The following is a 113,608-nucleotide window of genomic DNA, read 5'->3' as shown; positions in this document are numbered from 1 at the left end:
ACCGACCGCGCGGTGACGCACTGGGCGACCGCGCCGGACCTGGCGCACCCGTCGCTGCCGCTGTTCAGCTCCGTGGTGGGGGCCGTGCGCAGCGTGCTCTACGGGCACCGCTTCTAGCCCAGGGGGCCGCCGCGCCACCCCGGTGGCGGGCGCGGCGGCCGACCGGGCACGATCGTGGGCACCATGACGCTCACCGCCCGCCTCCCCGGCTCCCCCGACCCAGACGCCCTGTTCGACGCCTTCGCGGCCTGGGCCGCCGACCGCGGGCTCACGCTGTACCCGGCGCAGGAAGAAGCCCTGATGGAGCTGGTCTCCGGGGCGAACGTCATCCTCAACACCCCGACCGGCTCCGGCAAGTCGCTGGTGGCCACGGGCGCGCACTTCGTCGCGCTGGCCCACGGGCAGCGCACCTTCTACACCGCGCCGATCAAGGCGCTGGTGTCGGAGAAGTTCTTCGCCCTCTGCGAGATCTTCGGGGCGTCCGAGGTCGGGATGATGACCGGGGACTCCAGCGTCAACCCGGGCGCGCCGATCATCTGCTGCACCGCCGAGATCCTGGCCAACATCGCCCTGCGCGACGGGGCCGACGCCGACGTCGGCCAGGTCGTGATGGACGAGTTCCACTTCTACAGCGAGCCCGACCGCGGGTGGGCCTGGCAGGTGCCGCTGCTGGAGCTGCCGAAGGCGCAGTTCCTGCTGATGTCGGCCACGCTCGGCGACGTCACCCGGTTCCAGGAGGACCTGACCCGGCGCACCGGCCGCGACACCGCGGTCGTGGCCAGCGGCGAGCGGCCGGTCCCGCTGTTCTTCTCCTTCGGCATGACGCCCCTGCACGAGGCGCTGGAGGAGCTGCTGAGCACCAACCAGACCCCCGTCTACGTCGTGCACTTCACCCAGGCCGCGGCGCTGGAGCGCGCCCAGGCGCTGATGAGCATCAACGTCTGCACCCGCCAGGAGAAGGACGAGATCGCCAAGCTGATCGGCGACTTCCGCTTCTCCCCCGGCTTCGGCAAGACGCTGAGCAGGCTGGTCCGCCACGGCATCGGCGTGCACCACGCGGGCATGCTGCCCAAGTACCGGCGGCTGGTGGAGCGGCTGGCCCAGGCCGGGCTGATGAAGATCGTGTGCGGGACCGACACCCTCGGCGTGGGGATCAACGTGCCGATCCGCACGGTGGTGTTCACCGCGCTGTCGAAGTACGACGGGGTCAAGACGCGGCTGCTCAAGGCCCGGGAGTTCCACCAGATCGCCGGGCGGGCGGGCCGGGCGGGCTACGACACCGTCGGGACCGTGCTGGTGCAGGCGCCCGAGCACGTCATCGAGAACGAGAAGGCGCTGGCCAAGCTCGGCGACGACCCGAAGAAGAAGCGCAAGTTCGTGCGCAAGAAGCCGCCGGAGGGCATGGTCTCCTGGGGCAAGCCGACCTTCGAGCGGCTGGTCGAGGCCGAGCCGGAGCCGCTGACGTCGAGCTTCCAGGTCAGCCACGCGATGCTGCTCAACGTCATCGGGCGGCCCGGCGACGCCTTCCAGGCGATGCGCAAGCTGCTCACCGACAACCACGAGGACCGGCCCGCGCAGCGCCGCCACATCCGCCGGGCCATCGCGATCTACCGGGCGCTGCTGGCCGCGGGCGTGGTCCGCAAGCTCGACGAGCCCGACGAGCAGGGCCGCACGATCGCCCTGGCCGAGGACTTCCAGGTCGACTTCGCCCTCAACCAGCCGCTGTCGCCGTTCGCGCTGGCCGCGATCGAGCTGCTGGACCGGCAGTCGCCGTCCTACGCCCTCGACGTGGTGTCGGTGGTGGAGTCCATCCTGGACGACCCGCGCCAGGTGCTCTCCGCCCAGCAGCACAAGGCGCGCGGCGAGGCGGTCGCGGCGATGAAGTCCGAGGGCATGGACTACGACGAGCGCATGGCCCTGCTGGACGAGGTCACCTACCCCAAGCCGCTGGCCGAGCTGCTCGACGCGGCGTTCACCACCTACCGGCGCGGGCACCCGTGGGTCGGCGACCACCGGCTGTCGCCGAAGTCGGTCGTGCGGGACATGTACGAGCGGGCGATGACCTTCGCCGAGCTGGTGTCCTTCTACGGCCTGGCCCGCTCGGAGGGCCTGGTGCTGCGCTACCTCGCCGACGCCTACAAGGCGCTGCGGCAGACCGTGCCGGACGAGGCCAAGACCGAGGAGCTGACCGACCTGGTGGAGTGGCTGGGCGAGCTGGTCCGCCAGGTCGACTCCAGCCTGCTGGACGAATGGGAGAAGCTGACCAGCCCGGACGCCGAGACCGCCGCCGCGGTCGACGAGGCCCCGCCCGCGGTCACGACCAACCCGCGCGCCTTCCGGGTGCTGGTGCGCAACGCGCTGTTCCACCGGGTGCAGCTGGCCGCCCGCCGCGACTGGGCCGCCCTCGGCGACCTCGACGGCGACAGCGGCTGGGACGCCGAGGCGTGGGCGGACGCGCTGGAGCCGTACTTCGACGTCCACGCCCAGATCGGCACCGGCCCGGACGCCCGCGGCCCGGCCCTGCTCATCCTCGACCAATCCGAAGACGCCTGGCACGCCCGCCAGATCTTCGACGACCCCAACGGCGACCACGACTGGGGCTTCACCGCCGACATCGACCTGCGCGCCTCGGATGAGGCGGGGACGGCGGTCCTGGCGGTGCGCACGGTCGGGGAGTTCTGAGGCCCAGCCGCGATGGCGGGGGCCGGGACGGCCGATCGCTACCTAGCCGAGACGAAACGGCGGTCCTGGCCGTGCGGTAGGGAGTTCTGAGTGGCAGCCGCGGTGACGAGGGCTGGGACGGCCGACGGCTGCCCGGGTTGAAGCGGCACCGCGGCGCTGGCCGTTCGGTGTGGGCGTTCTGAGGGGCAGCCGCGATGGAGCGGCCGGGGGGCCATCGCGTGGCGGGCCAGGGGTGTGGGTTTGGCGGCGCGGTGGTTTCTTGTGGGGGTGGTGCCAAGGCTCGGGCGCGGATTCTGTGCGGGCGGATAGGTGTTGGGGTGGGGCGTTGATCCGCCCTGGTCGGCGTGGGACGGTCGGGGTTCGTGGATCGGGGTGGGTGGTGAACGGTGGTGGGGCTGCGTGGGTTGCTGGCGGTTGCGGTCGCGGTGACGTTGGGGGTGGGGGTGCTGGTGGTCGTGCGGGGTGGGGCGGTGGGGGGTGAGTGCACTGTTCCGGCGCATGTGGAAGGGGCCGCGGGGGTGCCGTCGGCGGCGCCGGGTGGGGGTGGGTTGCGGGTGGTGGAGCAGGGGTTCAGCCAGGACGGCGATGTGGTCAGCGTGGGGGCGGTGTTGGAGAACACGAGCGAGCGGGTGGCCTATCGGACGCGGGTGTTGGTTCGGTTGTTCGACGGCAAGCGGATGTGGTTGCCGGAGGAGGGGGCTGGGGAGGTCCGGCGGGTCGTCGAGGTTCCGGTGGTGGGTGCGGGTGGGCGGGTTGGGGTGGGGGTGGAGGCGCGGCCTGCGCGGCTGCACGGGGGTGCGCGGGCGGTGGTGGCGTCGTTCGAGGTGGAGTTGCTCACCACGACGTGGGTGGCGGGGGCTGCGCTCGGGGCGTTCCGGGTGGTCGGCGCTGATGGGGTCCGGGCGGCTGGGGGCAGCGTGCGCTACCGGGAGGACTCGCCCAACTGCCGGGCGCTGACCAGCCGCGGGGCCGCCGCCGTCTACCGGGATGCCGCTGGTCAGATCGTCGGCGGGACGCTGGAGCCTGCGGGGGCGTTGATCGTCTTCCGGGACTCGGCGGGGGCGGTCGTGGGCGGGGAGCCCGATCCGCCGGAGTCGCCGCCCTGCTCGCCCGGTGCGCGGACGATGTGGATCGTCCCCACGCACCCGCCGCCTCCGGCTACCGCGCGGATAGAGGTGCATCCGTACTGCGACCTGTCGCGGCCCCCGTCCGCGACCGGGGTCCGCGAGCCCCGCAACTGACGCCTACGGTGGAGGGGCGGAGGAAGGGGATCGAGTGGGCGACGGCGATCAGGTGGTGCGGTGCGACCAGGGGCACGTGCACTGGGGGCGCTTCGGGGCCGCCGGGTTGCTGCCGGTGTTCGACGGGCACGTGCTGCTCCAGCACCGCGCCGCGTGGACGATGGGCGGCGGCACGTGGGGCACCTTCGGCGGGGCCCGGGACAGCCACGAGGACGCGGTGGCCGCGGCGCTGCGGGAGACGGCCGAGGAGTCGACGCTGGACGCCTCGCTGGTGCGGCCGGTGGGCATCCTGCGGGAGGACCACGGCGGCTGGGCCTACGACACGGTGATCGGCGCGATCGACGCGATGCCCGAGGTCGGCCCGGCGTCCGGGGAGACCGCCGACGCGGCGTGGGTGCCGGTCGACGAGGTGCCGCAGCGGCCGCTGTTCGAGCCGTTCGCCAAGGCGTGGCCGCGGGTGAAGGCGCACCTGCGGCAGCCGGTGCTGGTGGTCGACGGCGCGAACGTGGTGGGGTCGCGGCCGGACGGGTGGTGGCGCGACCGGCTGGGCGCGGCGCGGCGGCTGCGGGACCGGCTGGCCGGGCTCGGCGGGGTCGCTGGCCTGGGCGGGTTCGACCTGGCCTTCCCCGAGGTCGTGCTGGTCGTGGAGGGCCAGGCGCGCGGGGTCGAGCCGGTCGAGGGGGTGGCGGTGGTCGCCGCCCCGGGCAGCGGCGACGACACGATCGCCGAGCTGGCCCACCGGGAGCTGTGCACGGTCGTCACCGCGGATCGGGAGCTGCGGGCGCGGTGCGCGGCCGCGGGTGCGGACGTGGTCGGGCCGCGGTGGCTTCTGGACCGCGTCGGGGAGAGCTAGGCTGACTTGGTGCGACGTTCCGGATGGGTGCGGCACGCGCGGGATCTCGGACCCCACGACCATGTGTGCTGGTGGTACGACGACGCCGCGGAGTTCCGGCTCCGCGCCCGCGAGTTCCTGCGCGACGGCCTGTCCGCGGGCCTCAAGGTCGGCTACGTCGGTTCCGGGGACGTCAGCGGCATGGACCTCGACGGAGCGGCGGAGATCAAACTGCTGGACACGACATACCCGCTGGGCGCGGTCGAGCCCGATGAGCAGGTGCGGGTCTACGCGCGGGCGACCGAGGAGGCCCTGGCCGAGGGCTACAAGGGGCTGCGCATCGCCGCCGAGGCGACCGCGCTGGTGCGCGGGCCGGAGCGGCTGGCGGCGTTCGCCCGGTACGAGCACCTGGTCGACCGGTACATGACCACCCACCCGTTCTCCGCGATGTGCGGCTACGACCGCCGCGAGCTGGGCGATGACGTGGTGGCGCAGGTGTCGTGCATGCACGCGCAGAGCAACTCCCCCGCCGCCGGGTTCCGCCTGCACGGCTCGGCGGACGCCGCCGCCGCGCTCGCCGGTGAGCTGGACATGGCCAACCGGTCCCTGCTGGACCTGGCGCTGCGGCGGGTCGAGCTGCCCGTCGAGGACGGCGAGGTGGTGCTGGACGCGACCGACCTGTCGTTCATGGACCACAGCAGCCTGCTGCGCCTGGCCGACTACGCCGCCGCCCGCACCGCGACCCTGGTGCTGCGCACCGCCTGGCCGGGCGCCCCGCGCCTGGCGGCGGCGCTGGGCCTGGCCAACGTCCGGGTGGAGCAGCCATGACCTTCATCCACCCCGCCCTGTTCTACCGCTCCGACGAGGAGTACCTGTCGGTCCTGGTGCCCTTCGTGACCGAGGGCCTGGCCGCGGGCCACCCGGTGGCCGCCGCCGTCCCGACCCCGCGCCTAGCCCTCCTGCGCACCGCCTTGGACCCCGCGCGCGTCACCTTGATCGACATGTCCGAGGCGGGCCGCAACCCGACCCGCATCATCGCGGGCGTCCTGCGCAACTTCGCCGACAACCACCCCGACACCCACGTCCGCATCATCGGCGAACCGATCTGGGCAGGCCGCAGCGAACTGGAATACCCCGCGTGCGCCCAGCACGAAGCCCTGATCAACGATGCCTTCGCCACCCGCGACGTGACAATTGTGTGCCCGTACGACACCACCACCTTGTCCCCCACGGCCATCGCCGACGCGCGGGAAACGCACCCGGAGATCTGGGAACCCCACACCCGCTACGCGAGCGCGCACTACGCCCCGGAAGCGGTCGTCTCCCGCTACAACCTCCCCCTGAACGGCACCCCGGACGCGGCGACCTTCCCCGTCGCCACCTCCACCGACATCAGCGCCGCCCGCCGCTTCACCGCCCACCACGCCCGAGCGCTCGGCCTCCCCGACCACCGAATCGTGGACCTGGAGCTGATCGCCACCGAACTGATCACCAACAGCCTCACCCACGCCAAATCCCCCTGCACCCTCCGCCTCTGGCGCCACGGCAACCACGTGGTCTGCGAAGTCACCGACAACGGCCAACTGACGAACCCGCTCGCAGGCCGAACCCCAGCCCCACCAAACCAGCCCTTCGGCCGAGGCCTCCTCTTGGTCAACGACCTCTCAGACCTGGTCAGAATCCACACCACCCCCACCGGAACCACTTTGCGATCGCTGCTCCGGGTCAACTAAACGCAAAAGAAATCAGCGCCACCACCCACAAAACAGCAGCGCCACCACAACCGAACCGCAACGCGCCCCCCCAAAGTGTCCGATGGGGTGGACTTGCATTCGCGGGGAGCGAAACGCCGCTAAACTTGCGGGGGCGTGAACGGGCTCCGCCCGCCTTCACCGCCTTCACGCCCAAGCGGCGTTTCGCTTAGGGGTCCCCGCGAATGCAAGTTCACCCCATCGGACCACCCACCCAAAGTCGCGCACCCACCACCCACCAAGCCGCGCATCCACCACCCACGCACGCAAGCCGCGCATTCACTACCCACCCACCCAAGCCGCGCATTCACTACCCACCCACCCAAGCCGCGCATTCACCACCCACGCACGCAAGCCGCGCACCCCACCACCCAACCCACCGCACCCAACCCGCGCACCCCACAACGCAAAGCGCGCCCGCGGTGGGCCGAGGGCCTACCGCGGGCGCACCCCATCCCATCACCCAAACTTCAGGCAAGCGAGCCGCGCACCGGCGTGGCCGCCTTCGTGGGTCCGGTGCTCGTGCAGGACGACGGTGTCGGCCTGCCGGTCGCCGAAGGTCCAAGCGACTCGGGATACCGCGTAGGCGCGTCCCCAGCGGTCCGTCGTGAAGTCGAGCCAGACCTCGTTGCGGGGGTTCGCGTAGGCGGGGTCCGTCGACGGCTGGTTCGGGTCGGGGACGTTCTGGAAGTGGGGGCCGGAGTCGGCGGGGTTGGGGCCGCAGGGGCGGACGTGCACGTGGGCCCCGTAGCCGGTGTTCGGCGGCAGGCCGGAGACCAGCAGCGCGACGACCGTGCGGCCGCGCGAGGAGTGGGACACCACCGTCGCCTTAGCGCCGATCGGCACCCGTTCCTGGTTGTACGTGACCCCCTCGGCGCCGGGCCGGTACTCATCGAACACCACTGTCCGCCAGTGTCCTGTACCGGTCGCCGCCGGGGCCGCCGCGGCCGGGACCGCGCCCATCAGAGCCAGACCTATCGCAACAATTAGCGTTCGCACAGGGCCAGTGTCGTGGTCCGGTGACCGAGCGTCAACCCAGGGCGACGATTCGAAAACACACAGTTAGGCGGTCATGTTTGCGGTTCGTCCCGAGACTCCGGGATCACGATGATGGTGGGCTCGACGCGCTCGGACGGGACCACCACGGAGTCGATCACGCCGGAGCGCCGGGCCGCGCGCCGGAGCAGGCGCTTGCGCACCAGGGAGCGGGTCGGCGGGAACAGCAGCCCCAGGGCGAGCACGTCGCTGATGAGGCCGGGCACGAACACCAGCACGCCCGCGGCGGCGATCAGCATGCCGTCGACGACCTCGCGGTCGGGGACGCGCCGGGCGAACACCGCCTCCTGGAGCGCGCCGAGCGCCCGCGCGCCCTCGCGGCGCAGCAGCCACCCGCCGAGCAGGGTGGCGGCGACCAGCAGCAGGATCGTCGGCAGCAGCCCGACGAGCCCGCCGATCCACACCAGCACGCCGATCTCGACGGCCATCGCGAGCAGCAGCAGCACCAAGACGGGCACGACCTGCCTCCTTCCACGTCTGTACCGGTTCAACGCGCGAGCGGGCCCAATCATCCCCGATCCGGCGAAATCGCAGGTCAGAGACCTGAGGGCGGCTCAGGGCCCGTCAAGGGGCGCGTGGCGATTTTCACGCGCGCCGTTCGGCGTATCCCGGACACGTGCATTTCACACTATTGTCATGAGAACCCCGGTCGATCCCGGGGTGACCAGACGGCGGCGGGACCGTGCCAGCGCAGTCCGCCCGACGCCCCAGCTCGACCCCCAGCGTCCGCACAGCGCAGTGCGTTGATGATCTCCAGCGCCCGTCCGCCAACGGTGTCACGACGGCCGCTTCCCCCGCACGACGAGGTGCGCTCACCGCCCGGTCCCGGGCAGTCCAATGTCGCCGGAAGATCCGGGGGCGCCACCGGGTCGCGGGGTCCGCGCGCATCGCCGCCTGCCCCCTGCCCGCTTGGTGCTCCCGCCATTTGGGAGGGCCGCTAGCGTGACGACCCGCCAAGACCACCTGCGGGGTGGTCTCTACGACGAGCAGTACGAGCACGATGCGTGCGGTGTGGCCTTCGTGGCCGACCTCACCGGACGCCGAGACCACGGCATCGTCGCCAAAGCCCTCGTCGCCCTGCGCAACCTGGAGCACCGCGGGGCCCGCGGCGCCGAGCCGGACACCGGCGACGGCGCGGGCATCCTGATCCAGGTGCCGGACGCCTTCTTCCGCGCGGTCGTCGACTTCGACCTGCCCGCCGACTACGCCGTGGGCACCGCATTCCTGCCCGTGGACGCGGCCGAGCGGGCCGCCGCCGTCTCAGCCATTGAGACGATCGCCGCGGAGGAGGGCGCCGTCGTGCTGGGCTGGCGCGAGCTGCCGGTCCGGCGCGAGCACTGCGGGGCGACCGCCGCGGCCGTGATGCCGCACTTCGCGCAGCTGTTCATCGCCGCGGCCGACGGGGTGGGCGGGCTGGCGCTGGAGCGGCTGGCGTTCTGCGTGCGCAAGCGCGCCGAGCGGGCCGCCGACGTCTACTTCCCGAGCCTGTCGGGAAGGACCATCGTCTACAAGGGAATGCTCACCGAGCCCCAGGTCGCCCGGTTCTTCCCGGACCTGACCGACGAGCGCGTCACCAGCTCCATCGGCCTGGTCCACTCCCGCTTCTCGACCAACACCTTCCCGTCCTGGCCGCTGGCCCACCCGTACCGCTACGTCGCGCACAACGGGGAGATCAACACCCTGCGCGGCAACCGCAACTGGATGGACGCCCGCGAGGCGACGCTGGCCACCGACCTCATCCCGGGCGACCTGCGCCGCGTCCTGCCGGTGATCACCCGCGGGGCCAGCGACTCCGCCTCCTTCGACGAGGTGCTGGAGCTGCTGCACCTGGGCGGCCGGTCGCTGCCGCACGCGGTGCTGATGATGATCCCCGAGGCGTGGGAGAACCACACCACGATGGACCCGGCGCGGCGGGCGTTCTACCAGTTCCACTCCACGCTGATGGAGGCGTGGGACGGCCCGGCGCTGGTGTCCTTCACCGACGGCACCCAGATCGGCGCGGTGCTCGACCGCAACGGCCTGCGGCCCGCCCGGTACTGGGTCACCGAGGACGGCTTGGTCGTGCTGGCCTCCGAGGTCGGCGTGCTGGACATCGACCCGACCGCGATCGTCCGCAAGGGACGGCTGGAGCCCGGCCGGATGTTCCTGGTCGACACCGCCCAGGGCCGGATCATCGACGACGAGGAGATCAAGGGCGAGCTGGCCGCCGCGCACCCCTACGGCGAGTGGGTCGCGGCGGGGCTGGTCCCGCTGGAGACCCTGCCCGCCCGCGAGCGCGAGGCGCCCACGCACGCCTCCCTGGTGCGCCGCCAGCAGGCGTTCGGCTACACCCAGGAGGAGCTGACGCTGCTGCTGGAGCCGATGGCCCGCACCGGGGCCGAGCCGATCGGGTCGATGGGCAACGACGCCCCGCTGGCCCCGCTCTCGGCCGACCAGCGCCCGCTCTACGACTACTTCAGCCAGCTGTTCGCCCAGGTCACCAACCCGCCGCTGGACGCGATCCGGGAGGAGCTGGTCACCAGCCTTGGCACCCAGCTCGGCGCCGAGCCCAACCTGCTGGCCGCGGGCGCGGACTCGTGCAGGCGCATCACCCTGCCGTTCCCGGTGCTGGACAACGACGAGCTGGCCAAGATCGTCCACGCCAACGACGACGGCGACCTGCCGGAGTTCCAGTCGGTGACCGTCCACGGCCGCTACGCGGTGCGCGGCGGCGGGGACGCGCTGCGCGAGGAGCTGACCCGGCTGCGCGCGGAGGTCTCCGCGGCCATCCGCGGCGGCGCGCGGATCGTGGTGCTGTCCGACCGCGGGGTGGACGAGGAGTTCGCGCCGATCCCGTCGCTGCTGCTCGTCGGCGCGGTGCACCAGCACCTGGTGCGGGAGAAGACGCGCTCGCAGGTGAGCCTGGTCGTGGAGACCGGCGACGCCCGCGAGGTGCACCACATCGCCCTGCTGATCGGCTACGGCGCGTCCGCGGTCAACCCGTACCTGGCGATGGCCACGGTCGAGGAGATGGCCGACCGCGGCCTCATCCCCGGCGTCGACGCCAAGCAGGCCGCACGCAACCTCATCAAGGCCCTGGGCAAGGGCTTGCGCAAGACCATGTCGAAGATGGGCGTGTCCACTGTGGCGTCCTACCACGGCGCGCAGATCTTCGAGGCGCTCGGCCTGGGCGAGGAGGTCATCGATGCCTGCTTCACCGGCACCACCTCCCGGCTGGGCGGGGTCGGCTTCGACGTGCTGGCCGAGGAGGTGGCCCGCCGCCACCGCGCGGCCTTCCCGGCCGACGGGGTGCGCGCCAGCCACCGCGAGCTGGCGGTGGGCGGGGACTACCAGTGGCGGCGCGAGGGCGAGCCGCACCTGTTCAACCCGCAGACGGTGTTCAAGCTCCAGCACTCCACCCGCTCGGGCAAGTACGAGATCTTCAAGGAGTACACCAAGCTCGTCGACGACCAGTCGGCGTCGCTGAAGACGCTGCGCGGGCTGTTCGCGTTCAAGGAGGGCGTGCGGCCGCCGGTGCCGATCGAGGAGGTCGAGCCGGTCAGCTCGATCGTCAAGCGCTTCTCCACCGGCGCGATCTCCTACGGCTCGATCTCCCAGGAGATGCACGAGACGCTGGCCATCGCGATGAACCGGCTGGGCGCGAAGTCCAACACCGGCGAGGGCGGCGAGGACCCCGAGCGCCTCTACGACCCGCAGCGCCGCTCGGCGATCAAGCAGGTGGCCTCCGGCCGGTTCGGGGTGACCAGCGAGTACCTGGTCAACGCCGACGACCTCCAGATCAAGATGGCGCAGGGCGCCAAGCCCGGCGAGGGCGGGCAGCTGCCCGGCACGAAGGTCTACCCGTGGATCGCCAAGACCCGGCACTCCACGCCCGGGGTCGGGCTGATCTCCCCGCCGCCGCACCACGACATCTACTCCATCGAGGACCTGGCCCAGCTCATCCACGACCTGAAGAACGCCAACCCGCGGGCCCGCGTGCACGTCAAGCTGGTCTCCGAGGTCGGCGTCGGCACGGTCGCGGCCGGGGTGTCCAAGGCGCACGCCGACGTGGTGCTCATCTCCGGGCACGACGGCGGGACCGGCGCGTCGCCGTTGTCGTCGATCAAGCACGCTGGCGGGCCGTGGGAGCTGGGGCTGGCCGAGACGCAGCAGACGCTGCTGGCCAACCGGCTGCGCGACCGGATCGTGGTGCAGACCGACGGGCAGCTCAAGACCGGCCGCGACGTGGTGGTCGCGGCGCTGCTGGGGGCCGAGGAGTTCGGCTTCGCCACCGCGCCGCTGGTGGTGTCCGGCTGCGTGATGATGCGGGTGTGCCACCTGGACACCTGCCCGGTCGGGGTGGCCACGCAGAACCCCGTGCTGCGCGAGCGGTTCAACGGCAAGGCGGAGTACGTGGTGAACTTCTTCGAGTTCATCGCCCAAGAGGTGCGCGAGCTGCTGGCGGCGCTGGGCTTCCGCACGCTGGCCGAGGCCGTGGGCCACGCCGAGCTGCTGGACACCCGCGCGGCGGTCGACCACTGGAAGGCCAGCGGGCTGGACCTCTCGCCGATCTTCCACGTGCCCGAGCTGCCCGAGGGCGCCTCGCGCCACCAGGTCGTCGCCCAGGACCACGGGCTGGAGCGGGCGCTGGACAACACGCTCATCCAGCTCGCCGAGGGCGCGCTGGAGGCGGGCGACAAGGTGCGGCTGGAGCTGCCCGTGCGCAACGTCAACCGGACCGTGGGCACGATGCTGGGCTCGGAGGTGACCCGGCGCTGGGGCGGCGGCGGGCTGCCCGACGACACCATCGACGTGACCTTCACCGGCACGGCGGGCCAGTCCTTCGGCGCGTTCCTGCCCGGCGGGGTCACGCTGCGGCTGGTCGGCGACGCCAACGACTACGTGGGCAAGGGCCTCTCCGGTGGGCGGATCACCGTGCGGCCGCACCCGGAGGCGCAGTTCGCCGCCGAGCAGCACGTCATCGCGGGCAACGTGATCGGCTACGGCGCCACCAGCGGGGAGCTGTTCCTGCGCGGCAAGGTCGGCGAGCGGTTCTGCGTGCGCAACTCCGGCGCGCTGGCCGTCGTGGAGGGCGTGGGCGACCACGGCTGCGAGTACATGACCGGTGGGCGCGTCGTCGTGCTCGGGCCGACCGGGCGCAACTTCGCGGCGGGCATGTCCGGCGGCATCGCCTACGTGCTCGACCTCGACCCCGCCCGGGTCAACCCGGAGATGGTCGACCTCGACCCGCTCGACGTCGACGACCACGACTTCCTGCGCGAGACCGTCGCGCGCCACCAGGCCGAGACCGACTCGGCGGTGGCCCGCTCCCTGCTGGCCGACTGGGACGGGGTCGTCAGCCGCTTCACCAAGGTGATGCCCAAGGACTACAAGCGCGTGCTGGCCGCCCGCGCGGCGGCCGAGGCCGATGGCCGCGACATCGACCAGGCGATCATGGAGGCCGCACATGGCTGACCCCAAGGGCTTTCTGACCACCCCGCGGGAGGACGCCCCCTCCCGGCCGGTGTTCCTGCGGCTGCGGGACTGGCGCGAGGTCTACGACGAGTTCGGCGGGGAGCGCGTGGCCAAGCAGGCCGGGCGGTGCATGGACTGCGGCATCCCGTTCTGCCACCAGGGCTGCCCGCTGGGCAACCTGGTGCCGGAGTGGAACACGCTGGTGTGGCGCGACGACTGGCGCGCGGCGGCCGAGCGGCTGCACGCGACCAACAACTTCCCGGAGTTCACCGGCACGCTGTGCCCCGCGCCCTGCGAGGCGGCGTGCGTGCTGGGGATCAACCAGGACCCGGTCAGCATCAAGCGGGTCGAGATCTCGATCGTGGACCGGGCGTGGGACGAGGGGTGGATCACCCCGGTCCCGGCCCCGACGCGCACCGGGAAGACCGTCGCGGTGATCGGGTCCGGGCCCGCGGGGCTGGCCGCGGCCCAGCAGCTCACCCGGGCCGGGCACGACGTGGAGGTGCTGGAGCGCGCCGACGCCATCGGCGGGCTGCTGCGCTACGGGATCCCGGAGTTCAAGATGGAGAAGTCCCGGCTGGACCGCAGGCTGGAGCAGATGCGGGCCGAGGGCACGGTGTTCCGCACCAACGTCGACGCCGGGGTGGACGTGACCGCGGCCGACCTGCGGGCCGGGTACGACGCGGTGGTGCTGGCCTGCGGGGCCACGGCGTGGCGCGACCTGCCGATCCCGGGGCGCGAGCTGGCCGGGGTGCACCAGGCGATGGAGTACCTGCCGCTGGCCAACAAGGTCGCCGCGGGTCTGCTCGACCGCTCCCCCATCGACGCGGCGGGCAAGCACGTCGTGGTCATCGGCGGCGGCGACACCGGGGCCGACTGCGTGGGCACCGCCCACCGGCAGGGCGCGGCGTCGGTGACCCAGCTGGAGATCATGCCCAAGCCGCCGGGGTCGCGCTCGGCCGCCCACCCGTGGCCGACATACCCGATGCTGTACCGGGTGTCCTCGGCGCACGAGGAGGGCGGCGAGCGGGTGTACTCGGTGTCCACGACGGAGTTCGTCGGGGAGGAGCGGGTGCGGGCGGTGCGGCTGGTGGAGGTCCGCGCCGAGGGCGGGCGGTTCACCCCGGTGCCCGGCACCGAGCGCGAACTGCCCGCCGACCTGGTGACCCTGGCGATGGGGTTCGTCGGGCCGGAGAAGTCCGCGCTGCTCACCGACTTGGGCGTCGACCTCGACGACCGCGGCAACGTGGCCCGGGGCGCGGACTTCCAGACGTCGGTGCCGGGGGTGTTCAGCGCGGGTGACGTCGGCCGCGGCCAGTCGCTGATCGTCTGGGCGATCGCGGAGGGCCGCGCTGCCGCCGCGGGCGTCGACGCCTACCTCACCGGCCGCCACCTCCTGCCGCGGCCGATCGCGCCCACGGACCGGCCGCTGGCGTAGGGGTGCTGACTGGTCGGGCCGCGCGGCCGACGACGCCCGCGCGGCCCGTCCGCTGTTTCCGGCTGTCGCCGACGGTCGTCGTGCACACGCGCTGGGGCGCCTGATGCGCTGCTGGGCGCTGGAACTGGTGCCCGATCGCATCCGGGTCAACGCCGTCGCCCCCGGGCCACCGAAGTAGTCGCACCTCCGGTGCGCTCGGGCCGCCACGGCGGGGCGGCAACCCCGCTGCCACCTGACGGCGCCCCCGAATTGCTCTGACCGACTGGGCGCGCCTGCACTGGGCGCGCCTGCACTGGGCGCGCCTGCACGGACCGATCTCGCTCTGGCGGATCGAGGGGCTAGGTCAGGGTCACCGGGAGGGCGGACATGCGCCAGGTGCCGGGGTCGGGGGTGCGGGGGATCTCGCCTGCGATGGCGAGGTTGGGGTAGCGGGTGAGGAGGGCGGTCAGGGCGGATTCGGTTTGGATTCGGGCCAGGGGGGCGCCGAGGCAGTAGTGGGGGCCGTGGGCGTAGGCGAGGTGGTGGGCCGGGGGGCGGGTGATGTCGAGGGTCGGGGAGAAGGCGCGGGGGTCGTGGTTGGCGGCGGCGATGCTGATGGTGACGGGTTCGCCTGCGGGGATGGTCGTGCCTGCGACGTCGACGGGTTCGCGGGTGTAGCGGGGGGTGGTGAGGAGCTGGGGGCTGCACCAGCGGGTCAGCTCCTCGACCGCGCCGGGCATGAGGGCGGGGTCGGCGCGCAGGGCGGCTAGCTGGTCGGGGTGGGTGAGGAGGGCTTCGACGGCGTTGGCGATGAGGTTGGTGGGGGTCTGGCCCGCGAGGACGAGGTGCCAGACGAGGGTGACCAGTTCGGTGTCGGTGAGGCGGTCGCCGTCGTGGACGCGGATGAGGTCGGTGAGGATGTCGTCGGCCGGGGTGGCGCGGCGGCGGGCGACGGCGGCCTTGGCGCCCTCGATGATCGCGGGGATGGCGGCCATGAACTGCGCGCCCGCGCCTGCCGCGACGGCGGCGCCGTGCTCTCGCCACCGCTCGACGTCCGGGACGCCGATCAGCTCGCAGATGACGTCCATCGGGAGGGGGCGGGCGAAGTCGGCGACCAGGTCGGCGGGGTCGGGCAGGGCGGTGAGCAGGCGGTCGACGACGCGCTCGACGCGCGGGCGCAGCGCTTCGGCCCGGCGGGCGCTGAAGGCGGGGGCGACCAGGCGGCGCAGGCGGGCGTGTGCGGGGCCGTCCATCTCGGCCATCGTGTGCAGGTAGGGCTCGACCTCGGGTGGCATGGGCGGGCGGAGGAAGCTCTCCGGCCGCAGCTCGACGCGGTCGTCGCCGAGGACGGCCCTGGCCTCCTCGTAGCGGGTGACGACCCACAGGGCGGTCATGCCCGGCACCACGAGCCGGGCCAGCGGCCCCGCCTCCCGCGCCTCGCCGTACACGCCGAACGGGTCGGTGAGCAGGCGCGGGTCGGTCGCGTGCAGCTCCAGCACTCAGAACCTCCAGATGATGAGAACATATGATGTGAACATCCGGATGATGTCATCATCTGAACGCGAAATCCAGATGATGTCGTCATATGTTCACGCCATCTGCGGTGCTAGGGTGATCGCGCGGGAAGCAGCGGGAGGGACGGCGACGTGGCCAGGCAGACGAGGCTCGAGATCCGCGAGGGCAACCGGGCGAAGCTGATGGCCGCCGCCCGCATCGAGTTCGCCGAACGCGGCTACCGCGAAACCAAGGTCGACGCCGTAGCCGCCCGAGCAGGCCTCACCCGAGGGGCGGTCTACTCCAACTTCCCCAGCAAACGAGCCCTCTACTTCGCCGTCCTCGCCGACGACGCCGAAGCCGAGGCCGCCGAAATCGAGAACGCCCTATCCGCAGGTGCCGGGTCCGCCTCCGCGCCCAGCGGCGGCACGCCCGCGCTTGGCACGGCCGCCAGCTCCCTGCGTGCGGGGGGCATGCTCGCCGAGGGCACGGCTGGGAGCGGGGCGGCGGGAGGCGCGGCTAGGAGCGGGGCGGCCGACGGCACGGCCGGGAGCGGGGCGGCAGGAGGCACGGCCGGGAGCGAGGCGGCCGGGAGCGGGGCGGCGGAAGGCGCGGCTGGGAGCGAGGCGGCGGGGAGCGAGGTGGCGGGGGGCACGCTAGCGCGCGGCATGGGGGGACGTGGCTTCGCCGGAGGTGCCGTGTCTGCGGGGGGCGTGGGTGCGGGGGGCGTGGGTGCGGGCGGCAGGTCTGCGGGTGGCGAAGGGGCTGGGAGGGCCGTTCGTACGGGGCGGGGGGCGTTGGGGGCGCTTGCGCGGGATTGGGTGGCGCGGTTGCCGTTGGCTACTGCGCCCACGCACTTGCGGTCGCATCTGCTTCCTGAGGTTATGGCTGACGAGCGGACTCGGCATGCCTATACGCAGTTGATGAAGATTGCTGCGCTGCAGATCGGGGTTGCGCTGGGGAGGGTTGACGGGGCGGGGGTTCGGGTTCGGCAGGCTGAGGCGGCGTTGACGGTGTTGGAGGGGGCGCGGCAGTTGGCTGCGGCGGCGCCTGGGTTGGTTGAGCCGTTTCATGTCGTGCAGACCTGTGAGGGGCTGCCTGAGTTCGATCGGGGGTGGGACTTCCCCGAGCACCTGCCGCCCACCTCGGTGGTGGACGAGCCGTGGGCGCCGGGTGAGGCGTTCGACGTGGCGCATGGCGTCCCGGCTGACCTGGGGACCGACGGGGTTGTGGCTGTCATGGGGGTGCAGCGCCTGGCTGGGGTCGAGGCGGCGGTGCGGGGGATGCCGGACAGCGAGGACGTCACCCTGGTCGTGGTCGCCACCGATCCGGGCGAGGTGATGGGACTGGCGCGGCTGGTCATCACCGAGACCCGCGGCTACCTGCGCCGGGCCTTCCCGCCCGCCGCCCTCCCCCGCCTGCGCGTTGTCCTCGACCCGGCGGGGACCATCGCCGCCGCGGCTGGGGTCGACGGGGTCGGCGACACGACCGAGGTCGCCATCGCCGTCCGGGACGGTCGCATCCGACTGCGCTCAACGGGCCTAGCCGCCTGCGCCGCGACCACCCTGCACCACACAACCACCCGCCACTAGCCCGATCCGCAGAGGCAGCCGCACACGGACCGACGTTCGACAGGAAGACACAGACCGCGCACGAGACGTAGAGGCCGCAGCTCCGACGGGCCGCCCTTGGTCGCGCAACGGGCGTGGGGCGGTTCGCAGTGGGGTGGGTCGGCTCAGGGCGTGAGGCGTCGGGGTGGGCAGTCCGCAGGGGTGGGCGCAGGCTGCGGTGGGTGAGGTGTGGAGCGGGTGGGGGTCCGTAGAGTCGGGGCATGCTCTTGTGGATCAATGGGCCGTTCGGTGGGGGGAAGACGCAGACTGCTCATGAGGTGCAGCGGCGGTTGCCCGGCAGTGTCATCTGCGATCCGGAGATGGTGGGCTTCGGGCTGCACCGGATGCTGCCGCGCAAGCTGCGTGGGGACTTCCAGGATCTGCGGGCGTGGCGGCAAGGGGTCTACGAGGTCCTCTCGATCGCGTTGGCTGAGCACACCGTCATCGCGCCCATGACGGTCACCGAGCCCGCCTACTTCGACGAGATCGTCGGCAGGCTCCGGGATGACGGGCACGACGTGCGGCACTTCGCGTTGATGGCCAGGCGGGAGACCGTCCTGGCGCGGTTGCGGGAGCGCGGGTTCGGTCACCTGGTCGCGTGGGTGGTGGGGAAGGATGCGCCGCTGCGGCGGGAGAGTTGGGCGGTGTCGCGGATCGACCACTGCCTGGAGCGGCTCGGCAGGCCGGAGTTCGGTGAGCACGTGTGGACCGACGAGTTGTCCGTCGCCGAGGTCGCCGAGCACATCGCCGGGCGGGCCGGGTTGGTGCTCGCGCCGAACACCGATGGGCCGGTGCGGGGGCGGGTGCGGCGGGCGTGGGTCGGGGTGAAGCACATCCGGCTAGTCGGCTGAGGGGCGGGCGATGACGGAGAACTCCGTGCCGAAGGGGTCGAGCAGCACCGCGAAGCGGCCGTAGACCATGTCCTCGGTGTCGACCACGCGCCCGCCTGCCTTGATGGCCCGGGTGGCGGCGTCGTCGGCGTCGGCGACCTCGAAGGTGGTCGACCAGCGCGAGCGGTGCGCGGTGGGCGAGCCGATGATGCCGCCGATCTCGTGGCCGTCGGGGCGGCGCAGGAAGGTGAAGTCCATGCCGGGCAGGTCGTCGTTGCCGTCGAGGGTGAAGTCGAAGACCGCGGTGTAGAAGCGGCGGGCGGCGGCCGGGTCCGGGGTGGTGAGGTCGTTGCGGACCAGGGCGCCGGGCTCGTTGACGACCTCGCAGCCCACCATCGACTTGCCCTGCCACAGGCTGAACGGCGCGCCCACGGCGTCCTCGGCGACGGCCATCCGGCCCAGGTCGCCCATGTCGTCGGGCTCGGCGACGATGCGCCCGCCCGCGTCCTGCACCCGCTGGGCCGCGGCGGCGCAGTCGTCGACGGCGAAGTAGACGTTCCACCAGTGCTCGGGCCCCTCGCCGTACCCGGAGATGCCCGCGACCTTGCGGCCGTCGAGCAGGGCGACGCTGTAGCCCTCCCAGGTCTGGAACTCCCAACCGAAGACCGCCGCGTAGAACTCCTGACCGGCGGCGAGGTCGGGGAGGCCGAGGTCGATCCAGGTCGGGGTGCCGACGGGCTGGTTGGCGGTGACGTGGCTCATGCCCCCACGCTAGCCCCGGGCACCGACAGCCGCGGGATTCGCCGGTGGCGGCCCCGGGTAGCCGGGAGGATGGCCGACTGCGAGATCACCTTCATCGGCACAGCCACCACGCTGCTGCGCCTGGGCGGGTTCACCGTCCTCACCGACCCGAACTTCGTGCGGCGGGGCCAGTGGGTCCATATCGGACACGGCCTGGTCAGCAGGCGGCGCACCGAACCGGCGCTGGGCATCGGCGAGCTGCCCCCGCTCGACGGGGTCGTGCTCTCGCACCTGCACGGCGACCACTTCGACCGGGTGGCCCGCCGCGGCCTGCACCGCGACCTGCCGGTGTTCACCACCGGGCACGCGGCGACCCGGCTGCGCCGCGCGGGCTTCACCGAGGCGGTGCCGATGCGCACCTGGCAGGAGCAGCGGCTGGACAAGGACGGCGCGCGGCTGCGCATCACCGCGCTGCCCGGGGTGCACGCGCGCGGCCCGCTGGCCCGGCTGCTGCCACCGGTGATGGGCACGCTGCTGGAGTACCAGCCGCCCGACCGCGAGCCGCTGCGGGTCTACCTCACCGGCGACACGCTGCCGGTGCCCGGCCTGGCCGCCATCGCCGAGCGCTTCCCCGACATCGACGCCGCGGTCGTGCACCTCGGCGGCACGCGGGTGCTCGGCGCGCTGCTGACGATGGACGGCGAGCAGGGCGTCGACCTGCTCGAACTCGTCCGCCCCAAGACCGCGCTGCCGGTGCACTACGACGACTACGGGGTCTTCCACTCGCCGCTGTCGGACTTCATCGTGGAGGTCGAGCGCCGCAAGCCCGCGACCCGCGTCGAGTACCTGCACCGGGGCCAGACGCGCGCCCTCTAGATGCGGGCGAGGAACTCCTGCAGGCGGGCGCGCAGGTCGGCGACCTCGGCCGCAGTGACGTCGGTCCCGCCGAAGAGCGCGCCGGGCACGGCGGCGACCCGCTCGCGCAGGGCCTCTCCACCCTCGGTCAGCTCGACCAGGACGCTGCGCTCGTCGTCGGCGCCGCGGGTGCGGCGCACCAGGCCCGCGGCGGCCATGCGCTTGAGCAGCGGGGAGAGCGTGCCGGAGTCCAGGCGCAACTGCTCCCCCAGCTCCTTGACCGTGCGGCCGTCGCGCTCGTAGAGGGCGAGCAGGACGAGGTACTGGGGGTAGGTCAGGCCGAGGGCGTCGAGCAGGGGGCGGTAGCGGGCCGTCACCGCCCGGGACGCGGAGTACAGCGCGAAGCACAGCTGCTGCTCCAGCGCGGGCGAGACGGCCACGGCTACCTCCGAATGCTCAGCCGACCACCAGGTCGACGTCGATGTTGCCACGGGTGGCCTTGGAGTACGGGCACACCTGGTGGGCCTTGGCCACCAGGTCCTCCACAACGGACCGCTCCACGTCCGGCACGGTCACCGTCAGCCGCACGGCCAGGCCGAGGCCGTCGGCGGACTTGCCGATGGCGACCGACGCCGTGACCTGGGAACCCTCGATCGCGGTCCCGGCCTGCTGGGCGACCAGCTGCAGCGCGCCGTGGAAGCAGGCCGAGTAGCCCGCGGCGAAGAGCTGCTCGGGGTTGCTGGCCGCCCCGCCCGGGCCGCCGAGGCCGGTGGGCACCGCCAGGTCCTGGTCGATGACGCCGTCGGACGAGCGCACGTGGCCGCCCCGGCCCGCGCCGGTCGCGGTCGCCTCCGCGGTGTAGAGCACCTTCATGGCTTGACTCCTTCGGATCGGGCTACCGGTCCTACGGTAGTGCGCAACTAAGTTGTGCACAACTTATCTCGGCGGAACCGGCCCGGGGCGAACCCCGGGCGCCGTCCCGCTACATGTTGATCATGTGCCCGGCCAGGCCGTGGATCGCCTCCTTGACGGCCTCGCCCAGGGTCGGGTGCGCGTGCACGTTGCGGGCCACCTCGTGCACGGTGAGGTCCCACTGCTGGGCCAGGGTCAGCTCCGGCAGCAGCTCGGTGACCTCGGGCCCGATCAGGTGCCCGCCGAGCAGCTCGCCGTGCGTCGCGTCGCTGATCAGCTTGACGAACCCGACCGGGTCGTTGAGGCCGTGGGCCTTGGCGTTGGCGGTGAACGGGAACTTGGCCACCTTGACGTCGTAGCCGCGCTCGCGGGCCTGCGCTTCGGTGTAGCCGAAGCTGGCGATCTGCGGCTGGCAGTAGGTCGCCCGCGGGATCATGGCGTAGTCCAGCTCCATGGTCTCCGCGCCCGCGATCGTCTCCGCGGCGATGACGCCCATCGCCTCGGCGGTGTGGGCCAGCATCAGCTTGGCGGTCACGTCGCCGATGGCGAAGATGTGCGGCACGGACGTGCGGCAGAAGCCGTCGATGTCGATGGCCTTGCGCTCGGTCAGCCGTACGCCGGTGCTCTCCAGGCCGTAGCCCTCCACGCGGGGGGCGAAGCCGATCGCCTGGAGCACCTTGTCGGTCTCCAGCACCTGCTCCTGGCCGCCCTTGGAGACGGTGACGCGCACCTTCTCCCCGCTGTCGTCGATCTTCTCGACCCGGGTGCCGGTGAGGACCTCGATGCCCAGCTTCTTGTACCGGCGCGCCAGCTCCTTGGACACCTCCTCGTCCTCCAGCGGCACCATCCGGTCGAGGAACTCGACGATGGTGACCTTCACGCCGTAGTTGTGCAGCACGTAGGCGAACTCCACGCCGATCGCGCCCGCACCGGCGATGACGATGCTCTCCGGCAGCGTGTCGCTGAGGATCTGCTCCTCGTAGGTCACCACGCGGTCGGACAGGGAGGTGCCGGGCAGCAGCCGGGTGGTGGCCCCCGCGGCGATGATGGCGTGGTCGAAGGTGATCGACTCGGTGCCCGAGTCGGACTTGACGTCGATGGCGTTGGGCCCGGTGAACGCGCCCCACCCGAAGAACTGCTTGATCTTGTTCTTCTTCATCAGGTAGTGCACGCCCTTGACGCGGCCGTCGGCGACCGCGCGGCTGCGGGTGAACGCCTTGCCGTAGTCGAAGCGCAGCGAGCCCTCGACCTGGATTCCCAGCGCGTCGGCGTCGTGGGACAGGATGTGCGCCAGCTCCGCGTTGCGCAGCAGGGCCTTGGACGGGATGCAGCCCACGTTGAGGCAGACACCGCCCCAGTAGCGCTCCTCGATGATGGCCGTGCTCAACCCGAGCTGGGCCGCCCGGATGGCGGCGACGTAGCCGCCGGGCCCGGCGCCGAGGACCACGACGTCGAAGTGTGTGCTCATGGCGTCCACACTATTGCCCCGCGGCGGGGCGCTCAGGCGCGCGCCCGCCCGAGTTCGGCGAGCACCGCGGCGACTACCTGCGGTGAGGCCAGGTCGCGGCCGCCGACGCAGGCCGTGCGCACCCCGGTGGTGGCCGGTGGCGCTGCGGCACCGACCACCACCAGCGTGCGCACGATGTGCGCGAACTCGGCCAGCACCCCGGCGGCGAACCCGGCGAGCCGGGCGTCGGCCACGATGTGGGTGCGCACCCGCCGGTCGGCCAGGGTCTCCAGCACGTCCTCGACGGCCTCCGGGCCGCTGTCCGGGCCGGGCGTGGCGCACCAGGCGATCTGGAACTGGTCGGTCAGCGGCGCCCAGGCGGCGGGCAGGTCGCGGGGCCGGGAGCCGCCCGGATCGAGCACGACGAGAGCGGGTCCGTACTCGAGTCCGCGCCACAATGGGCGGGGCGGGAGCTTGGTGGGGAGCACAAGGGCCTCCGGAGGTGGGGGATCCGTGTGGGTGGTACCCGATCGCGTGAGTTTCAAACCCGAACCGGTCACCGCGATTCCGCTGACGGCATGGCGGCTGGCGTCGAGCGGGCCTAGGGTTGGGCAGACAGGGAATTTCGGGGAGGGTCCGTGGCACGACCGGTGTGGGCAGGCGCCATCAACTTCGGCCTGGTGACCGTGCCCGTCGAGCTGTACAGCGCGACGGAGGACCACACCATCAGCTTCCGCCAGTTCGAGCGCGGCACCGCCGACCGCATCCGGTACAAGCGGGTGAACGAGCGGACCGGCAAGGAGGTGGCGTACTCCGACATCGTCAAGGGCGCCGACCTCGGCGGCGGGGAGTACGTCATCCTGGAGCCCGACGAGCTCGACGCCATCGCGCCCGGGCGGTCGCGGACGATCGACATCAGCGCCTTCGTCGACCTCGACCAGATCGACCCCATCTACTTCCAGAAGACCTACTGGCTGAGCCCGACCAAGGAGGAGTACGGGCGCGCCTACAGCCTGCTGCTCCAGGCCATGCGCAAGACGAACAAGGCGGGCATCGCCTCGTTCGTGATGCGCGGCAAGGAGTACCTGACGGCGCTGCGCCCGGGCGAGGACCTGCTGATCCTGACGACCCTGCTGTTCGCTGAGGACATCCGCGACCCGGCCAAGGAGCTCAAGTCGATGCCGGAGCTGGTGGCCGCGCGCGGCAAGGAGCTGGACATGGCGGTGTCGCTGGTCGAGTCGATGGCCGAGGACTGGGAGCCGTCGAACTACCACGACACCTACACCCAGCGCGTCGAGCAGCTCATCGAGGACAAGCGCCAGGGCCGCACGGTCGTGGCCGAGGAGGAGCCCGCCGAGCCGACGAAGGTCGTCGACCTGTTCGAGGCGCTGAGCGCGAGCGTGGAGAGCCGCAAGAAGGGCAAGGCCCCGGCGGCGAAGGCGCCTGCCGAGGACCTCTCCGAGCTGACGAAGGCCGAGCTGGAGAAGCTGGCCAAGGACCTCGGCGTCAAGGGCCGCTCCAAGATGACCCGCGACGAGCTGGAGAAGGCGGTCGAGAAGGCGAGCACGAAGGCCGCGTCCTAGGCACTGCGGGAGTTGCCGGGCGGCGGGCCTGCCCGAGACCCTGGAACCCTCCGAGTGCGAGGGGGTCCACTGTGCTCAGCCTGCTCGGCGGCGACGGTGGAGTTCACCGGCGTGAGCAGCCTGGTGCTGTTCACCCAATCGCAGCGCTGCCAGCCCTCCTCGGCGCCGGTCCTGGCCGCCATCGCCGTCAGCTGAGACCTATTGGGGGTTCGACATGTCCAAGCGCATTGCGGGGCTCGCGGTCGCCATTGCGACCGGGGCGGCCGTCCTCACCGCACCGCCTGCTGCCGCGGCCACCGTCTCGGTGGAGTACCTGTGCGGGGTCGTCGGCATGGTGATCGGCCGCACCTTCGACATCACCATCACCGCGCCGTCGACCGCGCCGCAGGGGCAGCCGGTGACCGTGACTGCCTCGGTGGTCTCCCGCCATCCGCTGTCCCAGCCGACCGCTCCTGGGGCGTACCGGGGGCAGCACACCGTCGACCTGGGCGGGGCCGGTGCGGGGTCGTTCACCATTACGGGGATGGCGAATCCGCAGTTGCAGGCGGGTGAGCCGTGGCAGATCACGGGCAGCACGCAGGTCACCTTCACCACCCCGGGCACCATCACCCTGCGTCCGGGCTACACCGGCTTCACCCACCCCGCAGGCCAGGGCTGCAAACCCCGCTACCCGGAGACGGTCCCGGCGGCTGCGACGGTGGTCGTCTCCTGAGTGGTTGGGGGTGTCCCTCGTGTGGGGCACCCCCGTGTGGGCTCTTGCCGGGCACCCCGCTCAGTCGGGGACGGTGTACCGGTAACCATCGGCTCCAACCGCGCGTGGTCGATCGGGCAAGCTTAAGCAAGGAACTCCCGTCGTTGCAGCGTCGGTTGCGGCATGGCTGTGGGCGGTGTCCCTGGGACTGGGACACCGCCCACGGCGGAACTTCAGGTGTTCAGTTGGGTTGTCCGGGGTCTACAGGGGCGGGTAGGCGTTGGCCATGAGCTCCTGGAACTGGGCGGAGAACCAGTGGCCGGACAGTGGGGCGTTGGGGAGGGCTCCGGAGGGGTTGTTGCCGTTGCGGGGGTTGCCCTGGTAGGTCGGGTCGCACATGCGGTCGAAGCCCTTGCCCTCTTCGTTGGGGATTTCGCGGCTGGCGCCGTCGGACTCGCCCGGGGGCTTGATCCAGACGTAGGCGTCGATGTTGGGTTCGGGGGCTGCCTTGGGGCGTTCGCCGAGGCCTGCGCCGCTCTGGTTGCACCAGTTGCCCTTCTGGATGCGGCGGTCGATGCGGCTCTCGTTGACGTAGGTGTTCGGGTCGTTGGAGGTGGACTTGGCGGTTGGGCGGTTGGGGCCGCCCCAGCCGTTGCGGGAGGTGTCGATCAGCATGCCGATGTTCGACGGGAAGCCGTTGGCGATCAGCTCCTGGCGCATGGCGGTGGCGAAGCCCAGCTCACCGTTGAAGTCGTTCCAGTCGACCCAGGTGGCCTGCTCCTTCACCGGGCGGCCGTTCACCACGTCGTCCACCGTCCAGTGCGGCTCGCGCAGGGCGGAGTAGTTGGCGGTGTTGGTGATGAAGCCGTGGACCATGTTGAGGTTCGCGCCCTCGCGGCCTGCGATGGAGGCGAACATCCGCGCCGAGGCGTGGAAGTTGTCGTACTGGGGAACCGGGTCGCCCCAGCCGATCCAGCCGTGGTGGCCCGCGTCGATGTAGTTGTAGACGTTCGGGATCGAGCCGCCGAGGTTGGCGACGGCGTAGGCGACGCCGTTCTGGTAGTTCTCGTTCTGCTTCATCACGTCGCACTGGGGCGTCGCGGTGTTGCGGGGCGAGACGTTGGTGACCAGGTTGGGCAGCGAGTCGATCTCGATGACGGCGACGATGCGCAGCTCGGAGTACTCCGGCCGGGCCAGGATGTCGGCGATGACGTCGATGTACTCGCTCTTGTACCGCGGCAGCTCGGTCGGGCCGAGCTCGCCGTTGGAGGCCAGGGCGGCGCAGTCGCGGCCCGGCAGGTTGTAGATGACGACCTGGAACACCAGCTCACCGGTGGGCGAGGCGGCCAGCTGGCGCACGGCCTCGTCCAGGTGGTCGGCCAGGCCCATCGTCCCCGTGGTCGGGGAGCCGTTGCCGTGGATGGCGCTGATGCGGTCCATCCACACGCCGGTGGGCTGGTTGGCGATCCGCGAGCCGCCCGGCTCGGCCTGCGCGCGCGCCTTCCACTGCGGGTTGACGTACACGCTCGCACCGAGGTACGGGTTGTCCACCTTGGCGCCCGGGTTGTTGTTGCCCGTGGTGGTGGTCGTCGTGGTCGTCGTCGTGGTGGTGGTCGTGGTCGTGGTGGGCGGGATGGTGCCGGTGCACACCGTTCCGTTGAGCCGGAACTGCGCGGGCGCCGGGTTGGACCCGTTCCACGAGCCGTTGAAGCCGGGGATGACCGTCGCGCCGGTCGCCAGGGACGGGGACCAGCCCGGGTTGCGCACGGTCACCCGGTTGCCCGACTGGCTGAACTCGCCGCTCCACCCCTGCTGGATCCGCTGCCCCGCGGTGAAGTCCCACTCCAGCGTCCAGCCGCCGGAGATCGGGTCGCCGAGGTTGGTGACCGACACGTTGGCCCCGAAGCCGCCGGGCCACTGGTTGGTCACCTGGTAGTCGACCCGGCAGCCGGGCGCGGCGCTGGCGGTGGTCGTGTTGGCCACGACGAGCGTCGCGGACAGGGCCGCCACCGACGTCACCGCCATCGCCCCGGCCAGCCTTCGTGATCGGCCAATCTTGCGCAGACTCATGCATCGCCTCCTTGCGAGCAGATCGCCGTCTGAGAGCGCTCCCAGAGGATCACGAGCGTTCCGGCATCCGCCGCAAGACTGGGTGGTTGCAGGTTGGGAGCGCTCCCAGCAGTGACCGTAACCCAGGACACACCGCGGTGACAAGACCGTCACCGAAGGAAACTGGGAGCGCTCTCAGCCAGTGGTCAGCACTCGATGACGTTCAGCGCGAGGCCGCCGCGCGCGGTCTCCTTGTACTTGGTGTGCATGTCCGCGCCGGTCTCGCGCATGGTCTTGATCACCTTGTCGAGGTGCACGACGTGCGTCCCGTCGCCCTGCAGGGCCATGCGCGAGGCGTGGATGGCCTTGGTGGAGCCCACCGCGTTGCGCTCGATGCACGGGATCTGGACCAGCCCGCCCACGGGGTCGCAGGTCAGCCCGAGGTGGTGCTCCAGGGCGATCTCCGCGGCGTTCTCCACCTGCGCGACGCTGCCGCCGCGCACCGCGGTCAGCCCGGCGGCGGCCATCGCGGCGGCCGAGCCGACCTCGCCCTGGCAGCCGACCTCGGCGCCGGAGATCGAGGCCGTCTCCTTGAGCACGACGCCCACCGCGGCCGCGGTCAGCAGGAAGTCGACCACGCCGTCGTCGGAGGCGCCGGGGATGAACCTGGTGTAGTAGTGCAGGACCGCCGGGATGATGCCCGCCGCGCCGTTGGTCGGGGCGGTGACCACGCGCCCGCCCGCAGCGTTCTCCTCGTTGACCGCCAGGGCGAACAGGCTCACCCAGTCCATGACGTAGAGCGGGTCGTGCGCGCCGTCCTCGGCCAGCAGCTTCTCGTGCAGCGCCTTGGCCCGGCGCGGCACCTTCAGCCCGCCGGGGAGCACGCCGTCGGCGGCGCAGCCGCGCGCCACGCAGTCGCGCATGACCGCCCAGATGTCCAGCAGCCCGGAGCGCACCTCGGCCTCGCTGCGCCAGGACAGCTCGTTGGCCAGCATCACGCCCGCGATCGACAGCCCCGACGACGCGCAGTGCTCCAGCAGCTCGGCGGCGGTGCGGAAGGGGTAGGCCACGGGCGTGGTGTCGGCGGAGATCACCGGTCCGTCCGCGGAGGACTCGTCCTTGACGAAGCCGCCGCCGACGGAGTAGTACGTCCGCGCGGCCAGCTCGGCGCCCGCGGCGTCGTAGGCGGCGAACGTCATCCCGTTGGGGTGCAGGGGAAGCGTCTTGCGGCGGTGCAGCACGAGGTCGTCGTCGTAGGAGAACGCGATCTCGTGGGCGCCCATGAGGCGCAGCCGCCCGGACGAGCGGATCTCGGCCACCCGGGTGGGCACGGTGGCGGTGTCGACCTCCTCGGGCCGCTCGCCCTCCAGGCCCAGCAGGACGGCCTTGTCGCTGCCGTGCCCGTGCCCGGTCGCGCCGAGCGAGCCGAACAGCTCGCAGCGCACCCGCGCCACCGCGGGCAGGTCCAGGGCGGAGACGAACATCAGGGCGGCCCGCATGGGACCGACGGTGTGGGAGCTCGACGGCCCGATGCCGACGCTGAAGAGATCGAAGACGCTGACGGCCACGACGTTGGGACCTTCCGGGTTCGCGTGCCGGGCGGGGCCGGGGTCGCCGACCCCGCCCGGGACGTGCTCAGCCCAGCTCTGGATAGAGCGGGCGGCGCTTGACCAGCAGGTCGACCCGCTCGCGCAGGGCCTGCTTGGTCGCCTCGTCGAAGTCGGGACGAAGCGCGACGGCGATGATGTCGGCCACCTCGGTGAAGTCCTCGGCGTCGAAGCCGCGGGTGGCCAGCGCGGGGGTGCCGATGCGCAGCCCCGAGGTCACCATCGGGGGGCGCGGGTCGAACGGGACGGCGTTGCGGTTGACGGTGATGCCGACCGAGTGCAGCCGGTCCTCGGCCTGCTGGCCGTCCAGCGTCGACTCCACCAGGTCCACCAGCACCAGGTGCACGTCGGTGCCGCCGGAGGACACCTTGACGCCGACCTCGCGGCAGTCCGGCCGGGACAGCCGCTCGGCCAGGATCTTGGCGCCCTCCAGCACGCGGCGCTGGCGCTCGGCGAACTCCTCCGACGCCGCGATCTTGAACGAGACCGCCTTGGCCGCGATCACGTGCTCCAGCGGGCCGCCCTGCTGGCCGGGGAAGACCGCCGAGTTGACCTTCTTGGCCAGGTCCTTGGTGCACAGGACCACGCCGCCGCGGGGGCCGCCGAGGGTCTTGTGGGTGGTGGTGGTCACCAGCTGGGCGTGCGGGACCGGGTTGGGGTGCAGCCCGGCGGCCACGAGCCCGGCGAAGTGCGCCATGTCGACCATGAGCAGCGCGCCCACCGAGTCGGCGATCTCGCGGAACTTGGCGAAGTCGAGCTGGCGGGGGTAGGCCGACCAGCCCGCGATGACCAGCTTCGGCTTGTGCTCGGCGGCCAGCGCGGCGACCTCGTCCATGTCGACCAGGCCGGTGTCCTTGTCGACGTGGTAGGCCACGACGTTGTAGAGCTTGCCCGAGAAGTTGATCTTCATCCCGTGCGTCAGGTGGCCGCCGTGGGCCAGGTCCAGGCCCAGGATCGTGTCGCCGGGCTTGAGCACGGCCATCATCGCCGCGGCGTTGGCCTGCGCGCCGGAGTGCGGCTGGACGTTGGCGTGCTCGGCGCCGAAGAGGGCCTTGACCCGCTCGATGGCCAGCGTCTCCACCACGTCGACGTGCTCGCAGCCGCCGTAGTAGCGGCGGCCGGGGTAGCCCTCGGCGTACTTGTTGGTCAGCACCGAGCCCTGGGCCTGGAGCACGCCCAGCGGGGCGAAGTTCTCCGAGGCGATCATCTCCAGGGTGCCCTGCTGGCGGCGCAGCTCGGCGTCGACCGCGGCGGCGACCTCGGGGTCGACCGCGGCGAGGTCGGCGGAGAAGGAGGTCATCTCAGCCCTCTTCCTTGGTCAGCTCGGCGTAGGCGTCGGCGTCGAGCAGCTCCAGGGCGCCGGTGACCCGGAAGCGGAACAGCCAGCCGTCGCCGAACGGGTCGGTGTTGACCAGCTCGGGGGTGTCGACCACCGCCTCGTTGATCTCGACGACCTCGCCGTCGGCGGGGGCGTACAGCTCGCTGACCGACTTGGTGGACTCGATCTCGCCGCACGGCTCGCCCGCGACGAGGGTGTCGCCGACCGCGGGCAGCTGCACGTACACCACGTCACCGAGCGCGCCTGCGGCGTAGGCGGTGATCCCCACGGTGGCGGCGGCCGGATCGGCCGCGTCGACCCACTCGTGCTCCTCCGTGTAGGACAGGTTCTGCGGGTTGCTCATGTCGGTGTCGACTCTCCTGGCTCAGGCGGGACGCTGGTAGAAGGGCAGGGCCACGACCTCGACGGGGGCCTTCGCGCCCCGGATGTCGACGGTCAACGCCGTTCCCGGCACGCTGAGGGCGGCGGGGACGTAGGCCATCGCGATCGGGTGCCCGAGGGTCGGCGAGAGCGCGCCGCTGGTGACAGTACCGACCGGGGTGGACTCGCCGTCGAGCACGGAGTACCCGTGGCGCGGCGCGCGGCGGCCCTCCCCGCGCAGCCCGACGAGCGCGCGGTCGGCCCCCTGGCGGCGCTCCAGGGCGGCCCGGCCGACGAACTCGGGCTTCTCGAACTTCACGACCCGGCCGAGACCGGCGTCGAAGGGGGTCAGCTCGGCGGTCAGCTCGTTGCCGTAGAGCGGCATCCCGGCCTCCAGGCGCAGGGTGTCGCGGCAGGCCAGCCCGGCGGGGGTGGCGCCCTGCTCGGCGCAGGCTGCCCAGATCGAGGGGGCCTGGTCGGGGGTGGCGTAGATCTCGAAGCCGTCCTCGCCGGTGTAGCCGGTGCGGGCGAGCAGCACGTCGTGGCCCGCGGCGGTGGCGGGCATGCTGGCGTAGTACTTGAGGCCGTCGAGGGCGGCACCGGTCACCGCGCCGACGATGGCCGCCGAGGTCGGGCCCTGCACGGCGATGAGGGCGTACTCGGCGGAGCGGTCGGTGACGGTGGCGTCGAAGCCCGCGGCCCGCTCGACCAGCGCGGCGGCCACCGTGCCGACGTTGGAGGCGTTGGCCACGACCAGGTACTCCTCGTCGGCCAGCCGGTAGACGACCAGGTCGTCGAGGATGCCGCCGTCCTCCGCGCAGAGCATGGTGTAGCGGGCGCGGCCGGGCTTGACCTTGGACAGGGTGCCGACCAGCGCGTGGTCCAGCGCCTGGGCGGCCTGCGGCCCGGTCACCGCGATCTCACCCATGTGGCTGAGGTCGAAGAGCCCGGACGCGGTGCGCACCGCCTTGTGCTCGGCCAGCTCGCTGCCGTAGCGCAGGGGCATGGACCAGCCCGCGAAGTCGGTGAACGACGCGCCGAGGGACTGGTGGACCTCGTGCAGCGGGGACGGTGTGCTCATGGCGTGGGCAGCTCCTTCGACGCGCGGGAATCGAGACGGCAGCGTGCCACGGCGGGCGACGCGCCGCTGACCGGTGGGTGGCGCGGCGAAGGCGGGCGGACGTCGGGCATGGGAGCTCCTGCGGTGGGCGCGGGTCGGCAAGCCGACCCGCTGCGGTGGCGGAACTCCCCCTCTGTCATCGGCACCTGAGAGCTTCGCCGCTCAAGACGGCTTGCACCGTGGGTGAGGCGCTGACCGCGCGCCTGCTTTCCAGAGTGGCCTGGCCTGGGACGGTAGCTTTACCTGAGAGTTTCCGGGGAGTTTGCTCCTTCGGTGCCCCGCGTCGCTTGCGGGGGCTCTCCCGTCCTGGCTCGTACGGCCCGATATGCGGTTGTGCAGGCCAGACACTAGTCCAGCGCGATCCCGAACGGAAGTTCCGACCGCTGCGGGATGACGAGGGTGCGCCCGCCGCGGCCGGATTTCATTTCGGCGAATGCGTCCTCGATGCCCGAAAGGTCCGTGCGCGCGGTGATGAGGGTGGACACGTCCAACTGGCCGCTGCGCACCCAGTCGAGCAGGCGGGGGACGTCCACGGCGGGGTCGATCTCGCCGTAGACGCAGCCGCTGAGGGTGCGGCCGAACCAGTACAGCTCCAGGGCGTTGAACTCGACCTTGGCCTTGGCCGAGCCGACCCCGACCACGACGACGTGGCCGCCGCGCCTGCTGGCCGACCAGGCCGTGCGGATCGCCGCGGGGTGGCCGACGCACTCGATGGCCACGTCGGCGCCGCGGCCGCCGGTCAGGGCGCGGACGGCCTTGCCCGCCTTCTCGTCGGAGCGGATGAAGTGGGTGGCGCCGTGGGCCGCGGCCAGATCGGCCTTGTCCTGCACGTCGAGGGCGATGATCGGGTCGGCGCCTGCGATCCTGGCGGCTTGCAGGACCGACAGGCCCACGCCGCCGAGGCCGACCACGGCGACGGACTGGCCCGGCCGCACCGCGGCGGTGTTGAACACCGCGCCCGCGCCGGTCAGCACCGCGCAGCCGAGCACGGCGGCCTCGGCCAGCGGGATGTCCGCGGGGATCTGGACCGCGCCGCCCTCGGGCACGATCGTCTCCTCGGCGAACGCGCCCGCGCCCAGGCCCGGGTGGAGCGGGGTGCCGTCGGCGAGGGTGGCGTGCGGGGTGCCCGACCAGTCGGCCCGCTCGCACAGGTGCGGCTCGCCCGCCTCGCAGAACCAGCACCCCCGGCACGGCGGGGACCAGTTCAGCAGGACGTGGTCGCCGGGGGCGACGCTGCTCACGCCCTCCCCCACGGCCACGACCACGCCCGCGCCCTCGTGGCCGAGCACGGCCGGGACGGGCTGGCGCAGGGTGCCGTCGGCCAGCGACAGGTCCGAGTGGCACACCCCCGCGGCGGCGATGCGCACCTTCACCCGGCCGGGGCCGGGCTCGCCCAGGGCGATCTCGGTGACCTCCAGCTGCTTGCCCTGCTCAGCCAGCACCGCGGCCCTGACCATGTGCGCTCCTCCCGTCGTGGTCACCCGAGTGTTCCCGACACCCGCGCGTGGCCCTTCAGCAGGTTGCGGGCGATGGTGCGGCGCTGGATCTCGTCGGTGCCCTCGTAGATGCGCAGCAGCCGCAGCTCGCGGTACCAGCGCTCGACGGGCAGCTCGCGGGTGTAGCCCATGCCGCCGTGGATCTGCAGGACGCGGTCGACGATCTCGTTGGCCTTGACCCCGCCGTAGAGCTTGGCGATCGACTGGGCGTGCCGGGAGTCCGCGCCGCGGTCGACCAGCCAGGCCGCGTGCAGCACCAGCCAGCGCAGCGCCTCGATCTCCACCGCGGAGTCGGCGATCATCCACTGGATGGCCTGCCGGTCGGCGATGGGCGCGCCGAAGGTGACGCGGGTGCTGGCGTGCGCCATGGCCATCTCGACCAGCCGCTCGCAGGCGCCCAGCGCGCGGGCGGGCAGCAGGTAGCGGCCCCGGCCGATCCACGCCATCGCCAGCTCGAAGCCCCGGCCGACCTCGCCGAGCACGTTCGCCGCAGGCACGCGCACGTCCTCGAAGACCAGCGCGGCAGGCCCCCACTGGCCCATCGTGTCGATCGGCTCGGAGCGCCAGCCGTCGGCGCGGTCGGCCAGGAAGCAGGTGACGCCCTCCTCGGTGCGGGCGAAGACCATGGCGAAGTCGGCCTCGTGCCCGCCGGTGATGAACGTCTTCTCGCCGTTGATCACCCAGTCGCCGCCGTCGCGGCGGGCGGTGGTGCGGATCGCCCTGGCGTCCGAGCCCGCGCCCGGCTCGCTGATGGCGAAGCACGACCGGCGCTCCCCGGCGATCGTCGGCAGCAGGTAGCGGCGCTTCTGCTCGTCGTCGCCGCGGTAGAGGATGTTGTCGGCGTGCCCGCCGAAGCGGAACGGGACGAACGAGCGGCCCAGCTCGACCTCGACGAGCGCGGTGAGCACCGCGCCCAGGCCCATGCCGCCGTACTCCTCGGGCGTCTGCACGCCCCAGAAGCCGGATTCCCTGGCCTTGAGCTGCAACGCGCGCAACTCGTCGGCGGGCAGGCCGGGCTGGTGGGCGCGCTCGCGCCGCAGCACCTCCGCCTCCAGCGGCATGACTTCCTTGCGGACGAACGTGCGGACCCAGTCGCGGATCTGGGTCTCCTCTTCGGACAGGGCGAAGTCCACGGCCGGCCTAGGCGAACGCGCTGATGCCGGTCAGCGCCCGGCCGATCAGCAGCTTCTGGATCTGGCTGGTGCCCTCGTAGAGGGTCATCACCCGGGCGTCGCGCAGGTACTTGGCGACCGGGTACTCGTCGAGGTAGCCGTAGCCGCCGAAGACCTGGATGGCCAGGTTCGCCGCGCTGACGGCGTTCTCGCTGGCGAAGAGCTTGGCCATCGACGCGACCGTGCCGAAGGGCAGCCCGCGCTCGACCAGGTCGGCGACCCGCCAGACCAGCAGGCGCGCGGCCTCGGTGTTGACGGCCATGTCGGCCAGCATCTGCTGCACGAGCTGGTAGGCGGCGATGGGCTTGCCGAACTGCTCGCGCTCCTTGGCGTACTGCACGCTGGCCTCCAGCGCCCCCCGGGCCAGGCCGACGCAGCCCGCGGCCACCGACATCCGGCCCTTGTCCAAGGCGGACATGGCGATCTTGAAGCCGACGCCCTCGGCGCCCAGCCGGTGCTCGGCGGGCACCCGCACGCCGTCGAGGACGAGTTCGCCGGTGGACTGCCCGCGCAGGCCGAGCTTGCCCTTGATCTCGGTGTGGGTGAAGCCCTCGGCCGCGGTGGGGACGAGGAACGCGCTGATCCCCTTCGGACCGGGGCCGCCCGTGCGGGCGAAGATCAGGGCGACGTCGGCCCAGGTGCCGTTGGTGATGAACATCTTCGAGCCGGTGATGACGTAGTCGTCGCCGTCGCGGACCGCGCGGGTGGCGAGGTTGGCGGCGTCGGAGCCGGTGTCGGGCTCGGTGAGGCCGAAGCAGGCCAGCGACTCCCCCGCGCACAGCCGCGGCAGCCACCGCAGCTTCTGCTCGTGGGTGCCCCAGGCGGCGATGGACTTGCCGACCAGGCCCAGGGACACGCTGACGATCCCGCGGATGGCTGAGTCGCCGCGGCCCAACTCCTCCATCATCAGGCAGTAGGACAGCGCGTCGCCGCCGGAGCCGCCGTACTCCTCGGGGATGGTCATGCCCAGGAACCCGACCGCGCCCAGCTTGCCGACGATGGCGCGGTCCACCTGCTCGCGGCGGTCCCACTCCCGGGTGTTGGGCACGACCTCGCGGTCGATGAAGTCGCGCGCCAGGTCCCACAGCGCCTGCTGCTCGTCGGTGAGCGAGAGGTCCATGCGTGCCGCCCCATCAAACCGTACGGTGTTAGGTAAAGCCAGGATAGGATCGGCCCCGATGCCCGGGCAACCACGGCCGGGCGTGACCTGGGAGACATCAAGCGTGCCCCGCCCGAGCACCCCGCTGCTGAGCCGCGAGCGCATCCGCGCCCGCGCGCTGGCGATGGTGGACGCCGACGGCCTGCCCGCCCTGTCGATGCGCAGGCTGGCCGCCGAGCTGGGCGTGCAGGCCCCGTCGCTGTACTCGCACTACAAGACCAAGGACGAACTGCTCCAGGACATCGCCGACGGGATCATGGAGGCGGTGGACACCAGCGCCTTCGCCGCCGACTGGCGCGAGGGCCTGCGCACCTGGGCCCGCTCCTACCGCGCCGCCCTGGCCGCCCACCCCAACCTGGTGCCGGTCCTGGCCACCGGCCCGGCGCGGCGGGCGGTCTCGCTGGCCCGCGCCGACGCCGTGCACGGCGGCCTGGTCGCCGCGGGCTGGCCGCCGCGCTACGCGACCATGATCGGCGCGTCGACCAAGTACCTGGTCCTGGGCGCGGCGATGAGCTCGTTCTCCCGCGGGTTCGAGGACGACGTGCAGGTCTACGTCGACCGCTACCCGCACCTGACCCAGGCCCACCGGCTGCGCGAGCACGCCGACGAGATCGACGCCGACTCCTTCGAGCTGGCGCTGGCGGCCTTCATCACCGGGCTGGAGGCGGTGAAGGCCGCCGTCGCGGCCGAGAAGCCGTCCTAGAAGTCCAGGTCGAGCAGGGCCAGGCGGACGGGGTCGGCGAGGATGTCCATCGCGGTGACCTTGCCGCCCGCGACGGTGAACTGGGCCACCGAGATGACCTTGCCGTCGTCGACCGCGACCGCCCCCGGCGCGCCGTTGACCAGCGCGGGCGTGGTGTGCAGGGCCAGCCGGGCGAAGGCGATCGCACCGTGGGCGACCGCCTCGACCCCGCGCAGGACGGTGGTCGGGCCGTGCTCGCCGCCGTCGGCGCGCAGCACCACCTCCGGGTCCAGCAGGGCGACCAGCGCGCCGAAGTCGCCGCCGCGGGTGGCGGCGAAGAAGGCGTCGACCACCGCGCGCTGCTCGGCCAGCGGGGCCGCCGGGCGCGGCGCGCCCTGCACCCGCCTGCGGGCGCGGCTGGCCAGCTGGCGGGTCGCCGCAGGCGTCTTGCCCACGATGGGCGCGATCTCCTCGAACGGGACCGCGAACAGGTCGTGCAGCACGAAGGCCAGCCGCTCGGCCGGGCTCAGCGCCTCCAGCACGACCAGCAGGGCCAGGCTGACCGAGTCGGCGAGCACCGCCGACTCCTCCGGCTCGGGCGCGTCGTCGCGGACCACGACCGGGTCGGGCACGTACACCTCGCGCTTGCGCGAGCGCAGCATGTTGAGCGCGACCCGGGAGACCACCGTGGTCAGCCAGCCGCCGACGTTGCACACCTCGGTGTCGGAGGCGCTGACCCGCAGCCAGGTCTCCTGCACGGCGTCGTCGGCCTCGGCCAGCGAGCCGAGCATCCGGTGGGCCACCGCCCGCAGGTGCGGCCGGTGCTGCTCGAACTGCGTCGCGTCCATCCACTCTCCTCCGTCGCGTGCGTGCATAGCACTGACACGCGGGCGGACGCGAATGTGACAGGGGCGGAGCCGGGGTCGACCGCGGGGGTGACCGAACCGCCGGGAGTCAGCCGACCCCGGCTCCGTGCAGTGCCACCCACCGGCGCATCGAGTACTCCACCATCATGATGAGGGTGTTCTTCACCGATTCGCGCTCGCGGGCGTCGCAGGGGACGATCGGCACCTCGTGCGGGATGGCCAGGGCGTCCCTGACCTCCTCGACGTCGTGGTTGAGGCGGCCGTCGAAGCAGTTCAGGCCGATGATGTAGGGCAGGTTCCGCTCCTCGAAGAAGTCGATCGGCGAGAACGAGTCGGCGAGGCGGCGGGTGTCGGCCAGCACGACCGCGCCGATGGCGCCGCGGACGAGGTCGTCCCACATGAACCAGAAGCGCTGCTGGCCCGGCGTGCCGAACAGGTAGAGCACCAGGTCGGAGTCCAGCGAGACCCGGCCGAAGTCCATCGCCACCGTGGTCGTGGCCTTGTTGGGCGTGGCGGCGATGTCGTCGATGCCCGCGCTGGCGCTGGTCATGACCGCCTCGGTGGTCAGCGGCATGATCTCCGACACGGACCCGACGAAGGTGGTCTTGCCCGCGCCGAAGCCGCCTGCGACGACGATCTTCACCGAGGTCAGGGTCGGCGCGGGGTCAAAGTCGACGGAGTCCACTCAGTACCCTTTCCATCAACACCAGGTGCGCCCGGTTGGCGCCGCCGGTTGCGGTCTTGTGCACGGTGACCAGGCCGAGCTGGGCCATGTCGCCCAGCAGCACCTTGGCGACCCCCAGCGGCGCCCCGAGCAGGGTGGCGACCTCGGCCACCGACCGGGGGTCCCGGCACAGCTCGCCGATGGCCCGGTGCTCGGACTCGGCGAACGCGGATGCGTCGGCGGCGCGGGAGCTCGTCGACACCATCGTCTCCAGCCGCAGCTCGAAGTTCGACCGCGTGCGCCCGCGGGTCCAGGCGTACGGGCGGACGATCGCGGCCTGCTCCCCCGCGTCCGGCAGGCGGACCATCGGCACCGCGTCCGCCTCGGGCCACTGCGGCTCCAGGGGTCGGGCGGGCGGGTGCTCGGCGGGCTGCCGGGGGGCGGGGTGCTTGCGGGAGCGGGTCAGCCCGTTCATCACGTCGGCGATGGTGGGCTCGTGCTCTGCGCTCATGTCGCGCTCATGCGGGCTGCCCCACCATCCTCCCGGCCGCGCCCTGCAGCGCGGCGCGCAGCTCCGGGGTCAGCAGCTGGCCGACGCGGTCCACCAGCAGGGTCATCTCGTAGGCGACCTGCCCGATGTCGCACGTCGGGGCCGCGAGAACCGCTAAACACGACCCGTCGCCGATGGCCATCAGCAGCATGATGCCGCGCTCCATCTCGACCACCGTCTCGCGCACGGCCCCCGCCTCGAAGCAGCGGGCCGCGCCCTGGGTGAGGCTGATGATCCCGGAGGCGACGGCGGCGAGCTGGTCGGCGCGGTCCACCGGCAGCCGGTGGGACGAGGTGAGCAGCAGACCGTCCGCGGACACCACAACGGCGTGCGCGACCCCGGTCACCCGCTCCGCGAAGTCGTTGACCAGCCAGCCGAACCGGCTTGGCTTGGACTGCGTGGACGTCATCGTGCTCCATTCGGTGGTGGGGCGGGGCGATCGGGCGTCACGCATCGCCGTCGCCGTCCTGTTCGGCGCGCCCGGAACCCGCGGGCGCGCCCCGTTGCGCCAGGCTGTCGCGGCCGCGGTCCAGCCCGCGCTGGAACCCGGCCAGCCGCGAGCGCAGCGCCTCGGCGTCGCGCTCGACCCGGGGACCGGCGGCGGGCGCCGCGGTCTCCAGGCTGCCCGGCAGCAGCCGCTCGCGCGGGGTGCGCCGGGGCAGGCCGGTGGGCGTGGTGGCGGCCGGGACCGACCGGGCCACCGCGTCGGCGGCCTGCCAGCCGACGTCGGCGGCGAAGCGCCAGCGGGCGCCCCGCAGGTCCAGCCCGTCCGCCGCGCCGTGGGCAGGCCCGCTGTGGTGCAGCCCGCGGGCGCGGTGCACGCCGCGCTGGTAGCTCGACAGGCGGTCGCGCAGGTCGTCGGCGTTGCGCCGGGCGAAGGACGGGCGGTGGTGCAGGCGGGAGTCGGCCATCCGGGACTCGACGCTGCCGGGCACCAGGTGCCTGCGCGGCTGGCGGCGGGGCAGACCGGAGTCGGTGTACTCGTCGGCCTCGGCCGACGAGACCGTCCGCGCGGTCTGGAACCCGGTGTCGGCGGCGAAGTCCCAGGCGTTGTCCGGGGCGTCGGAGACCGCGCGGAACCAGGCCGAGACCATCTCGTCGAAGATGGGCGTGGTCTCGTGCACCGCGGGGGGCCGCTCGTGCACCAGCGTGGTGTCCCACCACCCGGCGTCCACCACCTTCGGCTCGGTCGGGCTGAACAAGGTGGTCTGCTCGGCCTCGGCCGCCGGCTCGGCCTCGGCCGGGGTCTCCGGGATGGTCTGGGTGACGTCGGCGTCGGCCTGCCTGCGCGGCTTGCGGCGGGGCAGCGGGGCCGGCTCGCCGGGCGTGCCGTTCCCGGCGGTCTCGGGCTCCGCGGCCGCCGCCGCGTCGGCGGGCGGGGCAGGCGTCGGCAGGGACGCGCCGTCGCCCGGGGAGAGCAGCTGCAGCAGGTCCGCTGTGGACGGTCCATCCACGACGGTGGTCTCCACCGGGCTCCACGGGGCGAACGGGTCCACCCCGGTCACCTTCGCGCCGTTGCTGCGGCCGTTGGTCGAGGCGTGCTGGCTGCCGTTGGTGGGGTGCCCGTTGGTGGCGTGGCCATTGGTGGCGTGGCCGTTGGTGTGGCCGTTGGTGGGGCTATTGCGGCGGGGCAGCACGTCGTCGGCGGGGTGGCCGTTGGTGCGCCCGGGTTCGGGGTGGGGCCCCGCGGGCGCCGGGATCTCCGGCGCGGGCGGGGCGGGCGGCGGGGTCGCCCTGGTCGGCTCGGCGGGCGCGGTCAGCTCGGCGGGCACGGTGATGACCGCGCGCAGGCCGTGGCCGACCGCGGGCTCCAGCCAGACCCGCACGCCGAGGCGGGCGGCCAGCCTGCCGACGACGAACAGGCCCATCCGGCGCGAGGTGGATGCGTCGACCGCGCCCGCCTCGGCCAGCCGGGCGTTGGCCTCGGCCAGCTCGGTCGGGGTGAGCCCGATGCCGCGGTCGGCGATCTCGACCCGGATCGCGCCGCCGGGGCTGTGGTGGCTGGCGACGGTCACCTGGGTGGCAGGCGCGGAGAACGCGGTGGCGTTGTCCAGCAGCTCGGCGGTCAGGCGGACCAGGTCGCCGACGGCGTAGCCGACGACCATCGCGTTCGCGGGCGGCTGGATGATGACCCGCTGGTACTGCTCGATCTCGGAGACCGCGGCGCGCAGCAGGTCGGCCAGCGGGGCGGGCAGGCTGGCCCGGCGGACGAGGTCGGCGCCGGAGAGGACCATCAGGTTCTCGTTGTTGCGCCGCATCCGGGTGGCCAGGTGGTCGAGCTGGAAGAGCACGGCGAGCTGGTCGGCGTCCTCCTCGTCGCGCTCCAGCCGCTCCAGCAGGTGCAGCTGGCGCTGGACCAGGCCCTGGCTGCGGCGGGAGAGGTTGACGAAGACGTCGCTGTAGTTGGCCCGCAGGCCCGCCTGCTCGGTGGCCAGCTTGAGCGCCTGCCGGTGCACGGCGTCGAAGGCGCGGGCCACCGCGCCGACCTCGTCGCCGGTGTGGATGGGGACCGGGTCGACCTCGGGTTCGGCAGGCAGGTTCTTGCCGCCGCGGATGCGCTCGACGGCGGCGGGCAGCGACTCCTCGGCGACCCGGAACGCCTCCCGTCGCAGCAGCCGCAGCGAGGTGAGCAGCTGGCGGCCGATGGTGATGATGACCGCGGCGGCGAGCACCAGCGCCACGGTGAGCACCACCGACGCCAGGCCCGCGCCGTCGCTGGCCTCGTCGCGCAGCTCCTCGGACCGGGTGATGATCTCCCGGCCGAGGGTGCCGCTGACGTTGCTGATCCGGCCGGAGGTCAGCTCGGATGCGCCGTTCCAGTCCACCGAGGTGATCGGCAGCGGCACGCCGACCGGCGGCAGCGTCTCGGCGTCGCCGCCGATGACCAGCCGCAGCAGCCGCACGCGGGTGGTGACGCCGGGGGCGTCGGTGAGCCGGTCGAACTCGGCCCGCTGGGCGGGGGTGGCCACGGCGCGGAACTCGCGCACGTGCTCGTCGTGGCGGGCCTGGGAGCTGCGCAGGGCGTCCAGCTCGGCCGCGGACAGGCCGCCGCGGGCGATGCCCATGGCGACGAGGGCCTGCTGGTAGTAGACCTCCTCCTTGGCGGCTTCGAGGTGGTGCAGCGCGCCCGCGGTGCCCGCCAGGCCCGGGTCGGCGATCTCCTCGGCCGCGGCCCGGTCGAAGGCCAGCAGCGCGCGGATGACCTCGGTGTACCCGGCCAGCGCGGCCGCGCCGTCGACGTCGCGGTCGCCGACGGCGGCGCGCAGGGCGTCCAGCTCGGCCAGGCGGTCGCCGACGGCGGTGTAGCGGTCGCCGGTGGCGGGGTTGGCGAACTCGGCGCGCTCCACCGAGCGCAGCAGGTTGGCCCGCGCGGCGTCGGCGCTGCGCTGCTCGGCGGTCAGCTCGGAGGTGATGTCGCGGGTGCCGCCGGTGAGCAGCGTGGCCGCCTTGGTGCGCTCGCGCTGGAGCCAGGTGAGCACCTTGCGCAGGTCGTCGTTGACCACCACGAGCCGGTCGACCCGGCGGAAGGAGTCCGCGCGGTCGATCTGGTCGCCGATGGTCAGCGCGCCCAGCACGATGGCGAACACGACCGGGACGAGGATGACGGCGCTGAGCTTGACCGGGAGGTTCCAGTCCCGCCACCGGGCGATGGCCGACCACCGAGTGGCTTCCCCACCCTCGGTGCGCTCGGTCGTGGTCGCCATGTCGGTCACGCTCGGCCCCCTCTGGGTCGTCGGCCGGATCGGCTTCGCCGTGCCAGCGGGAATAACGGCCTCACCGCACGCAACTCCCTTCCGTGGCTGTTTCCGGGCAGTTCCCGCCCGCAGCTCCGGCGGGGGCAGTCCGAGCGGGCGGCACGGCCGCCGAGCGCGTCGCGCCTGGGCTTCCCGGCGGCGGCGACAACGTGGCAGAAGACTACCGGAATCGCCCACCTCGGAAAGCTTGTCGATCTCTCGGCTTTGACCTGGGAAAACGGCGGCTTAACCGGTCCCGGGCGGCCGGCGCAGCCGGTCAAGATCGGCTCTTGGTCACCCTTAGCGATTGCGCGCGCGACTTAATCGCTAGATCGGGTTACACCCGTGACCCGCGGTTTCCCTCGTCAGCGCCCTGGTCCGGGCCATGTGCAACGCGCACGACGCAAGGTGATGGCGTGGTTCACCACTAAGTGTGAGACCACTTGCGCGCGCGTATCCATACCTGTCCGTCATCGTTCCGTGATCTCGCGCGGCGGATAAGCGCAGGCAGACCTATCCGCGCCTCTTTAAAGGACCCTCTGCGCCGCCTTTGGGTCGTTAGCACCCCCATAGTCGGCGCATTAGGTGAAGCAGGCCCGCGTGGTTACTATGACGCCCGCCCCGATTCGGCATTACCCCCATTCCCCGGAGGAACGCATGACCGAGGTCGTCCCCCCGCGACCGCGGGTCGCGACGTTCGGCGGCATCGCGCCCGGCGCGACCGCGCCCGCGCCGCCCGCAGGGCCGGACTTCGCCGCGATCCACGCCTCCCCCGCGTTCGGCGCGCTGCGCGCCCGGTTCCGCCGCTTCGCCTTCGGCATGAGCGCGGTGTTCTTCGTCTGGTACCTGACCTACGTGCTGCTCGCGGCCTACGCCCGCGACTTCATGGCCATCCGGGTGACCGGCTCGGTGACCGTCGGGCTGCTGCTCGGCCTGCTCCAGTTCGCCACCACCATCGCGATCACCGCCGGGTACCTGCGGTGGGCGCGCTCGCGGGTCGACCCCGAGGTCGCCGCGCTGCGGGCCGCCGCGGGCCAGGAGGTGCCCCGGTGACCCTGGCAGGCGAGGGCGTCGGCAACCCGACGCTCAACACCGCGGTGTTCGCCGCGTTCGTCCTCATCACGCTGTACGTGGTCTACCGCGTCAGCACGCGCAACAGCAGCACCGCGGACTACTACGCCGCGGGAGGGCGCTTCTCGGGGGTGCAGAACGGCATCGCGCTGTCGGGGGACTTCCTCTCGGCGGCGTCGTTCCTGGGCATCGCGGGGGCCATCGCCATCAACGGCTACGACGGGTTCCTCTACTCGATCGGCTTCCTGGTGGCGTGGCTGGTCAACCTGCTGCTGGTCGCCGAGCTGGTGCGCAACACCGGCCGGTTCACGATGGGCGACGTGATCGCCTTCCGGATGCGCCAGCGCCCGGTGCGGGCCGCCGCGGCGACGTCCACCCTGGTCATCTCGTTCTTCTACATGCTGGCCCAGATGGCGGGCGCTGGCGCGGTCGTGGCGCTGCTGCTGGACGTGCAGAGCAAGGCGGGGCAGGCGCTGGTCATCGCCGTCGTCGGCCTGATCATGGTGCTCTACGTGCTGGTCGGCGGCATGAAGGGCACCACGTGGGTGCAGATCATCAAGGCGTCCATCTTGATCCTCTGCGTCGTGCTGATGACGGTGTTCCTGCTCGGCAAGTTCGGCTTCAGCATCACCGACCTGCTGGAGGAGGCGGCGGCCAACAACAGCAAGGGCGAGGCCATCCTGGAGCCGGGCGCGCAGTACGGGGCCTCGCCGCTGGACTTCATCTCGCTGTCGCTGGCGCTGATCCTGGGCGCGGCGGGCCTGCCGCACGTGCTCATGCGGTTCTACACCGTCCCCAACGCGGCGGAGGCGCGCCGCTCGGTGGTGTGGGCGGTGGGCTCGATGACGGTCTTCTACGTCTCCACGCTCGTCATCGGCTACGGGGCGTCCGCCCTGGTCGGCTCGGACCGCATCCTCTCGGCCACCGGCGGGGTGAACTCCGCGGCGCCGCTGCTGGCCTTCGAGATCGGCGGGACGGTCCTGCTGGGCATCGTCGCCGCGGTCGCGTTCGCCACGATCCTGGCCGTCGTCGCGGGCCTGACGATCACCGCGTCGGCGTCCTTCGCCCACGACGTGTACGCGGGCATCTTCCGGCACGGCCGGGCGGACGCGGCCAGCGAGGTGCGGGTGGCGCGGATCACCGCGGTGGTCATCGGCGCGCTGGCGATCATCGGCGGCATCCTGGCCAACGGGCAGAACGTCGCCTTCCTGGTCGCGCTGGCCTTCGCCTTCGCCGCGTCGGCGAACCTGTCGACGATCCTGTACTCGCTGTTCTGGAAGCGGTTCAACACGACCGGGACGCTGTGGGCGATGTACAGCGGTCTCGGATCGTGCCTGCTGCTGGTGTTCTTCTCACCGGTGTTCTCCGGCAGCGAAACCTCGATCTTCAGCGGCGCGGACTTCGCGGTCTTCCCGCTGTCCAACCCGGGCATCGTGTCGATCCCGGTCTCGTTCATCTGCGGCTACCTGGGCACGGTCCTGTCCCGCGACGAGGCCGATGCCGACCTGCAGAAGGAGATGGAAGTCCGGTCGCTGACCGGCATCGGCCGCTGAATCCGGCGGCCCGCCGACCGGCTCCCCGGGTGTGAGCCGGTCGGCGTCCACCCTGCACCCGATCCGGTACTAAAGTGCACGCCGTGTTGCACACTTCCCCCGCTCAGGCCACGGAGGCCCGGCTGCGCGCGTTCCTCGACGAGCGCGCGCCCGAGACCCCGTGCCTGGTGATCGATCTGGACGCCGTCCGGGCGAACTACCGGTCGCTGCGGGATGAACTGCCCGAGGCGGGGGTGTTCTACGCCGTCAAGGCCAACCCGGCCCCGGAGGTCGTGCGGGCGCTGGTCGAGGCGGGGTCGAGCTTCGACGTGGCCAGCACCGGCGAGATCGACATGTGCCTGGAGCAGGGCGCGAGCCCGGAGTCGCTGTCCTACGGCAATCCGATCAAGAAGGCCCGCGACATCGCCCACGCCCACGCCCGCGGTGTGCGCCGGTTCACATTCGACTCCGACGACGACCTGGAGAAGCTGGCGGCCAACGCGCCGGGCGCGCAGGTCTGGTGCCGGTTCCTGGTCGACGCGCCGCAGTCGGGCACGCCGTTCGGGAAGAAATTCGGTTGCGCCCCGGAGATGGCGGCGCGACTGTTGGTGCGTGCGGCCGAACTGGGGATGGACGTGCGGGGGGCCTGCTTCCACGTGGGCTCCCAGCACACCGACCCCGCGGCCTGGGTGGCGGGCATCGCCCAAGCCGCGGCGATCGGGCGGGCCACGGCCGCGCGCGGCGTCGTGCTGACCTCGCTCAACCTCGGCGGCGGGTTCCCGGCCAGCTACGTGCAGGCCGCGCCCGCCCTGCGCGAGCACGCCGGGGCGATCAGGGCGGCCGTCGCCGAGCACTTCGACACCCCGCCGGAGCTGCTCATCGAGCCCGGCCGCGCGGTGGTCGCCACCGCCGGGGTCATCCGCAGCGAGGTGGTGCTGGTCTCGCGCAAGTCCGAGGCCGACGAGCACCGCTGGGTCTACCTCGACATCGGCCGCTACCAGGGCCTCGCGGAGACGGAGAACGAGTACATCGCCTACCGCCTGCGCACCGCGCGCGACGGGGAGCCGGACGGCCCGGTGGTCATCGCCGGGCCGACTTGCGACGGCGATGATGTGATCTACCAGCGAACCCCGTATCGTCTCCCCCTGGCACTGCGCGCGGGCGATCATGTCGACATCCTCGACACGGGCGCCTACACGGCGAGCTACGCCTCGGTTTCCTTCAATGGATTCCCGCCGCTGCCGACGCTGTTCGTCGGCTGAAACACCCCCGTAGGAGGTTGGATAGATGGCGCACGACCTCACGCCCGCAGCGGGCGTTGGCTTCTTCGCCGGTCGTCACGTACTCGCCGAGTTCGAGGGCATCGATGCCTCGAAGCTCGACGATCTGGCCTTCCTCCATACGACCCTGGAGGACGTGTTGCGGCAGGCGGGCGCCACGGTCTGCGACGTCATCTCGAAGCAGTTCGAGCCGCAAGGGGTGACGGTGCTGGCGCTGCTCTCGGAGTCGCACGCCTCGATCCACACCTACCCGGAGATCGGTTCGATGTTCGTCGACATCTTCACCTGCGGCGACACCGCCGACCCCGAGCTGGCCGCCGCGCTGCTGCGCGACCGGCTGGGGGCCCGCGCCGCCACCATCAACACCGTCCACAGGGGACACAAGGTGCCCGCGGCGGGGGTGGTCGCGTGACCACCATCGTCGAGCCGCTGGGCGCGGGCATGACCAGGGTCTGGCAGATGCCGGAGGTCTTGGTGGACACCCGCACCGAGTTCCAGCACCTGGTCATCGGCCGCACCGCGCAGGGCGTGAGCCTGTTCTGCGACGACGACCGGCAGAGCACCGAGTTCAGCCAGCTGACCTACCACGAGGCCCTGCTGGTCCCGGCGCTGCTGCTGGCCGAGAAGGTCGAGCGGGTGCTGGTCGTGGGCTCCAGCGAGGGCGTTGTGAGCCAGATCTCAGTGGCCGCGGGGGCGAGCCTGGTCGACCACGTGGACATCGACCGGCAGGCCGTCGAGCTGTGCGCCCAGCACCTGCCCTACGGCTACACGCCGGAGGAGCTGGAGCGGGCGGTCGCCGGTGACGGCCCGGTGCGGGTGCACTACGCCGACGGCTGGCAGTTCCTGGCCGAGACGACCGACCGCTACGACATCGTGCTGGTCGACCTGCCGGACGAGCGCCCGGAGTTCGCCCAGCACAACCGGCTGTACGAGGAGGAGTTCCTCACCCGCTGCAAGTCCGTGCTCGCACCCGGTGGCGTCGTGGTCTGCCAGGCGGGCTGCCAGACGATGTGGCGCAACGAGACGCTGCTGCGCTCGTGGCGGCGCTTCCACGAGGTGTTCGGCACGACCGTCTACTACGGCTCGGACGAACACGAGTGGGCGTTCCTGTTCGGCACGGCCGAGGAGGTCCCGGACACCACCGAGCGCATGATCGCCCGCCTGGCGACCCTGCCGTACCGCCCGGAGACGATTGACGCCGACGCCCTGCGCGGCTGCACGGTGCCGCCGTACCGGGTGCGCAAGTCGCTCTAGCCCAGTTCGCTCAGCGTCGGGGCCGGCCACCGCCGAGGCGGGGACCGGCCCCGACGCGCACCCGGAGGTGGCCGGTGTACGTCCCAGCGCACTTCTCGATGATCGACGCCGAGGTCGAGGCCATGCTGGCGGGCGTGCGCGCGGCCGACCTGGTGACGGCGACGCCCGAGGGGGTGAAGGCGACGCTGCTGCCCCTGGTCCACACCGACGGGCGGCTGCGGGGGCACCTGGCGCGCAACAACGAGCAGTGGCGGCTGCCGGTCATCGGCGAGGGCATGGTCATCGTGCGCGGGCCGGACGCCTACGTCTCGCCGTCCTGGTACGCATCGAAGGCCGAGCACGGGCGGGTCGTGCCCACCTGGAACTACGTCACCGCCCACGTCTACGGCACGGTCACCTTCCACGACTCCGCGGAGTGGGTGGACCGGGTCGTGCGGGAGCTGACGGAGAAGTTCGAGGCGGGCATGGACCGGCCGTGGGCCGTCGACGACGCGCCGGAGAAGTTCATCGCCGGGCAGGTGCGGGCCATCGTCGGCGTCGAGGTGGCGATCACCCGGGTCGAGGCGAAGCGGAAGGCGTCGCAGAACCGGTCGGCCGCCGACCGGGCCGGGGTGGCGGCGGGGCTGGCCGCGGGCGGCGAGCACGGGATGGCCGCCGAGGTGTATCCATAGGTCATGTTGGACAACGCCATCGAACTGCCCGACGGGGGCTGGGTGCGCGGGCGCGGCCTGCGCCACCCCGAGCCCGGCGGGCAGCGTCCGGATTACGGGCTCTACCTGGGCAACGGCAAGCTGCGCCGGTACCAGCCGGAGTGGGAGCACGCCTGGGTGGACTGGCCCGACTTCGCCATCCCCCGCGACTTCGACACCGCGGTGTCGTTGATCAAGGACCTGCACGGGCGGACGCGGACGCAGCAGGTCGAGGTCGCCTGCGGCGGCGGGGTCGGGCGGACCGGGACCGCGGTCGCGTGCCTGGCCGTGCTCTCCGGGGTGCCCGCGGCCGAGGCCGTGCGGTGGACGCGCGCCCGGCTGCACCCGCGGGCGGTCGAGATGCCCTGGCAGCACCGGTGGATCAAGCGCTTCGCCAAGGCGGTGTGACCCCGGTGGCGGGTCGGGCCCGCCACCGGGGACCGGTTCAGGACTTCAGCGTCAGCCGCGCCCATTCCAGGGTGCCGCTGTCACCGCTGTCGTGGTCCTGCACCACGACGTACCACATGCCGTTGACGCTCTCGGAGCTCAGGTCGACCGGGTAGACCGCGTGCAGGTTGTCCGACGAGTCGCCGGGGTTGGCGGCCTTGAGCGGGTAGAGCGTGCCGTCCGGCGCCTTCAGCTTGATGGACAGGTCACCGACGTAGGTGTGGGTGATCTGGACCTCCAGGGTGCTGCCCGCGGCGTTGACCACGGCGCAGTCCTCCACGCCCAGCGGGACCTGGACGGTCTGCAGGTCGGGCAGCGGCCAGGTCACCGAGTTCGCCTCGCACACCACCGGCGGCGGCTCGACGATGGTCCAGGTGAACTGCTTGGAGCTGATCGGCCCGGAGTTGTCCGTCGCCGAGACGGTGACGTTGTAGGTGCCCAGGGTGGTCGGGGTGCCGGAGATAACGCCGGTGGCCGTGTTGACCGACAGCCCCGGCGGCAGGTTGTAGGCGGCGTAGGTGAGGACGTCGTCGTTGCCGTCCCACGCCTGCAGGCCCAGGTTGACCGGCACGCCGACGTCCGACTGGCGGTTGCCGGGGTTGGCGATGCGCTCGGGCAGCTGGATGCCGGAGAGGTAGTGGTCGATCGCGGTGCGCAGGTTCGGCAGCGGGCCGATGTGGTCGAGGCCGGACTGCGCGGTGCCGGTGGCGATCAGGATCTCCCTGGCCCGGGCCGGGCTCAGCTGCACGCCGTTGGCCTCGGCCACGCTCAGCAGCGAGGCCAGGGCGGACGCCACGATGGGCGAGGCGCTCGACGTGCCGTTGAAGGTGTTGGTGTAGTACTGGTTCTGCGTGGTTCCGTAGAGGTTGCCACCGCCGGTGGTGGTGACGCACTCGCCCCAGCCCTGCAGGTCGACGCGGCTGCCGTAGTTGGAGAAGCCCAGCCGGGTGCGCACCGGGGTGGTGCAGCCGGGGGCCGCGCCCGCGCCGACCATGATCGCGCCCGAGTCGGGCTTGTCGTGCGGGAAGCGGGGGCCGAAGCAGGACGGGTTGCCCAGGTTCTGGTTGCCGTTGCCCGCGGCCTCGACCACGTGCCGCCCGGAGCCGACCGCGGTCACGATCGCGTCGTAGACCGAGGGCCAGACCTCCATCGGCGCCCAGTTGCCGCAGTCGTAGACGTGCTGCTCGATGAGGAGCACGTCGCCGACGCCGACGCCCGCCGCCGCGGCCAGGATGCTGTTGGCCAGGTCGTAGCCGCGCTCGGTGTTGGCGACGTTGGTGTAGTGCAGACCGGCGTCGGGGACCAGGCCGGTGACGCCGAAGCCGTTGTCGTCGGCGCCGATCACGCCCATGACGGCGGTGCCGTGCTCGACCCCGCCCGGGTCGAAGACCGGGGTGCCGTTGGCGATCAGCGCGCCGGGCAGGCGCAGCTTGGAGAGGTCCTCGTGCTGGGTGTTCCAGGCCTGCTCCATGTCGACGACCTTGACGTTGCCGCCCCGGCCGCCGGGCTTGGTGTGGGCGTAGTCGGCGTCGATGCCGCTGGCGCTGGACGGGTCGGCGTAGCCCTGCTGGCCGGAGAAGTCCGGCGTCACCGGGTTGCTCACCTTCGGCTGCTGGTAGGCGGTCTCGACGCCGGGCACCGCCGACAGCTCCCGCACCGCCGCCTTGGCGTCCACCCCGGGGGCCAGCTCGATGCGGTGCCAGCGGGCCAGGCCCGGGTCGCCCTTGGCCTGCGCGCCGACCGGGCGCAGCGCGGTCAGCCGCTCGCCGAGGCGCGCGAACAGCGGTGTCATCTTGGTGATCTCGCGGTCGTCCAGCGCCTGGCGCACCGCGGCGACGCCGGTCCCGGAGGCCAGCTTCACCTCGATGACGGCGCCCGGCCCGGCGGGGGCGGCCGCGGCCGCGGGCGCGGGCAGCGCCACCGCCGCGGCGCTGACCAGCAGCGCGGCGGCAAGCGGCGGTAAGGACTTCTTTCTCACGTCTTCCCCTTCGTCGATCACACCTGGCGGGGGTGGGGCGACGAGGGACGTGCGCGCACGGCGGTGCACCCCGCGCATCGGCTGCGCGGCGTGGAAGATCGCCGTCGAGTCGCCCCAGTGTTGCCCCAGTGCCTCCACTCCAGCGCAGATCGACGCCGCTGTCCAGATCCGTTGATCAAATAGACCGTTCGGCGCAGAGTCCCTTTTAAGACGTTCGTCAGCGGGCGTTAGGCCGAGGCTCGGACCGTGGTCCAGACAAATCGGGACGGCCCGGATTCCTGCTGGTCTGGACCAGGCTCGGTCGGGTACCGTCGCGGTGGGGAGTCGGTTGGGCGTTCACCCACAAGGGTGCACCGACGCTTCATCATTCCACTGTGGACGTCTCGGCGGTCGAACGTCCACAGTGGATGCTTGGTCAGACCTTCTCGCCCGCGCGCACCTTGCGGGTCACCGAGCGCTCGACGATGAAGGAGACGAACGGGATCATCCCGGCGAGCAGCACCCAGAGGGTGCCCTTGACCGACCAGCGCGCCTTGAGCGCGAGGTCGAACGCCACGACGAGGTAGACCGCGTAGAGGAACCCGTGCGCCGGGCCGACGATGGCCACGGCGGAGGCGCTGTCGAAGGCGTACTTGAGCACCATCGCCGCGACCAGGGCCAGCAGGCCGACACCGACGACGTAGGCCAGCACCCGGTAGCGGGCCAGGGCGCCGCGCACCCCGGGGGCGGACACCGCCTGGGCCGGGTTCTCCTCGTCGGTGATGTCCCGCGTCTTGCTCATGAGGGCTCCTGTGTTCGGTGCAGCTGGGCCAGGTAGCGGTTGTAGGCGGCGAGCTCGTCGTCGCCGGAGTCGTCGATCACCGGGCGCGGGGGCGGCGGCTGCGGGGCCGCGGCCACCGGGGTGGGCGGCTTCGAGCGCAGCCGGTGCCAGCGCCAGAACATGTAGGCCGGGGCCAGGCCGAACAGCGGCCACTGCAGCACGTAGCCGAGGTTCTGGAAGGTCCCGTTGGCCTCGGTGAACCGGTCCCACTGCCACCAGGCGAGCGCGCAGGCCGCGACCAGGGACAGCAGGCTGACCCCGACGATCACGACTTTGCGCAGCACAACCCGATGCTAACCCGCGCCACCTGAGAGATGCCGCTCACGTCCGGCTATCGCGGGCGTACCGCTCGGCGAGGCCGAAGACCTTCTGCCCGTACTCGACGCTGTTGTTGTAGGAGAGCACCCCGGCCCACCAGCCCTCGGGGGTCCGCAGGTCGCGCCCGCCCGCGCACAGGTACCGGGCCGCGGCCAGGGCGGCGTCGTCGATCTGGTGGGGGTCGCCGACCCCGTCGAGGTCCGCGTCGGCCGACCAGCGCGCCCAGGTCGAGGGGATGAACTGCATGGGCCCGACGGCCCGGTCGACGGCCTTGTCACCGTCGAGGGCCCCGCCGTCGGTGTCCGGGATGGCCTTGACCCCGGGCGAGCCGTCCAGCGGGACGCCGATGATGGGGCTGGAGGCCCGCCCGTCCTCGTTCAGCGTCCGCCCCTGGTACCGCCCGTGATCGGACTCGACCCGCCCGATGCCCGCCAACGTCGCCCAAGACAGCCCGCACCCGGGCGCTTCCCCCCGCACGGCCAGCTCGGCGTTGCCGTACGCCATCAGCGCCCGCACCGGAATCCCGGTCCGACCTGCGACATCCTCCGCCCACCCGCGCAACGGGTCCACCCCACCCCCACCCTGCGGCGCAGGCGCCCCCATCCGCACCGGAGCCACCGACCCCGGCTCCACCTCGACGGCCGGGACCTGCAGGGCGGGGATGTCGCTGGCCACGGGTCCAGCGGTCGGCGCGGAGGCTAGGCGGACCAGCCAGACGGCTGCCGCCGCCACCCCCAGCACGGCTAGCACCACCGCCAGCCGCAGCACCACCCCCGAAACCCGCATCCCCCGCTCCCTCCCCCTGACCCAACGACCGGGGCGAAGCCACGTTACGCGAGAGTAGGTCCCCCCACACCCCCAACCACCCACCCCAGCGACCGCCGATTTCGCCGCCGGTCGGCCTCCCGCAGGCCAGCCAGGGCCTCGGCCCATCGGCCTGCCAGTTGGTCCGGGGGGTGAGGAACGGTGGGCCCAGGCACGCCTACCACGGACCCGGGCGGTGGGCACGAGCTTGCGGCCTGGGTGGCCGGAGGCTCGTCCCGGCTCCCCAGCCCCCACAGGTCCACCGCAGGAGCAGAACCGAGGCGTCAGGCACGGGTTGCGGTCCGCGCAACGGCCGCCTGGTGGTTCCAGCGCCGCGTCCTCGGCCGGGCAGTCAGGCGCCCGCCCGGCAGGAGAGGCCTCGGGTGCAGAGCACACCCATCCGGCAGACCCGGCTGCCAGGGCGAACCCGCGGGCCGTGCAGGTCCGACGCTTGTCCCAGCGGAGGGAGCCCCGGGCACAGGGCACACCCCCACAGCAGCGAGACCCAGCTGACAGGGGCGGGGAGCCATGGCCCCGACAGACAGGCGCTCGTCCGGCAGGGGAAGCCCTGCGGTGCAGGGCACACCCCCACAGCGGCGAGACCCAGCTGGCAGGGGCGGGAGTCCATGGCCTCGACAGATAGGCGCTAGTCCGGCAGGGGAAGCCCCGCGGTGCAGGGCACACCCACACGGCAGCGGGACCGGCTGACAGGGTTGGATCCCGCGGTCCGAGCAGGTCAGGCGCTCGTCCGGCACAGGTGCAGGACACGCCCACACGGCAGCGGGACCGGCCGACCGGGCCGGAGCCCACGGTCCGAGCAGGTCAGGCGCTCATCCGGCATGGAAGGCCCCGGTGCAGGGCACGCCCCTCACAGCAGCGGGGCCCAGCTGGCAGAGCAGGAGCCCGCGGTCTGGGCAGGTCAGGCGCTCGTCCGATGGCGGGAGTCCTGGGATGCAGGGCACGCCCTTCACGGCTGTGGTACCCGAGTGGCAGGGCGGGAGCCCGTAACCGGGTGGTCGGACGCTGTCCCAGCGGGGGGAGCCCTGGGTTGCAGGGCCTGCCCTCACGGCTGTGGAACCCGGGTGGCAGGGCAGGGGCCTGCGGTCCAGGTGGTCTGGCGCTCGTACCGACGTGGGGAGCCCTGGGGGCAGGGCCACCGCACAGCGGACCCAGGCGGCAGGGTTGAGCCTGCCGGTCCGGGTGGGTTAGGCGACGCCTTCGCGGCGTTGGCGGGCCAGGCGGGCCACGCACCAGGCTGGGGCGCTGCCCCGGCGCAGGTGTTCCAGGACCGTCAGGGGGCCCAGCCTGCGGCGCAGGTCGCTGGGGGCCAGGCCCGCCGCGCGGTAGTCGAGAGCGCGCTGGTCGAGCGGGCTCAGGCCCGCGTCCCACCACTCCTCGGCCTCCGCGACGCCGCCCACCATCTGCCACCAGGCCGCGGCCTGGGCCAGCAGCTCGGCGGGCACGCCGGGCAGGCGCTTGCGCATGGCTTCCACATAGCGCGGGTCGGTCGCCTCCACGTCCGCCCAGCGCTGCGCGGCTCCGCCGCGGGCCCGCTGGCCGGGAATCCCCGGCTGCGCGGGCACAGGGGCCTCGGCCAGCCACTCCGACGCGATCCGCCTCGCCTCAACCGCGTCGGCGTCCTGGGCGCGCTCTGCGGTCCACTGCCGGACCAGCGCGTCGACCCCGGTGTCGTCGAGCATTCCGCCTCCCTGGAGGTCTCATGATCACTCGATGGCTGAAACCGTAGGGGCAGGCACCGACAGATCGCCAGACCCAATTCCGCGACCACGCCGACTACCGGCCGTTAGCCCCCCAGATCCACCCGGACGGTCCAATTTGGATCATCTTTCGACCGCCGGGCGTCACCCTCGGTGATCAAGCGAACAGGCTCCGCAGGAAGGTGATGATCGCCTCGGCGCCGTCGCGCAGCCAGCTGAAGATCCCCTGCACCGCGTTGGCCGCCGAGTTGGGCTGCGAGATCACGTAGAACAGCACGATCGCAACGCCTGCCACGATCAAGATCTTCTTGACGTCCATCGCCCTCTCCCTGTCCGCTCGGCACGCGGTAACCCTACCGGCGCGCCCTCCGCTGACATGATCGCCCAAGTCGTGCACGCGCGACCACGATTCGCGGGACTCTGCGTGCGCAACGGTACGGCAAGCCAGCCTTCAGCCCTCGGATGTCACCCGAGGGGCGCAACCACGCGGTCACCGCGCGATGATCACCCCAAGGGGTGATCTAGGCGACGACCCCGTCCGCCCGGAGCTGGGCAATCTCCTCTTCGGCCAGACCGAGCCCGGCGAGCACGGACGCGGTGTCGGCGCGCGCCTGGCTGGGCGGCGTCGGCGTGTCGGGGGCGGTGCGGCTGAACCTGGGCGCGGGCGCGGGTTGGACCGACCCGCCAATGTCGACAAAGGTCCCGCGGGCGGCGTTGTGCGGGTGCGTCCTGGCCTCTTCGGGGGTCAGGACCGGCGACAGGCAGGCGTCGGTGCCCTCGGCGAGCGCGGCCCACTCGTCGCGGGTGCGGGTGCGCAGGGTGTCGGCCAGGAGCTTGCGGAGCGCGGTCCAGTTCTCGGGGTTGGTGTGGTCGGGGACGTCGGTCAGGCCGAGCACCTCGGTCAGCGCGCGGAAGAAACGCTGCTCGATGGCACCGATGGCGACATATTTTCCGTCGGCGGTCTCGTAGGTGTCGTAGAAGGGGGCGCCGCCGTCGAGGAGGTTCTGGCCGCGGGGCTGGTTGAAGGCACCGAGGTTGCGCAGGCCGTGGAGGTGGGTGGCCAGGAGGGCGGCGCCGTCGACCATGGAGGCGTCGACGACCTGGCCGAGCCCGGAGGACTGCCGCTCGAACAGCGCGGCGAGCACGCCGGTGGCCAGCAGCAGGCCGCCGCCGCCGAAGTCGCCGATGAGGTTCAGCGGCAGCGTCGGCTTGTGCCCGGCCTGGCCGATGGGGTCGAGGGTGCCTGCGACGGCGATGTAGTTGATGTCGTGGCCTGCGGCGTGCGCGAGGGGTCCGTCCTGGCCCCAGCCGGTTACCCGGCCGTAGATCAGGCGGGGGTTGCGGGCGTGCACGTCCTGCGGTCCCAGGCCCATGCGTTCGGCGACGCCGGGCCGGAAGCCCTCGATGAGGACGTCGGCGTTGTCGAGCAGCCGCAGCACGATGTCCCGGCCGGCGGGCGACTTGACGTCGACCCCGATCCAGCGCCGTCCCCGGGTCAGGGGGTCGTTGGGGAAGCCGAGCACATCAAACCCAGCCTTGACCCGGTCGACCCGGATCACCTCAGCCCCGAGATCAGCCAGCACAGTCGCGGCGAACGGCGCAGGCGCAAGCCCTGCCAACTCGATCACCCGCAGCCCGGTGAGCGGTCCCAACCCAATCTCCTCCCAAACTCACATGACGACATCATCCGAAGCCGTCCACCAAGATGACGCGCCCATCTGAACGCCCCCCAGAAGCCGCCCCCGCATCCCAACGCCCCGCCAAATGACGCCATCATCTGAACCACTCCCCCAAATGACGACGCCATCTGAACCGCCATTCAGATGGCGACATCATCCCGAGCCAACGCCCGAATGACGGCGCCATCTGAGCTGGCAACCGGATGGCGAGACCATCCCGAACCCCGGCCAGATGGCGGCACCGTCCGAAGCCAGCAACCAGATGACCACGCCATCGAATGCCAACGCCGGGATGACGACATCATCTGGGCCAGCACCGGGCGGCGGCAACCGGATCCGGCACCTAGATGGCGGCATCATCTGGAGCCCACGACCAGATGACGGCACCATCCGAAGCCCGCGGCCGGATGACGGCACCATCTGGCCCGCAACCAGATGACGACACCATCCGAAGCCCGCAGCCGGATGACGACACATCCGGGGCCCACGACCAGATGGCGTCACCATCTGGGTTGGCAGCCGGATGGCCACCTGGGTCGGCAGCCGGATGACGACACCATCCGGAACCAGCGGCGAGATGACGACACCATCCGGAACCCACGGCCGGATGACGGCACCATCCACGACCAGATGACGGCACCATCTGGGGTCGGCAACCGGATGGCGGGATCATCTGGAGCCAACTGGCCGGATGGCGTCATCATCTGAATGCGGGGCTCGCATGGTGCGGGCATCCGAATGGGGGCACCGGGTTGGAGGGGTCGGCTTTAGGTCGCGGGGGTGGCTCGGATGATGCGATCATCTGGGCAGGTGGTCCAGATGGTGCGATCATCTGGGCAGGTGGTCCGGATGTTGCGATCATTTGGGTGGGGTGGGTTCAGATGACGCGGCCATTTGAGCGGGTGGCTCGGATGGGGTGATCATCTGGGGGTGGCCGGGTGGGCGGGGGTTACAGGGTGCGGGCGATGATTTCCTTCATGATTTCGTTGGTGCCGCCGTAGATTCGCTGGACTCGGAGGTCGGCGAACATGCGGGCGATGGGGTATTCGTTCATGTAGCCGTAGCCGCCGTGGAGTTGGAGGCAGTCGTCGACGACCTTCATGGCTCGGTCGCTGGTCCACCACTTGAGCATGGCCACCGTGGGGATGTCGAGTTCGCCGCGGAGGTGCTTGGTGATGCAGTCGTCCAGGAAGACTCGGCAGACGCGGGCTTCGGTGGCGACCTCGGCCAGGGTGAACTTGGTGTTCTGGAAGCCGAACACCGGCCTGCCGAACGCCTGGCGGTCCTTGGTGTACTGGAGGGTCAGCTTGAGGGCGAGCTCCATCCCCACCACCGACGACACGCCGATGATCAGGCGTTCCTGGGGGAGTTGCTGCATCAGCTGGATGAAGCCCTGGCCCTCCGCGGGCCCCAGCAGGTTGGTCACCGGGACGCGCAGGTCGTCGAAGAACATCTCGGCGGTGTCCTGGGCTTTGAGGCCCACCTTGTCCAGCACGCGGCCGCGGCGGTAGCCCTCGCGGGCGGTTTCGACGGCGATCAGGGAGATGCCCTCGGCGCCCTTGGACGGGTCGGTCTTGGCGACGACGATGACGAAGTCGGCCTGGCCGCCGTTGGTGATGAAGGTCTTCGCGCCGTTGATGACGTACTCGTCGCCGTCGCGGATCGCCTTGGTCTTGACGTTCTGCAGGTCTGAGCCGGTGCCGGGCTCGGTCATCGCGATCGCGCCGACCCACTCGCCGGAGGCGAGCTTGGGCAGCCACGCCCGCTTCTGCTCCTCGGAGCCGTAGGCGAGGACGTAGTGGGCGACGATCCCGTTGTGCAGGGACACGCCCCAGCCGGAGTCCCCGGCGCGGGCCTGCTCCTCCAGCAGCACCACCTCGTGGGCGAAGGTGCCGCCGCCCCCGCCGTACTCCTCGGGGATCGACAGGCACAGCAGCCCGACCTCGCCCGCCTTGCGCCAGAGGTCGCGGTCGACCTCCTTCTGCTCGATCCAGCGCTCGACGTTGGGCGTCAGCTCCTTCTCGCAGAAGGTCCGCGCGAGGTCGCGGAAGGCGTCGAGGTCGTCATCCATCCACGGCGAGCGGTGCACCGGGGCCTCCACGGGGGTGAAAACAATCAGTCCGGAATGTATCTTCCAGGCGGACGGTACCCGCCCGCCGGAGGGCCCGTAAAGTCCCGGCGAGGACTTGGGAGGTTCCTGTGCCCGCACGCACCCACCGCACCCAGCGCGAACGCAGCGAGCAGACCCGCGAGGCGCTGCTCGACGCGACGATCGAGTGCCTGGTGTCCCTGGGCTACGCGCGCACGACCGTGCAGGAGATCTGCGCGCGTGCCGGGGTGTCGCGGGGCGCGCAGCAGCACCACTTCACCACCAAGGCCGAGCTGATGACCGCCGCGCTGCAACACCTGTTCGGCAGGCTGATCACGCAGGTCACGGCGTCGGCCAGGGCGTTGCCGCCGGGGCCGGAGCGGATCAGCCACGGGATCGATCTGCTGTGGGAGGCGTACTCGGGGACGCTGTCGACGGCTGCGGTGGAGCTGTGGGTCGCCGCGCGCACCGACGACGAGCTGCGCGAGTCGCTGCGCCCGGTCGACCGGGCGTTGGGCCACGCCACGCTGTCGCTGTACCGGGAGGCCGCAGGCGAGCTGCCGGAGGCCGAGGTCGAGACGTTGCTGCTGCTCAGCGTGAACCTCGTCCGCGGCCTGGCGCTCGACGCGATGATGGGCGGCGACGAGGGGCGGCGGGCCCGGCTGCTGGCCGAGTGGAAGTCGACCGTGCTGGCCCGGTACCTGGCGGGCGCCCGGTGAACAGCGGTGGCCCACCTGGCCCTCGCTCGGGTGGGCCACCGCTCATGTAGAGATGAGGGCGCAACGACCCGATAGTGACGTTCGCTTCTGCGAACACTTTCCGTCGCCGGGTCATCGCGCCGTCCCACCTGGGATGACCTGGTCAATCGGCGTACTGCCACCACTCGTCGGCCCAGTAGGTGTCGGCGACCTCGAAGGCGGTGATCCGGTCGGCCTCCCGCCACGGGCCCACGCCGTCGAGGTCGGCGAGGTCGACCCAGCGGGTCTCGTCGTAGGCGGTCAGCGCGGGCCGCGGGTCGCCCGCGTCCAAGTCCAGCGTGGACTGGCTGGGCAGCTGGCAGCGGATGATCCGCAGGACCGCCTGCCCGCCGCCCTCGGTGGGCCAGGCGACCAGCGCGCGGTCGGACAGGATGCGGTCCACGCAGCGCAGATCGATGCCGAACTCGACGGTGAACAGCTCCGACAGCGCGCCGTGCTCGGACCCCTCCGGCGGCACCTCGGCGCCGGGCAGCTCCCAATAGCCCGCGACGGGTTGCGGGCGGCAGCGGCGGGCCAGGAACAGCCTGCCCGCGCGCACGATCGCGGCCCCGACGACGACGGTGTCCATCCCGCCAGCCAAGTCCAGCCACCGGCGTCGGGTCCGGGTTCGGCGGGGATGCCGTTGGGGCGCCGATGACCGCCCAAAGGGGAACAGACAACCGTGTTGGCGCAACGGCTCACCACCACTTGCGGGGCAGTTGCCGGTGAATTGCTCCATTCGAGTGGCCGCACCCATGCTGACCAGGGGATGGGGCTGTCGCGGGAGCACTACCGTGCGGGATGATCCCGGCGTGTCCGGTCGGCGGTCCGGTGCCCTTGTCCTGGCGCTGTCCCTAGCGCTGCTCGGCGCGGCCGGGTGGTGCCTGCTCTCCCGCGCCCTCGCGCCCAGCGACGGGGCGACGGTGAACCTCGGCGACGCCGCGCTGTCGCCTGCCGGGGTCGTGGTCGTCACCGCCGACCCCGGCAGTCCGCTGCGTCCGGGCGACGTCATCGAATCGATCGACGGCCGAGCGGTCCCGAACGCGGGCGGTCCGGCGGCGCAGGCGGGGGACGTGCTGGTCTACCGCGTCGAGCGCGACGGGGTCGAGCTGGCGATCGACGTGCCGCTGCGGTCCTACCCGCTGACCCGCGACCTCGGCGAGGGCTGGCCGACGCTGGTGGTCGTCGGGCTGCTCGCGGTCATCGCCATCACCATCTTCCGCGTGCGGCCCAGCGAACCGGCCGCGCGGGCGGCGCTGCTGGCCTCCGGGTTCGCGGTGCTGACCACCACCGGTGCCGCGGTGTTCGGGCTGCAACCGCTGGACCTCGTGGCGGGCGACCAGTTCTGGCGGTGGTACGTCGGGGAGGCCGCGTTCGCCCTGCTGTGGGGGGCGATGCTGCACTTCGCGCTCGTCTTCACCGGCCCGCGCCCGTTCTGGCAGGTCGCGGGCGCCTACCTGGGCGGGCCGCTGCTCTACGGGGTCGTCTCGCTCGTCTCCCCCACCTTCACCGCGACGGCGTCGCCCGCGCTGCCCGCGCTGTTCGTCTACCCGGTGCTCGTGCTGGGCGTGCTCGTGCACACCTACATCACCGCCGTCGAGTCGCGCAGGCGCTTGCGGCTGCTGGCCATCGCCATGGGCGCGGGCGTGCTGGCCTACCTGGTGGTGTGGGCGCTGCCGACGGCGCTGGCGGGCGCGCCGCTGCTGCCCGACCGCTACCACGCGCTGGTGTTCCTGCCGGTGCCGCTGGCCGTGGCGACGGCGATCCTGCGGCACCGGGCGCTGGACATCGAGGTGGCGATCAGCCGCTCGCTGGTCTACGGCGTGGTCAGCGCGGGCATGATCGGCGCGTACATCGGCCTGGTGACCGCGCTGTCGCTGCTGTTCCCGCCGATGGACCGGCTCTGGCAGCAGGCGCTGGCCGCGGCGACGCTCGCGGTGCTGGTCCAACCCCTGCACGGCTGGGTGCGCGAGCGGGTCAACCGGCGGCTGTTCGGCCAGCCCGACGACCCCTACCGCGTGGTGTCCACACTGGCCGATCGGCTCGCGGGCACCCGCGCGCCCGGGGAGACGCTGCCGGACATCGTGGCGACGGTGGCGCGGGCGCTGCGGCTGCCGTACGTGGCCGTGGAGTTCGCCGGGCCCGCCGGGCCGGAGACCGCGGCCAGCACCGGCGAGCCGACCGCCGACACCCACCGGCTGCCGCTGACCTTCTCCGGCGAACCGGTGGGCACGCTGGTCGCGGGCGGTCCCGGGGTGCTGCGCAGGCGCGACCGGGTGGCCCTCGCCGACGTCGCCGCGCACCTGGGCGCCGCGGTGCACACCGCGCAGCTGACCCGCGACCTGCGGCGCAGCCGCGACCGGCTGGTGCGCGCCCGCGAGGAGGAGCGCAGGCGGCTGCTGCACGACCTGCACGACGGCGTCGGGCCCACGCTGGCCGCCATCGCGCTGGGCATCGACGCGGCCCGGCGCGGGGTGGACCCCGACTCCCCCACCGCGGCGCTGCTGGCCCGGCTGCGGGCGGAGCTGGCCGACGCCATCGCCGAGATCCGCAGGCTCGCCCACGGCCTGCGCCCGCCTGCGCTGGACCAGATCGGGCTGGTCCCGGCGCTGCGCGCGTACGCGGGGGCGCTGGCCAGCCGGACGGCGCAGATCGGCGGGCACGAGGGCGTCACGATCCTGCTCGAAGTGCCGACTGTCATGCCGAGGCTGCCCGCGTCGGTGGACGTGGCGGCGTACCGCATCGTGTGCGAGGCGCTGACCAACGTCACCCGGCACGCCGCCGCGCGCTCGTGCGCGGTGCGGCTGTGGGTGGACGACGAACTGCACATCGAGGTGGTCGACGACGGGATCGGCCTGCCGGACGTGGCAACCGCGGGGGTGGGCCTGGCGTCTATGCGGGAGCGAGCGGCCGAGCTGGGCGGGGACTGCCTGGTGCGGCCCGGAGATGGCGGCGGCACCCGGGTGCTGGCGACGCTGCCGCTGCCCAAGGAAGGGGTGCCGTGACGACGCGCGTGCTGGTCGTTGACGACCATCCGCTGTTCCGGTTCGGACTGTGCACCGTGCTGGCGGGCGAGCCGACGGTCGACCTGGTCGGCGAGGCCGCGACCGGGGCCGAGGCGATCGCCGCCGCGGGGGCCTGCGGGCCGGACGTGGTGGTGATGGACGTGCACCTGCCGGACATGACCGGGATCGACGCGACGCGCGAGATCGTGGCGTCGCGGCCGGGCACGGGTGTGCTGATGCTGACGATGTTCAACGACAGCGAGTCCGTGTTCGCCGCGATGCGGGCGGGCGCGCGCGGGTACCTGCTCAAGGGGTCGGGGCAGGAGGAGATCGTGCGGGCGGTGCACGCCGTCGCCCGGGGCGAGGCCATCTTCGGGCCGGACATCGCCAGCCGGGTGCTGGGCTTCTTCACCACCCCGCCCGCCGCGCCCGACGTGCCGTTCCCGGACCTGACCGCGCGCGAGCGGGAGGTGCTGGCCCTGCTGGCCGACGGGGCGAGCAACGCGCTCATCGCCACCCGGCTCACGCTGAGCCCGAAGACGGTGCGCAACCACGTGTCCAGCATCTTCGCCAAGCTGGCGGTGGCCGACCGGGCGCAGGCGATCGTGCTGGCCCGGCAGTCGGGCCTGGGCAGCGGCCGCTGATTCGACGGCCCGCCCGGCGGGTACCCGGGGCGGCATGGACGACACCGACATCCACGACCGCATCAAGGGCCTCATCGACGAGGAGCACCGGCTGCGCGAGCACGGCGACGTCGACGCCGAGCGGCTGCGCGCGGTGGAGGTGCAGCTCGACCAGTGCTGGGACCTGCTGCGCCAGCGCCGGGCCCTGCGCGGCGCAGGCGACGACCCCGACGCCGCGGCGGCCAGGGACAGGAGCACGGTCGAGAACTACCGGCAGTAAAGGGCATCAAGAAGGGTCCGAACCGGGACACCGGTCCCATGCGCTCGGGACGCCTGAAAGGGCAAGGTATCGGGCAGCCGAGCGAACAGGGGTGGGGACCATGCTGGAACAGAGCCGGACCGCCGTGGTGATCCGCGCGACCGACCCGATCTTGCGGAACGGCGTGCACATGGCGCTGCGCACCAGACCGGAGGTGTGGCTGGTCGACGACGCGGGCGCGGCCGACGACGCGGTGGCCGTCGTGGTGGCCGACCGGTTCGACGAGCGGGCGGGGACGCTGCTGAAGTCGGTGCAGTGCCGGGGGTTCAACCGGATCGTGCTGGTGGCGGGGGAGCTGGACGACACCGAGATACTGACGGCGGTCGAGGGCGGTGTGTGCGCGGTGGCGCGGCGCAGCGAGACCACGCCGGATGTGCTGGTGCGGTTGATCAAGGCGGCGGCTGCTGGGGAGGGGGCGCTGCCGCCGGATCTGCTGGGGCGGCTGCTGAACCGGGTGTCGCGGTTGCAGCGGCACGTGCTGGAGCCGCGGGGGCTGCACCTGGCGGGGATCACCAACCGCGAGACGGAGGTCCTGCGCCTGGTGGCGTCTGGTCTGTCCACAAAGGAAATCGCGGACAAGCTGTGCTACTCCCAGCGCACGGTGAAGTCGATCCTGCACGACGTCACCAACCGCTTCCAGCTCCGAAACCGCTCCCACGCCGTCGCCTACGCCTTGCGCGAGGGCCTGATCTGACGCCTGCCCCTGCCACGCCAGGCCACAGTGGACTCCCCCGTCTAGATGACGCGACCATCCGGGTGATGCCGGTCAGATGACCGCATCATCCGGATGTTTGCTGCCGCCCAGATGATCGCGTCATCTCGGGCCGGCAGCCAGATGATGAGATCATCTGAGCGCGGCTTTCAGATGATGACGCCATCCGAAGTTTCCGCCGCTGGATCGCTGGGTGGAGCTGTCAGCAAAGCACCCGCCCGAGGAACCTCCGCGGACGGACCCGCCGCTGGTTGGGGTTGCCCGCGGATCAAGCGTCCGCCGGAGGTGCTGGCCGACGAACTCGGCGCGCCGGAGGGATCTGTTAGCAGATATCACGGCCGCCCGAGGTACTCGGCGCACGAAGCCCCCCTCCCGCGCGGGCGGAACGGGTGGGTTAGAACTGCTGCCGCATGGAGCCCGACGGCCGAAGGAAGCATCGCCGGAGGAAATCGCGGCTGGGCGAGGCCATCTCGGGCGAACTGCGGCTGCGGCTGCGGCCCACACCATCCAACTCTCTCCCGCCGCCGCCCGCCCCAAACAGCACCCAAATGGTCCGATCATCTGAACCCGCGTTCAAATGATGCCAACATCTCTACCAAATCCCAGATGATGTCATCATCCAGGTATGGGAATGGCGCGGCCAGATGGTCGCGCCATTCGGTATTCGGGGTGAGGCGGTCGGGGTTGGGGGCGGGGGCGGGGGCCAGGGCCGAGGTCGGGGGGCGGGGCGGGGCTGGGTGGCGGCGGGGCTGGGGGGGCTGGGTGGCGGGGCTGGGGGGCGGGGCTGGGGGGCGGCGGGGCCGGGGGGCGCGGGTGGGTCAGCCTGCTAGGCGGCCGGAGAAGGAGGCGGCGGGGGTGCAGGATTCGGTGGCCGGGTCTTCGCAGATGATGGCTAGGACCAGTTGTTCGCCGGGGGCGAAGGTCCAGGGTTGGACCAGGTGGTAGTCCAGGTCGCGGAAGTTGTTCAGGCCTACTTCTAGGAGGACGCGGTCGCCGCGGCGGAGTTGGAGGAGGCCTAGGTCGCCGCGGGGGTTTTGGAGGAGGATGTCGGTGATCACCAGGGTCTTGTCCGCGGGGAGGGCGGGGTCGGCGGTGAAGGTGGCGAAGGTGGTGGGGTCGGGGGCGATCGGGGCGTTGGCGGTGATGCGGAAGTCCGTGGTGTTGCCGGTGGAGATGTCGACGCCGCCCGGGGAGAGGACCGGGGGTGTGGACGGGGCGATGCCGCCGTCCTCGACGGCCTTCTTGGCGGCGTCGGCCTTCTGCTGGGCGTCGGCGGCTTCGGCGGCGGCGTTGTCGGCCTTGGCGGCGAGTTCGGCCTGCTTCTCCTCCGCCGCCTGCACGGCCGCCTCGCGTGCCGCTGATTGCAGGGTCGGCTTCAGCACGGTGAACCACAGCGTCACCAGCGCGATGGCGATGACCAGCAAGGCGATCAGCGCGGGCAGCAACCACCGCGGCAACAGCTGCTGCTGCACGACCGTGCCGTTGACGTGCACCGGCGGCGTCTCCGCGGCGACCGCGGTCACCTGGAAGGGGTGCCTGCGGTCGGGACCGCGCAGGAAGCGGTCGTGCGGGCGGACCTTCAGCTTGAGGAACGCCGACGTGCCCGGCTGGATGGTCAGCGCGGTGTGGTCGAGGTTGAGCTTGAGCTGCTCCTCCGGGTCGGTGGTGTGCAGCTCGACGGCCATCGGGTAGTTGCCCGCGTTGTCCACGACCAGCTGGTGGCGCGCCCGCCGCCTGCACGTGGACGTCTTGGGCACCAGCTCAAGCTGCAGGTCGGTGAACGGCGCGACGACGACCACGCCCTCCTCGACCCGCGAGCCCGCGGGCTCTTCGCGGGATGCGACGCGCACCCCGAACGGGATCGGGCCCGCGTGGACCTGCGATGAGCGCGGCGGCGCGAACGCCACCCGCACCTCCGCCTCCTGGCCGGGCATGAGGTTGACGACCTGCGGTTCGACCGTCGCCCACTCGCGCGCCTCGCCGACGACGTCCACGCTGAACTGGTCGACCAGCGGGCCGGAGTTGTGCACCCGCACCGCGGTGACGACCGTCTCGCCCGGGGTGGCGGCCAGCTCGCGGCCCGCCAGCGTCGTGGTGGCTCCCATGCGGGGAAGTGTCTCGATCACGCCCCACCCCGGGGACGCCACGCGGGGTGCCGGGCCGGGCAGCGCGCGCTGCCCCATCGGGCACCCCAACCCGACCGGAACGCCACCCGCGCACCGGCTTCGCGCGCGGTCGGGGTTTCCTAGGTTGAGCTGCGCAGTCGGCGATAGGGGAGGTACCGGTGCGCGCAGCGCGATCGGCCGCGGTGCGCCGCGGCGCGCTCGGACTCGTGGTGGTCGCGGGGGCCGCGCTGGTCACCTGGGCCCCGGCCGGGACGGCCGCGGTGGCCCCGGGCGACACCGGCCTGGTCACCCGGTCGACGGAGGCGACGCTGCCCGGCTCGCAGGCGGTGGAGACGGCGATCTCCGGCAACGGCAGGCACATCGTCTTCGCCTCCCGCGGCTCCTACACCGACCTGGACAACGACTTCGCGGTCAACGTCTTCGCCCGCGACCTCACCACCGGGGTGACCACGCAGATCAGCGTGGCCTACGCCGAGGGCGAGCCGGTCTCCCCCGACGGCGACAGCAGCCAGCCCGCGATCTCCGCCGACGGCCGCTACGTCGCCTTCGTCACGAGCGCGACCAACCTCACCGGCGACGACAACGCGCCCGACCTCGTCGTGGCCGACCGCGACGAGGACGGCAACGGCACGCTCGACGACTCCCCCATCGCCTTCGCGCGCGTCTCCGAGTCCGACATCTACACCGGCAAGCCCCGCACCCCGCGCATCGCCGCCGACGGCAGCCGGGTGCTGTGGACCGACGAGGAGCCCTACAGCGAGTTCGGCTACACCTGGGTCGTCCGCGCCCGCGACCTGGCGGGCGGCGCGCCCACCTCGCCCATCCGCGAGGTCGCCGCGGACCCCGACCCGACCGACGACTTCTTCCCCGTCGGCGCCTACGACGGCGCGCTCTCCGCGGATGGGGCGTACGCGGCGATGACCGTGGACTTCTACGAGCGGATCGACACCGGGATCGGCCTGCGCCGCGCGCCATTGCTGCGGCTGGGCGGGGCCGCGCAGGCGGTCCCCTCCCCCGACTTCACCGGGATCGTGCTGGTCCGGCTGGGCGCGCCGGGGGTTGCCGACGAGGTGTCCCGGGTGGACTTCGACGCGGACGGCGACTACCTGGGGGTCGGGCGGGAGGTCGGCGTGCGCTCGCCCGCGCTGTCCGGGGACGGCTCGGTGGTGGCGTTCGAGGCCCAGGCGTACGAGACCAGCACCGACGGCTCGTGGCGCCCGGCTGCCGACCAGCCCAATGTCTACCTGCACCTGCGGGGCGAGGAGCGCTCGCAGATCGTCTCGCTGGACAACGCGGGCCAGCAGCGCAACGGCGCGCGGCCCGCGCTCTCGGCCGACGGGCGCTACCTGGCGTTCGTCACCGATTCGCTGAACATGCACGACGGGATCGACTGGGGCGCGGGCGATTCCTCCTGCCTGCACGAGTCGGAGTCGCGCGACGTCCCGCCGCCGGACGATGAGCGCGACCGCCGCACCTACTGCCAGGTGGTCGTCCGCGACCTGGTGCTCGACGAGTTCCGGGAGACCACGGGCGCCGCGCGGCTGCCGGGCCTGCTGGCCTCCCCCGGGATCGACCCGTTCTGCGCCGAGTCGCTGCCGCCGGGCGAGACCTGCGCGGGCAACGACGACAGCGGGCTCAGCGCGAGCTGGTCGGTGCTGGACTTCGGGGACGGCGAGGGCGTGCCGAGCCTGAGCGCCGACGGCGGGCGGGTCGCCTTCGACTCCGCCTCCGAGGCGCTGACCGAGGACGACCTGGCGGCCGAGACCCGCGAGTGGGACGGCTTCGTGCGCACGTTCCTGCCGACGCTGGTGGCCGACCCGATCGACTTCGGCGAGGCCGAGGTGGGCGCGGTCCGCGACCGGACGGCGACGCTGCGGGTGGTCGGGTCGGGTCCGCTGACGGTCGAGTCGATCGCGGTGGACGGGGCGGACTTCGCGCCCGGGGCCGACACCTGCGTGGGCGTCCGGCTGCACCGGGACGACTCGTGCCTGACCGGGGTGCGGTTCACGCCGACGACGCCGGGCGGGAAGGCGGGGTCGCTGGTCGTGCGGCTGACCGACGGCCGCGAGTTCACCGTCCCCCTGCGCGGCAGCGGCTCGGAGATCCCGGTGGTGCCGGACGGCCCGGAGCTGGCCGCCGCCCCCGACCCGGTCGCCTTCGGCCCCCGCCTGCTGCTGTCCACCGACCCGACCGCCACGGTGACGATCACCAACGCGGGCGGCTCGCCGCTGACCTTCCCGGCCCCGCCGACGGCCGCGGGCGACTTCTCCGTCCGCTCGACCGACTGCGCGGAGGTGGCGCCGGGGGCGTCGTGCCGGGTGGTGGTCCAGTTCCGGCCGACGCAGCCGGGGGCGCGGACCGGGGTGCTGCAGGTGCCGAGCAACGCGCCGGGCGGGCCGCGGCTGGTGGCATTGAGCGGGGCGGGCAGCCAGCCGGTGATCAAGGTGAACCCGGGGGTGTCGCGGCCCGGGCGGGTGATCGGGGTGAGCGGGACCGGGTTCCCGGCTCACGTGCCGGTGACCGTGGGGTACCTGGAGTCGGTGGAGACGGCGACGGTGGTGACCTCGAACGAGGGGACGTTCAGCGTGGCGCTGCTGGTCTTCCCGAAGGCGTCGATCGGCAGCCGGACGGTGGCGGCGACGGTGGCGGGGGTGGCGCCGGAGTTCATCGAGCCGGGGCGGCTGCTGGTGGTGTACCCGTCGATGTCGCCGCCGGAGTTCCTGACCCGGGGGTGAGAGTGGGTCGAGCCCCGGTTGCCTCGTGGAGGTGACCGGGGCTCTTTGCTGCGGTGCCTAGGGCTGCCGGGGCGGGGGTTGCCGGGCTGGTTGGCGGCGTTGCCGAGGTCGCTTGCGCGGCGTTGCTGGGGCTGCGGTGCCAGCGCCGGTGGGGCTGCGTTGCTGGGGGATGCTGGAGCTGCTTTGCCGGGGCTGCTAGGTGCTGCGGTTGACGGGGCTGCTCGGGTTGCGTTGTCGGGGCTGCGTTGCCGGGGGTGTTGGCATGTGCGGGGCCGGGCATGGGGCGTTGAGGCGTTTGGGGATACGGCGAGGCCGCGCGGGTGAGGGTCCGCGCGGCCTCGGCAGGGGGTGGTTCAGCGGCGGATGAACATCTCGATCTCGGTGAAGGCGAGGTCCTTGCCCTTGACGGACTTGAAGACGTCGATCACGTGGATCTCGACGCTGCGGGCGCCTTCACCGTTCTCGAAGCTGACCTCTTGGGGGTCGGGCTGGTCCTTGAGCTCGACGTCGGCGGTCTTGCCGGTGTCGAAGACCAGGTGGAGCTTGCGGGGGCGGTGCATGCTCTGGAAGCCGTCCTGCGCGCCGGTGCGGACGATGGCGCGTTCGAGGTCGACGGGGCGGTCGTAGGTCAGGATGAGGATGGGTTTGCTGGTGCCGGGGGCGGCCCAATAGGACTTCGTGTTGCCGTCGACGGCCGCGGTGCCGGGGTGGTTGTCCAGCGCGTGCGTCGCCTTGACGGCGATCGGGGAGACCGGGTCGTACTGCGGGAGCACCAGCTCCTCCACCCAGCGCTTGGCGCCGAGCGCGCGTTCGTTGACCCAGCCGCGGAACTGGCTGGAGACGCCGTAGGTGATGGTCGCGATGAGGAGGAGGACCGTGACCACCCTGCGGACGGCGCGGAAGACGGTGCCCGCAGTTTCGGCGAACTTGGACTGGCCCTGGCGGGTGCCCTTCGGGCGGTCGCCGGTCTTGCGGACCTTGGCCCCGCCCTTGGGCAGCAGCTTCCGCCACCACGGCGTCTTGACCACCTCGGCGTCGGCGAGGGAGGTGCCGCAGCGGCTGCAGAACTTGCGGGTGGGTGCGTTGCCCTCGCCGCATTCGCCGCAGACCAGGTCGCCGGGCTTGAGCTTGTTCGTCGGCGGGCGCTTGCGGGTGACGGGGGCGGCGGGCCGCGGCTCCTGCGGCAACTCCCCCTTGGTCGTCTGCCCAGCCCCCGCCACCGGCACGACCAGCTTCTTGGCCGCGTCCCGCTCCTCCCGGGTGGGCAGCTTGGGGGGCTCGACGGTGCTCTCGTCCATGGGGGCGGCCTTCGGGGTGGGAAGGGGAGGTGGCGGCAGGCTGACCTGCTGGCTGCCCGCAGCGGGGGCGGACCCGTTTGCGCCGGGTACGGCAGGCGGGGCGGGGGGTGATGTGGTGGCGGGCTTGGCGGGGGCGGGTGGGAGGGGTGGCAGTTGGGGGGCGGCGGGGGTTCCGCTGGCTGCTGCCGGAGCCGCGGCGGGTGGCCGGGCCTGCGTCGCGGGTGGGGGCGGTGGCAACGATGGTGCGCTGTTGGAGGGCGTGGAGGAAGCCGGGGGGACTGCGGCAGGCGGCTGCGATGCCCCGCGTGCGGGCGGGGGTGGAGGCAGGACCGGTGCCGCAGTGCCGGGGGATGGCGTCGGGGCGGGCGGGGGCTTGGGGGGCGCGGCGGCGGGCGGCTGCTGGGCCTGCGACGCCACTCCTGCGGGCGGTGGCGGAGGCAGGACCGGTGCCGCGGCAGCGCTGGCAGCCGACGGGGCGGCTGGGAGCTTCGGCGGGGTCGCGGCAGAGGGCTGCGAGGTCGCAGCCGCAGGCGGCGGAGGTAGGGCCGGGGCCGCGGGGACGCTGGAGGGTGCCGGGGCGACCGGGGGTGCCGCGGGTGGAGGTGAGGGTGGTGCTCCAGCGCCGCCAGCCGCGGGAGCCGGTGGCTTCGGGAGTGCGGCGGGTGGCTGCGAGGGGGCAACGCCGCCAGCAGGGGTCGGGACAGCGGGGGGTGCGGCGGGTGGGGGCGGGGCGGCGACGCCGCCAGCCGTGGCCGGGTGCGCCGTTGGGTTCGGGAATGCCGTGGGTGGGGGCGGGGCAGCAACGCCGCCAGCAGGGGCCGGGGCGGCGAGGGGTTTCGGGGGTGCCGCGGGCGGGGGCGGGGCGGCAGCGCCGCCAGCCGTGGCCGGGGGTGCCGGTGGGTTCGGGGGTGCCATCGGTGAGGGCAGGGCGGCAGCGCCGCCAGCAGGGGCCAAGGCGGCGGGGGATTTCGGGGGTGCGAGGGGTGGCGGTGGGGGTGGGGCTGCCGGGCCGGTGGTTGTGGCTGTGGGAGGGGGTGTTGGGGGTTTGGGAGGGGGTGGGGGTGCGGTCCCTCCTGGCGCTGGTGGGGCGGGGGGCTTGGGTGGGACTGGGGGTTTCGGGGGGACCGGGGGCTTGGGTGGGACGGGGGCGGCCGGTTTGGGGGGGACCGGGGGTTTGGGTGGGGTGCCTGGCTTGGGTGGGGCTGCTGCGGCCCCTGGGGTGGGTGGGCCTGGGCGGGAGGGGGTGGTGCCCGGGCGGGGCGGGGTGGTGGCTGGGCGCGGAGGGGTGGTGCCGGGGCGGGGTGGGGTGGGGGTGCTGGGGCGGGGGGTGGGGTCTACTGGGGGGCGGTTGCCTACGTCGGCGTAGAGGGCGGATTGGAGGCGGGAGAGGAAGCCTCGTTTGGGGGCGGGCTGGTCCTCGTCCTCCTCCACCGGGGGTGGGGCGGGGGGCTTGAGCCGTTCGCCGGTCCATTCGAGGAAGGCGCCGCATTGGCCGCAGAAGGTGTCGGTTTCGGCGTTGTGGTGGCCGCAGCCCTTGCAGACGATCATGTCGTCACCTCCACCCGGTGGACCACGTGGGCGGGTTTGCCCGCGGCCACCGCGGTGTCGACGACCTCCACCGGGATCGGGGTCGGGACGCGGACGCGGACGGCTAGGCGGGGGTGGGATTCGCCGGGGAGGGGGGCGGCGGGGTCGGTGGACCAGGCGACGCCGCCGCTGTCGGCGATGTCGACCGTGCCGCCGGTCAGGACCTCCAGGTGGGCGCGCAAGCCCGCCACGGTCCCCCGCATCCGGTACATCTCCACCGCCGAGGCGACGACCGCCCGGCGGCGCTCCAGCGGCCAGTCGTCGTCCAGGTCGATGCCCACCCAGCCGGACAGCCAGGTGAGGAAGTCCTCCGGGGCCAGCATCGGGTCGACGTACTCGACCAGGCAGTCCACAGTGGACAGGATCGGGGCGAGCACGTCGTCGAAGCCCGCCAGGAAGCGCTCGGTGAACGGGTCCTCCTGGTAGACCGCGGGGAGCATGGCCAGCAGGGGCGACGGCGACGGCAGGCCGGGGACGAGTCCGCGCATCAGTGGTCCTCCACCTTCACGTGGTGGTCGTAGCCGAACACCAGGCTGTGCCGGTCCAGCTCCAGCCGCTGGGTCTGCGCCCCGCGCTCGCCGGTCACCGGGTTCGCCCCGAACAGCCGGACGTCCTCGACCAGGTCCACCCCGCGGACGCGCTGGAGCAGCGCGTACACGTCACCGGCCTGCACCGGCCGCCCGAACGGCCAGCCCGTCCCGTCCGGCCCGCCGCTGATCGGGTTGAGGAAGCCGTACAGGGCCGCCAGCGCGTCGGTGCGCACCCGGGCCTGGTCGACCCGCGGCCGCGCGATCAGGCGGGCGACGACCGTCACCCCGCGGTAGCGCGGCGGCGAGACCAGCACGCGCGTGCCGATCAGCCGCACCGAGTCCAGCCGCTCGGTGATGCGGGCCAGCATGTCCTCGCCGGGCACCAGGTCGGCGAAGTCGACGCGCCCGTCGCGCTGGGCGGCGGCGGGCACGACGAGCACGCGCAGCGACCCGGCGTCGGCCTCGTCGTCGCCCGCGGTCACGCACCGGACGCGGGCCACGTCGGGGGCGGCCTCGCGGGTGATCGCCTCGTAGTCCTCGGCGGTGACCGCCCGGCTGCGGGTGCGCAACAGGATCGGCCCGCGCGCCTTGGCCTGCTCGACGGTCTCCCCGTCCACCCCGCCGGACGCGGCGTGCAGGTTCTCCACGGAGGCCACGAACGGGATGGACGACTTGAGCGTGCGGATCGTCCCGCGGCCCACGTTGCCCAGCCTGCCGCCGCCCACCGCGTACCGCAGGCGGATCGCCGCGCCCGCCTCGGGCACCGCGCCGTGCACCCGGAAGCCGCCGTCGGGCTCGCGGATCGACGGACCGAAGTGGACGTTGCCAGCGGCGGCGTCAACCACGTAGTGCCGGTCGGTCGGCCCGCTGCCGACGAAGTGCTCGACCCGGGTCCACTCCTGCCACCCGGCCTCCGACGACACCTCCAGCACCGCCGCGTCGGCCACCACCGGGCCGCGCTCGACGGCGAAGGACTGGCCGGGCACGCCCTCGGAGGCGCCCAGCAGCTCGTCGGTGATCAGCTCGCAGTGGGCGGCCTCGACCGTGCCGCCGACGGTGCCCGCGGCCACCGCCTCGATGATCGGCGACTCGTGGTAGGTCGGGAACTCCGCGTCGACCTCGACCACCCGGGCCCGCAGCCACCCGGCCCGCTCCCCGGCGATGACGCTCACCTCGTGCGTGCCCGGCACGTGCACCAGCACCTCGCCGACGGTGTTCAGCGCGCCGGTGGTGTCGCGGCTGACCGGGCACCGCACCCACTCCGAGCCGTTCCACGCCTCCCACACCAGCGGCGGGTGGTCCGGGTGCACGCCGACGCCCTCGACCCGCGCGGCGACGTCCAGCCGCACGACGCAGTGCGGCACGGCCGAGGTCAGCCCGACCAGCAGCACGTCACCGGGCGCGGGAACCGGCGAGAACGCGGGGAAGGACTCCCCCATCCGCAGCGCGTCGGTGTGGAAGGCGGGCTCGCCGTCGACCACCGTCGCCACGGCGTGCAGGGCGCAGGGGATGACCGACAGCGGGTGGGCGGTGGAGAAGACCACCGACTCCTCCATGTCGGTGCGCACGGTCGCCACCTCGGTGCCTGCGGGGATGCCGACCGGCGCGATGGCCGGGGCGGAGAGCCAGAACGTCACCGGCACCCGGGCGGTGGCGGGCGGGATGAGCCGCAGCCCGATCATCTCCAGGAACTTCACGTAGAGCCGGTCGGGCACCTGGTTGAGCCGGAACAGCAGCTGGTCGGTCATGAACGCGAAGGTCTCGATCAGCGTGACGCCGGGGTCGGAGACGTTGTGGTCGGTCCACTCCGGGCACCGGCGCATCACCATCCGCTTGGCGTCGTCCACCAGGTCCTGGAAGCGGCGGTCGTCGAGGTTGGGGGTCGGCAGCGCCATCAGTAGTCACTCCCGTCCTCGGGGATGGTGTAGAAGGGGAAGACCAGGTTCCGGCGGTCGTTGGTCTCCTTGATCCGGTAGCGGATGTCGATGAACAGCGCGCCGTCGCCATCGGGGTCCGGGCGCACGTCGACCACCTCGATCTCCACCCGCGGCTCCCAGCGCAGCAGCGCCCGCCGCACCTCGTGCGCCAGCTCGGCGATGGTGGCCGGGTCGATGGAGCGGAAGACGAAGTCGCGGATGCGGCTGCCGAACTCCGGCCGCATCGGCCGCTCCCCCGGGTAGGTCGCCAGGATGAGCCGCATCGCCTGCTCCAGCTCCACCTCGCGGCGCACCAGCGCGATTCCGCCCTGGGCGCCGACCCCGAGCGGGAACGCCCACCCGGCGCCCACGAAGTCCGTTGACAACCCATCCTCCTCAGTTGAGCTTGATGACCTGGCCCTTGATCTCGGTGGCGACCTGCCCCTCGATCTGGACCGTCTTGCCCTTGATCGACACCGGTCCGTCGGACTCCACCTTGAGCCCGGCCAGGCCCGCCTTGATCGTGATCGACCCGGCGCCGCCGCACTCGATGGTCAGCGCGCCGGGGACGGTGCTGGCGGGCGGCGCGGGGTTGCAGGTCAGCGAGACCGTCCCGGCCACCTGGTCGATGCGCAGCGCGAGCTTGTCGTCCTTGGTGCCCAGGGTGATGTCCGAGCGGCGCGGGCGCGGCGCTGGCGGGATGACCTCGTCGCCGAAGAGCAGCCGGTTGCCCGCGGGGGAGGCGATCCCGCGCTCGACCACCGCGCCGCTGCCGCTGACCGAGGTCTCCAGCGCGCCGTAGGCGGAGTTCTTGTTGATCAGCCCGCCCAGGACGAACGGGCGGCGCGGGTCGCCGAACTCGAAGCCCACCATCACCTCGTCGCCGACCTCGGGCAGGAACACCATGCCGCTGCGCCTGCCCGCGCCGACCTGGGCGACCCTGGCCCAGTCGGACTCGTAGTCCGGCGACAGCCACGGCATGGCCACCTTCACCCGGCCCAGCCGCTGGGGGTCCTTGGCGTTGGTGACGACCGCGCACACCAGCCCGTCGGTGGGCGACGGCCTGCTCGCCCCGGCCGCGGTCAGGCGCAGCAGCGAGCGGTCCTGGCGGCCGCTGACGACGAAGCGGGTGTGGTAGCCGCCTTCGGCGGGGTCGAAGACGTGCCGGGCGTTGGTCACCACCCAGCTGCCCTCGAACTGCTTGGGCACGCCCGCGATGGTGACGCTGGCCCCGGCCTGGATGGCCGGGTCGCCGTCGGCGTCGCCGTCGGCCTCGGCGAACGTGCTGGCCACGTGGTCGGCCACGCTGCGCGCCACCCGCTCGGCGGCGCTCTGCGCGCTGGGGCCGCTGCCGACCGGGCGGTCGACCACGAGGAAGGCGGTGGGGCTGGGCGACGGTCCCATGTTCAGCGACGGCATCCCCGGCAGCGGCGGCGGCGCGGGCACGGGGATCGGCAGGGAGAAGCCGCTGCCGAACGACTGCGCAAGCGCTTTCGGGTCATCGTCCACATCGGCCGACCCGGTCTTGGCGTCGGCGCGGCCCACCACCACCTCGGCCGTGCGCGGATCCCACACCCGCACCTCGACGTCCGGGGTCAGGTTGGCCGCGCTCGTGCGGGCCAGGAACGAGTGCAGGTTCTGCTTGAAGGTCAGGGTCGAGCCCAGCCCGACCATCGAGGCGAGCTTGTCGACCAGGCCGCCGCCCCCGCCGCCGGAGCCCGATGCCGGGCGGAAGAAGAACTCCCCGCCCACCACGCCGGTCTCGTAACCGATCTCGCGGGCGCGCTCGGTCAGGAAGTCCCAGTCGGTCTGGGCGATCTGGGCGATGTGCTCGTGGGTGCCGGACGAGGACTCGATCTGGCCGATGGTCAGGCCCGCCTCCTTGGCGACCTTGCGGGCGATGTCGGAGTCGGTCATGTTGACGAACGTGCGCGTGCGCCGCGCCCGTTGCAGCCGGTGGGCCTTCTCGTAGCCGCGCACGACGGTGAGGATCATCGCGTCCTGGCAGACGGCCTCGATTGCGGTGACCTCGCCAGTGATCATCTCGGTGTCCGAGCCGCCCGGGCTGCGCCCCTTGATGGTCACGACCGCGCCGATGGCCAGCCCGCTGTCCTCGACCAGGCTGCCCGCCTCGTCGCTGAAGGTCAGCTCGAACATGTCGGGCAGGTGCAGGTGGGTGTCCACAACAGCGCGGATGAGGTGCTGGGAGTGGTTGGGCATCATCGGGATGCCGATGGGGTGCCCGATGCTCACCGCGGGCATCACCACCGCGGCGGAGCCGCCGCCGAGCAGGCCGGTCACGCGGTACCCCCGATCAGCTCGCCGGGGTTGGGCAGGTACAGCGTGCGGCCCGGACGCACCCTGCTGGGGTCGGTGATCCCGTTGACCTCGGCGATGCGCCGCCACAGGCCCGGCCTGCCATAGCGGGTGGTGGCGATGGAGATCAGCGTCTCGCCCTCGGCGACGGTGTGGCTGGCGCGACCGGGCAGGCCGCCGGAGGTCGGGTTGGTCGGCAGGCTGGCCAATGCGCTGGGCTGCTGGCGCAGCTTCATGTCGACCTCGGCGCGCAGCGGGATGCCGGTGACGTCGAAGCGCACGTAGTTGATCGTCAGGTTGAGCAGCCGCACGTCGTACATGAAGGCCACCATCGGCGGGCCCCACTGGAAGGTCAGCAGCGGCAGCGCCGTCTCCAGCGTCGCCCCACCGATGCCGGGCGCGTCGAAGCCGGGGAACGGGTTCATCCAGCGCAGCAGCTGGTCGCAGCGCAGCTTGGCGGTCAGCCCCTCGAAGGTGATCTTGCTCAGGGTGATCTCCGGGGCCTCCGACTTGCGGGGGATGGACGCGCTCGCGCCGACCGGGTCGTGCACGGCGACCATGACCGCGCGGGTCAGGTAGCTGGTGCTGCGCCGGATGGAGATCTTCTCCGGATTGAAGTCGAAGTTCACCACGCCCGGGGACCTGGCGTCGACGGAGTACAGCAGCGCGGGCACCCGGGCGCCCGCGACGACCGCCGCGCCGATGCCCGCGCCCACCACCGCCGACGCCGCGCTCTGCGCCATGTCCGCGGGCTTGCCCACCGCCCCGGCCGCCTGGTCGGCCGCGCCACCGGACATCGCCACGCTGAAGCCGGTCACAGGAACCCCTCGTGCACCAGGGTCAGCGACTCCATCGCCACGCCGAGGGAGGTCGAGTCCAGGTCCGGGCCCTTCCAGCTGCTCGGGTAGACGTTGCGCAGGTGCCAGGAGGTGACCTCCTGGGCGTGGGAGTCGAACAGGGTGATGCGGGCGGTCCCGCCCGGGGCGCCCAGCATCGACTGCACCCACGCCTGGGCGCGGTTGCGCAGCCACGCCTGCACCTTGGCGGCGCTGGCCTTGTCCATCGCGCGTTCGAGGGTGACCTCGGGGTAGTCGATGTTGCCGGGGAGGACGGGCTGGTAGAGGTAGTTGCCGCCCTCCTTCACCTTGTGCGGGTTGAACTTGACCGCCAGCCCCTTGCACCGGGCCCAGCCGCCGAGGTCGACGCCGTCGACCGAGACGTGGAACCGCGTGGTGAGGGCCAGCATGGTCTTCATGGACATGGCCACGGCGCACCTCCTTGGCTGCTAGAACAGCATCCGCTCGTCGGGCAGGAATCCGCTGTGGACCAGTTCGAGGGTCTCCACCGAGATCTGGCTCGCGCCCGCGTCGAAGGTGCTGATCGCCCAGCGGGCGGGCATGACCTCGCGCAGGTCCCATGTGGTGACCGGATCGGCGTGCATGGCCGTGTAGAGCTCGATCACCCCGTCGAACACCTCGCACTTGAACTGGTTCTTGTCCAGCCACTCGCGGACCTGCTTGGTCTCGTCGGAGACCGCGCGGGAGAGCTTGACGTTGGTGTACTTGGTGTTGCCCGGGAAGTAGAAGCGGTTGTTGCCCTGGTCGCCCGCCCGGTACTCGGCCACGTCGAAGGCCACGTCCAGCCCGTCGGCCTTGGTCCAGCTGCCCAGGTCGTAGGTCTTCATGCCGGACATGCGCACGACGAACCGGTTCGCCATGCCGATCTTGCTGCTGTCGCTGAGCGCCACGTGCTGGCCCCCTTTCTGCTAGCGGAAGTCGGTGAGGAGCCCGGCGCGCTCGCGGTCGACGAGCAGCTCCAGGCGCAGGCGCCCGCGCAGCCGCTCGTACAGCCGGGCGGTCAGCTCCTCCAGGTCGATCCGGTCGATGTCGATCGCCGCCTGCTCGCTGCCGTGATCGCCGCCGTCGCGGTCGCCGTGGTCATCCGGGCGGCGGACGGGGACGGTCTCGCTGAACTGCACGGTGTCCCCGAGCACGCCGTCGATGGGGCCGCGGGGGCGCCTGCCGTCGGCCGACGGGTCCGACCCGGGGGATCCGCCGGGCGCCGAGCCGACGTCGACGACCTCGCTGAACTGGACCGTGTCGCCCACCACGCCCTGCGGCATCCCCCCGGGACCGGCGCGGCCCGAGCCGACGCCTGCGACCTCGCTGAACTGCACCGTGTCGCCCACGACGCCCTGAGGCATCCCCCCAGGTCCGGCGCGACTCGAGCCGACGCCCACGACCTCGCTGAACTGGACGGTGTCGCCGCTGACGCCGTCCGGCAGCCGCGCCGACCAGCCGCGCCTGCCGAGGGGCGGGCGGAAGCCGGTGAACTCCTCGCGGTCGAGCCGCTGCTCCAGGCGGTCGAGGTCGGCCTGGTCGAGGTGTCCGACGGGGGCGAGGTTCTGCTGCACGCGGTCGGCGTTGATCATGTCGAGCATCTCCGCGGCCAGCTCCTGGCGGCGGGCCTCGCGGTCGAACTCCGGCTGGCTCGGCGGCGCGCTCGGCCGGGCGCCGCCGCCCAGGCGGGGGTGGCTCCACTGCTCGACCACGCGGTGCGCGGAGGTCTCGGCGATGTGCTCGATCTCGGCGCGCTCGGGCTCCGGGAAGTGCGAGTGGGCGGGCTCCGGGGCGAGCTGGGCCGGGCCGGTGAGCGCGGGGGCGGGACCGGGGGGCGGCGGGTGGTGGAGCTGGGGGGCGGGGGCGGTGGTGGTCTCGTAGCGGCGCTCGACGGCGACGGCCTCGGCCTCCAGCGCGCGGTCGCGCTCCGGGACCCGGCCGGTGGCGCGCTGCTGGGCCACGTGGACCAGCTCATGGGCGACGAGGGCGCGGGCTTTGGGGGCGGTGATGGGCCCCGCGGCGTCGGGGAGGAAGACCGCGCCCGCCCTGGCGAACGCCCGCGCCCCGCGGTCGCGGGCGGCGGCGTCGACGGCCGGGCCGCGGACGACGGGCACGCCGGTCACGTCCATGCCGGTGGTCTGGCTGACGTCCTGGGCGATGTCCTGGGGCACCGGCACCTGCACGACGTCCGCCGCCTGCGGTGGCGCAGGCGGCGGCTCGGACGCCGGGGGCTGGGCCGGTGGGCCCGCCGACCGCGGTGGCCCGCCGGGCGGGGGCTCGGGGTGGGTGAGCTGGGTGGCGGTGAGGGCGTCGGCGAGGGAGGGGGGCTGGTCGACCCGGCGCAGGCCGTCCAATGTGTACGGGAAGCCGGTGCGGGCGGGGGCCTGCTGCTGGGGCTCCTCGGGCTGCGGCAGCGGCGCGCCGAGGCCGAGCCTGCGCGTCTGGCCCAGCGACCGCCGCCTGCGCGCCTCGGCCTTGGGCGCGGGCACCAGGCCCTGCTCGGCGACGCGCGCGGGCGGTTCGACGGGCTCGGCGGGGGGCGGGGTCAGCGGGGGCAGGACCGCGGGGATGTTGGTGGGGATGGCGGTGGGGGCGGCTTCGGGCTTCATCCACTCCGGGATGTGGCGCAGCCAGCCGGGGGCGCGGTAGGGCTCGGCGGGGACCTGCGGCTCGCCGACGTACTCGCCGGTGGCCGCGGTCAGCGGCAGCGGGGCGACCGGTCGGGCGTGGACGACGGGGGGTCGTTCGTGGTCGGCCTGCGGGGCGGGGCCGGGCTCGTAGTCGGCCTGGGGGGCGGGTTCGGGCTCGTGGTCGGGCTGCGGGTCGGAGGCGGGGCTCTGGTCGGGGGCGTGGATTGGGGTGGGCGGGGTTCCGCGGTCGGATTGGGGGGCTGTTGTCCGGGCCACCGGCACCCGCCTGGGCGCGGGCCGCGGCGGCAGCGGGACGTCGGGCCGGGCGCCCACCTCGGGGAGGGGCAGCACCCTCGCCAGCCCCTCCACCCGCCCGATGGCCTCCCGCTGCCCCACGACCCCGGCCCCCGCCTCGACCAACGGCGGCCGAACCGGAGCCTCCCCCACCACCAACGGCGCAGCGGCGGGCACCACAGTCCCCAACGGCGGCAACAGCACCCAGGCGCGCACGCCGCCACTGGACGGCGACCCCTGCCCCGCCGGATCACCGGATGCGGCGGCCCCGTTGTCGGGGGCGTGCCCGACCGAGCTGGACCCGTGGTCCGCAGGCGGGGTGTCGGTGGGGTGTCCTGAGTGGTTGGTCGTGGGTGGGGTGAGGGACCGCTTGCGCCTGCCCCAGGGGTTCCACCGCATGGTCCCTCCTCCCTACTGCTCGCCGCGGGTGTGGATGCGGCCGATCTCGGTGATCAGCCGGGTGCGCACCGGGTGTTCGAGGTCGAGGATCGAGTCGAACGGCCAGTGCAGGTAGTAGGCGACGTACGCGACCTCCTCCCAGAGGCGGTCGGCCGCGTACGTCACGATCCCCCCGGCGCATCACCGGCGAGGTCCACCGCGAAGCCCTTGCCGCAGTGCGGGCAGTCCACCGCGACCTCGGTGTGCCCGTCGGCGTTGATGCGCCGGTACAGGTCTTGCAGGAAGGCCATGTCCGAGGCGAAGAGGTTCTCCACCACGAAGGTGTCCACCGCGGGGAGGTCGCCGAGGGAGGTGACCGTGCGCTCCAGCAGCAGGACCGTCAGGTAGGCCGGGTTGGCCCTGGCCCGCTGGTCGGACTGCGTCGTGATCTCGTCGCGGGCCGTCGCCAGGCGCATGACGCCCGAGCGGTGCACCTGGCCGTGCTCGTCGACGTACCCGCGGGGCAGCGTGAACGGGTACTCGGTGCGCAGGCCGGTCGAGGTGACCGCCGCGGTCACACCGACACGCGCTGGATGCGCTCGGACACGATCGTGACCGTCTCCATCAGCACCTCGCTGGACCCGGCCTTCAGCGCGCCGATCTCCAGCTTGGACGGCCAGGCGTGCTCCAGGTGGTAGCGCGCGACGGGCTTGCCGTCGGTGCCGTACATCACCAGCGAGCACGACTTGCGCGCGGCCACGATGTCACCGGCGAGCACGGCCTCGTGCCAGGCCCACAGCTCCATGCTGGAGTTCTTGCCGCGCTTGAGCACCAGCGTCGCGGGCTTGGTCTTGCCGGGCAGCTTCTTGAGCACGACCTCCTTGTCCGTGCTCTCCATCAGCTCGACCGGCTCCACCTCGGTGGTGATGCCCTGCAGCTCGGAGAACGAGGCGATCTCGTAGCCGTCGATGGTGATGGAGAACCGGGCCGCGGTGAGCGCGTCGTTCGGTTGGTTGGATCCGAGTCCACCCGCCATTGCTCAAACTCCTATTCCTCGAGACCGGCGCCTTCGGCGAACTGCGAGATGCGGAACACCACGAACTCCGCGGGCTTGACCGGCGCGATGCCGATCTCGACCGTCAGGATGCCGACGTCGCGGTTCTCCGGCGGGTTGTTCTCCTCGTCGCACTTGACGAAGAACGCCTCCGCTGGCGACTTGCCGAACAGGGCGCCGTCGCGCCAGACCCGGCGCAGGAACATCGTCACGGTGCGCTTGACCGAGTCCCACAGCTTGGGGTCGTTGGGCTCGAACACCACCCAGTTCGTGCCCTGCAGGATGGACTTCTCCACGTAGTTGAACAGCCTGCGCACGTTGAGGTAGCGCCACTCGGGGTCGCTGGAGAGCGTGCGCGCGCCCCAGACCCGGATGCCCTGGCCGCGGAAGGAGCGGATGCAGTTGACCCCGACCGGGTTGAGCTGGTCGTGCTCGCCCTTGGTGATGTTCAGCTCCAGCGTCACCGCGCCGCGCACGACCTCGTTGGCGGGGGCCTTGTGCACGCCGCGCTGGGAGTCGTTGCGCGCCCAGATGCCCGCCATGTGGCCCGAGGGCGGCACGAACACCTGCTTGCCCGCGACCGGGTCGGCGACCTTGATCCACGGCCAGTACAGCGCGGCGTACTTGGAGTCGTAGCCCGCGAAGTCCTGCCGCCACTCCTTGACCTGCTGGGCCTTGAGGCCGGGCGGGGTGTCCAGGATGGCCACCCGGTCGGCCATCAGCTCGCAGTGGGCGATCATGGCCAGTTGCACGGCCTTGACGTCCTCGGCGCTGACCGCGCCCGCCTGGTGGGCGGCCATCAGGTCCGGCACGCACAGCATGGTGATCTCGTCGACGGCCTCCAGCCCGGCGAAGCCGGTGCGGTCGGCGGCGTTGCCGACGTACTCGGTCGAGTCGATCTTGGCGGGCAGGTTGGCCCCGTCCGGCGGGGTCAGCGCGGTCTCGCCCGCGTCCGGCACGGCCAGCGCCTTGCCCTTGGCGTCCTCGACGGTGATCAGCTTGGACTGCTGCTGCACGACGGTGGCCACGTTGTTCGGCCCGCGCTTGGCGCTGAGCCCGTCGAAGGTCTCCACCGGCTGGCCCGCCTTCTTGACCACCAGGCGGAAGGTGTCGTCGCCGTCGGGGGCGACCTCGACGGCCAGGTCGGCGTCCTGCGGGGAGCGGGCGGCCACGGTCAGCCCGGGGCGCCCCTCGGCCCCGGGCAGCTCGGCCCGGGCGGGCTGCGCCTGCCCGTCGCCCTGGGCCCCGCCCGCCGCCGCGCCGACGCGCACGACGTAGGCGACGCCGCCGCCGTTCTGGAAGTAGCCGTAGACCGCGTGGGCCAGGTAGCAGCCGGGCACGAAGTCGCCGAAGGTGGTCTTGAACTGGGTCCAGTTGGTCACGAGGACCGGCTCGTGCAGCGGGCCGCGCTCGGCGAACCCGACGAACGCCGCGACCGCGGTGCCCACGGCCTCGATGGGCCTGGACCCGGAGGACACCTCCTCCATGTACACGCCGGGCGCGAGGTAGCTGCTGGCCATGTCGACTTCTTCTCCCTCACATGCGAGCGGAACCGCCGGTTCCACAGCTTGCGCGGCCGGGCGGGGCGGGCGCAGTCGCCGCGGGGCGGGGGCCGGGGCACCCCCGGCTGCACCTTCGGGCGGCCGGTCCGCACCGGAAGGACGGGCGGCGGACCGTGGTCGCGGCCGCGGGCGGGCCGCGAGACTGGCGCCTGTGATCTCCGAGGTGGACGACGCGCTGTGCGTGCTGATCGGCCGATCCCTGCCCGAGGGCACGGCCGTGCGGCTGGACCCGCCCAAGCCCACCTGGCAGACCGAGCGGCCGAGCGCGGCGATCGATCTGTTCCTCTTCGGCCTGCACAACGACCCGCGCGGGCGCGAGTCCGGCTGGGACGACATCCGCGACGAGCGCGGGGCCGTGCGCTCCCGCCGCGCCCCCGCCCGCCGGTGCGTGCTGTCCTACCTGGTCACCGCCCGCGCCGCGAAGGTGGGCGACGAGCACACGCTGCTGGACCTGGCGCTGCGCGCGATCCTGTTCGCCGACGCCATCCCGGCCGACTGCTTCGAGTCCGCCACCGGCGAGCCGGTCACCCTGGCGCTGTCCGGCGAGGGGCCGGGCGACCTGTGGAGCAGCCTCGGGATGCCCGCCCGGGCGGCGTTCGTGTTCACCGCGTCGGCGGCCTACCAGCCCCCGGCCGAGGACGGCGTCGCCCCGCCCGCGGAGAAGATGGCGCTGCGCACGGGCCGGGAGGTCCCCGGCGCGCTGGCGCCCGCCGCACCGAAGCGGTGGGTGCGGACGTGACCTTCGCGGCGAAGATGGGCGACAAGGTGGTCGGCACCGACACCCACATCGTCCTGGTCCCCTCCCCCGGCGGCCCGGTCCCCACCCCGACGCCGCTGCCGTTCACCGGCACGATCACCGGCGGGTGCAGCACGGACGTGCTGATCGGCGGCCAGCCCGCCGCGGTGGTCGGCAGCACCGCGACCAACGCGCCGCCGCACCTCGTGCCGCCGCCGTCGACGTTCCAGGTGCCGCCGACCAACCAGGGCACGGTCATCAAGGGCAGCGCGACGGTGCTGATCAACGGCAAGCCCGCCGCCCGCAACGGCGACAAGGTCAACACCTGCAACGACCCCGCGCCCGCGCCGATGGGCACGATCATCGCCGTGGGCACGGTGATGATCGGCGGGTGAGCTAGGAGGCCACCAGCCGGTCCGGGGCGACCGGGACGGCGGCCAGCACGAGCATGCCGATCGCCGAGAGCTCCTGGTCGCGGCGCCACCCGCCGTCCCAGGTGTCGACGCGGGGCCGGGCGGAGACGGCGAGGCGGTAGTTCAGCGTCCCGGTCACGGTCACGTCGTCGCGGGCGAAGTCGACCTCGCACACCCCCGCCGAGACGGTCAGGTCGGGCACGCGGAAGGACCGCCCGGTCTGGGTGAAGCGGTGCCCGGCCCCCGCGGTGATCCGCGGCCGCGGCCCGGCGACCCCGCCCACGCGCACCCCCCGCCCCAGCTCGCGGACCGCGGCCAGGCAGGGCGCGCGCTCGCCGCCGGACACGGCCACCTCGCCGTCGAGGCTCAGCACGACCCGGATCTCGACCTGTCCGATGTCGACGGACGTGCTGGCCACGGGGGCGCGCGGCAGCCGGTAGCGGAATCCCACCATGCCCCCGACGGTAGGAAACCGGGCCGACCGGCGGCGACGTCCGTTCGGGCAGCCCTAGGGGCCGAGCGCGGCCACCGCGGGTGACCTGGGCCACTACCGGTCACCTATTACCCGGAAGTAACATGAGGTTCCCCGAGGTGAAGGAGCAGCCACCATGACCGCCACCCCCGTCGGCGCCGTCGCAGGCGCGCCATCCGTCGAGCGGGCCGCCGAGCTGGTCCGGCGGGCGGTCGCCGGGCAGGAGCCGACCTCGGTGGTCATGACGGCGCCGTTCACCGGGGAGCCGCTGGTCGAGCTGCCGCAGATCGACGACCCGGACGTGCGCGCGGCGTTCGCCAGGGCGCGGGCGGCGCAGCGGGACTGGGCGGCGCGGCCGGTGGCCGAGCGGGCCGCCGTGATGCTGCGGCTGCACGACCTCGTGCTGGCCCGCCAGGACGAGGCGCTGGACATCATGCAGGTGGAGACGGGCAAGTCGCGCCTGGACGCCTACGACGAGGTCGCCGTGACGGCGATGACGGCGGCGTACTACGGGCGCAAGGCCCCGCGGCTGCTGGCCCCGCGGCGCGCGGCGGGCGCGCTGCCGGTGTTCACCCGCACCACCGAGGTCCGCCACCCCAAGGGCGTCGTGGCGATGATCTCGCCGTGGAACTACCCGCTGGCGCTGACCGGCATGGACGCGATCCCGGCGCTGGTCGCGGGCAACGCGCTGGTGCAGAAGCCGGACAACCAGACCGCGCTGTCGGCGCTGTGGTTGCAGGAGCTGGCCTGCGCGGCCGGGCTGCCCGACGGGGTGTGGCAGATCGTGCTCGGCCGCGGGTCCAAGATCGGCACGGCGCTGATCGAGGAGGCGGACTACCTGGGCTTCACCGGGTCGACCGAGACCGGCCGGGGGCTGGCCGCCCAGGCCGCGGCGCTGCTGACCAGCTACTCGATGGAGCTGGGCGGCAAGAACCCGATGATCGTGCTGCCCGACGCCGACGTCGACCGCACGGCCACCGGCGCGGTCACCGCGTGCTTCTCCTCGGCGGGGCAGCTGTGCGTGTCGGTGGAGCGGATCTACGTGCACGAGAGCATCCGGGCGTCGTTCGTGCAGGCGTTCGTCGACCGCACCAAGGCGCTCAAGCTGGGCGCGGGCCTGGACTACAGCGCGGACATGGGCTCGCTGACCTCCACCGACCAGCTGGCGACGATCACCGCCCACGTCGAGGACGCCCGCGCCAAGGGGGCCACGGTCCTGGCGGGCGGCAAGGCGCGGCCGGACATCGGCCCGCTGTTCTACGAGCCGACGATCCTCACCGGCGTGCGCGAGGGCATGACCCTGCACAAGGAGGAGACCTTCGGGCCGGTCGTGGCCGTGTACGGCTACACGGACGTGGACGAGGCGATCGAGCGGGCCAACGACACCCGGTACGGGCTCAACGCCAGCGTGTGGACGCGGGACCGCAAGGTGGGCGAGCGCGTGGCCGCCCGCATCCACGCGGGGACGGTCAACGTCAACGACGGCTTCGGCGCGGCCTTCGGCAGCCTCGACGCCCCGATGGGCGGCATGGGCGACTCCGGCGTCGGCAGGCGCAACGGCGTCGAGGGCCTGCTGAAGTACACCGAGGTCCAGACGATCGCCGCCCAGCGCATCGTCCCCCTGCGCCCCACCCGCGCCGTCCCGGCGGCGCTGTGGACCAAGGGCCTCACGCTGGGGCTGAAGGCCCTCAAGCGCATCCCGCGGTGAGGACCCGCTAGTCGGTTCGCTCCAGGAGGCCGCGGTCGTAGGCGACGGCGACGGCTTCGGCGCGGCGGGTGGCGCCCAGCTTGGCCATGATCCGGCTCAAGTGGACGCTCACCGTCTTCTCCGAGATGAACAGCTCCTCGCCCACCTGGCGGTTGGTGCGGCCCTGGGCGACCAGGGCCAGGACGGCGCGCTCGCGGGGGGTGAACAGGTCGATGCGCTCGCGGGGGGTGGCGTCGGGGTCGAGGGTGATCCGGGCTCGGCGGGCCATCCGGCGCAGGGCTTCGCGCAGGGGCTTGGCGGACAGGGCGGTGGCCACGGCGTCGGCCTGGCGGAGGGCGTCCGCGGCGGCGGCGCGGTCGTCGGTGAGGAGGTGGGCCTCGGCCAGGCGCCAGCGGCAGATGGCCTGCTCGTAGACCGCGCCGTAGTCGAACGCCTCGACCGCGCGCTGCCACAGGTGCGGGTCGGAGGCGGTCAGGCGGGAGTGCTCGGCCTCGGCCCTGGCCAGCCACGCGCGGCCTTCCGGACCCATCTGCCCGGTGCGGGGCACCGCGGACGCCGCGGTCTTGCGGGCCAGCTCCAGCAGGTCCGCCGCCTCCGCGGTGATGGCGCGGGCGGCGTCCTCGTCGCGGCGGGTGGCGGCGGCGTGGGCGAGGTCGGCGGCGCAGGACAGGCCCAGGGCGGACAGGCGGATCGACACCATCTCCCAGCTCACGCCCGCCCACGCGAGGGTCGAGCGCAGGTGGTCGAGGGCGCGCTCGGGCTTGCCGCGCCACTGCGCCAGCTCGGCGGCCACGATCCCGGCCACGATCGGCGTCGGGGTCGCGCGGTGGTCCTCGTCGCGGTAGTCGGCCAGCACGCGGTCGACCTCGGCGAAGCGGCCCCGGCCGACGCTGACCAGCGCGCCCAGCATCGCCAGACGGCCCCAGACGACGTGCGAGACGCGGTGGCTGGGCTCGGCCGCGGCCTCGGCGGCGTCCCAGTCGCCGTTGGTGTAGCGGGTGGTCATCTGCAGGGCGCGCAGCTCCAGGCCGTAGGTGCTCCACGTCAGGCCGATCTCGGTCGCTCTGGTCACGCCCTCCTCCAGCGTGCGCAGGGCGTCGGGCAGGTCGCCGTGCTCGTACTGGTTGAGCGCCAGGGTGAACCGCGCCCGGATCTCCACCGTCGGCGCGCCGACGGCGATCGCCAGGTCCATCGCCGTGCGCAGGCCGTCGCGGGAGGCGGCGGTCTCCCCGCGGCTCTCGTCCAGCATGGCCAGGGTGATCAGCGCGTCGGCCTCGGCCCCGCCCACCGAGGCCGCCCTGGCCAGCACGACGGCCTCGCGGGCGTGCGCGGCGGCCTCGTCGGGCTGCCCGAGGCCGCGCAGGATCGTCGCGTAGGCCGCGTGCACCCAGGCGGTGACCGGCGCGTCCGGCCGGTCCCGCACCAGCTCCAGCGCCTCCTCGATGACGGCCCTGGCCTCCTGCTCGCGCCCGTCGGTGGCGTAGAGCGCCTGGGCCAGCCGCCGCCGCACGTGCGCGGCCTGCTCCGGCTCGGCCACCGGGTCGACGGCCGCCACCGCCGCCTTGGCGTAGGCGATGGCCCGCTCCGGCTCCCCCGAGGTGCCCGCGACGAACGAGGCCCGCTCCAGCAGCCGGGCGTCGGACTCGGCTGGCCGCTCGTCGGCGGGCACCGCCGACCAGATCTTCAGCGCCCGCTCCAGGTGCTCCAGCGCCTCGGCGGGCGCGCCCAGCCGCTCGGCCTCCGTCGCCGCCTCCAGCGACGCCCGCAGCGCCACGGTCAGCGCGTGGCTCTCCATGCTGTGGTGGGCCAGCGCCGCGGCGACGCCCGGCTCCCCCATGCGCGCCGAGAGCTCCCGGGCGTACGCAGCGTGCAGCCGGACCCGTTCCCCCGGCAGCAGGTCGTGGTACACCGCCTCGCGCAGCAGGGCGTGCCGGAAGGTGTAGGCGTCGCCCTCCTCGGGCACGAGCACGTTGTGCTGCACGGCTTCGCGCAGCCCCGCGTCCAGCCCGGCGTCCATCTCCGCGACCGCCCGCAGCCGCGCGTCCGGCACCCGCCTGCCGCCGACCGCGGCCATCCGCACGACGTTCTGCGCCTGCGGCCCCAAGCGCTCGATGCGGGCCAGCAGGACGTCGACCAGGGTCGCGGGCAGCGCGTCGGGCTGCTCGGCGCAGTCGGAGTAGGCGGCCAGCAGCTCCTCGGCGAAGAAGGCGTTGCCGTCGGAGCGCTCGGCCAGCTCGCGCACGGCCGCCTCGCCGAGGCCGCCCTCGGCCAGCGCGCTGACGAACGCGCGGGCGTCGGCGCGGGTGAACGGCGCCATGTCCAGCCGCTCGACGGCGGGCAGGCGCAGCAGCTCGGCCAGCAGCGGCCGCAGCGGGTGGCGGCGGTGCAGGTCCTCGGCCCGGTAGGTGGCCACGACCAGCAGGGCCTGGGTGCGCAGCCTGCTCAGCAGGAACGACACCAGGCGCCGGGTCGACGCATCGGCCCAGTGCAGGTCCTCCAGCACCAGCACGACCGGGCGCTCGGCGGCCAGCTCGGCCAGCAGCGCGTGCACGGCGTCGAACAGCTGCAGCTGGTTGAGGTCCTGCTCGGCGCGCGGGCCGCCGGTGGCCGCGGTGACCAGGCCCGCGTCGGGCAGGCCCAGCTCCACCCAGTCGCCGAAGAGCCGGGCCAGCGCCGCCCGCGCGCCAGCGCGCTCGCGCACCGGGCCCAGCGCCTCGACGACCGGCAGGTAGGGCAGGCCGGTCTCGCCGGAGTCGAGGCAGCGGCCGGTGAGCACCAGCGCGCCGTCCTCGCGGGCGTGCGCGGCCAGCTCCTCGGTCATCCGGGTCTTGCCGACGCCCGCGTCCCCGGAGAGCAGCACCGCGGCGGCCTGGCCCGCGGCGGCCGCCGCGTAGGCCGCCCGCAGGACGCGCAGTTCGCGCCCGCGGGCGACCAGCGGGATTCCGGATCCGAGGCGCGGCATGTGCGGCATGGTCGCACACCGTCAGCCGGTGACCCGACCTCCCCGCGTGCGTGTTCGGCGCCTGCGCAGCACCGGGCGGCGCGTGCCGACCGCGGTGAGCGTGCGGCGGTACTCGACCTCGGCCTTGATGCCCTCGATCGTCCAGTTCATCTCGCAACTCCCTCATCTGTGGTGATGGGGACGAGATTGCCGCTGAGGCGCGACCGCGGGCATCGGTCGATCGCGTCGCGGACAGCGGACGACCCCTTACCCCGGGGCGCGGCGAGGGCACCCGGCGCGGGGTAAGGGGTCGTCCGGGTCAGTGCTCCAGCTGGTCGGCTTTGACCGCCCCGAGCAGGCCCCGCCACGGGCCGCTGGCGAAGGTCAGGTGCCCGTGCCCGGCGTTCTTGGAGTCGCGTATCGCGGCCCCGGTGGTGTGGACCACCAGCTCCACGCAGTCGTTGCCTGCACCGCTGCGGGTGCTCTTGCGCCATTGGGCCCGTGCCAGGTCTGCGGTCACGTCCCGCTCCTTTCGGTTTCGGATCGGTGGGCCAGCCGGTCGGCGACCCGCCGGATGAGGTCGACGGTGTCCTCCGGTCGCAGCGCAGCCGCCCGCAGGTGGTCGAACATCAGCGTGTAGCGGCGCACGTCGTGGGGCTGCTCCAGGTAGATCCCGGTGCTCGTGCTCTCCACGTAGACCACATCCGGGTCGGCGGGCTCCGGGAAGCCCAGGATGAGGAACGGGGCCTCCATCCCGGCGTGCGCCCCGGTGCCGAAGGGGACCACCTGCAGCGTGACGTGCGGCAGGGCGGCGGCCTCGGCCATGCGCAGCAGCTGGGCGCGCATGACGTCGGGACCGCCGACCAGCCGGTGCAGGACGGCCTCGTCGATGACCGCCCAGTACTCGGGCGGGTGGGGGTCGGTGAGCAGCCGCTGGCGGGCCAGCCTGCCGCGCACCCGCTTGTCGATCTCGGCGTCGCCCGCGTCCGGGCGGATGGCCCGGATCACCGCGCGGGTGTAGTCCTCGGTCTGGAGCAGGCCGGGGACCAGCAGGGCCTGGTGGGCCCGCAGCGACGCGGCTTCGGCCTCCAGGCCGACGAAGGCGCCGGTGAACACCTCGGTGTAGGCGTGCCACCAGCCCTTCTGGCGGGCCTCCCTGGCCAGCTGCACCAGGGCTTCGCGCCGGTCGGCGTCGATGCCGTAGAGCTCGGACATGTCCCGGACGTCGCGCGGGGTGACGCCCACGTGCCCGGTCTCGATGCGGCTGATCTTGGAGGCCGAGCACTCCAGCTTCTCGCCGACCTCGTCGATGGTCAGGTTCGCCGCCTCCCGGTACCGCCGCAGCTCGCTGGCGAGCCTGCGCCTGCGCACGGTGGGGCTGTGACCACGCGCCACGTTCGTCACCTCGTCTCTCCCCCGTCCTCACCAGCTCCAACGACCAAGGCGCACCGTGAGGTGCGCGGCCAGTGTCAGCCGGGAGCCGTGCGCACACAAGGGACACCGTTCCGGTGCTGCGCATGTTCGGCGAAACGTTCACCGCCGCGCCACCGTTGTCACCCGATCGAGTGGTGCAACTTGCATAAGGACACCTGCAAAGCGCAGGCTGCTGATGTTCTCCCCGGACCACCGGTCCCGGCCCCGGAGCCGAACGCCCCGATCACCCGAGTACATCGGCAGGTCGGGGTGTCCACTTGAGCCCCAGGGGTCACCGGAGTCCGGGCCGTCCACACCGGGCACAGGAGGGGTCGCACGTGTCGCTGTTCGGACAGCTGGAGGCGTCGCTGCACGGCTACCTCGACGACCTCGACCGCCGCTGCGCCGACGGCGAGGCCCACCTGGCCGCCGCCGAGCTGCCCCGGGTGGTCGCCGCCCTGCGCGCCCTGCTCGCCGACCACAAGCCCGACGCGGCCGGGCGCTGCCCGACCTGCCGCACGCGGCTGCTCGGCCGGTCCCCCGCCCCGTGCCGGGCCTACCTGACCGCCCACCTGTGCCTGCTGGCCACCGAGGAGGCCGAGGACGGCATGGACGCCGTCCACTAGAACCCGGGTCGCGCGGGCCTCTCCCACCCCTCCCGCCCGCGCCCCGCGTCGGACGTCCGGGTCGCCCCTGGCCCGCGGCCGACACCGGCGGCAGGGCCGGAGCCACCCCGACGGTTCCGGCCCTGCCGTCCACTCCGGACTCAGCCGATGACGCGCAGCATGCCCTCCTGCACGACGGTGGCGACGAGCCTGCCGTCGCGGGCGAAGAACCGCCCGGTCGCCAGCCCGCGCCCGCCGGACGCGCTCGGCGAGGCGCAGTCGTAGAGGACCCAGTCGTCGGCGCGGAAGGGGCGGTGGAACCACATGGCGTGGTCCAGGCTCGCGCCCAGGACGTTGTCCACTCCCCAGTAGACGCCGTGGCGGGCGAGGACCGCGTCGAGCAGGGTCATGTCCGATGCGTAGGCCAGCACGCAGACATGGGTCAGCGGGTCGTCGGGCAGCTCGCCGTCGGCGCGCATCCACACCTGGTTGCGCGCGTCCCGCGGGCCGTTGTCGCGCGAGCGCCACGCGGGCTCGGAGACGTAGCGGACGTCGATCGGGCGGGGCTGCTGGGCCCAGGCGCCGAACTTCTCGCGCAGCTGCGGGCTGATCAGCTCGTGGTAGGTCGGCAGCGACTCCGGGTCGGGCACGGCGGGCATCTCCTCGGCGTGCTCCACCCCGGACTCCACGAGCTGGAACGACGCCGACAGCGCGAAGATCGGCTTGCCGCGCTGCACCGCGACGACCCGGCGCGTGGTGAACGAGCGCCCGTCGCGGATGCGGTCGACCTGGTAGACGATCGGCACCGACGGGTCGCCGCCGCGGATGAAGTAGGCGTGCAGCGAGTGCACCGGCCGGTCGTCGGGGACGGTCCGGCCCGCGGCCACCAGGGCCTGGCCCGCGACCTGCCCGCCGAAGACCCGCACCGGCGAGTGCTCGGGGCTCACCCCGCGGAAGATGTCCTCCTCGACGCGCTCCAGGTCAAGCAGCGCGACCAGCCGGTCCAGCGCCGTCGGCTCGGCGACGTCCGTCATCTGCCCCTCCACCGGGCCGTAGGTTAACCGCGATTAGCCTACGCGCCCGGCCGGGGCGTCAGGCGTGGTCGTCCTCGCCGAGGCGGTGCACGCGGATGAGGTTGGTGGAGCCCACGGTGCCCGGGGGCGAGCCCGCGACCACGACCACGACGTCACCGGGCTGGTAGCGGCCGATGGACAGCATGGACGTGTCGACCTGGCGGACCATCGCGTCGGTGGAGTCCACCTTGGGCACCAGGAAGGTCTCGGTGCCCCAGGTCAGCGCAAGCTGGCTGCGCACGCTGGGCTCCGGGGTGAACGCCAGCAGCGGCAGGTGGGTGTGCAGGCGGGCCAGCCGCCGCACGGTGTCGCCGGACTGGGTGAAGGCGACCAGCGCCTTGGCGTTGAGCCGCTCGCCGATGTCGCGGGCGGCGTAGGAGATGACGCCGCGCTTGGTCCGCGGGACGTGGCTCAGCGGCGGCACGGCCAGCGTCTCGGACTCCACCGCCTCGACGATGCGGCTCATCGTGCGCACGGTCTCGATCGGGTAGCGGCCCACGCTGGTCTCGCCGGAGAGCATCACCGCGTCGGCGCCGTCGAGGACGGCGTTGGCCACGTCGGAGGCCTCGGCCCGGGTCGGGCGCGAGTTGCTGATCATCGAGTCGAGCATCTGGGTCGCCACGATGACCGGCTTGGCGTTCTCCCTGGCGATCTGGATGGCCCGCTTCTGCACCAGCGGCACCTGCTCCAGCGGCAGCTCGACGCCGAGGTCGCCGCGGGCGACCATGACCCCGTCGAAGGCCAGCACGATGGCCTCCAGGTTGGCCACCGCCTCGGGCTTCTCCAGCTTGGCGATGACCGGCAGCCTGCCCCGGCCGACCCGGTCCATCACCTGGTGCACCAGGTCGATGTCGGCTGGCGAGCGGACGAAGGACAGGGCGATGAAGTCGACGCCCAGGTGCAGGGCGAACTCCAGGTCCTCGATGTCCTTCTCGGACAGCGCCGGGACCGAGACGTCCATGCCGGGCAGCGACAGGCCCTTGTTGTTGGACACCGGGCCGCCCTCGGTGACCTCGCAGACCACGTCCGGGCCCTCGACGCTGAGCACGGTCAGACCGACCTTGCCGTCGTCGACCAGCAGCCGGTCGCCGGGCTTGGCGTCGTGCGCCAGGCCCTTGTACGTGGTGGAGACCCGGTCGTGGGTGCCCGCGACGTCCTCGACGGTGATGCGCACGACGTCGCCGGTGCGCCACTCGACCGGGCCGTTGGCGAAGGTGCCCAGGCGGATCTTGGGGCCCTGCAGGTCGGCCAGCACGCCGACGGCGCGGCCTGCGTCGTCGGCCGCGCGGCGCACCAGGTCGTAGATCTGCTTGTGGTCGCCGTGGCTGCCGTGGCTGAAGTTCATCCTGGCCACGTCCATGCCCGCCGCGACCAGCTCCGCCACCCGCTCGGGGGTGCCGGTGGCGGGGCCCATCGTACAAACGATCTTCGCGCGTCGGCTCACGGTCCTAAAGCCTAGTCCCTTGCGCTTGAACGATCCCGAGATACTCGCCGGTAGTCGCGGTTTCGATTCAGAAAGTTCGCCTGCCGGTCACGCGCTGTCGGTGTGCGCTCCCACTCGGTGACGGGCCCAGTCGTTGAACGGCCGCAGCTGCCGCCACGCCGAGCGCACCCGGGTCAGGGCGCCGCGCTCGTGCAGGACGTCGTCGGGCGGCCACACCTTCGTGGCGTAGATGGACCGGTGGCGCAGCAGATCGATGTGCTGGTGGTCCTTGGGGAAGCCGCGCGGGGCGGTGCGCATCCGGTCGCCGTGCACCTCGAAGCCCTGCTTGACCAGCTTGTCGAGGATGGCGGCCAGCTCGGCCCCGCCGGTGTCGACGGCCTGGCGGTAGCGGGCGAGCTGGTCGGGGGCGAGGTGGAAGCAGCCGCCGCCGACGCGCAGGCCGTCCGGGCTCACCTCGACGTAGTACGCCCCACCGCCGCGCCCGGCCTCCACCACGCCACCGCAGTGGGTCTTGTAGGGCGACTTGTCCTTGGCGAAGCGGACGTCGCGGTAGGGGCGGAAGATCTTGCCGGGGCCCAGGCCCGGGGCGAACTCCGGCTCCAGCTCGGCCAGCAGGGCCTGCATGGGGGCGCGCACGTCGCTGTCGTAGGTGGCCTTGTTGGCCTCCCAGTAGGACTTGGAGTTGTCGACCACCAAGCCGTCGTAGAAGTCGATCGCGTACTCGCCGAAGCCCGCGAACCTCACACCCGCTCCTCGGGCACCAGGTCGTGGGCGCGGCGCAGCAGGGCGGCGGTGTCCTCGTCGACGGCGTACTCGGTCTCGTCGATGCGGGTGATCGGCCGCACCGGCGCCAGGGCGTTGGTGGCGAAGGCGGCGGTGAAGCCGGGCAGGTCCTCCAGCGCGACCGGGCGGATCTCGTGCTTGTGGCCGAGCCGGGTCAGCCCGTTCTGGATCAGCGCGGCGGAGACCCCGGGCAGCGCGGGCGCGCTCGGCCAGACGATGGTCCCCGCGGCGTCGCGGAAGCAGACGTTCCAGGTCGCGCCCTCGGCGATCTCGTCGTCGGGGGCGAAGATCGCGTCGTCGAAGCCCGCCATCCTGGCCAGCCTGCGCTGGTAGAAGCTGCCGAACGTGCCGACGTGCTTGATCTGCGGCAGCTCGCGGCGGTAGCCGGCGCTGCGCACGGCCAGCGTCCCCCCGGCCTGCGGGCGCGGGATGGTCTCCACCACGACCCGCAGCTCGTCGGGGGTCTGCGGGTCGCGCGGGTTGAAGTCGGGTGCGACGACGGTGACCTTGGCCGCGGTGTCCTCGGTGTCGGGGATCGCCGCGCGGATGGCCGCCCGCACGTCCGCCTCGGGCAGCCCCCGCCCGAACACCACCCAGGCGTCGCGGTCCAGCCGCTCCAGATGCCGGGCCAGCCCGCGCACGCGCCCCCGGGAGACCAGCATCGCCGTGTAGTGACCGTAGTTGACCATCGCACCGCTCACCCGGTGGAGTCTCGCACGCTCAGAGGCAGTGGGCGGCGATGAGGTGGCCCAGCGCGCGGATGTCCACCCGCCCCTTGAACTCCAGCCGCACCTTCCCCAACCCGCTGAACCACAGATCGAGCTCGGCGTCGAGGTCGAAGGTCCCGGCGGTCTCCACGGAGAACGCCTGCACCTTGGCGAAGGGCAGCGAGGTGAAGTCCCGCTTCTTGCCGGTGACCCCCTGCACGTTGACGGCGATCAACCGCTTGTTGGTGAACACGACGAAGTCGCGCACCGCCTTGAAGGCGTGCAGCACACCCTCACCGTCGATCAGCAGCGGCGCGATGGAGTCGGCGACGTCCTTGGGGTCGCAGGGGGACAGCTTGAACACCGATGCCTTGGAGAAGTCGATCACCGCGCCAGCATAGGGGTCGCTCCGCGGGCCGGGGTCAGAGCACCGACAGGGGGAGGGCGGTGGGGTGGACCGGGGCGGGGAGGTCGGAGGAGCCGGTGAGGTAGGCGTCGACGGCGTGGGCGGTGGAGCGGCCCTCGGCGATGGCCCAGACGACGAGGGAGGCGCCGCGGTGGGCGTCGCCGCAGACGAAGACGCCGGGGGTGGGGGTCTGCCAGTCGGGGCCGCAGGGGATGGTGCCGCGGGGGGTGCGGGCGAGGCCGAGGTCGGTGAGCAGGGGCATGGGTTCGACGCCGGTGAAGCCGATGGCCAGCAGGACCAGGTCGGCGGGGAGCTCGTGGGTGCGGTCGGAGGTGGGGACGACCTCGCGGGCGCCGGTGACTGGGTCCTTGCGGACGCGGACCTCCCGCACGCGGACCGCGGAGACCCTCTCGGCGCCTGCGAACTCGGTGACCGCGACGGCGAAGCGGCGCTCGCCGCCCTCCTCGTGGGCCGGGTAGGTGCGCAGGACCCACGGCCAGGTGGGCCACGGGGAGCGGGTGTCGTCGCGGGTCTCGGGCGGGCGGGGGTACTGGTCGAGCTGGGTGACCGAGCGGGCGCCCTGGCGGACGGCGGTGCCGTAGCAGTCGGCCCCGGTGTCGCCGCCGCCGATGATCACCACGTGCTTGCCGCGGGCGTCGATCGCCGGGGGGCCGTCGCCCTCGCAGGCCCGGTTGGCGGCGACCAGGTGCTCCATCGCCAGGTGCACGCCGGGCAGGGACCGCCCGGGGAGCTCGGGGGCGTCGCGGCCCGCGAGCGCACCCACGGCCAGGACCACGGCGTCGTGGGACTCGCGCAGGGCGGCGACGGGCAGGGCGGGGCCGCCGACCTCGCAGCCGGTCACGAACCGGGTGCCCTCGGCGCGCAGCTGGGCCAGGCGGCGGTCGAGGAGGCGCTTCTCCATCTTGAACTCGGGGATGCCGTAGCGCAGCAGGCCGCCGAGGCGGTCGTCGCGCTCGTAGACGGTGACCTCGTGCCCGGCCCGGGTCAGCTGCTGGGCCGCCGCAAGCCCGGCAGGCCCGGACCCGACCACCGCGACCCGCTTGCCGGACGCCACGGTCGACACGCGCGGCTCGACCAGCCCCCGCTCCCAGGACACATCGGCGATCGCGTTCTCGACCCGCTTGATGGCCACGGGATCGCTGGAGATCGAGAGGACGCAGGCGGCCTCGCAGGGGGCGGGGCAGAGCCGTCCGGTGAACTCGGGGAAGTTGTTGGTCGCGTGCAGGCGATCGCTGGCGGTGTCCCAGGCGCCGCGGCGGACCAGGTCGTTCCACTCGGGGATCAGGTTCCCCAGCGGGCAGCCAGCGGTACCGGAGTGGCAGAAGGGGATGCCGCAGTCCATGCACCGCGTCGCCTGCTCCCGCACGGCGCTTTCGTCGTCGCGGCGGTACACCTCCCGCCAATCCGAGGCCCGCTCGGCAATGGGGCGCTTGGGGATGTCGGCGCGGGGGTACCGCAGGAAGCCCTCGGGGTCAGCCACGGGAGGCCTCCGTCCGACCGACGCGAGCACCGAGCACAACCACCCGCGACGCCCGCTTTGGCACGGCTGGCACGACACCGCCACGGGCGCGCCGCAGGAACACCGGGCCGCGGCCGTCCGTTCGGGGCAGGCGGGCGGTGGGCAGGGTGTGCTGCTCGGTGCGCGGCAGCGGGGAAGCCGACGACCGACCGGACCGGCCGCCCGACGGGGAGTCGGTCAGCCTGACGGGCTTGGACAGCAACCGCAGGTCCCCCGCGGACGGGTGGAGCGCGAACCGCCCACCTACCGATGCCCGCGCGCCCGTGGCGCGGTCGCCCTCCGCCCGGGCCAAGTGGGCGGCGGCCAGGGGGTGCTGCTCGGTGCGCGGCAGCGGGGAAGGCGGCGACTGGCGGGGGCTGCCGGTCGCCGCTGGGGAGGTGGCGGGGACGGAAAGCGGGCGGAGATTGGCTGCGTGCTGCTGGCGCCGGGAGGACTCGGGGTCAGCCACGGGAGGCCTCCATGATTGCTGCGTCGATGTCGCGGCCTTCGGCCTTTGCGAGGCGGGCGGCGGCTAGGACTCGTTGGTAGTCGCGGGGCATGATTTTGGTGAAGGCGGATGAGCGGCGGGGCCAGTCGCCGAGGAGGGAGGCGGCTACGGGGGAGGTGGTGAGGGTTCCGTGCTTGGCCACCACCTCGCGGAGGGTGCGGAGGTCGTCGGGGGTGGGGGGTTGGAGGTCGACCATCTCGGGGTTGACGGCGCGGGGGTCGAGGTCGAGGACGTAGGCGGTGCCGCCGGACATGCCTGCTGCGAGGTTGCGGCCGGTGGGGCCGAGGACGACGGCCAGGCCGCCCGTCATGTACTCGAAGGCGTGGTCGCCGACGCCCTCGGCGACGACGGTCGCGCCGGAGTTGCGGACGGCGAAGCGCTCCCCCACGCAGCCGCGCAGGTACACCTCGCCCGCGGTCGCGCCGTAGGCGATGACGTTGCCCGCGATCACCTGCTGCTCGGCCGCGAAGGGCGCCGACGGGTGCGGGCGCACCACGATCCGGCCGCCGGAGAGGCCCTTGCCGACGTAGTCGTTGGCGTCGCCGACCAGGTCCAGCGTGATCCCCCGGGGCAGGAACGCGCCGAGGGACTGGCCAGCCGGGCCGGTCAGGCGGATGTGGATGGTGTCGTCGGGCAGGCCGTCGCCGCCGAAGCGGCGGGTGACCTCCGCGCCCAGCAGCGTCCCCACGGTCCGGTTGACGTTGCGGACCGGCAGGTCGAGCCGCACCGGGTGGGCGTCTTCCAGGGCGGCCTCGGCGAGTTGGACCAGGGTGCGGTCCAGGGCCTCGGCCAGGCCGTGGTCCTGGGCGCGCACGCGCCGCCGCGCGGTGCCGTAGGGGGCGGGCGGCACGGCGAAGACCGGGGCGAGGTCGAGCCCGGCGGCCTTCCAGTGGGCCACGGCATCGTCGGTGTCCAGCAGTTCGGCGTGCCCGATGGCCTCGTCGAGGGTGCGCATGCCCAGCGCCGCCAGCAGCTCGCGCACCTCGGCGGCGACGAACCGGAAGTAGTTGACCACGTGCTCGGCCTGCCCGGTGTAGCGGCTGCGCAGCAGCGGGTTCTGCGTGGCCACCCCGACCGGGCAGGTGTCCAGGTGGCACACCCGCATCATCACGCACCCGGCGACGACCAGCGGCGCGGTGGCGAAGCCGTACTCCTCCGCGCCCAGCAGCGCGGCCACCACCACGTCCCGCCCGGTCTTCAACCCGCCGTCGACCTGCACGGTGATGCGGTCGCGCAGGCCGTTGAGCACCAGCGTCTGCTGCGTCTCGGCGAGCCCGACCTCCCACGGCGTGCCCGCGTGCTTGAGCGAGTTCAGCGGTGATGCGCCCGTGCCGCCGTCGTGCCCGGAGATGAGCACGACATCGGCGTGCGCCTTGGACACCCCCGCCGCGACCGTGCCGACGCCCAGCTCCGAGACCAGCTTCACGTGCACGCGCGCGTGCTCGTTGGCGTTCTTCAGGTCGTGGATGAGCTGCGCCAGGTCCTCGATGGAGTAGATGTCGTGGTGCGGCGGCGGCGAGATCAGCCCGACGCCCGCGGTGGAGTGGCGGGTGCGCGCGATCCACGGGTAGACCTTGTTCGGCGGGAGCTGGCCGCCCTCGCCGGGCTTGGCCCCCTGCGCCATCTTGATCTGGAGGTCGTCGGCGTTGACCAGGTACTCGCTGGTCACCCCGAACCGGCCGGAGGCCACCTGCTTGATCGCCGAGCGGCGCTGCGGGTCGTAGAGGCGGTCGACGTCCTCGCCGCCCTCGCCGGTGTTGGACCGCCCGCCGATGCGGTTCATGGCGATCGCCAGCGTCTCGTGGGCCTCGGCCGAGATCGAGCCGTAGGACATCGCGCCGGTGTTGAACCGCTTGAGGATCGACTCCACCGGCTCGACCTCGTCGACCGGGATCGGCTCGCGGTCGGGGGCGAAGCGGAACAGCCCGCGCAGCGCGCCGCCCTCGCGGTTGAGCCGCTCCACCTCCTCGGCGTAGCGGCGATAGACGTCCTCGCGTCCGGACTTGGTCGCGTGCTGCAGCAGGAACACCGTCTCGGGGGTGAACAGGTGCAGCTCGCCGTCGCGCCGGTAGGCGTACTCGCCGCCGGAGTCGAGCCTGCGGTGCTCGCGGTCGGTCGGGTTGTCCGGGTGCGCGCGCCGGTGCCTGGCCCGCGCCTCCTGGGCGACGACGTCCAGGCCCACACCGTCCAGTTTGGACACCGTGCCGGTGAAGTACTCGTCCAGCACGGACTGGGCCAGGCCGAACGCCTCGAAGACCTGGGCTGCGGTGTAGGCGCCGACGGTCGAGATGCCCATCTTGCTCATGATCTTGAGCACGCCCTTGACCAGCGCGGTGACGTAGTTGCGGATCGCCACCCCCGGCTCGACGCCGGTGATCGCCCCCTGCGCGATCAGGTCCTCGATGGTCTCGAACGCCAGGTAGGGGTTGACGGCGGCGGCGCCGTAGCCCAGCAGCAGCGCGATGTGGTGCACCTCGCGCGCGTCGCCGCTCTCCACGACCAGCGCCACGCGCAGCCGCTCCTTGGTGCGCACCAGGTGGTGGTGCACGGCCGAGACCAGCAGCAGCGACGGGATCGGGGCCATGCGGTGGTCGGAGTCGCGGTCGGAGAGCACCAGGGTGCGCGCCCCCGCCGCGATCGCCTCCGACGCCTCCCGGCGCACCCGGGCGACGGCCTCGGCGAACGCCTGCCCGCCGCCGTCGACCTCGTACAGTCCGGAGAGGACGGTGCAGGCGTGGCCGGGCAGGTCGCCGTCGTCGTTGACGTGGATGAGCTTGGCCAGCTCGTCGTTGTCGATGACCGGGTAGGGCAGCAGGATGTGGCGGCAGGAGGCCGGGCCGGGCTCCAGCAGGTTCTGCTCCGGGCCCATGATGCGCTGCACGCTGGTGACGATCTCCTCGCGGATGGCGTCCAGCGGCGGGTTGGTGACCTGGGCGAAGTTCTGCTTGAAGTAGTCGTAGAGCAGGCGCGGGCGCTGGGAGAGCGCGGCGGGCGGGGTGTCGGTGCCCATCGAGCCGATCGGCTCGGCCCCGGTGACCGCCATCGGGGTCAGCAGGACCTTCAGCTCCTCCTCGGTGTAGCCGAAGGTGAGCTGGCGGCGCACGACGGAGGCGTGGGTCTGCACGACGTGCTCGCGGTCGGGCAGCTCGGCGATGGTGAGCAGGCCCGCGTGCAGCCACTCCTCGTAGGGCAGCTCGGCGGCCAGCCCGGACTTGACCTCGTCGTCGTCGACGATCTTGCCTGCGGCGGTGTCCACCAGGAACATCCGGCCCGGGCGCAGCCTGCCCTTGGCCACGACCCGCTCCGGCGGCACGTCGAGCACGCCGGTCTCGCTGGCCAGCACCACCCGGTCGTCGGCCAGGCGCCACCAGCGGGCCGGGCGCAGGCCGTTGCGGTCGAGCACCGCCCCGACCAGGGTGCCGTCGGTGAAGGTGACGCAGGCCGGGCCGTCCCAGGGCTCCATGAGGCTGGAGTGGAACTGGTAGAACGCGCGCCGGGCGGGGTCCATCGTGGTGTGGTTCTCCCACGCCTCCGGGATCATCATCAGCACCGCGTGCGGCAGGGAGCGCCCGCCCAGGTGCAGCAGCTCCAGCACCTCGTCGAAGGACGCCGAGTCCGACCCGCCGGGGTCGACCACCGGGAACAGCCTGGTCAGGTCGCCGGGGATGAGGTCGCTGGCCAGCAGCGCCTCCCGGGCGCGCATGCGGTTGCGGTTGCCCCGGATGGTGTTGATCTCGCCGTTGTGGGCGACGTAGCGGAACGGGTGGGCCAGCGGCCAGGACGGGAAGGTGTTGGTCGAGAAGCGCGAGTGGACCAGCGCGATGGCGGTGACCAGGCGCGGGTCCACCAGGTCGCGGAAGAACAGCGGGACCTGGGCGGTGGTCAGCATTCCCTTGTAGACCAGGGTGCGGCTGGACAGCGAGGGGAAGTACAGCCCGCACCCGGCCGCGGCGCTCTCCCGCTCGGCCCGCTTGCGCAGCGCGTACACCTGCCGGTCGAGGTCGATGCCGCGGCCGTCGCCGGTGACGAAGGGCATGGCGAAGTGCGGCATGACCCCGCGCGCGGTCGGCCCGACGCCCGCGCGGTCGGGGTCGACGGGCACCTCCCGCCAGCCGAGGACGGTCAGACCCTCCTCCTCGGCGATGCGGTGGACGACCTGCCGGGCCCGCTCCTGGTCGTCGGGGGGCAGGAAGGCGATGCCCGCGGCGTAGCCGCCGGGCTCGGGCAGGTCGAAGGGGACCTCGGCGCGCAGCAGCTCGTCGGGCAGCTGCACGAGGATGCCCGCGCCGTCGCCGCTGGTGGGCTCGGCCCCGGCCGCGCCGCGGTGCTCCAGGTTGGCCAGCGCGGTGAGCGCGTCCACGACGATCCCGTGCGATCGCCGCCCGCGCACGTCCGCGACCATCGCCACGCCGCAGGCGTCGCGTTCGGCGGCCGGGTCGTAGAGCCCCTGCGGGCGCGGCAGGGCGGAGAAGATCATCGCGTATGGCCCCCTTGGCGGTCTCGCGCTCAGGAACGTGATGGAGGATTTGTCACGGCTGGGCACGGGACTACGGCGGCCCGCTTGTCTGCTGAGCCTAACAGCCGGGAAACGTGCTCGACATCGGATGAACCGGCCACCAGTGTAACCGATCGATCGCAGAGCGCGATGGGCCCGGCCTGCGGGCCGCCCGGAACCTAGGTGCGGGCGACCACCAGCGGGAAGGCGAAGGTGCGGCCCGCGTCGGCGTCCAGCATGGCCGCGGTCTGGGCGGACATCTGCCGGACGAAGTCGGATTTGGCGTGCTCGGCGCAGGCCAGCGACCAGGTGCGCCAGTTGTCGACCGCGCCCTCGGCGGTCCTGGCCGAGATGACGTCCACCTGGCCGGGGCGCGACCAGTGCGTGCGCCACCACTCGGCGGTGTGGAAGACGGCGAAGTCGTGCTCCCAGTACGGGACCAGCCACTCCGGAGGGGTGACGACCTCCTGCTGCACGCCGGGCACCGCGATGCCGAGGTAGCCGCCGCGGCGGACGAACGGGGCCAGGTAGGACAGGTACAGGTCGTCGGTGCCGAAGTACTGGTAGGAGTCGACGCTGATGGCGGCGTCGAAGTAGCCCTTGGCGAACTTGAGGTCGCGGGCGTCGGCGTGGATGGGGAAGACGCGGTCGTCCACCCCGGCCGCGGTGAACCGGCGCAGGTTCTCCGTCGGCTTGACCCACAGGTCGCAGGCGAAGACCTGCACGCCGTACTCGCGGGCCAGGAAGACCGAGGTCAGGCCCTGGCCGCAGCCCAGGTCGAGCACCCGGTCACCGGTGCGCAGGGGCAGGTCGGCGAGCAGGTCCTCCAGCAGCCACAGCGGGTTGGGGCCCATGCAGCCGTCGATCATCCACGCGGGGTCGTACTGGGCGGAGCGGGGGTAGGCGGGGAGCCGGAGGGAGTCGAGATCGATCATGGTCGGCAGCCTGCCCGGTGCGGGCGCGCCGCGCATCCGCACTCACTCACGCTTGGCGGACGCCTCTTCCCCGTCGTTGTCCTTCGCGCTGTCCTTGGCGCTGTCCTCGCCCCCGCTGGTCTCACTGTCCGCGGCGGTGCCCTCGTGGGCCGCGCGGAGGGCCGCCAGGTCCTCGCGCGGGCCGCGCTTGCGGGCGATGACGTAGTAGGCGATCGCGCCGACGAACAGCAGCAGCGAGGTCCAGACGTTGATCCGCACGCCGAAGACCAGGGTGGCCTCGTCGGTGCGCATCAGCTCGATCCAGGTGCGGCCGAGGGTGTAGCCGGCCACGTAGAGGGCGAAGGCGCGGCCGTGGCCGAGGCGGAAGCGGCGGTCGGCCCAGACGACGACGGCGGCGACGGCGAGGTTCCACAGCAGCTCGTAGAGGAACGTCGGGTGCACCGGGCTGCCGTCGATGAGGGTGTTGTCGATGGCGACGCCGTTGAGCGGGTCCTCCACGCCGAACTCGTTGACCCTGCGGTAGAGCTCCAGGCCCCAGGGCAGGTCGGTCGGGCCGCCGTAGAGCTCCTGGTTGAAGTAGTTGCCGAGCCGCCCGATGCCCTGGGCGACGACGATGCCGGGGGCGACCGCGTCGGCGAAGGCGGGCAGCGGCACGCCGCGGCGCCTGCAGCCGATCCACGCGCCCACCGCGCCCAGCGCGATGGCCCCCCAGACGCCGAGGCCGCCCTCCCAGATCTTGAGGGCGTCGAGGGGGTTCTTGCCCTCCCCGAAGTAGCGGTGGTAGTCGGTCGCCACGTGGTAGAGCCGACCGCCGACCAGGCCGAAGGGCACCGCGAACACGGCCACGTCCAGCACCGTGCCGGGGGCGCCGCCGCGGGCGACGAAGCGCTTCTCCCCCCACCAGATCGCCACCACGATGCCCGCGATGATGCAGAGCGCGTAGGCGCGCAGGGGGATGCTGAGGAACCCGAGGTCGATCTCCCACACCCCGCGGTCGGGGCTGGGGATGGACGCGAGGACCAGGCTGGAGGCGCTCGTCACGGGCCCCACGGTAGCCACCCCGCGTTGCGTCCCGGTGAGGAGGTGCCCGCAAGGCGTCGAGTCGAGACCAAGGGGTTACGCAGGTCGCCGAACCCGAAGGGCGCTCGCAATCGCCGCAGGTGGCGGTCCGGCCGGGCGGGGCCGGACCGAGGTTCACCCGATCGTGGAGGGGGTGCGGCGGACGCCCGCCGCGAGCTCCTGGGACAGCGCCCGCACGCCCGCCACGCCCTCGGCCTGGGCGCGCGTCACGTACGCCGACCCGACGATGACGGCATCGGCGAAACCGGCGACCTCGGCCGCCTGGTCGCCCGAGCGCACGCCCAGGCCGACGCCGATGGGCAGGTCGGTGTGCTCGCGGGTGCGGGCCACCAGGCCCTCGGCCGCGGAGCCGACCTGGTCCCGCGCGCCCGTCACACCCATGACGGCGGTGGCGTAGACGAAGCCCGACGACGCCGCGACGGTGCGCGCGATGCGCTCGTGCGAGGAGGACGGGGCCACCAGGAAGATCCGGTCCAGGCCGTGGGCGGCGGAGGCGGCCATCCAGTCCTCGGCCTCGTCGGGCACCAGGTCGGGGGTGATGATGCCCAGCCCGCCCGCGGCGGCCAGGTCGCGGGCGAAGGCGTCCACGCCGTAGCGCAGGACGGGGTTCCAGTAGGTCATCACCACGGCCTTGCCGCCTGCCGCCGTCACCCGCTCGACCACGGGGAACAGCGACTTGAGGCGGAAGCCCGCGGCCAGCGCGGTCTCGGCGGCGGCCTGGATCGTGGGGCCGTCCATCACCGGGTCGGAGTACGGCACGCCGACCTCCACCAGGTCGCAGCCGCCCTCGACCATCCCGTTGAGGAGGTCGACCGAGCCGTCGACGGTGGGGAACCCCGCGGGCAGGTAGCCCACCAGGGCGGCCCTGCCCTCGGCCTTGACCCCGGCGAACAGCGCCTCCAGGCCCATCACGTCTCCCCAAACCCGAAGTACTTCGCCGCGGTGTCCATGTCCTTGTCGCCGCGCCCGGACAAGCTCACCAGCACCAGCCCGTCCGGCCCCAGCTCGCGGCCGAGCACCAGCGCGCCCGCCAGGGCGTGCGCGGACTCGATCGCCGGGATGATGCCCTCGGTGCGGGCGAGCAGCCGGAAGGCGTCCATCGCCTCGGCGTCGGTGGCCGAGCGGTACTCCGCGCGACCGGTGTCCTTGAGGTGGGAGTGCTCGGGGCCGACGCCCGGGTAGTCCAGACCGGCGGAGATCGAGTACGCCTCGATGGTCTGCCCGTCCTCGTCCTGCAGCAGGTACGACATCGCGCCGTGCAGGACGCCCGGGGTGCCCTGGGAGAGGGTCGCGCCGTGCTCGCCGGAGTCGATGCCGTGCCCGCCGGGCTCGATGCCGACCAGCCGCACGCCGGGGTCGTCGACGAACCCGTGGAAGATGCCGATGGCGTTGGACCCGCCGCCGACGCAGGCGGTGACCACGTCGGGCAGCCTGCCCGCCTGGTCGAGGATCTGCGCGCGGGCCTCGGCGCCGATGACCCGGTGGAAGTTGCGGACCATCAGCGGGAACGGGTGCGCGCCCGCGGCGGTGCCCAGCAGGTAGTGGGTGGTGTCCACATTGGTCACCCAGTCGCGCAGGGCCTCGTTGATGGCGTCCTTGAGCGTGCGCGAGCCGGAGGTGACCGGGATGACCTCGGCGCCGAGCAGGCGCATGCGGGCGACGTTCAGCGCCTGCCGCTGGGTGTCGACCTCGCCCATGTAGACCACGCAGTCCAGGCCGAGCAGCGCGCACGCGGTGGCCGTGGCGACGCCGTGCTGGCCTGCCCCGGTCTCGGCGATGACCCGCTTCTTGCCCATCCGCTTGGTGAGCAGCGCCTGGCCCAGCACGTTGTTGATCTTGTGAGAGCCGGTGTGGTTGAGGTCCTCGCGCTTGAGGAACACCCGTGCGCCGCCCGCGTGCTCGGCGAAGCGCGGGGCCTCGGTCAGCAGCGAGGGGCGGCCCGCGTAGTCGCGCAGCAGGCGGTTGAACTCGGCGACGAACTCCGGGTCGAGGCGGGCCTTGTCGTACTCGGCGGCCAGCTCGTCGAGCGCGCCGATCAGCGCCTCGGGCATGTAGCGCCCGCCGAAGACGCCGAAGTGGCCGCGCGGGTCGGGGTCGTGCCCGCTCTGGGCGTGCGGGTCGAACTCCGGCGCGGAGCCGGGCTCGGGCGTGGGGTCGGGCTTGGCGTCGGTCATCGGCTCGGCCTCGGGCATGCGGGGTGGGAACCGGCGGTCACCAGCTGCTGCAGGGCCGCCTTGGGGTCGCCGGAGGTGACCAGCCCCTCGCCGACGAGCACGGCGTCGGCGCCCGCGCCCGCGTAGGTCATCAGGTCGCTGGGGCCGCGGACGCCGGACTCGGCGATCTTCACCGTGTCGAAGGGCAGGCCCGGGGCCAGGCGGCCGAAGACGTCCCGGTCGACCTCCAGCGTGTGCAGGTTGCGGGCGTTGACGCCGATCACCGACGCGCCCGCCTCCAGCGCGCGGTCGGCCTCCTCGGCGGTGTGCACCTCCACCAGCGCGGTCATGCCCAACGACTCGACCCGGTCGAGCAGGGACGCCAGCACCGGCTGCTCCAGCGCCGCCACGATCAGCAGGACCATGTCCGCGCCGTGGGCCCGCGCCTCGTGCACCTGGTAGGGGGAGATAACGAAGTCCTTGCGCAGCAGGGGAACATCCACCATCGCGCGCACCGCGTCGAAATCCGCCAGGGAGCCGCCGAAGCGGCGCTGCTCGGTGAGCACGCTGATGACCCGCGCGCCCGCGTCGGCGTAGTCCTTGGCCAGCGACGCCGGGTCCGCGATGGGCGCGAGCGCGCCCTTGGACGGGCTGGACCGCTTGACCTCGGCGATCACGCCGACATCCGAGCCGCGCAGGGCGGCGTGGGCGTCGCGGGCGGGCGGGGCCTTGGCGGCCAGCGCCTTGATGGTCTCGAACGGGACCAGCGCCTCCCGCGCGGCGAGGTCCTCCCGGACACCGTTGACGATGGACTCGAGGATGCTCATGCGGCACCCTCGATCGTTGTACTGCTCGTGTAATCCCTCACAAGCACTGCCCCTTCCCGCCGGTCCGATGCTAACTCCGGCGCCGCAGGCCACTCCGAACCGGGTCGGCGCTTCAGGCTTGCGCGTCGGTGGGATCATCGCCCTCGCTGAGCGAGCGCCACAGGTCCGGCTCGGCCTCGCGGCCGGTGGACGGCGCGGCGTAGCGCGATCCCATGCGCGGCATCCGGTGCCCGGTCAGCGCGACCACGACCCCGGCCACCACCAGGAGGACCCCGCCCGCGACCGCGGCGGCCGCCCCCCACGACGGGGATTGCGCGCCCAGCCCGGCCCAGATCGGGTAGACCGCGGCGGCGGCCAGCACCGGGCCGAGCAGCCTGCGCCAGAGGCCCGCCAGGGCCAGCAGCCCGGCGACGCCCGCCAGCGCCAGCAGCGCCACCGGGACGAGCGCGGGCGCGACCTCGGCGCCGGTCACGGTCACCGCGATCGGCACGTCGGTGCCCGGCCGCGGCTTGAGCTCCCCGCCCCAGGCCAGCGCCGAGGCGCCCCACAGCGCGCCAGCGGCCAGCACCAGGGCCAGCACCGCGGTCCAGAGTGGACGCCTACCCATCCGTCGGCACGGCCGGGCGCATGGTCTCGGCGGTGGCGATGGCCGCCAGCACCGCGCCCGCCTTGTTGACGCACTCGGTGTCCTCCGAGCGCGGGTCGGAGTCGGCCACGATCCCGGCCCCGGCCTGCACGTACGCCACCCCGTCGCGGATCAGCGCGGTGCGGATGGCGATGGCGGTGTCGCCGTCCCCGGCGAAGTCCAGGTAGCCGACGACGCCGCCGTAGAGCCCGCGCCGGGTCGGCTCCAGCTCCTCGATCAGCTCCATCGCGCGGGGCTTGGGCGCGCCGGAGAGCGTGCCCGCGGGGAAGCAGGCCGCCACGGCGTCGAAGGCGGTCTTGCCCGGGGCCAGCTCGCCGGTCACCGTCGAGACGATGTGCATGACGTGGCTGTAGCGCTCGACGCGGAAGAAGTCCACGACGTGGACGGTCCCCGGCGCGCAGACCCGGCCCAGGTCGTTGCGGCCGAGGTCGACGAGCATGACGTGCTCGGCGCGCTCCTTCTCGTCGGCGAGCAGGTCCTTCTCCAGGATCTGGTCCTCGTCGGGGTCGACCCCGCGCCAGCGGGTGCCCGCGATCGGGTGCGTGGTCGCCCGCCCGTCCCGCACGGTGACCAGCGCCTCCGGGCTGGAGCCGACGATGTCGAAGCCGTCGAGGCGCAGCAGGTACATGTACGGGCTGGGGTTGGTGGTGCGCAGCACCCGGTAGACGTCGAGCGGGTCGGCGTCGGTCTGCACCTCGAAGCGCTGGGACAGCACCACCTGGAACACCTCGCCCGCCCGGATGGCCTCCTTGGCGGTGCGCACGGCGGACTGGAAGTCCTCGGGGGTGCGCTTGCGCCGGTAGACCGGCTGCGGGCGGGTGAAGACGGTCGCCGACGGCGGCGACGGGGTCTGCAGGGCGACGGTCATCGCGTCGAGCCTGGCCACGGCGTCGTCGTAGGCGGCGTCGACGCCCTCGGCGGCGTTGTCCCAGTTCACCGCGTTGGCGATGAGGGTGATGGTGCCCTCGTGGTGGTCGAGGGCGGCCAGGTCGGTGGCCAGCAGCATGACCATCTCGGGCAGCCGCAGGTCGTCCTCGGTCAGCTCGGGCAGCCGCTCCAGGCGGCGCACCGAGTCGTAGCCGATGAAGCCGACCATGCCGCCGGTCAGCGGGGGCAGGCCGGGCAGCGGGTCGGTGTGCAGCAGCCGCACGGTCTCGCGCAGCGCCTCCATCGGGTCGCCGCCGGTGGGCAGGCCGACCGGCGGCACGCCGGTCCAGTGGGCCTCGCCACCGGTCGCGGTGAGCGCGGCGGGGCTGCGCACGCCGACGAACGACCACCGCGACCAGGACCGCCCGTTCTCCGCGGACTCGAAGAGGAACGTCCCCGGCCGGTCGCCCGCGAGCTTGCGGTAGACCCCCACGGGGGTCTCCGCGTCGGCCAGCACCCGGCGCACGACCGGGATGACCCTGCGGTCGGCGGCGAGGGCGTGGAACTCCTCGCGCGTGGGGCTGACCTCGCCCATGCCGGTGGAAGCCGGGTAGCGCGGCTGCACACCGATAGCACTCACCATGCGCGCCATTCTGCCGTGCCCGCGGCGCGGGACGGGCCCCGGCTTAATTCAACATGTGTTGAGCGCAGTATCGCGGTGGGTCATGATGGGGGCGTGACCGCTGAACCCGAGCGCCGCCGCGGCCGCCGCCCCGGCGGGGCCGACACCCGAGCCGCCCTGCTGACCGCCGCCCGCGCGGTGTTCACCGAGAACGGCTACGACGGGGCCACCGTACGCGCCATCGCCCGCCGCGCCGGGGTCGACCCCGCGATGGTCAACCACTGGTTCGGCGGCAAGGAGGCGCTGTTCGCCGAGGCGGTGCTGCACCTGCCGTTCAACCCGCAGGCGATCATCGCCGAGATCCTCAAGGGCGACCGGGACCGCATCGGCGAGCGGATCATCCGCGCGTTCCTGACCAACTGGGACGCCCAGGGCGGCGGGGTGTTCGCCGCGATGCTGCGCAGCGTCTCGGCCCACGAGCGGGTCGCCAGGGCGCTGCGGGAGTTCTTCGTCCACCAGGTCTTCGGCCAGCTCCTGACCAAGTTCGGCGACGTGGAGACCGCGGAGCTGCGGGCGAACCTGGTGGCCAGCCAGATGATCGGCCTGGGCGTGGTCCGCTACGTGGCCCGGTTCGACCAGGCCGCGACCGCGGACGTGGAGACGCTGGTGGCGGCCGTCGGGCCGACCATCCAGCGCTACCTGACCGGCCCGATCGACTAGAGCAGCCGGTCGCCGTCGAAGCAGGTCCGGTCGCCGGTGTGGCAGGCCGGGCCCGCCTGGTCGACCACCAGCAGGACGGTGTCGCCGTCGCAGTCCAGCCGCACCTCGTGGACCTGCTGGGTGTGCCCGGAGGTCTCGCCCTTCTCCCACAGCCTGCCGCGGCTGCGGGAGAAGTAGGTGGCGCGGCGGGTGGTCAGGGTGCGGTGCAGGGCTTCGTCGTCCATCCACGCGACCATGAGCACCTCCCCGGTCCCGCGCTGCTGGGCGACCGCGCACACCAGGCCGTCGGCGTTGCGCTTGAGCCGCGCGGCGACCGCCGGGTCCAGCTCACTCACCGGGTACCCCCTTCAGGTACTCGCGCGCGGGCTTGGTCAGCACCAGCACCGCGGCGTAGATGTGGGCGGCGGCCAGCACGCCGGAGAGCACGCGGAACCCCCAGTGCACGTCGCCGAGGGCGATCAGCATGTGGGCGAGGGCGACCAGGCCCGCGGCGACGAACGCCGCCGTGCCCGCGGCGTGCCAGCGGGTGGCCAGGCCGACGGCGGCCAGCAGCGCGATCACCGAGACGATGATGGGGAAGACCAGCGCGCCCGCGTCGCGCAGCGCGCCCGCCCCGATGAACAGCACCGCGCCCACCACGAAGATCGCGGTCGGGACGGTGACCTCCAGCGGCCGCCTCACCGGACCTCCACCCCCGCGGCCCGCAGCGCGTCCTTGACCTCGGGGATGCGCAGCTCGCCGAAGTGGAAGACGCTGGCGGCCAGCACGGCGTCGGCGCCCTCGGCGACCGCGGGCGGGAAGTGCTCCAGCGCGCCCGCCCCGCCGCTGGCGATCAGCGGCACGTCGACCGCGGCCCGGACCAGCCGGATCAGCTCCAGGTCGAAGCCCGCCTTGGTGCCGTCGGCGTCCATGGAGTTGAGCAGGATCTCGCCCACGCCCAGCTCCTGGCCGCGCGCGGCCCACTCCACCGCGTCGATGCCGGTGCCGCGCCTGCCGCCGTGCGTGGTCACCTCGAAGCCGGAGGGGGTCTCGGCGCGGCGGGCGTCGACCGACAGCACGACGCACTGGGCGCCGAAGCGGCGGGACGCCTCGCCCAGGAACTCCGGGCGGGCGATGGCGGCGGTGTTGATGCTGACCTTGTCCGCGCCCGCGCGCAGCAGCTTGTCGATGTCCTCGACGGTGCGGACGCCGCCGCCGACGGTCAGCGGGATGAAGACCTGCTCGGCGGTGCGGCGCACCACGTCGTAGGTGGTCTCGCGCTCGCCGGAGGAGGCGGTGACGTCGAGGAAGGTCAGCTCGTCCGCACCCTCGGCGTCGTAGGCGGCGGCCAGCTCGACGGGGTCGCCCGCGTCGACCAGGTCGGTGAAGTTGACGCCCTTCACCACACGCCCGGCATCGACGTCCAGACATGGGATCACCCGCACAGCAACAGCCATGCCACCAGCGTACGAGAGCCCGCGGCAGGCCCGGCCGCAAGGGCGGCGGGTCCGATGTGGAGCGATCAGCTCGGCCGGGTCTCCCGGCGCACGGTGTCGAGCAGCGCCCGCAGGTCCTCGATCAGGTGCTTGACCGCGACCCGGACCTCCTCCAGCTTGAGATCGCGGTCCACTTGGGCCGCCTCCCGGCCCTGGCTGCCGCGCCAGCGGCTCTGCGCGCGCCTGCCCAGCACGGCGGCCCGGCGCAGCAGGGCGACCGCGGGCCCGTTGGCCTTGACCAGCTCCCGGCGCACCGGGACCAGCCCGGCCAGCAGCCGGTGGCTGGTCGTGCCCACGCCCAGGCGCACCATGTCCTCGGCGGTGCGGGTCTCCTTGAGCACGGCGTCGTCGACGGCGAACAGCCCGCTCAGCTCGGCCAGCCGGGTCGAGCCGTCCTCGCCCGCGTCGATCGCGGCCAGGGTCGACTCCCAGGCGTCGACGGCCCGCTGCAGCAGCTCGACGAAGCCGACGACCGCCGGGTCGGCCCGCACCTGGCTGCGGTCTCCCCCGAGGCCGTCCAGCAGTGTGGACAGTGCTGCGGCAGCGGACATCGTGGACCTCTTCTCGATCAGTCGCGGCCTGAAAATAGCGATCTCCGCGGGGGCGGCATACCTCTTCTCGGAGGAACTCTCGGCTGTCGAAGCGGACCGGGGCGCGCCGGGGCCGGTGGCGGCGGCCGCGGGCTCGGCAGGCGAACCTCTTGACCGGTGAGATGGCAACGGCGGCGGCCGAATGGCGGTCCCCCCCGGCCCGCGCGCCTTCCTACCTTCGCAGGTGAGGACTCCCCCAGGAGGTCACCATGATCGCCGCTGCCGCCGCCGTGCTCGCGCTGATGGCGCCCACCGCGCCGATCGTCGGCGGGGACCTGATCTACGTCGACGGGCGGCGGTGCGTCGTGGGGTTCAACGCCAAGACCGGCAGCGGGGCGCACCGGCTGCTGGTCAGCGGGTCGTGCACCGGGTCGGACCGGCCGGTGGTCGCCATCGCGCCGCCGCCGGGCGCGACCTCGACCCCGCTGGTGCGCGGCCCCGGTGGGACGACGGTGACCGTGCGCGGGATGCGGCGGGCGCCGATCGGGGCGGCGGTGTGCACCGCGGGGCCGACCACGGGGTGGCGGTGCGGGACGGTCCAGGCGATCAACGTGACCGTGAGCTTCCCGGGCGGGACGGTCAGCGGGCTCACCCGCACGTCGATCTGCCCGGCGCCCGGCGAGGTCGGCACGCCGGTCATGGCGGGCGACCAGGCGCAGGGGATCACGGTCGGCGGGAGCGGCAACTGCACCACCGGTGGCGCCACCTACTTCATGCCGCTCCCGCCGACCCTGTCCGCCTACGGCCTGACGCTGCACACGGCCTAGCCGCTGACCTTCTGCGACCCGGCCAGGGTCGCCAGCGACTTCGCGTGCCGCACGCCCGACGCCGGGCTGAGCCGGTCGGCCAGGTAGTACCAGTCGACCTGCACGCGGGCCCGGGACACGTCGACCACCGAGTAGCCGTGCGAGTCCAGCTCGACGTACTTGAGGTGCCAGTTGCGCGCGGCCAGCGCCGCCTCGGCGACCGGGGAGATCGACCGCGGCGGAACCTTGAGCAGGTCGTCGATGTTGTCGCTGGTCACCGACGGGGTGACGAACTCGACGGCGGCGCTGTTGCCGTTCCACCAGTAGCTCGACCGGTCGAGCGGGACGTCCGCGGCCCACGAGGTGTGGATGTCGCCGGTAAGGAAGACGGTGTCGCGGACGCGGTTGTCCTTGAGGTGGTTGAGGAGCTCCTGGCGGTCGGCGGTGTAGCCGTCCCAGGCGTCGGCGTTGGCGGCGACGCTGCCGACGGGCAGGCCCAGCAGCTCGCCCAGCGCCTCCAGGAAGCGGGATTCCACGCCGCTGAGCGAGATCGGGGTGACCATGACCGAGTTGCCGACCAGCTTCCACCGGGCGTCGGTGACCAGGCCGGACTTCAGCCACGCCATCTGCGGGTCGCCGGTGATGGTGCGGGCCGGGTCGTGCGGGTCGCCCTGGGAGGGGGTCGTCTGCTTGGAGCGGTAGCTGCGCAGGTCCAGCAGCGACAGCTCGGCGAGCCTGCCCCAGCGGAACCGGCGGTAGATCTCCCCGCCCGGGCCCTGGCGCACCGGCATCCACTCGAAGTACGCCTGGCGCGCGGCGGCCTTGCGCGCCGACCACGGCCCTTCGCCCGGCTGGTGGTTCTCCGCGCCGTCGGACCAGGTGTCGTTGGCGTGTTCATGATCCCACCAAGCGGGTCAGCCAACTACAGTCGTAAGCGGCCTACCAGCGAGGATGTGGACCGATGAGTACCAGACCAGCCCGCCGAGTGCGGCGCAAGTTCAGGAAGCAACTGAGCGACAAGGCGACCGTGGTAGTCCCGTTCACCCCGGACGGAGATGCGTCGCTCTGCTACATCCGTCAGTCGCACTACAGCGACGAAAGCATGAGTAGCGCAACTCAGAAGACCGACACTCATCGATGGTCGAATGCCTACGGAATTTCTATCGCGGAAACTGTCGAAGACTTGCACGTTTCCGGCGACTTGGACCCGTTCAAGCGGGACGGCCTCAAAGAATGGCTGAGCGACGCTCCGCCGCGCCCGTGGAAGACTCTGGTTGTGTCGAAATTGGATCGACTGGTCCGGAACGTCATGGATGCCCTAGCCCTCTTGGAATGGTTGCGGGCGCGCGGAAAGCGACTCATCTGCATTGCAGAGGGGATTGATTCGTCCAACTCGATGTCCGAGTTCCTGATCACGCTCATCGTCGCCTTTGCCAGGATGGAACGGGAGCGCATGCGCGAACGATTCCTCAGGGCGAAAGCCGATCTCAAATTGGCGGGGCGTTGGGCTGGCGAGGGGCACACCTACGGAACCATGCCGGTCGAGGTCCCCGGTGGGGGCTGGATTCTAGGGCTTGATCAGTACGCGGTGAAGATTCTGCACCAACTGTCAGAGCAGGCGCGGCGCGGCGTCAACCTGGCCGATATGTGTCGCTGGCTGGACGAGCACCACGTAGTGAGCCCCCGAGACCGTCAATTGCAACTCTCGGCAGAAAGGCGCGGCGAGGACCCCGCCACGGTCGAACTCAGCGGGCGCAAATGGAGGGCCAGCACTCTACGCAAGTTGCTCGGACGCCCCGAACTTGTCGAGTTGGGCATCTTTGAACCCGCCGAACAGAGCGAAATTGTGGCCAACCTAGACGCGAAGACCCGACGGAAGAGCCGGGGCAGCAACCAACCTTATCCGTTCTCGGGAATCCTGGTTTGCTCGGAATGCCTTGAACCGCTATGGCACCGGATTGCCGCATCCACACGCCGCCGCCCGAACGGG

102 protein-coding genes, 2 pseudogenes and 1 riboswitch (2 of these 105 running past the window's edge) are annotated in these 113,608 nt (G+C 72.8%); of the genes and pseudogenes, 36 read left to right on the top strand and 68 right to left on the bottom strand.

Going from position 1 to position 113,608, the window contains the following annotated elements; all coding sequences use genetic code 11:
* The 6 genes from ACWEPX_RS03940 to ACWEPX_RS03915 form a co-directional block, all read left to right on the top strand.
* Window positions 1-117 carry the 3' portion of a hypothetical protein gene (locus ACWEPX_RS03940; protein ID WP_451895566.1) on the top strand. The gene continues 354 nt to the left of window position 1, outside the view, so 117 of the gene's 471 nt are visible here — the last part of the coding sequence; its start codon lies beyond the left edge, outside the window; it ends in the stop codon at window positions 115-117.
* Window positions 118-183: 66 nt separating this feature from the next.
* A complete protein-coding gene (locus ACWEPX_RS03935; RefSeq protein ID WP_451895565.1) occupies window positions 184-2,682 on the top strand; it encodes a DEAD/DEAH box helicase in 2,499 nt (832 codons plus the stop codon).
* A gap of 554 nt (window positions 2,683-3,236) precedes the next feature.
* Window positions 3,237-3,923: a hypothetical protein gene (locus ACWEPX_RS03930; RefSeq protein ID WP_451895564.1), complete on the top strand. Its 687-nt coding sequence runs from the start codon at window positions 3,237-3,239 to the stop codon at window positions 3,921-3,923.
* 34 nt (window positions 3,924-3,957) lie between these two features.
* The gene (locus ACWEPX_RS03925; protein ID WP_451895563.1) at window positions 3,958-4,776 is read left to right on the top strand and encodes an NUDIX domain-containing protein; all 819 of its coding nucleotides are present in this window, start codon (window positions 3,958-3,960) and stop codon (window positions 4,774-4,776) included.
* A 9-nt stretch (window positions 4,777-4,785) separates the two neighbouring features.
* Window positions 4,786-5,583: an MEDS domain-containing protein gene (locus ACWEPX_RS03920; protein ID WP_451895562.1), complete on the top strand. Its 798-nt coding sequence runs from the start codon at window positions 4,786-4,788 to the stop codon at window positions 5,581-5,583.
* Window positions 5,580-6,488, top strand: a complete 909-nt coding sequence (locus ACWEPX_RS03915) for an anti-sigma factor RsbA family regulatory protein (RefSeq protein ID WP_451895561.1) — start codon at window positions 5,580-5,582, stop codon at window positions 6,486-6,488. Before ACWEPX_RS03920 ends, ACWEPX_RS03915 begins: the two co-directional genes overlap by 4 nt.
* Before the next feature lie 477 nt (window positions 6,489-6,965).
* Here the strand turns inward: ACWEPX_RS03915 and ACWEPX_RS03910 are convergent, their stop codons facing one another.
* Both ACWEPX_RS03910 and ACWEPX_RS03905 read right to left on the bottom strand, forming a co-directional pair.
* Complete coding sequence (locus ACWEPX_RS03910) at window positions 6,966-7,409, bottom strand: superoxide dismutase (protein WP_451895560.1); 444 nt, start codon at window positions 7,407-7,409, stop codon at window positions 6,966-6,968.
* A gap of 167 nt (window positions 7,410-7,576) precedes the next feature.
* Window positions 7,577-8,020, bottom strand: coding sequence for an FxsA family protein (locus ACWEPX_RS03905; protein ID WP_451895559.1), 444 nt, complete (start codon window positions 8,018-8,020; stop codon window positions 7,577-7,579).
* 484 nt (window positions 8,021-8,504) lie between these two features.
* Between ACWEPX_RS03905 and gltB (ACWEPX_RS03900) the strand changes: the two genes are divergently transcribed.
* Window positions 8,505-13,016, top strand: coding sequence for a glutamate synthase large subunit (gene gltB, locus ACWEPX_RS03900; protein ID WP_451895558.1), 4,512 nt, complete (start codon window positions 8,505-8,507; stop codon window positions 13,014-13,016).
* The gene (locus tag ACWEPX_RS03895) at window positions 13,009-14,454 is read left to right on the top strand and encodes a glutamate synthase subunit beta (protein WP_451895557.1); all 1,446 of its coding nucleotides are present in this window, start codon (window positions 13,009-13,011) and stop codon (window positions 14,452-14,454) included. Before gltB (ACWEPX_RS03900) ends, ACWEPX_RS03895 begins: the two co-directional genes overlap by 8 nt.
* Before the next feature lie 338 nt (window positions 14,455-14,792).
* Here ACWEPX_RS03895 and ACWEPX_RS03890 read toward each other — a convergent pair whose 3' ends face one another.
* Complete coding sequence (locus ACWEPX_RS03890; protein WP_451895556.1) at window positions 14,793-15,932, bottom strand: cytochrome P450 family protein; 1,140 nt, start codon at window positions 15,930-15,932, stop codon at window positions 14,793-14,795.
* Window positions 15,933-16,130: 198 nt separating this feature from the next.
* Here ACWEPX_RS03890 and ACWEPX_RS03885 point away from each other — a divergent pair.
* From ACWEPX_RS03885 to ACWEPX_RS03875, 3 genes and pseudogenes are all read left to right on the top strand, one after another.
* Window positions 16,131-16,208, top strand: a pseudogene (locus ACWEPX_RS03885) (TetR family transcriptional regulator); the annotation flags it as partial.
* A gap of 795 nt (window positions 16,209-17,003) precedes the next feature.
* Window positions 17,004-17,519: a hypothetical protein gene (locus ACWEPX_RS03880; protein WP_451895740.1), complete on the top strand. Its 516-nt coding sequence runs from the start codon at window positions 17,004-17,006 to the stop codon at window positions 17,517-17,519.
* A 239-nt stretch (window positions 17,520-17,758) separates the two neighbouring features.
* Window positions 17,759-18,388, top strand: coding sequence for an AAA family ATPase (locus ACWEPX_RS03875; RefSeq protein WP_451895555.1), 630 nt, complete (start codon window positions 17,759-17,761; stop codon window positions 18,386-18,388).
* On the opposite strand, the gene ACWEPX_RS03870 is transcribed toward ACWEPX_RS03875, so the two are convergent.
* Window positions 18,377-19,129, bottom strand: a complete 753-nt coding sequence (locus ACWEPX_RS03870; protein ID WP_451895554.1) for a VOC family protein — start codon at window positions 19,127-19,129, stop codon at window positions 18,377-18,379. The two genes, ACWEPX_RS03875 and ACWEPX_RS03870, sit on opposite strands and share 12 nt — an antisense overlap.
* A gap of 69 nt (window positions 19,130-19,198) precedes the next feature.
* Between ACWEPX_RS03870 and ACWEPX_RS03865 the strand changes: the two genes are divergently transcribed.
* Window positions 19,199-19,984, top strand: a complete 786-nt coding sequence (locus ACWEPX_RS03865) for an MBL fold metallo-hydrolase (RefSeq protein WP_451895553.1) — start codon at window positions 19,199-19,201, stop codon at window positions 19,982-19,984.
* Here the strand turns inward: ACWEPX_RS03865 and ACWEPX_RS03860 are convergent.
* The 4 genes from ACWEPX_RS03860 to ACWEPX_RS03845 all read right to left on the bottom strand — a co-directional run bounded on the left by ACWEPX_RS03860 (window position 19,981) and on the right by ACWEPX_RS03845 (window position 22,744).
* Complete coding sequence (locus tag ACWEPX_RS03860) at window positions 19,981-20,403, bottom strand: MarR family winged helix-turn-helix transcriptional regulator (protein WP_451895552.1); 423 nt, start codon at window positions 20,401-20,403, stop codon at window positions 19,981-19,983. The two genes, ACWEPX_RS03865 and ACWEPX_RS03860, sit on opposite strands and share 4 nt — an antisense overlap.
* A gap of 16 nt (window positions 20,404-20,419) precedes the next feature.
* Window positions 20,420-20,836, bottom strand: coding sequence for an organic hydroperoxide resistance protein (locus ACWEPX_RS03855; RefSeq protein WP_451895551.1), 417 nt, complete (start codon window positions 20,834-20,836; stop codon window positions 20,420-20,422).
* Between the two features lie 109 nt (window positions 20,837-20,945).
* Window positions 20,946-22,343 carry a dihydrolipoyl dehydrogenase gene (gene lpdA, locus ACWEPX_RS03850; protein ID WP_451895550.1) on the bottom strand — a complete coding sequence of 466 codons (1,398 nt, stop codon included), beginning with the start codon at window positions 22,341-22,343 and terminating at the stop codon, window positions 20,946-20,948.
* Between the two features lie 32 nt (window positions 22,344-22,375).
* Entirely contained in the window at window positions 22,376-22,744 is a 369-nt protein-coding gene (locus ACWEPX_RS03845; protein ID WP_451895549.1) for a hypothetical protein, read from the bottom strand.
* Between the two features lie 216 nt (window positions 22,745-22,960).
* Between ACWEPX_RS03845 and ku the strand changes: the two genes are divergently transcribed.
* From ku to ACWEPX_RS03830, 3 genes are read left to right on the top strand one after another with little or no spacing between them, the layout of a single operon-like run.
* The gene (gene ku / locus ACWEPX_RS03840) at window positions 22,961-23,905 is read left to right on the top strand and encodes a non-homologous end joining protein Ku (RefSeq protein ID WP_451895548.1); all 945 of its coding nucleotides are present in this window, start codon (window positions 22,961-22,963) and stop codon (window positions 23,903-23,905) included.
* Between the two features lie 54 nt (window positions 23,906-23,959).
* Window positions 23,960-24,100, top strand: a complete 141-nt coding sequence (locus ACWEPX_RS03835) for a hypothetical protein (protein WP_451895547.1) — start codon at window positions 23,960-23,962, stop codon at window positions 24,098-24,100.
* A 19-nt stretch (window positions 24,101-24,119) separates the two neighbouring features.
* A complete protein-coding gene (locus tag ACWEPX_RS03830; protein ID WP_451895546.1) occupies window positions 24,120-24,617 on the top strand; it encodes a hypothetical protein in 498 nt (165 codons plus the stop codon).
* A gap of 240 nt (window positions 24,618-24,857) precedes the next feature.
* Here ACWEPX_RS03830 and ACWEPX_RS03825 read toward each other — a convergent pair whose 3' ends face one another.
* The 8 genes from ACWEPX_RS03825 to ACWEPX_RS03790 all read right to left on the bottom strand — a co-directional run bounded on the left by ACWEPX_RS03825 (window position 24,858) and on the right by ACWEPX_RS03790 (window position 34,859).
* Entirely contained in the window at window positions 24,858-26,666 is a 1,809-nt protein-coding gene (locus ACWEPX_RS03825; protein WP_451895545.1) for a glycoside hydrolase family 6 protein, read from the bottom strand.
* A gap of 185 nt (window positions 26,667-26,851) precedes the next feature.
* A complete protein-coding gene (locus ACWEPX_RS03820) occupies window positions 26,852-28,213 on the bottom strand; it encodes an L-serine ammonia-lyase (protein WP_451895544.1) in 1,362 nt (453 codons plus the stop codon).
* A 67-nt stretch (window positions 28,214-28,280) separates the two neighbouring features.
* The gene (locus ACWEPX_RS03815) at window positions 28,281-29,552 is read right to left on the bottom strand and encodes a serine hydroxymethyltransferase (RefSeq protein ID WP_451895543.1); all 1,272 of its coding nucleotides are present in this window, start codon (window positions 29,550-29,552) and stop codon (window positions 28,281-28,283) included.
* Between the two features lies 1 nt (window position 29,553).
* The gene (gene gcvH, locus ACWEPX_RS03810; RefSeq protein WP_451895542.1) at window positions 29,554-29,934 is read right to left on the bottom strand and encodes a glycine cleavage system protein GcvH; all 381 of its coding nucleotides are present in this window, start codon (window positions 29,932-29,934) and stop codon (window positions 29,554-29,556) included.
* A 21-nt stretch (window positions 29,935-29,955) separates the two neighbouring features.
* The gene (gene gcvT, locus ACWEPX_RS03805; protein WP_451895541.1) at window positions 29,956-31,032 is read right to left on the bottom strand and encodes a glycine cleavage system aminomethyltransferase GcvT; all 1,077 of its coding nucleotides are present in this window, start codon (window positions 31,030-31,032) and stop codon (window positions 29,956-29,958) included.
* A gap of 260 nt (window positions 31,033-31,292) precedes the next feature.
* Window positions 31,293-31,385, bottom strand: a riboswitch (glycine riboswitch).
* Window positions 31,386-31,418: 33 nt separating this feature from the next.
* Window positions 31,419-32,528, bottom strand: a complete 1,110-nt coding sequence (locus ACWEPX_RS03800; RefSeq protein ID WP_451895540.1) for an alcohol dehydrogenase catalytic domain-containing protein — start codon at window positions 32,526-32,528, stop codon at window positions 31,419-31,421.
* Between the two features lie 20 nt (window positions 32,529-32,548).
* Window positions 32,549-33,700, bottom strand: coding sequence for an acyl-CoA dehydrogenase family protein (locus tag ACWEPX_RS03795; RefSeq protein ID WP_451895539.1), 1,152 nt, complete (start codon window positions 33,698-33,700; stop codon window positions 32,549-32,551).
* 7 nt (window positions 33,701-33,707) lie between these two features.
* Complete coding sequence (locus tag ACWEPX_RS03790; protein WP_451895538.1) at window positions 33,708-34,859, bottom strand: acyl-CoA dehydrogenase family protein; 1,152 nt, start codon at window positions 34,857-34,859, stop codon at window positions 33,708-33,710.
* Window positions 34,860-34,917: 58 nt separating this feature from the next.
* Between ACWEPX_RS03790 and ACWEPX_RS03785 the strand changes: the two genes are divergently transcribed.
* Window positions 34,918-35,601: a TetR/AcrR family transcriptional regulator gene (locus ACWEPX_RS03785; RefSeq protein WP_451895537.1), complete on the top strand. Its 684-nt coding sequence runs from the start codon at window positions 34,918-34,920 to the stop codon at window positions 35,599-35,601.
* Here the strand turns inward: ACWEPX_RS03785 and ACWEPX_RS03780 are convergent.
* From ACWEPX_RS03780 to ACWEPX_RS03760, 5 genes are all read right to left on the bottom strand, one after another.
* Window positions 35,598-36,428 carry a sigma-70 family RNA polymerase sigma factor gene (locus ACWEPX_RS03780; RefSeq protein ID WP_451895536.1) on the bottom strand — a complete coding sequence of 277 codons (831 nt, stop codon included), beginning with the start codon at window positions 36,426-36,428 and terminating at the stop codon, window positions 35,598-35,600. The two genes, ACWEPX_RS03785 and ACWEPX_RS03780, sit on opposite strands and share 4 nt — an antisense overlap.
* A gap of 106 nt (window positions 36,429-36,534) precedes the next feature.
* Window positions 36,535-37,131, bottom strand: coding sequence for a GTP-binding protein (locus ACWEPX_RS03775; protein WP_451895535.1), 597 nt, complete (start codon window positions 37,129-37,131; stop codon window positions 36,535-36,537).
* Window positions 37,112-37,621: a DUF742 domain-containing protein gene (locus ACWEPX_RS03770; protein WP_451895534.1), complete on the bottom strand. Its 510-nt coding sequence runs from the start codon at window positions 37,619-37,621 to the stop codon at window positions 37,112-37,114. The genes ACWEPX_RS03775 and ACWEPX_RS03770 overlap by 20 nt, the downstream gene beginning before the upstream one ends.
* A gap of 7 nt (window positions 37,622-37,628) precedes the next feature.
* Window positions 37,629-38,069: a roadblock/LC7 domain-containing protein gene (locus ACWEPX_RS03765; RefSeq protein ID WP_451895533.1), complete on the bottom strand. Its 441-nt coding sequence runs from the start codon at window positions 38,067-38,069 to the stop codon at window positions 37,629-37,631.
* Between the two features lie 37 nt (window positions 38,070-38,106).
* Complete coding sequence (locus ACWEPX_RS03760; RefSeq protein ID WP_451895737.1) at window positions 38,107-41,364, bottom strand: sensor histidine kinase; 3,258 nt, start codon at window positions 41,362-41,364, stop codon at window positions 38,107-38,109.
* 687 nt (window positions 41,365-42,051) lie between these two features.
* On the opposite strand from ACWEPX_RS03760, the gene ACWEPX_RS03755 reads away from it, so the two are divergent.
* The 7 genes from ACWEPX_RS03755 (at window position 42,052) to ACWEPX_RS03725 (ending at window position 47,628) form a co-directional block, all read left to right on the top strand.
* Window positions 42,052-42,447 carry a DUF485 domain-containing protein gene (locus ACWEPX_RS03755; RefSeq protein WP_451895532.1) on the top strand — a complete coding sequence of 132 codons (396 nt, stop codon included), beginning with the start codon at window positions 42,052-42,054 and terminating at the stop codon, window positions 42,445-42,447.
* Complete coding sequence (locus ACWEPX_RS03750; protein WP_451895531.1) at window positions 42,444-44,018, top strand: solute symporter family protein; 1,575 nt, start codon at window positions 42,444-42,446, stop codon at window positions 44,016-44,018. The genes ACWEPX_RS03755 and ACWEPX_RS03750 overlap by 4 nt, the downstream gene beginning before the upstream one ends.
* A gap of 74 nt (window positions 44,019-44,092) precedes the next feature.
* Window positions 44,093-45,259 carry a type III PLP-dependent enzyme gene (locus tag ACWEPX_RS03745; protein ID WP_451895530.1) on the top strand — a complete coding sequence of 389 codons (1,167 nt, stop codon included), beginning with the start codon at window positions 44,093-44,095 and terminating at the stop codon, window positions 45,257-45,259.
* A gap of 25 nt (window positions 45,260-45,284) precedes the next feature.
* Window positions 45,285-45,689: an adenosylmethionine decarboxylase gene (gene speD, locus ACWEPX_RS03740; RefSeq protein ID WP_451895529.1), complete on the top strand. Its 405-nt coding sequence runs from the start codon at window positions 45,285-45,287 to the stop codon at window positions 45,687-45,689.
* A 29-nt stretch (window positions 45,690-45,718) separates the two neighbouring features.
* On the top strand, window positions 45,719-46,531 hold the full coding sequence (locus ACWEPX_RS03735) for a spermidine synthase (RefSeq protein WP_451895736.1): 813 nt from the start codon (window positions 45,719-45,721) through the stop codon (window positions 46,529-46,531).
* Between the two features lie 74 nt (window positions 46,532-46,605).
* The gene (locus ACWEPX_RS03730) at window positions 46,606-47,202 is read left to right on the top strand and encodes an FMN-binding negative transcriptional regulator (protein ID WP_451895528.1); all 597 of its coding nucleotides are present in this window, start codon (window positions 46,606-46,608) and stop codon (window positions 47,200-47,202) included.
* A gap of 3 nt (window positions 47,203-47,205) precedes the next feature.
* On the top strand, window positions 47,206-47,628 hold the full coding sequence (locus ACWEPX_RS03725) for a protein-tyrosine phosphatase family protein (RefSeq protein WP_451895527.1): 423 nt from the start codon (window positions 47,206-47,208) through the stop codon (window positions 47,626-47,628).
* 37 nt (window positions 47,629-47,665) lie between these two features.
* On the opposite strand, the gene ACWEPX_RS03720 is transcribed toward ACWEPX_RS03725, so the two are convergent.
* The 8 genes from ACWEPX_RS03720 to ACWEPX_RS03685 all read right to left on the bottom strand — a co-directional run bounded on the left by ACWEPX_RS03720 (window position 47,666) and on the right by ACWEPX_RS03685 (window position 57,055).
* Entirely contained in the window at window positions 47,666-49,645 is a 1,980-nt protein-coding gene (locus tag ACWEPX_RS03720; RefSeq protein ID WP_451895526.1) for a S8 family serine peptidase, read from the bottom strand.
* Between the two features lie 415 nt (window positions 49,646-50,060).
* Entirely contained in the window at window positions 50,061-50,426 is a 366-nt protein-coding gene (locus ACWEPX_RS03715; RefSeq protein WP_451895525.1) for a DUF3817 domain-containing protein, read from the bottom strand.
* Window positions 50,423-50,749, bottom strand: coding sequence for a hypothetical protein (locus ACWEPX_RS03710; protein WP_451895524.1), 327 nt, complete (start codon window positions 50,747-50,749; stop codon window positions 50,423-50,425). Before ACWEPX_RS03710 ends, ACWEPX_RS03715 begins: the two co-directional genes overlap by 4 nt.
* Before the next feature lie 37 nt (window positions 50,750-50,786).
* Window positions 50,787-51,569 carry a lytic transglycosylase domain-containing protein gene (locus ACWEPX_RS03705; protein WP_451895523.1) on the bottom strand — a complete coding sequence of 261 codons (783 nt, stop codon included), beginning with the start codon at window positions 51,567-51,569 and terminating at the stop codon, window positions 50,787-50,789.
* A gap of 1,223 nt (window positions 51,570-52,792) precedes the next feature.
* Window positions 52,793-53,287 (bottom strand): helix-turn-helix transcriptional regulator, encoded by a 495-nt coding sequence (locus ACWEPX_RS03700; RefSeq protein WP_451895522.1) that lies wholly within the window; start codon window positions 53,285-53,287, stop codon window positions 52,793-52,795.
* Between the two features lie 175 nt (window positions 53,288-53,462).
* On the bottom strand, window positions 53,463-53,624 hold the full coding sequence (locus ACWEPX_RS03695) for a hypothetical protein (RefSeq protein ID WP_451895521.1): 162 nt from the start codon (window positions 53,622-53,624) through the stop codon (window positions 53,463-53,465).
* A 202-nt stretch (window positions 53,625-53,826) separates the two neighbouring features.
* The gene (locus ACWEPX_RS03690) at window positions 53,827-54,963 is read right to left on the bottom strand and encodes a CaiB/BaiF CoA transferase family protein (protein WP_451895735.1); all 1,137 of its coding nucleotides are present in this window, start codon (window positions 54,961-54,963) and stop codon (window positions 53,827-53,829) included.
* A gap of 970 nt (window positions 54,964-55,933) precedes the next feature.
* The gene (locus tag ACWEPX_RS03685; RefSeq protein WP_451895734.1) at window positions 55,934-57,055 is read right to left on the bottom strand and encodes an acyl-CoA dehydrogenase family protein; all 1,122 of its coding nucleotides are present in this window, start codon (window positions 57,053-57,055) and stop codon (window positions 55,934-55,936) included.
* Between the two features lie 128 nt (window positions 57,056-57,183).
* Here ACWEPX_RS03685 and ACWEPX_RS03680 point away from each other — a divergent pair, with 128 nt between their 5' ends.
* Complete coding sequence (locus ACWEPX_RS03680) at window positions 57,184-57,792, top strand: TetR/AcrR family transcriptional regulator (RefSeq protein WP_451895520.1); 609 nt, start codon at window positions 57,184-57,186, stop codon at window positions 57,790-57,792.
* A 142-nt stretch (window positions 57,793-57,934) separates the two neighbouring features.
* Here the strand turns inward: ACWEPX_RS03680 and ACWEPX_RS03675 are convergent, their stop codons facing one another.
* Window positions 57,935-58,399: a hypothetical protein gene (locus ACWEPX_RS03675; RefSeq protein WP_451895519.1), complete on the bottom strand. Its 465-nt coding sequence runs from the start codon at window positions 58,397-58,399 to the stop codon at window positions 57,935-57,937.
* 223 nt (window positions 58,400-58,622) lie between these two features.
* Between ACWEPX_RS03675 and ACWEPX_RS03670 the strand changes: the two genes are divergently transcribed.
* The 4 genes from ACWEPX_RS03670 to ACWEPX_RS03655 all read left to right on the top strand — a co-directional run bounded on the left by ACWEPX_RS03670 (window position 58,623) and on the right by ACWEPX_RS03655 (window position 62,451).
* A complete protein-coding gene (locus tag ACWEPX_RS03670; protein WP_451895518.1) occupies window positions 58,623-60,815 on the top strand; it encodes a histidine kinase in 2,193 nt (730 codons plus the stop codon).
* The gene (locus ACWEPX_RS03665) at window positions 60,812-61,459 is read left to right on the top strand and encodes a response regulator (protein WP_451895517.1); all 648 of its coding nucleotides are present in this window, start codon (window positions 60,812-60,814) and stop codon (window positions 61,457-61,459) included. The genes ACWEPX_RS03670 and ACWEPX_RS03665 overlap by 4 nt, the downstream gene beginning before the upstream one ends.
* Window positions 61,460-61,493: 34 nt before the next feature.
* Window positions 61,494-61,718, top strand: coding sequence for a DUF2630 family protein (locus ACWEPX_RS03660; RefSeq protein WP_451895516.1), 225 nt, complete (start codon window positions 61,494-61,496; stop codon window positions 61,716-61,718).
* Window positions 61,719-61,818: 100 nt separating this feature from the next.
* Window positions 61,819-62,451: a response regulator transcription factor gene (locus tag ACWEPX_RS03655; protein ID WP_451895515.1), complete on the top strand. Its 633-nt coding sequence runs from the start codon at window positions 61,819-61,821 to the stop codon at window positions 62,449-62,451.
* 836 nt (window positions 62,452-63,287) lie between these two features.
* On the opposite strand, the gene ACWEPX_RS03650 is transcribed toward ACWEPX_RS03655, so the two are convergent.
* Complete coding sequence (locus ACWEPX_RS03650) at window positions 63,288-64,574, bottom strand: COG1470 family protein (RefSeq protein WP_451895514.1); 1,287 nt, start codon at window positions 64,572-64,574, stop codon at window positions 63,288-63,290.
* 179 nt (window positions 64,575-64,753) lie between these two features.
* Here ACWEPX_RS03650 and ACWEPX_RS03645 point away from each other — a divergent pair, with 179 nt between their 5' ends.
* Entirely contained in the window at window positions 64,754-67,330 is a 2,577-nt protein-coding gene (locus ACWEPX_RS03645; RefSeq protein ID WP_451895513.1) for a choice-of-anchor D domain-containing protein, read from the top strand.
* 353 nt (window positions 67,331-67,683) lie between these two features.
* Here the strand turns inward: ACWEPX_RS03645 and ACWEPX_RS03640 are convergent, their stop codons facing one another.
* The 13 genes from ACWEPX_RS03640 to ACWEPX_RS03580 form a co-directional block, all read right to left on the bottom strand.
* Window positions 67,684-68,628, bottom strand: coding sequence for a zinc ribbon domain-containing protein (locus ACWEPX_RS03640; RefSeq protein WP_451895512.1), 945 nt, complete (start codon window positions 68,626-68,628; stop codon window positions 67,684-67,686).
* Between the two features lie 1,544 nt (window positions 68,629-70,172).
* Window positions 70,173-70,703: a phage tail protein I gene (locus ACWEPX_RS03635; RefSeq protein ID WP_451895511.1), complete on the bottom strand. Its 531-nt coding sequence runs from the start codon at window positions 70,701-70,703 to the stop codon at window positions 70,173-70,175.
* The gene (locus tag ACWEPX_RS03630) at window positions 70,703-72,640 is read right to left on the bottom strand and encodes a putative baseplate assembly protein (RefSeq protein ID WP_451895510.1); all 1,938 of its coding nucleotides are present in this window, start codon (window positions 72,638-72,640) and stop codon (window positions 70,703-70,705) included. Before ACWEPX_RS03630 ends, ACWEPX_RS03635 begins: the two co-directional genes overlap by 1 nt.
* Window positions 72,640-73,047 (bottom strand): GPW/gp25 family protein, encoded by a 408-nt coding sequence (locus ACWEPX_RS03625; protein WP_451895509.1) that lies wholly within the window; start codon window positions 73,045-73,047, stop codon window positions 72,640-72,642. The genes ACWEPX_RS03630 and ACWEPX_RS03625 overlap by 1 nt, the downstream gene beginning before the upstream one ends.
* Before the next feature lie 10 nt (window positions 73,048-73,057).
* Window positions 73,058-74,962 carry a phage baseplate assembly protein V gene (locus tag ACWEPX_RS03620; protein ID WP_451895508.1) on the bottom strand — a complete coding sequence of 635 codons (1,905 nt, stop codon included), beginning with the start codon at window positions 74,960-74,962 and terminating at the stop codon, window positions 73,058-73,060.
* Complete coding sequence (locus ACWEPX_RS03615; protein ID WP_451895507.1) at window positions 74,959-75,795, bottom strand: LysM peptidoglycan-binding domain-containing protein; 837 nt, start codon at window positions 75,793-75,795, stop codon at window positions 74,959-74,961. Before ACWEPX_RS03615 ends, ACWEPX_RS03620 begins: the two co-directional genes overlap by 4 nt.
* Entirely contained in the window at window positions 75,792-76,238 is a 447-nt protein-coding gene (locus ACWEPX_RS03610; RefSeq protein ID WP_451895733.1) for a phage tail protein, read from the bottom strand. Before ACWEPX_RS03610 ends, ACWEPX_RS03615 begins: the two co-directional genes overlap by 4 nt.
* Before the next feature lie 24 nt (window positions 76,239-76,262).
* Window positions 76,263-76,724 (bottom strand): phage tail protein, encoded by a 462-nt coding sequence (locus ACWEPX_RS03605; RefSeq protein ID WP_451895506.1) that lies wholly within the window; start codon window positions 76,722-76,724, stop codon window positions 76,263-76,265.
* Window positions 76,725-76,742: 18 nt separating this feature from the next.
* Window positions 76,743-79,139, bottom strand: a complete 2,397-nt coding sequence (locus tag ACWEPX_RS03600) for an eCIS core domain-containing protein (RefSeq protein ID WP_451895505.1) — start codon at window positions 79,137-79,139, stop codon at window positions 76,743-76,745.
* Between the two features lie 12 nt (window positions 79,140-79,151).
* Window positions 79,152-79,304, bottom strand: a complete 153-nt coding sequence (locus ACWEPX_RS03595; protein ID WP_451895504.1) for a DUF6760 family protein — start codon at window positions 79,302-79,304, stop codon at window positions 79,152-79,154.
* A complete protein-coding gene (locus ACWEPX_RS03590) occupies window positions 79,301-79,696 on the bottom strand; it encodes a phage tail assembly protein (protein WP_451895503.1) in 396 nt (131 codons plus the stop codon). The genes ACWEPX_RS03595 and ACWEPX_RS03590 overlap by 4 nt, the downstream gene beginning before the upstream one ends.
* Window positions 79,693-80,154 (bottom strand): phage tail protein, encoded by a 462-nt coding sequence (locus tag ACWEPX_RS03585; RefSeq protein ID WP_189211487.1) that lies wholly within the window; start codon window positions 80,152-80,154, stop codon window positions 79,693-79,695. Before ACWEPX_RS03585 ends, ACWEPX_RS03590 begins: the two co-directional genes overlap by 4 nt.
* An 11-nt stretch (window positions 80,155-80,165) precedes the next feature.
* Window positions 80,166-81,692: a phage tail sheath family protein gene (locus tag ACWEPX_RS03580; protein WP_451895502.1), complete on the bottom strand. Its 1,527-nt coding sequence runs from the start codon at window positions 81,690-81,692 to the stop codon at window positions 80,166-80,168.
* Between the two features lie 193 nt (window positions 81,693-81,885).
* Between ACWEPX_RS03580 and ACWEPX_RS03575 the strand changes: the two genes are divergently transcribed.
* Window positions 81,886-82,473, top strand: coding sequence for a Pvc16 family protein (locus ACWEPX_RS03575; RefSeq protein WP_451895501.1), 588 nt, complete (start codon window positions 81,886-81,888; stop codon window positions 82,471-82,473).
* Window positions 82,470-82,865, top strand: a complete 396-nt coding sequence (locus tag ACWEPX_RS03570) for a PAAR domain-containing protein (protein ID WP_451895500.1) — start codon at window positions 82,470-82,472, stop codon at window positions 82,863-82,865. The genes ACWEPX_RS03575 and ACWEPX_RS03570 overlap by 4 nt, the downstream gene beginning before the upstream one ends.
* A 1-nt stretch (window position 82,866) precedes the next feature.
* On the opposite strand, the gene ACWEPX_RS03565 is transcribed toward ACWEPX_RS03570, so the two are convergent.
* A complete protein-coding gene (locus ACWEPX_RS03565; RefSeq protein ID WP_451895499.1) occupies window positions 82,867-83,337 on the bottom strand; it encodes a hypothetical protein in 471 nt (156 codons plus the stop codon).
* A gap of 154 nt (window positions 83,338-83,491) precedes the next feature.
* Here ACWEPX_RS03565 and ACWEPX_RS03560 point away from each other — a divergent pair, with 154 nt between their 5' ends.
* The gene (locus tag ACWEPX_RS03560; protein ID WP_451895498.1) at window positions 83,492-85,063 is read left to right on the top strand and encodes a succinic semialdehyde dehydrogenase; all 1,572 of its coding nucleotides are present in this window, start codon (window positions 83,492-83,494) and stop codon (window positions 85,061-85,063) included.
* Window positions 85,064-85,070: 7 nt separating this feature from the next.
* Here the strand turns inward: ACWEPX_RS03560 and ACWEPX_RS03555 are convergent, their stop codons facing one another.
* The 4 genes from ACWEPX_RS03555 to ACWEPX_RS03540 all read right to left on the bottom strand — a co-directional run bounded on the left by ACWEPX_RS03555 (window position 85,071) and on the right by ACWEPX_RS03540 (window position 89,399).
* Window positions 85,071-88,025, bottom strand: coding sequence for a helix-turn-helix transcriptional regulator (locus tag ACWEPX_RS03555; RefSeq protein ID WP_451895497.1), 2,955 nt, complete (start codon window positions 88,023-88,025; stop codon window positions 85,071-85,073).
* A gap of 21 nt (window positions 88,026-88,046) precedes the next feature.
* The gene (locus tag ACWEPX_RS03550) at window positions 88,047-88,175 is read right to left on the bottom strand and encodes a hypothetical protein (RefSeq protein WP_451895496.1); all 129 of its coding nucleotides are present in this window, start codon (window positions 88,173-88,175) and stop codon (window positions 88,047-88,049) included.
* A 148-nt stretch (window positions 88,176-88,323) separates the two neighbouring features.
* The gene (locus ACWEPX_RS03545; protein ID WP_451895495.1) at window positions 88,324-88,524 is read right to left on the bottom strand and encodes a DUF397 domain-containing protein; all 201 of its coding nucleotides are present in this window, start codon (window positions 88,522-88,524) and stop codon (window positions 88,324-88,326) included.
* Window positions 88,521-89,399 (bottom strand): helix-turn-helix domain-containing protein, encoded by an 879-nt coding sequence (locus tag ACWEPX_RS03540; RefSeq protein ID WP_451895732.1) that lies wholly within the window; start codon window positions 89,397-89,399, stop codon window positions 88,521-88,523. The genes ACWEPX_RS03545 and ACWEPX_RS03540 overlap by 4 nt, the downstream gene beginning before the upstream one ends.
* A 356-nt stretch (window positions 89,400-89,755) precedes the next feature.
* On the opposite strand from ACWEPX_RS03540, the gene ACWEPX_RS03535 reads away from it, so the two are divergent.
* Complete coding sequence (locus tag ACWEPX_RS03535) at window positions 89,756-90,043, top strand: hypothetical protein (protein WP_451895494.1); 288 nt, start codon at window positions 89,756-89,758, stop codon at window positions 90,041-90,043.
* 140 nt (window positions 90,044-90,183) lie between these two features.
* Here ACWEPX_RS03535 and tesB read toward each other — a convergent pair whose 3' ends face one another.
* The 14 genes from tesB to ACWEPX_RS03465 all read right to left on the bottom strand — a co-directional run bounded on the left by tesB (window position 90,184) and on the right by ACWEPX_RS03465 (window position 108,108).
* The gene (tesB, locus tag ACWEPX_RS03530; protein WP_451895493.1) at window positions 90,184-91,056 is read right to left on the bottom strand and encodes an acyl-CoA thioesterase II; all 873 of its coding nucleotides are present in this window, start codon (window positions 91,054-91,056) and stop codon (window positions 90,184-90,186) included.
* Between the two features lie 58 nt (window positions 91,057-91,114).
* The gene (gene pyk / locus ACWEPX_RS03525) at window positions 91,115-92,539 is read right to left on the bottom strand and encodes a pyruvate kinase (RefSeq protein WP_451895492.1); all 1,425 of its coding nucleotides are present in this window, start codon (window positions 92,537-92,539) and stop codon (window positions 91,115-91,117) included.
* A gap of 87 nt (window positions 92,540-92,626) precedes the next feature.
* A complete protein-coding gene (locus ACWEPX_RS03520) occupies window positions 92,627-93,283 on the bottom strand; it encodes a DUF2461 domain-containing protein (protein ID WP_451895491.1) in 657 nt (218 codons plus the stop codon).
* Complete coding sequence (locus ACWEPX_RS03515; protein WP_451895490.1) at window positions 93,280-94,023, bottom strand: aminotransferase class IV; 744 nt, start codon at window positions 94,021-94,023, stop codon at window positions 93,280-93,282. Before ACWEPX_RS03515 ends, ACWEPX_RS03520 begins: the two co-directional genes overlap by 4 nt.
* A 19-nt stretch (window positions 94,024-94,042) precedes the next feature.
* A complete protein-coding gene (locus ACWEPX_RS03510; protein ID WP_451895489.1) occupies window positions 94,043-94,417 on the bottom strand; it encodes a PH domain-containing protein in 375 nt (124 codons plus the stop codon).
* Between the two features lie 34 nt (window positions 94,418-94,451).
* Window positions 94,452-95,936, bottom strand: coding sequence for a glutamate synthase subunit beta (locus ACWEPX_RS03505; RefSeq protein ID WP_451895488.1), 1,485 nt, complete (start codon window positions 95,934-95,936; stop codon window positions 94,452-94,454).
* A gap of 479 nt (window positions 95,937-96,415) precedes the next feature.
* On the bottom strand, window positions 96,416-100,939 hold the full coding sequence (gltB, locus tag ACWEPX_RS03500; RefSeq protein WP_451895487.1) for a glutamate synthase large subunit: 4,524 nt from the start codon (window positions 100,937-100,939) through the stop codon (window positions 96,416-96,418).
* Between the two features lie 197 nt (window positions 100,940-101,136).
* Window positions 101,137-101,892, bottom strand: a complete 756-nt coding sequence (locus tag ACWEPX_RS03495) for an SAM-dependent methyltransferase (protein ID WP_451895486.1) — start codon at window positions 101,890-101,892, stop codon at window positions 101,137-101,139.
* Between the two features lie 42 nt (window positions 101,893-101,934).
* A complete protein-coding gene (gene lgt / locus ACWEPX_RS03490; protein ID WP_451895485.1) occupies window positions 101,935-102,933 on the bottom strand; it encodes a prolipoprotein diacylglyceryl transferase in 999 nt (332 codons plus the stop codon).
* A gap of 153 nt (window positions 102,934-103,086) precedes the next feature.
* Window positions 103,087-103,881: a tryptophan synthase subunit alpha gene (trpA, locus tag ACWEPX_RS03485; protein ID WP_451895484.1), complete on the bottom strand. Its 795-nt coding sequence runs from the start codon at window positions 103,879-103,881 to the stop codon at window positions 103,087-103,089.
* Entirely contained in the window at window positions 103,881-105,164 is a 1,284-nt protein-coding gene (gene trpB / locus ACWEPX_RS03480) for a tryptophan synthase subunit beta (protein WP_451895483.1), read from the bottom strand. Before trpB ends, trpA begins: the two co-directional genes overlap by 1 nt.
* The gene (trpC, locus tag ACWEPX_RS03475; RefSeq protein WP_451895482.1) at window positions 105,143-105,952 is read right to left on the bottom strand and encodes an indole-3-glycerol phosphate synthase TrpC; all 810 of its coding nucleotides are present in this window, start codon (window positions 105,950-105,952) and stop codon (window positions 105,143-105,145) included. The genes trpB and trpC overlap by 22 nt, the downstream gene beginning before the upstream one ends.
* A gap of 112 nt (window positions 105,953-106,064) precedes the next feature.
* Window positions 106,065-106,559, bottom strand: coding sequence for a Trp biosynthesis-associated membrane protein (locus ACWEPX_RS03470; protein ID WP_451895481.1), 495 nt, complete (start codon window positions 106,557-106,559; stop codon window positions 106,065-106,067).
* Entirely contained in the window at window positions 106,552-108,108 is a 1,557-nt protein-coding gene (locus ACWEPX_RS03465; protein ID WP_451895480.1) for an anthranilate synthase component I, read from the bottom strand. The genes ACWEPX_RS03470 and ACWEPX_RS03465 overlap by 8 nt, the downstream gene beginning before the upstream one ends.
* Window positions 108,109-108,201: 93 nt before the next feature.
* Between ACWEPX_RS03465 and ACWEPX_RS03460 the strand changes: the two genes are divergently transcribed.
* Complete coding sequence (locus tag ACWEPX_RS03460; protein WP_451895479.1) at window positions 108,202-108,807, top strand: TetR/AcrR family transcriptional regulator; 606 nt, start codon at window positions 108,202-108,204, stop codon at window positions 108,805-108,807.
* Here the strand turns inward: ACWEPX_RS03460 and hisI are convergent.
* The 4 genes from hisI to ACWEPX_RS03440 form a co-directional block, all read right to left on the bottom strand.
* Window positions 108,804-109,142: a phosphoribosyl-AMP cyclohydrolase gene (hisI, locus tag ACWEPX_RS03455; RefSeq protein ID WP_451895478.1), complete on the bottom strand. Its 339-nt coding sequence runs from the start codon at window positions 109,140-109,142 to the stop codon at window positions 108,804-108,806. The genes ACWEPX_RS03460 and hisI overlap by 4 nt on opposite strands.
* The gene (locus ACWEPX_RS03450) at window positions 109,135-109,488 is read right to left on the bottom strand and encodes a hypothetical protein (RefSeq protein ID WP_451895477.1); all 354 of its coding nucleotides are present in this window, start codon (window positions 109,486-109,488) and stop codon (window positions 109,135-109,137) included. Before ACWEPX_RS03450 ends, hisI begins: the two co-directional genes overlap by 8 nt.
* Window positions 109,485-110,243 carry an imidazole glycerol phosphate synthase subunit HisF gene (hisF, locus tag ACWEPX_RS03445; RefSeq protein ID WP_451895476.1) on the bottom strand — a complete coding sequence of 253 codons (759 nt, stop codon included), beginning with the start codon at window positions 110,241-110,243 and terminating at the stop codon, window positions 109,485-109,487. The genes ACWEPX_RS03450 and hisF overlap by 4 nt, the downstream gene beginning before the upstream one ends.
* A 65-nt stretch (window positions 110,244-110,308) precedes the next feature.
* The gene (locus ACWEPX_RS03440) at window positions 110,309-110,833 is read right to left on the bottom strand and encodes a hypothetical protein (RefSeq protein ID WP_451895475.1); all 525 of its coding nucleotides are present in this window, start codon (window positions 110,831-110,833) and stop codon (window positions 110,309-110,311) included.
* Between the two features lie 248 nt (window positions 110,834-111,081).
* Between ACWEPX_RS03440 and ACWEPX_RS03435 the strand changes: the two genes are divergently transcribed.
* Entirely contained in the window at window positions 111,082-111,639 is a 558-nt protein-coding gene (locus tag ACWEPX_RS03435) for a S1 family peptidase (RefSeq protein ID WP_451895474.1), read from the top strand.
* Here ACWEPX_RS03435 and ACWEPX_RS03430 read toward each other — a convergent pair.
* Window positions 111,636-112,514 (bottom strand): annotated as a pseudogene (locus ACWEPX_RS03430) (alkaline phosphatase D family protein); the annotation flags it as partial. The gene ACWEPX_RS03435 and the pseudogene ACWEPX_RS03430 overlap by 4 nt on opposite strands.
* 89 nt (window positions 112,515-112,603) lie before the next feature.
* Here ACWEPX_RS03430 and ACWEPX_RS03425 point away from each other — a divergent pair.
* Window positions 112,604-113,608: the 5' portion of a recombinase family protein gene (locus ACWEPX_RS03425; RefSeq protein WP_451895473.1), read on the top strand. Its footprint extends 567 nt past the window's final position; the window shows 1,005 of its 1,572 coding nt (coding positions 1-1,005); it begins with the start codon at window positions 112,604-112,606; its stop codon lies off the right edge, out of view.

This window comes from Actinokineospora sp. NPDC004072 (genome assembly GCF_053604195.1).
Note: the sequence above shows the minus strand (reverse complement) of the source record. Positions and strands in the feature narration are given on the sequence as shown.

What these genes read in the sequence shown, in the direction of transcription:
- ACWEPX_RS03830 (WP_451895546.1), top strand. Translation starts at nt 24,120, where the DNA reads ATGTCCAAGCGCATTGCGGGGCTCGCGGTCGCCATTGCGACCGGGGCG.
- ACWEPX_RS03650 (WP_451895514.1), bottom strand. Translation starts at nt 64,574, where the DNA reads ATGGGAGCCACCACGACGCTGGCGGGCCGCGAGCTGGCCGCCACCCCG.
- lpdA (WP_451895550.1), bottom strand. Translation starts at nt 22,343, where the DNA reads ATGAGCACACACTTCGACGTCGTGGTCCTCGGCGCCGGGCCCGGCGGC.
- ACWEPX_RS03755 (WP_451895532.1), top strand. Translation starts at nt 42,052, where the DNA reads ATGACCGAGGTCGTCCCCCCGCGACCGCGGGTCGCGACGTTCGGCGGC.
- ACWEPX_RS03440 (WP_451895475.1), bottom strand. Translation starts at nt 110,833, where the DNA reads ATGTCCGCTGCCGCAGCACTGTCCACACTGCTGGACGGCCTCGGGGGA.
- ACWEPX_RS03915 (WP_451895561.1), top strand. Translation starts at nt 5,580, where the DNA reads ATGACCTTCATCCACCCCGCCCTGTTCTACCGCTCCGACGAGGAGTAC.
- ACWEPX_RS03770 (WP_451895534.1), bottom strand. Translation starts at nt 37,621, where the DNA reads ATGAGCGCAGAGCACGAGCCCACCATCGCCGACGTGATGAACGGGCTG.
- ACWEPX_RS03435 (WP_451895474.1), top strand. Translation starts at nt 111,082, where the DNA reads ATGATCGCCGCTGCCGCCGCCGTGCTCGCGCTGATGGCGCCCACCGCG.
- ACWEPX_RS03825 (WP_451895545.1), bottom strand. Translation starts at nt 26,666, where the DNA reads ATGAGTCTGCGCAAGATTGGCCGATCACGAAGGCTGGCCGGGGCGATG.
- ACWEPX_RS03735 (WP_451895736.1), top strand. Translation starts at nt 45,719, where the DNA reads ATGACCAGGGTCTGGCAGATGCCGGAGGTCTTGGTGGACACCCGCACC.
- ACWEPX_RS03935 (WP_451895565.1), top strand. Translation starts at nt 184, where the DNA reads ATGACGCTCACCGCCCGCCTCCCCGGCTCCCCCGACCCAGACGCCCTG.
- ACWEPX_RS03610 (WP_451895733.1), bottom strand. Translation starts at nt 76,238, where the DNA reads ATGTCCATGAAGACCATGCTGGCCCTCACCACGCGGTTCCACGTCTCG.
- ACWEPX_RS03635 (WP_451895511.1), bottom strand. Translation starts at nt 70,703, where the DNA reads ATGCGCGGACTCGTCCCCGGCCTGCCGTCGCCGTCGCCCCTGCTGGCC.
- ACWEPX_RS03550 (WP_451895496.1), bottom strand. Translation starts at nt 88,175, where the DNA reads ATGAACTGGACGATCGAGGGCATCAAGGCCGAGGTCGAGTACCGCCGC.
- speD (WP_451895529.1), top strand. Translation starts at nt 45,285, where the DNA reads ATGGCGCACGACCTCACGCCCGCAGCGGGCGTTGGCTTCTTCGCCGGT.
- ACWEPX_RS03870 (WP_451895554.1), bottom strand. Translation starts at nt 19,129, where the DNA reads ATGAGCCACGTCACCGCCAACCAGCCCGTCGGCACCCCGACCTGGATC.
- gltB (WP_451895487.1), bottom strand. Translation starts at nt 100,939, where the DNA reads ATGATCTTCTCCGCCCTGCCGCGCCCGCAGGGGCTCTACGACCCGGCC.
- ACWEPX_RS03875 (WP_451895555.1), top strand. Translation starts at nt 17,759, where the DNA reads ATGCTCTTGTGGATCAATGGGCCGTTCGGTGGGGGGAAGACGCAGACT.
- ACWEPX_RS03685 (WP_451895734.1), bottom strand. Translation starts at nt 57,055, where the DNA reads ATGGATGACGACCTCGACGCCTTCCGCGACCTCGCGCGGACCTTCTGC.
- hisF (WP_451895476.1), bottom strand. Translation starts at nt 110,243, where the DNA reads ATGGCTGTTGCTGTGCGGGTGATCCCATGTCTGGACGTCGATGCCGGG.
- trpC (WP_451895482.1), bottom strand. Translation starts at nt 105,952, where the DNA reads ATGAGCATCCTCGAGTCCATCGTCAACGGTGTCCGGGAGGACCTCGCC.
- ACWEPX_RS03470 (WP_451895481.1), bottom strand. Translation starts at nt 106,559, where the DNA reads ATGGGTAGGCGTCCACTCTGGACCGCGGTGCTGGCCCTGGTGCTGGCC.
- ACWEPX_RS03555 (WP_451895497.1), bottom strand. Translation starts at nt 88,025, where the DNA reads ATGCCGCGCCTCGGATCCGGAATCCCGCTGGTCGCCCGCGGGCGCGAA.
- ACWEPX_RS03465 (WP_451895480.1), bottom strand. Translation starts at nt 108,108, where the DNA reads ATGGTGAGTGCTATCGGTGTGCAGCCGCGCTACCCGGCTTCCACCGGC.
- ACWEPX_RS03780 (WP_451895536.1), bottom strand. Translation starts at nt 36,428, where the DNA reads ATGGACGCGACGCAGTTCGAGCAGCACCGGCCGCACCTGCGGGCGGTG.
- ACWEPX_RS03785 (WP_451895537.1), top strand. Translation starts at nt 34,918, where the DNA reads ATGCCCGGGCAACCACGGCCGGGCGTGACCTGGGAGACATCAAGCGTG.
- ACWEPX_RS03705 (WP_451895523.1), bottom strand. Translation starts at nt 51,569, where the DNA reads ATGCGGGTTTCGGGGGTGGTGCTGCGGCTGGCGGTGGTGCTAGCCGTG.
- ACWEPX_RS03585 (WP_189211487.1), bottom strand. Translation starts at nt 80,154, where the DNA reads ATGGCGGGTGGACTCGGATCCAACCAACCGAACGACGCGCTCACCGCG.
- ACWEPX_RS03800 (WP_451895540.1), bottom strand. Translation starts at nt 32,528, where the DNA reads ATGGTCAGGGCCGCGGTGCTGGCTGAGCAGGGCAAGCAGCTGGAGGTC.
- ACWEPX_RS03600 (WP_451895505.1), bottom strand. Translation starts at nt 79,139, where the DNA reads ATGCGGTGGAACCCCTGGGGCAGGCGCAAGCGGTCCCTCACCCCACCC.
- ACWEPX_RS03640 (WP_451895512.1), bottom strand. Translation starts at nt 68,628, where the DNA reads ATGGACGAGAGCACCGTCGAGCCCCCCAAGCTGCCCACCCGGGAGGAG.
- ACWEPX_RS03725 (WP_451895527.1), top strand. Translation starts at nt 47,206, where the DNA reads ATGTTGGACAACGCCATCGAACTGCCCGACGGGGGCTGGGTGCGCGGG.
- ACWEPX_RS03815 (WP_451895543.1), bottom strand. Translation starts at nt 29,552, where the DNA reads ATGACCTCCTTCTCCGCCGACCTCGCCGCGGTCGACCCCGAGGTCGCC.
- ACWEPX_RS03895 (WP_451895557.1), top strand. Translation starts at nt 13,009, where the DNA reads ATGGCTGACCCCAAGGGCTTTCTGACCACCCCGCGGGAGGACGCCCCC.
- ACWEPX_RS03675 (WP_451895519.1), bottom strand. Translation starts at nt 58,399, where the DNA reads ATGGACACCGTCGTCGTCGGGGCCGCGATCGTGCGCGCGGGCAGGCTG.
- tesB (WP_451895493.1), bottom strand. Translation starts at nt 91,056, where the DNA reads ATGACGGACGTCGCCGAGCCGACGGCGCTGGACCGGCTGGTCGCGCTG.
- ACWEPX_RS03560 (WP_451895498.1), top strand. Translation starts at nt 83,492, where the DNA reads ATGACCGCCACCCCCGTCGGCGCCGTCGCAGGCGCGCCATCCGTCGAG.
- ACWEPX_RS03760 (WP_451895737.1), bottom strand. Translation starts at nt 41,364, where the DNA reads ATGGCGACCACGACCGAGCGCACCGAGGGTGGGGAAGCCACTCGGTGG.
- gcvT (WP_451895541.1), bottom strand. Translation starts at nt 31,032, where the DNA reads ATGAGCACACCGTCCCCGCTGCACGAGGTCCACCAGTCCCTCGGCGCG.
- ACWEPX_RS03695 (WP_451895521.1), bottom strand. Translation starts at nt 53,624, where the DNA reads ATGGACGTCAAGAAGATCTTGATCGTGGCAGGCGTTGCGATCGTGCTG.
- ACWEPX_RS03655 (WP_451895515.1), top strand. Translation starts at nt 61,819, where the DNA reads ATGCTGGAACAGAGCCGGACCGCCGTGGTGATCCGCGCGACCGACCCG.
- ACWEPX_RS03565 (WP_451895499.1), bottom strand. Translation starts at nt 83,337, where the DNA reads ATGGTGGGATTCCGCTACCGGCTGCCGCGCGCCCCCGTGGCCAGCACG.
- trpA (WP_451895484.1), bottom strand. Translation starts at nt 103,881, where the DNA reads ATGGGCCTGGAGGCGCTGTTCGCCGGGGTCAAGGCCGAGGGCAGGGCC.
- ACWEPX_RS03495 (WP_451895486.1), bottom strand. Translation starts at nt 101,892, where the DNA reads ATGATCGATCTCGACTCCCTCCGGCTCCCCGCCTACCCCCGCTCCGCC.
- ACWEPX_RS03790 (WP_451895538.1), bottom strand. Translation starts at nt 34,859, where the DNA reads ATGGACCTCTCGCTCACCGACGAGCAGCAGGCGCTGTGGGACCTGGCG.
- ACWEPX_RS03855 (WP_451895551.1), bottom strand. Translation starts at nt 20,836, where the DNA reads ATGAAGGTGCTCTACACCGCGGAGGCGACCGCGACCGGCGCGGGCCGG.
- ACWEPX_RS03865 (WP_451895553.1), top strand. Translation starts at nt 19,199, where the DNA reads ATGGCCGACTGCGAGATCACCTTCATCGGCACAGCCACCACGCTGCTG.
- ACWEPX_RS03700 (WP_451895522.1), bottom strand. Translation starts at nt 53,287, where the DNA reads ATGCTCGACGACACCGGGGTCGACGCGCTGGTCCGGCAGTGGACCGCA.
- gcvH (WP_451895542.1), bottom strand. Translation starts at nt 29,934, where the DNA reads ATGAGCAACCCGCAGAACCTGTCCTACACGGAGGAGCACGAGTGGGTC.
- ACWEPX_RS03765 (WP_451895533.1), bottom strand. Translation starts at nt 38,069, where the DNA reads ATGACGTCCACGCAGTCCAAGCCAAGCCGGTTCGGCTGGCTGGTCAAC.
- ACWEPX_RS03715 (WP_451895525.1), bottom strand. Translation starts at nt 50,426, where the DNA reads ATGAGCAAGACGCGGGACATCACCGACGAGGAGAACCCGGCCCAGGCG.
- ACWEPX_RS03630 (WP_451895510.1), bottom strand. Translation starts at nt 72,640, where the DNA reads ATGGCGCTGCCGACCCCCAACCTCGACGACCGCCGCTTCCAGGACCTG.
- ACWEPX_RS03580 (WP_451895502.1), bottom strand. Translation starts at nt 81,692, where the DNA reads ATGGCCAGCAGCTACCTCGCGCCCGGCGTGTACATGGAGGAGGTGTCC.
- ACWEPX_RS03660 (WP_451895516.1), top strand. Translation starts at nt 61,494, where the DNA reads ATGGACGACACCGACATCCACGACCGCATCAAGGGCCTCATCGACGAG.
- trpB (WP_451895483.1), bottom strand. Translation starts at nt 105,164, where the DNA reads ATGCCCGAGGCCGAGCCGATGACCGACGCCAAGCCCGACCCCACGCCC.